110 protein-coding genes and 7 tRNA genes (2 of these 117 only partly in view) are annotated in these 112,875 nt (G+C 53.6%); 38 read left to right on the forward strand and 79 right to left on the reverse strand.

Translation table 11 applies throughout. From position 1 onward, the window contains the following. On the reverse strand, nt 1–1,290 hold the 5' portion of the coding sequence (locus ACH0VJ_RS14290) for an alanine racemase (protein ID WP_000132310.1). Its footprint begins 108 nt before the window's first position; only the first 1,290 of its 1,398 coding nucleotides appear in the window; its start codon is at nt 1,288–1,290; the stop codon falls past the left edge of the window. A gap of 210 nt (nt 1,291–1,500) precedes the next feature. Between ACH0VJ_RS14290 and ACH0VJ_RS14295 the strand changes: the two genes are divergently transcribed. Next, nucleotides 1,501–2,928 (forward strand): sigma-54-dependent Fis family transcriptional regulator, encoded by a 1,428-nt coding sequence (locus ACH0VJ_RS14295; protein WP_000168925.1) that lies wholly within the window; start codon nt 1,501–1,503, stop codon nt 2,926–2,928. 35 nt (nt 2,929–2,963) lie between these two features. Here the strand turns inward: ACH0VJ_RS14295 and purF are convergent, their stop codons facing one another. From purF to pdxB, 9 genes are all read right to left on the reverse strand, one after another. Further along, complete coding sequence (gene purF, locus ACH0VJ_RS14300; RefSeq protein ID WP_000334205.1) at nt 2,964–4,481, reverse strand: amidophosphoribosyltransferase; 1,518 nt, start codon at nt 4,479–4,481, stop codon at nt 2,964–2,966. Between the two features lie 37 nt (nt 4,482–4,518). Beyond that, nucleotides 4,519–5,007: a colicin V production protein gene (gene cvpA, locus ACH0VJ_RS14305; protein ID WP_000262102.1), complete on the reverse strand. Its 489-nt coding sequence runs from the start codon at nt 5,005–5,007 to the stop codon at nt 4,519–4,521. A 310-nt stretch (nt 5,008–5,317) separates the two neighbouring features. Then, nucleotides 5,318–5,992, reverse strand: coding sequence for a cell division protein DedD (dedD, locus tag ACH0VJ_RS14310; RefSeq protein WP_000157031.1), 675 nt, complete (start codon nt 5,990–5,992; stop codon nt 5,318–5,320). Next, nucleotides 5,982–7,250, reverse strand: coding sequence for a bifunctional tetrahydrofolate synthase/dihydrofolate synthase (gene folC, locus ACH0VJ_RS14315; RefSeq protein ID WP_000792288.1), 1,269 nt, complete (start codon nt 7,248–7,250; stop codon nt 5,982–5,984). Before folC ends, dedD begins: the two co-directional genes overlap by 11 nt. Before the next feature lie 67 nt (nt 7,251–7,317). Beyond that, on the reverse strand, nt 7,318–8,232 hold the full coding sequence (accD, locus tag ACH0VJ_RS14320; protein WP_000118383.1) for an acetyl-CoA carboxylase, carboxyltransferase subunit beta: 915 nt from the start codon (nt 8,230–8,232) through the stop codon (nt 7,318–7,320). A 149-nt stretch (nt 8,233–8,381) separates the two neighbouring features. After that, nucleotides 8,382–9,041: a DedA family protein gene (locus ACH0VJ_RS14325; protein ID WP_000364318.1), complete on the reverse strand. Its 660-nt coding sequence runs from the start codon at nt 9,039–9,041 to the stop codon at nt 8,382–8,384. A gap of 48 nt (nt 9,042–9,089) precedes the next feature. Next, a complete protein-coding gene (gene truA / locus ACH0VJ_RS14330; RefSeq protein WP_000016631.1) occupies nt 9,090–9,902 on the reverse strand; it encodes a tRNA pseudouridine(38-40) synthase TruA in 813 nt (270 codons plus the stop codon). Beyond that, complete coding sequence (locus ACH0VJ_RS14335) at nt 9,902–10,915, reverse strand: aspartate-semialdehyde dehydrogenase (protein WP_001289138.1); 1,014 nt, start codon at nt 10,913–10,915, stop codon at nt 9,902–9,904. Before ACH0VJ_RS14335 ends, truA begins: the two co-directional genes overlap by 1 nt. A 67-nt stretch (nt 10,916–10,982) precedes the next feature. Further along, the gene (gene pdxB / locus ACH0VJ_RS14340) at nt 10,983–12,119 is read right to left on the reverse strand and encodes a 4-phosphoerythronate dehydrogenase PdxB (protein WP_000699175.1); all 1,137 of its coding nucleotides are present in this window, start codon (nt 12,117–12,119) and stop codon (nt 10,983–10,985) included. Nucleotides 12,120–12,222: 103 nt separating this feature from the next. Between pdxB and flk the strand changes: the two genes are divergently transcribed. Next, entirely contained in the window at nt 12,223–13,224 is a 1,002-nt protein-coding gene (flk, locus tag ACH0VJ_RS14345; RefSeq protein WP_000553397.1) for a flagella biosynthesis regulator Flk, read from the forward strand. Here the strand turns inward: flk and ACH0VJ_RS14350 are convergent. After that, complete coding sequence (locus ACH0VJ_RS14350; RefSeq protein WP_000127734.1) at nt 13,221–14,399, reverse strand: MFS transporter; 1,179 nt, start codon at nt 14,397–14,399, stop codon at nt 13,221–13,223. The two genes, flk and ACH0VJ_RS14350, sit on opposite strands and share 4 nt — an antisense overlap. A 179-nt stretch (nt 14,400–14,578) precedes the next feature. Further along, complete coding sequence (locus ACH0VJ_RS14355; RefSeq protein ID WP_001051266.1) at nt 14,579–14,953, reverse strand: hypothetical protein; 375 nt, start codon at nt 14,951–14,953, stop codon at nt 14,579–14,581. A 172-nt stretch (nt 14,954–15,125) separates the two neighbouring features. Between ACH0VJ_RS14355 and ACH0VJ_RS14360 the strand changes: the two genes are divergently transcribed. The 3 genes from ACH0VJ_RS14360 to ACH0VJ_RS14370 all read left to right on the forward strand — a co-directional run bounded on the left by ACH0VJ_RS14360 (nt 15,126) and on the right by ACH0VJ_RS14370 (nt 16,429). Next, the gene (locus tag ACH0VJ_RS14360; protein WP_000433426.1) at nt 15,126–15,374 is read left to right on the forward strand and encodes a transcriptional regulator; all 249 of its coding nucleotides are present in this window, start codon (nt 15,126–15,128) and stop codon (nt 15,372–15,374) included. Nucleotides 15,375–15,542: 168 nt separating this feature from the next. Continuing rightward, complete coding sequence (locus ACH0VJ_RS14365; protein WP_000118258.1) at nt 15,543–15,911, forward strand: NlpC/P60 family protein; 369 nt, start codon at nt 15,543–15,545, stop codon at nt 15,909–15,911. Then, nucleotides 15,911–16,429 (forward strand): YbjP/YqhG family protein, encoded by a 519-nt coding sequence (locus ACH0VJ_RS14370; protein ID WP_000847541.1) that lies wholly within the window; start codon nt 15,911–15,913, stop codon nt 16,427–16,429. The genes ACH0VJ_RS14365 and ACH0VJ_RS14370 overlap by 1 nt, the downstream gene beginning before the upstream one ends. A 66-nt stretch (nt 16,430–16,495) precedes the next feature. On the opposite strand, the gene ACH0VJ_RS14375 is transcribed toward ACH0VJ_RS14370, so the two are convergent. Continuing rightward, nucleotides 16,496–17,152: a CPBP family intramembrane glutamic endopeptidase gene (locus tag ACH0VJ_RS14375; protein ID WP_001142910.1), complete on the reverse strand. Its 657-nt coding sequence runs from the start codon at nt 17,150–17,152 to the stop codon at nt 16,496–16,498. A gap of 97 nt (nt 17,153–17,249) precedes the next feature. Further along, nucleotides 17,250–18,464, reverse strand: a complete 1,215-nt coding sequence (gene fabB / locus ACH0VJ_RS14380; protein ID WP_000817161.1) for a beta-ketoacyl-ACP synthase I — start codon at nt 18,462–18,464, stop codon at nt 17,250–17,252. Between the two features lie 159 nt (nt 18,465–18,623). Between fabB and mnmC the strand changes: the two genes are divergently transcribed. Continuing rightward, a complete protein-coding gene (gene mnmC, locus ACH0VJ_RS14385) occupies nt 18,624–20,624 on the forward strand; it encodes a bifunctional tRNA (5-methylaminomethyl-2-thiouridine)(34)-methyltransferase MnmD/FAD-dependent 5-carboxymethylaminomethyl-2-thiouridine(34) oxidoreductase MnmC (protein ID WP_000816100.1) in 2,001 nt (666 codons plus the stop codon). 51 nt (nt 20,625–20,675) lie between these two features. Here mnmC and ACH0VJ_RS14390 read toward each other — a convergent pair whose 3' ends face one another. The 6 genes from ACH0VJ_RS14390 to prmB are packed head-to-tail and all read right to left on the reverse strand — an operon-like array spanning nt 20,676 to nt 25,222. After that, on the reverse strand, nt 20,676–20,951 hold the full coding sequence (locus ACH0VJ_RS14390) for a YfcL family protein (RefSeq protein WP_000559749.1): 276 nt from the start codon (nt 20,949–20,951) through the stop codon (nt 20,676–20,678). Between the two features lie 32 nt (nt 20,952–20,983). Next, nucleotides 20,984–21,532 (reverse strand): elongation factor P hydroxylase, encoded by a 549-nt coding sequence (locus ACH0VJ_RS14395; RefSeq protein ID WP_001066345.1) that lies wholly within the window; start codon nt 21,530–21,532, stop codon nt 20,984–20,986. After that, entirely contained in the window at nt 21,532–22,341 is an 810-nt protein-coding gene (locus ACH0VJ_RS14400; RefSeq protein ID WP_000368599.1) for a sulfite exporter TauE/SafE family protein, read from the reverse strand. The genes ACH0VJ_RS14395 and ACH0VJ_RS14400 overlap by 1 nt, the downstream gene beginning before the upstream one ends. Beyond that, entirely contained in the window at nt 22,341–23,165 is an 825-nt protein-coding gene (gene mepA, locus ACH0VJ_RS14405; protein WP_000750428.1) for a penicillin-insensitive murein endopeptidase, read from the reverse strand. The genes ACH0VJ_RS14400 and mepA overlap by 1 nt, the downstream gene beginning before the upstream one ends. Before the next feature lie 3 nt (nt 23,166–23,168). Next, nucleotides 23,169–24,254, reverse strand: a complete 1,086-nt coding sequence (gene aroC, locus ACH0VJ_RS14410) for a chorismate synthase (protein ID WP_000918457.1) — start codon at nt 24,252–24,254, stop codon at nt 23,169–23,171. Between the two features lie 35 nt (nt 24,255–24,289). After that, nucleotides 24,290–25,222, reverse strand: a complete 933-nt coding sequence (gene prmB, locus ACH0VJ_RS14415) for a 50S ribosomal protein L3 N(5)-glutamine methyltransferase (RefSeq protein ID WP_023196223.1) — start codon at nt 25,220–25,222, stop codon at nt 24,290–24,292. Between the two features lie 165 nt (nt 25,223–25,387). Here prmB and smrB point away from each other — a divergent pair, with 165 nt between their 5' ends. Further along, complete coding sequence (gene smrB, locus ACH0VJ_RS14420) at nt 25,388–25,939, forward strand: endonuclease SmrB (protein WP_000730794.1); 552 nt, start codon at nt 25,388–25,390, stop codon at nt 25,937–25,939. 99 nt (nt 25,940–26,038) lie between these two features. Here the strand turns inward: smrB and sixA are convergent, their stop codons facing one another. The 4 genes from sixA to ACH0VJ_RS14440 all read right to left on the reverse strand — a co-directional run bounded on the left by sixA (nt 26,039) and on the right by ACH0VJ_RS14440 (nt 30,652). Then, the gene (sixA, locus tag ACH0VJ_RS14425; RefSeq protein WP_001195800.1) at nt 26,039–26,524 is read right to left on the reverse strand and encodes a phosphohistidine phosphatase SixA; all 486 of its coding nucleotides are present in this window, start codon (nt 26,522–26,524) and stop codon (nt 26,039–26,041) included. Nucleotides 26,525–26,732: 208 nt separating this feature from the next. Next, nucleotides 26,733–28,880, reverse strand: a complete 2,148-nt coding sequence (fadJ, locus tag ACH0VJ_RS14430) for a fatty acid oxidation complex subunit alpha FadJ (protein ID WP_000214145.1) — start codon at nt 28,878–28,880, stop codon at nt 26,733–26,735. Further along, a complete protein-coding gene (gene fadI / locus ACH0VJ_RS14435; RefSeq protein WP_023196222.1) occupies nt 28,880–30,190 on the reverse strand; it encodes an acetyl-CoA C-acyltransferase FadI in 1,311 nt (436 codons plus the stop codon). Before fadI ends, fadJ begins: the two co-directional genes overlap by 1 nt. Nucleotides 30,191–30,367: 177 nt before the next feature. Continuing rightward, the gene (locus tag ACH0VJ_RS14440; RefSeq protein WP_000030904.1) at nt 30,368–30,652 is read right to left on the reverse strand and encodes a YfcZ/YiiS family protein; all 285 of its coding nucleotides are present in this window, start codon (nt 30,650–30,652) and stop codon (nt 30,368–30,370) included. 370 nt (nt 30,653–31,022) lie between these two features. On the opposite strand from ACH0VJ_RS14440, the gene fadL reads away from it, so the two are divergent. Further along, nucleotides 31,023–32,330 (forward strand): long-chain fatty acid transporter FadL, encoded by a 1,308-nt coding sequence (gene fadL / locus ACH0VJ_RS14445; protein ID WP_001518618.1) that lies wholly within the window; start codon nt 31,023–31,025, stop codon nt 32,328–32,330. Between the two features lie 60 nt (nt 32,331–32,390). Here fadL and mlaA read toward each other — a convergent pair whose 3' ends face one another. Continuing rightward, entirely contained in the window at nt 32,391–33,146 is a 756-nt protein-coding gene (gene mlaA, locus ACH0VJ_RS14450; RefSeq protein ID WP_000776787.1) for a phospholipid-binding lipoprotein MlaA, read from the reverse strand. 288 nt (nt 33,147–33,434) lie between these two features. Between mlaA and ACH0VJ_RS14455 the strand changes: the two genes are divergently transcribed. Then, nucleotides 33,435–34,376: a formate/nitrite transporter family protein gene (locus tag ACH0VJ_RS14455; protein ID WP_000377769.1), complete on the forward strand. Its 942-nt coding sequence runs from the start codon at nt 33,435–33,437 to the stop codon at nt 34,374–34,376. Nucleotides 34,377–34,451: 75 nt separating this feature from the next. Then, nucleotides 34,452–34,526 (forward strand) — tRNA-Arg (locus ACH0VJ_RS14460). A 156-nt stretch (nt 34,527–34,682) separates the two neighbouring features. Here ACH0VJ_RS14460 and pgtE read toward each other — a convergent pair. From pgtE to pgtC, 4 genes are all read right to left on the reverse strand, one after another. Next, complete coding sequence (gene pgtE / locus ACH0VJ_RS14465) at nt 34,683–35,621, reverse strand: omptin family outer membrane protease PgtE (RefSeq protein WP_000716011.1); 939 nt, start codon at nt 35,619–35,621, stop codon at nt 34,683–34,685. Between the two features lie 267 nt (nt 35,622–35,888). After that, a complete protein-coding gene (gene pgtA / locus ACH0VJ_RS14470) occupies nt 35,889–37,136 on the reverse strand; it encodes a two-component system response regulator PgtA (protein WP_000930847.1) in 1,248 nt (415 codons plus the stop codon). Then, complete coding sequence (gene pgtB / locus ACH0VJ_RS14475; RefSeq protein ID WP_000678482.1) at nt 37,126–39,132, reverse strand: two-component system sensor histidine kinase PgtB; 2,007 nt, start codon at nt 39,130–39,132, stop codon at nt 37,126–37,128. Before pgtB ends, pgtA begins: the two co-directional genes overlap by 11 nt. Continuing rightward, nucleotides 39,129–40,322 carry a phosphoglycerate transport regulator PgtC gene (pgtC, locus tag ACH0VJ_RS14480; RefSeq protein WP_000467983.1) on the reverse strand — a complete coding sequence of 398 codons (1,194 nt, stop codon included), beginning with the start codon at nt 40,320–40,322 and terminating at the stop codon, nt 39,129–39,131. The genes pgtB and pgtC overlap by 4 nt, the downstream gene beginning before the upstream one ends. Before the next feature lie 435 nt (nt 40,323–40,757). On the opposite strand from pgtC, the gene pgtP reads away from it, so the two are divergent. Then, nucleotides 40,758–42,149 carry a phosphoglycerate transporter PgtP gene (gene pgtP, locus ACH0VJ_RS14485; RefSeq protein ID WP_000955739.1) on the forward strand — a complete coding sequence of 464 codons (1,392 nt, stop codon included), beginning with the start codon at nt 40,758–40,760 and terminating at the stop codon, nt 42,147–42,149. A gap of 274 nt (nt 42,150–42,423) precedes the next feature. Here the strand turns inward: pgtP and ACH0VJ_RS14490 are convergent, their stop codons facing one another. Then, nucleotides 42,424–42,666 (reverse strand): YfdY family protein, encoded by a 243-nt coding sequence (locus ACH0VJ_RS14490; RefSeq protein WP_000639889.1) that lies wholly within the window; start codon nt 42,664–42,666, stop codon nt 42,424–42,426. A gap of 521 nt (nt 42,667–43,187) precedes the next feature. Here ACH0VJ_RS14490 and lpxP point away from each other — a divergent pair. Together lpxP and ypdK are read left to right on the forward strand one after the other, a co-directional pair. Further along, a complete protein-coding gene (lpxP, locus tag ACH0VJ_RS14495) occupies nt 43,188–44,108 on the forward strand; it encodes a kdo(2)-lipid IV(A) palmitoleoyltransferase (RefSeq protein WP_000484428.1) in 921 nt (306 codons plus the stop codon). Between the two features lie 402 nt (nt 44,109–44,510). Then, entirely contained in the window at nt 44,511–44,582 is a 72-nt protein-coding gene (gene ypdK / locus ACH0VJ_RS14500; protein ID WP_010723117.1) for a membrane protein YpdK, read from the forward strand. A gap of 49 nt (nt 44,583–44,631) precedes the next feature. Here the strand turns inward: ypdK and alaC are convergent, their stop codons facing one another. Together alaC and glk are read right to left on the reverse strand one after the other, a co-directional pair. Further along, nucleotides 44,632–45,870, reverse strand: coding sequence for an alanine transaminase (gene alaC, locus ACH0VJ_RS14505; protein WP_000763118.1), 1,239 nt, complete (start codon nt 45,868–45,870; stop codon nt 44,632–44,634). A gap of 720 nt (nt 45,871–46,590) precedes the next feature. Next, nucleotides 46,591–47,556, reverse strand: a complete 966-nt coding sequence (gene glk, locus ACH0VJ_RS14510) for a glucokinase (protein ID WP_000170380.1) — start codon at nt 47,554–47,556, stop codon at nt 46,591–46,593. A gap of 203 nt (nt 47,557–47,759) precedes the next feature. Between glk and ACH0VJ_RS14515 the strand changes: the two genes are divergently transcribed. Next, nucleotides 47,760–48,995 carry an ion channel protein gene (locus ACH0VJ_RS14515; RefSeq protein WP_000468920.1) on the forward strand — a complete coding sequence of 412 codons (1,236 nt, stop codon included), beginning with the start codon at nt 47,760–47,762 and terminating at the stop codon, nt 48,993–48,995. 19 nt (nt 48,996–49,014) lie between these two features. Here the strand turns inward: ACH0VJ_RS14515 and ACH0VJ_RS14520 are convergent, their stop codons facing one another. Beyond that, nucleotides 49,015–50,667 (reverse strand): alpha-keto acid decarboxylase family protein, encoded by a 1,653-nt coding sequence (locus tag ACH0VJ_RS14520; RefSeq protein ID WP_001180871.1) that lies wholly within the window; start codon nt 50,665–50,667, stop codon nt 49,015–49,017. A gap of 179 nt (nt 50,668–50,846) precedes the next feature. Here ACH0VJ_RS14520 and mgrA point away from each other — a divergent pair, with 179 nt between their 5' ends. Together mgrA and ypeC are read left to right on the forward strand one after the other, a co-directional pair. After that, the gene (gene mgrA / locus ACH0VJ_RS14525; protein WP_000640285.1) at nt 50,847–51,845 is read left to right on the forward strand and encodes an L-glyceraldehyde 3-phosphate reductase; all 999 of its coding nucleotides are present in this window, start codon (nt 50,847–50,849) and stop codon (nt 51,843–51,845) included. 113 nt (nt 51,846–51,958) lie between these two features. Continuing rightward, nucleotides 51,959–52,285 (forward strand): DUF2502 domain-containing protein YpeC, encoded by a 327-nt coding sequence (ypeC, locus tag ACH0VJ_RS14530; protein ID WP_000490091.1) that lies wholly within the window; start codon nt 51,959–51,961, stop codon nt 52,283–52,285. A 60-nt stretch (nt 52,286–52,345) separates the two neighbouring features. On the opposite strand, the gene ACH0VJ_RS14535 is transcribed toward ypeC, so the two are convergent. Beyond that, nucleotides 52,346–53,587 (reverse strand): Nramp family divalent metal transporter, encoded by a 1,242-nt coding sequence (locus tag ACH0VJ_RS14535; protein WP_000131734.1) that lies wholly within the window; start codon nt 53,585–53,587, stop codon nt 52,346–52,348. A 342-nt stretch (nt 53,588–53,929) separates the two neighbouring features. On the opposite strand from ACH0VJ_RS14535, the gene nupC reads away from it, so the two are divergent. Further along, complete coding sequence (gene nupC, locus ACH0VJ_RS14540; protein ID WP_000376347.1) at nt 53,930–55,132, forward strand: nucleoside permease NupC; 1,203 nt, start codon at nt 53,930–53,932, stop codon at nt 55,130–55,132. A gap of 52 nt (nt 55,133–55,184) precedes the next feature. Here the strand turns inward: nupC and ACH0VJ_RS14545 are convergent, their stop codons facing one another. The 3 genes from ACH0VJ_RS14545 to ACH0VJ_RS14555 all read right to left on the reverse strand — a co-directional run bounded on the left by ACH0VJ_RS14545 (nt 55,185) and on the right by ACH0VJ_RS14555 (nt 57,760). After that, nucleotides 55,185–57,374 (reverse strand): sensor domain-containing phosphodiesterase, encoded by a 2,190-nt coding sequence (locus ACH0VJ_RS14545; RefSeq protein WP_001112941.1) that lies wholly within the window; start codon nt 57,372–57,374, stop codon nt 55,185–55,187. A gap of 192 nt (nt 57,375–57,566) precedes the next feature. Further along, a tRNA-Ala gene (locus ACH0VJ_RS14550) sits at nt 57,567–57,642 on the reverse strand. A 42-nt stretch (nt 57,643–57,684) separates the two neighbouring features. Next, a tRNA-Ala gene (locus ACH0VJ_RS14555) sits at nt 57,685–57,760 on the reverse strand. A gap of 221 nt (nt 57,761–57,981) precedes the next feature. Between ACH0VJ_RS14555 and ACH0VJ_RS14560 the strand changes: the two genes are divergently transcribed. Both ACH0VJ_RS14560 and ACH0VJ_RS14565 read left to right on the forward strand, forming a co-directional pair. After that, entirely contained in the window at nt 57,982–58,344 is a 363-nt protein-coding gene (locus ACH0VJ_RS14560; protein WP_000472034.1) for a YfeC-like transcriptional regulator, read from the forward strand. Between the two features lies 1 nt (nt 58,345). Beyond that, nucleotides 58,346–58,738: a YfeC-like transcriptional regulator gene (locus tag ACH0VJ_RS14565; RefSeq protein ID WP_000826514.1), complete on the forward strand. Its 393-nt coding sequence runs from the start codon at nt 58,346–58,348 to the stop codon at nt 58,736–58,738. A 53-nt stretch (nt 58,739–58,791) separates the two neighbouring features. On the opposite strand, the gene gltX is transcribed toward ACH0VJ_RS14565, so the two are convergent. Continuing rightward, on the reverse strand, nt 58,792–60,207 hold the full coding sequence (gene gltX, locus ACH0VJ_RS14570) for a glutamate--tRNA ligase (protein WP_000695623.1): 1,416 nt from the start codon (nt 60,205–60,207) through the stop codon (nt 58,792–58,794). Between the two features lie 258 nt (nt 60,208–60,465). Between gltX and ACH0VJ_RS14575 the strand changes: the two genes are divergently transcribed. From ACH0VJ_RS14575 to ACH0VJ_RS14590, 4 genes are all read left to right on the forward strand, one after another. Further along, nucleotides 60,466–60,541 (forward strand) — tRNA-Val (locus tag ACH0VJ_RS14575). A 45-nt stretch (nt 60,542–60,586) separates the two neighbouring features. Then, nucleotides 60,587–60,662, forward strand: a tRNA-Val gene (locus tag ACH0VJ_RS14580). Between the two features lie 41 nt (nt 60,663–60,703). Then, a tRNA-Val gene (locus ACH0VJ_RS14585) sits at nt 60,704–60,779 on the forward strand. 4 nt (nt 60,780–60,783) lie between these two features. After that, a tRNA-Lys gene (locus tag ACH0VJ_RS14590) sits at nt 60,784–60,859 on the forward strand. A 141-nt stretch (nt 60,860–61,000) separates the two neighbouring features. Here ACH0VJ_RS14590 and ACH0VJ_RS14595 read toward each other — a convergent pair. From ACH0VJ_RS14595 to xapA, 4 genes are read right to left on the reverse strand one after another with little or no spacing between them, the layout of a single operon-like run. Continuing rightward, complete coding sequence (locus ACH0VJ_RS14595) at nt 61,001–61,885, reverse strand: LysR family transcriptional regulator (protein WP_000438884.1); 885 nt, start codon at nt 61,883–61,885, stop codon at nt 61,001–61,003. Between the two features lie 51 nt (nt 61,886–61,936). Then, complete coding sequence (locus ACH0VJ_RS14600) at nt 61,937–62,095, reverse strand: XapX domain-containing protein (protein WP_000658727.1); 159 nt, start codon at nt 62,093–62,095, stop codon at nt 61,937–61,939. A gap of 58 nt (nt 62,096–62,153) precedes the next feature. Then, nucleotides 62,154–63,410: a nucleoside permease gene (locus tag ACH0VJ_RS14605; RefSeq protein WP_000513241.1), complete on the reverse strand. Its 1,257-nt coding sequence runs from the start codon at nt 63,408–63,410 to the stop codon at nt 62,154–62,156. 54 nt (nt 63,411–63,464) lie between these two features. Then, entirely contained in the window at nt 63,465–64,298 is an 834-nt protein-coding gene (gene xapA / locus ACH0VJ_RS14610) for a xanthosine phosphorylase (RefSeq protein WP_001119746.1), read from the reverse strand. Nucleotides 64,299–64,553: 255 nt separating this feature from the next. Between xapA and ACH0VJ_RS14615 the strand changes: the two genes are divergently transcribed. Further along, a complete protein-coding gene (locus ACH0VJ_RS14615; protein ID WP_000722926.1) occupies nt 64,554–65,315 on the forward strand; it encodes an outer membrane protein in 762 nt (253 codons plus the stop codon). Nucleotides 65,316–65,376: 61 nt separating this feature from the next. On the opposite strand, the gene ACH0VJ_RS14620 is transcribed toward ACH0VJ_RS14615, so the two are convergent. After that, entirely contained in the window at nt 65,377–66,303 is a 927-nt protein-coding gene (locus ACH0VJ_RS14620; RefSeq protein ID WP_001109831.1) for a LysR family transcriptional regulator, read from the reverse strand. Between the two features lie 89 nt (nt 66,304–66,392). Between ACH0VJ_RS14620 and ACH0VJ_RS14625 the strand changes: the two genes are divergently transcribed. Continuing rightward, nucleotides 66,393–67,391 carry a bile acid:sodium symporter family protein gene (locus ACH0VJ_RS14625; RefSeq protein ID WP_000765569.1) on the forward strand — a complete coding sequence of 333 codons (999 nt, stop codon included), beginning with the start codon at nt 66,393–66,395 and terminating at the stop codon, nt 67,389–67,391. Here ACH0VJ_RS14625 and ACH0VJ_RS14630 read toward each other — a convergent pair. From ACH0VJ_RS14630 to zipA, 3 genes are all read right to left on the reverse strand, one after another. Next, entirely contained in the window at nt 67,388–67,606 is a 219-nt protein-coding gene (locus tag ACH0VJ_RS14630; RefSeq protein ID WP_001519708.1) for a DUF3820 family protein, read from the reverse strand. The genes ACH0VJ_RS14625 and ACH0VJ_RS14630 overlap by 4 nt on opposite strands. A 1-nt stretch (nt 67,607) precedes the next feature. Next, the gene (ligA, locus tag ACH0VJ_RS14635; RefSeq protein ID WP_000433287.1) at nt 67,608–69,623 is read right to left on the reverse strand and encodes an NAD-dependent DNA ligase LigA; all 2,016 of its coding nucleotides are present in this window, start codon (nt 69,621–69,623) and stop codon (nt 67,608–67,610) included. A gap of 71 nt (nt 69,624–69,694) precedes the next feature. Continuing rightward, complete coding sequence (gene zipA, locus ACH0VJ_RS14640; RefSeq protein ID WP_000983126.1) at nt 69,695–70,681, reverse strand: cell division protein ZipA; 987 nt, start codon at nt 70,679–70,681, stop codon at nt 69,695–69,697. Nucleotides 70,682–70,912: 231 nt separating this feature from the next. Between zipA and cysZ the strand changes: the two genes are divergently transcribed. The 5 genes from cysZ (at nt 70,913) to crr (ending at nt 75,776) form a co-directional block, all read left to right on the forward strand. Continuing rightward, nucleotides 70,913–71,674 (forward strand): sulfate transporter CysZ, encoded by a 762-nt coding sequence (gene cysZ, locus ACH0VJ_RS14645; RefSeq protein ID WP_000255008.1) that lies wholly within the window; start codon nt 70,913–70,915, stop codon nt 71,672–71,674. A gap of 163 nt (nt 71,675–71,837) precedes the next feature. After that, nucleotides 71,838–72,809: a cysteine synthase A gene (gene cysK, locus ACH0VJ_RS14650; protein ID WP_000036904.1), complete on the forward strand. Its 972-nt coding sequence runs from the start codon at nt 71,838–71,840 to the stop codon at nt 72,807–72,809. Between the two features lie 383 nt (nt 72,810–73,192). Further along, entirely contained in the window at nt 73,193–73,450 is a 258-nt protein-coding gene (ptsH, locus tag ACH0VJ_RS14655) for a phosphocarrier protein Hpr (RefSeq protein ID WP_000487600.1), read from the forward strand. Between the two features lie 48 nt (nt 73,451–73,498). Beyond that, on the forward strand, nt 73,499–75,226 hold the full coding sequence (gene ptsI / locus ACH0VJ_RS14660; protein ID WP_000623118.1) for a phosphoenolpyruvate-protein phosphotransferase PtsI: 1,728 nt from the start codon (nt 73,499–73,501) through the stop codon (nt 75,224–75,226). A gap of 40 nt (nt 75,227–75,266) precedes the next feature. Then, on the forward strand, nt 75,267–75,776 hold the full coding sequence (gene crr, locus ACH0VJ_RS14665; RefSeq protein ID WP_000522253.1) for a PTS glucose transporter subunit IIA: 510 nt from the start codon (nt 75,267–75,269) through the stop codon (nt 75,774–75,776). A 149-nt stretch (nt 75,777–75,925) separates the two neighbouring features. Here crr and ACH0VJ_RS14670 read toward each other — a convergent pair whose 3' ends face one another. Together ACH0VJ_RS14670 and pdxK are read right to left on the reverse strand one after the other, a co-directional pair. Further along, nucleotides 75,926–76,165: a hypothetical protein gene (locus ACH0VJ_RS14670; protein WP_000844541.1), complete on the reverse strand. Its 240-nt coding sequence runs from the start codon at nt 76,163–76,165 to the stop codon at nt 75,926–75,928. After that, nucleotides 76,162–77,028 (reverse strand): pyridoxine/pyridoxal/pyridoxamine kinase, encoded by an 867-nt coding sequence (pdxK, locus tag ACH0VJ_RS14675; protein WP_000529613.1) that lies wholly within the window; start codon nt 77,026–77,028, stop codon nt 76,162–76,164. Before pdxK ends, ACH0VJ_RS14670 begins: the two co-directional genes overlap by 4 nt. Nucleotides 77,029–77,110: 82 nt before the next feature. On the opposite strand from pdxK, the gene ptsJ reads away from it, so the two are divergent. Genes ptsJ through ACH0VJ_RS14695 form a run of 4 tightly spaced genes read left to right on the forward strand, consistent with a single transcriptional unit; the run spans nt 77,111 to nt 80,128 of the window. Beyond that, nucleotides 77,111–78,403: a transcriptional regulator PtsJ gene (gene ptsJ / locus ACH0VJ_RS14680; protein ID WP_000565115.1), complete on the forward strand. Its 1,293-nt coding sequence runs from the start codon at nt 77,111–77,113 to the stop codon at nt 78,401–78,403. Between the two features lie 14 nt (nt 78,404–78,417). Next, the gene (locus ACH0VJ_RS14685) at nt 78,418–79,137 is read left to right on the forward strand and encodes a type 1 glutamine amidotransferase (protein WP_001263764.1); all 720 of its coding nucleotides are present in this window, start codon (nt 78,418–78,420) and stop codon (nt 79,135–79,137) included. A gap of 58 nt (nt 79,138–79,195) precedes the next feature. Further along, complete coding sequence (locus ACH0VJ_RS14690; protein ID WP_000710730.1) at nt 79,196–79,576, forward strand: YfeK family protein; 381 nt, start codon at nt 79,196–79,198, stop codon at nt 79,574–79,576. A 12-nt stretch (nt 79,577–79,588) separates the two neighbouring features. Further along, nucleotides 79,589–80,128: a transglycosylase domain-containing protein gene (locus tag ACH0VJ_RS14695; RefSeq protein ID WP_001119684.1), complete on the forward strand. Its 540-nt coding sequence runs from the start codon at nt 79,589–79,591 to the stop codon at nt 80,126–80,128. 131 nt (nt 80,129–80,259) lie between these two features. Here the strand turns inward: ACH0VJ_RS14695 and cysM are convergent, their stop codons facing one another. From cysM to ACH0VJ_RS14745, 10 genes are all read right to left on the reverse strand, one after another. Beyond that, complete coding sequence (gene cysM, locus ACH0VJ_RS14700; RefSeq protein ID WP_001093875.1) at nt 80,260–81,171, reverse strand: cysteine synthase CysM; 912 nt, start codon at nt 81,169–81,171, stop codon at nt 80,260–80,262. Nucleotides 81,172–81,291: 120 nt separating this feature from the next. After that, entirely contained in the window at nt 81,292–82,389 is a 1,098-nt protein-coding gene (gene cysA / locus ACH0VJ_RS14705) for a sulfate/thiosulfate ABC transporter ATP-binding protein CysA (protein WP_000021076.1), read from the reverse strand. Then, complete coding sequence (gene cysW, locus ACH0VJ_RS14710) at nt 82,379–83,254, reverse strand: sulfate/thiosulfate ABC transporter permease CysW (protein WP_000852705.1); 876 nt, start codon at nt 83,252–83,254, stop codon at nt 82,379–82,381. Before cysW ends, cysA begins: the two co-directional genes overlap by 11 nt. After that, complete coding sequence (gene cysT / locus ACH0VJ_RS14715) at nt 83,254–84,087, reverse strand: sulfate/thiosulfate ABC transporter permease CysT (RefSeq protein WP_000881748.1); 834 nt, start codon at nt 84,085–84,087, stop codon at nt 83,254–83,256. Before cysT ends, cysW begins: the two co-directional genes overlap by 1 nt. Then, nucleotides 84,087–85,103 (reverse strand): thiosulfate/sulfate ABC transporter substrate-binding protein CysP, encoded by a 1,017-nt coding sequence (cysP, locus tag ACH0VJ_RS14720; RefSeq protein ID WP_000290265.1) that lies wholly within the window; start codon nt 85,101–85,103, stop codon nt 84,087–84,089. The genes cysT and cysP overlap by 1 nt, the downstream gene beginning before the upstream one ends. Before the next feature lie 157 nt (nt 85,104–85,260). Further along, entirely contained in the window at nt 85,261–86,052 is a 792-nt protein-coding gene (ucpA, locus tag ACH0VJ_RS14725; protein WP_000517460.1) for an SDR family oxidoreductase UcpA, read from the reverse strand. Between the two features lie 237 nt (nt 86,053–86,289). After that, nucleotides 86,290–87,189 (reverse strand): porphyrinogen peroxidase, encoded by a 900-nt coding sequence (gene yfeX / locus ACH0VJ_RS14730; RefSeq protein ID WP_000084583.1) that lies wholly within the window; start codon nt 87,187–87,189, stop codon nt 86,290–86,292. A 94-nt stretch (nt 87,190–87,283) separates the two neighbouring features. After that, nucleotides 87,284–87,859, reverse strand: a complete 576-nt coding sequence (locus tag ACH0VJ_RS14735; protein WP_000838968.1) for an RpoE-regulated lipoprotein — start codon at nt 87,857–87,859, stop codon at nt 87,284–87,286. Between the two features lie 61 nt (nt 87,860–87,920). After that, nucleotides 87,921–88,370, reverse strand: coding sequence for a DUF2919 domain-containing protein (locus tag ACH0VJ_RS14740; RefSeq protein WP_000842937.1), 450 nt, complete (start codon nt 88,368–88,370; stop codon nt 87,921–87,923). Beyond that, nucleotides 88,357–88,782 (reverse strand): GNAT family acetyltransferase, encoded by a 426-nt coding sequence (locus ACH0VJ_RS14745; RefSeq protein WP_000406008.1) that lies wholly within the window; start codon nt 88,780–88,782, stop codon nt 88,357–88,359. Before ACH0VJ_RS14745 ends, ACH0VJ_RS14740 begins: the two co-directional genes overlap by 14 nt. A gap of 212 nt (nt 88,783–88,994) precedes the next feature. Between ACH0VJ_RS14745 and amiA the strand changes: the two genes are divergently transcribed. Both amiA and hemF read left to right on the forward strand, forming a co-directional pair. Then, the gene (amiA, locus tag ACH0VJ_RS14750; RefSeq protein WP_000102880.1) at nt 88,995–89,864 is read left to right on the forward strand and encodes an N-acetylmuramoyl-L-alanine amidase AmiA; all 870 of its coding nucleotides are present in this window, start codon (nt 88,995–88,997) and stop codon (nt 89,862–89,864) included. Nucleotides 89,865–89,866: 2 nt separating this feature from the next. Then, nucleotides 89,867–90,766, forward strand: a complete 900-nt coding sequence (gene hemF, locus ACH0VJ_RS14755; RefSeq protein ID WP_000801331.1) for an oxygen-dependent coproporphyrinogen oxidase — start codon at nt 89,867–89,869, stop codon at nt 90,764–90,766. Between the two features lie 46 nt (nt 90,767–90,812). On the opposite strand, the gene ACH0VJ_RS14760 is transcribed toward hemF, so the two are convergent. From ACH0VJ_RS14760 to maeB, 19 genes are all read right to left on the reverse strand, one after another. Then, nucleotides 90,813–91,511 (reverse strand): hypothetical protein, encoded by a 699-nt coding sequence (locus ACH0VJ_RS14760; RefSeq protein WP_001172085.1) that lies wholly within the window; start codon nt 91,509–91,511, stop codon nt 90,813–90,815. A 178-nt stretch (nt 91,512–91,689) separates the two neighbouring features. Next, nucleotides 91,690–92,742, reverse strand: a complete 1,053-nt coding sequence (eutR, locus tag ACH0VJ_RS14765) for an HTH-type transcriptional regulator EutR (RefSeq protein WP_000753665.1) — start codon at nt 92,740–92,742, stop codon at nt 91,690–91,692. A 47-nt stretch (nt 92,743–92,789) separates the two neighbouring features. Continuing rightward, nucleotides 92,790–93,284: an ethanolamine utilization microcompartment protein EutK gene (eutK, locus tag ACH0VJ_RS14770; protein WP_000606266.1), complete on the reverse strand. Its 495-nt coding sequence runs from the start codon at nt 93,282–93,284 to the stop codon at nt 92,790–92,792. A gap of 12 nt (nt 93,285–93,296) precedes the next feature. Further along, the gene (gene eutL, locus ACH0VJ_RS14775) at nt 93,297–93,956 is read right to left on the reverse strand and encodes an ethanolamine utilization microcompartment protein EutL (RefSeq protein ID WP_001111056.1); all 660 of its coding nucleotides are present in this window, start codon (nt 93,954–93,956) and stop codon (nt 93,297–93,299) included. 9 nt (nt 93,957–93,965) lie between these two features. After that, nucleotides 93,966–94,862 (reverse strand): ethanolamine ammonia-lyase subunit EutC, encoded by an 897-nt coding sequence (eutC, locus tag ACH0VJ_RS14780; RefSeq protein ID WP_000372354.1) that lies wholly within the window; start codon nt 94,860–94,862, stop codon nt 93,966–93,968. Nucleotides 94,863–94,880: 18 nt separating this feature from the next. Then, on the reverse strand, nt 94,881–96,242 hold the full coding sequence (gene eutB / locus ACH0VJ_RS14785; protein ID WP_000769990.1) for an ethanolamine ammonia-lyase subunit alpha: 1,362 nt from the start codon (nt 96,240–96,242) through the stop codon (nt 94,881–94,883). Between the two features lie 11 nt (nt 96,243–96,253). Next, nucleotides 96,254–97,657 (reverse strand): ethanolamine ammonia-lyase reactivating factor EutA, encoded by a 1,404-nt coding sequence (gene eutA, locus ACH0VJ_RS14790; RefSeq protein ID WP_001097526.1) that lies wholly within the window; start codon nt 97,655–97,657, stop codon nt 96,254–96,256. Continuing rightward, nucleotides 97,654–98,880, reverse strand: coding sequence for an ethanolamine utilization protein EutH (gene eutH, locus ACH0VJ_RS14795; RefSeq protein WP_000512357.1), 1,227 nt, complete (start codon nt 98,878–98,880; stop codon nt 97,654–97,656). Before eutH ends, eutA begins: the two co-directional genes overlap by 4 nt. A gap of 119 nt (nt 98,881–98,999) precedes the next feature. Continuing rightward, entirely contained in the window at nt 99,000–100,187 is a 1,188-nt protein-coding gene (gene eutG / locus ACH0VJ_RS14800) for an ethanolamine utilization ethanol dehydrogenase EutG (RefSeq protein ID WP_001147513.1), read from the reverse strand. After that, entirely contained in the window at nt 100,177–101,016 is an 840-nt protein-coding gene (eutJ, locus tag ACH0VJ_RS14805; protein ID WP_000312756.1) for an ethanolamine utilization protein EutJ, read from the reverse strand. Before eutJ ends, eutG begins: the two co-directional genes overlap by 11 nt. Before the next feature lie 10 nt (nt 101,017–101,026). Continuing rightward, nucleotides 101,027–102,430, reverse strand: a complete 1,404-nt coding sequence (locus ACH0VJ_RS14810) for an aldehyde dehydrogenase family protein (RefSeq protein WP_001075640.1) — start codon at nt 102,428–102,430, stop codon at nt 101,027–101,029. An 11-nt stretch (nt 102,431–102,441) separates the two neighbouring features. Further along, nucleotides 102,442–102,729: an ethanolamine utilization microcompartment protein EutN gene (gene eutN / locus ACH0VJ_RS14815; RefSeq protein ID WP_001522340.1), complete on the reverse strand. Its 288-nt coding sequence runs from the start codon at nt 102,727–102,729 to the stop codon at nt 102,442–102,444. A gap of 112 nt (nt 102,730–102,841) precedes the next feature. Continuing rightward, nucleotides 102,842–103,132 (reverse strand): ethanolamine utilization microcompartment protein EutM, encoded by a 291-nt coding sequence (eutM, locus tag ACH0VJ_RS14820; protein WP_000387716.1) that lies wholly within the window; start codon nt 103,130–103,132, stop codon nt 102,842–102,844. Nucleotides 103,133–103,172: 40 nt separating this feature from the next. Beyond that, complete coding sequence (pta, locus tag ACH0VJ_RS14825; RefSeq protein WP_000582925.1) at nt 103,173–104,189, reverse strand: phosphate acetyltransferase; 1,017 nt, start codon at nt 104,187–104,189, stop codon at nt 103,173–103,175. Next, a complete protein-coding gene (gene eutT / locus ACH0VJ_RS14830; protein ID WP_000997657.1) occupies nt 104,186–104,989 on the reverse strand; it encodes an ethanolamine utilization cob(I)yrinic acid a,c-diamide adenosyltransferase EutT in 804 nt (267 codons plus the stop codon). Before eutT ends, pta begins: the two co-directional genes overlap by 4 nt. Next, nucleotides 104,986–105,675, reverse strand: a complete 690-nt coding sequence (gene eutQ, locus ACH0VJ_RS14835; RefSeq protein WP_000733867.1) for an ethanolamine utilization acetate kinase EutQ — start codon at nt 105,673–105,675, stop codon at nt 104,986–104,988. Before eutQ ends, eutT begins: the two co-directional genes overlap by 4 nt. Then, on the reverse strand, nt 105,653–106,132 hold the full coding sequence (gene eutP / locus ACH0VJ_RS14840; protein ID WP_000820751.1) for an ethanolamine utilization acetate kinase EutP: 480 nt from the start codon (nt 106,130–106,132) through the stop codon (nt 105,653–105,655). The genes eutQ and eutP overlap by 23 nt, the downstream gene beginning before the upstream one ends. 12 nt (nt 106,133–106,144) lie before the next feature. Further along, nucleotides 106,145–106,480 (reverse strand): ethanolamine utilization microcompartment protein EutS, encoded by a 336-nt coding sequence (gene eutS / locus ACH0VJ_RS14845; protein WP_001031445.1) that lies wholly within the window; start codon nt 106,478–106,480, stop codon nt 106,145–106,147. 416 nt (nt 106,481–106,896) lie between these two features. Next, complete coding sequence (gene maeB, locus ACH0VJ_RS14850; RefSeq protein WP_000344299.1) at nt 106,897–109,176, reverse strand: NADP-dependent oxaloacetate-decarboxylating malate dehydrogenase; 2,280 nt, start codon at nt 109,174–109,176, stop codon at nt 106,897–106,899. Between the two features lie 271 nt (nt 109,177–109,447). Between maeB and tal the strand changes: the two genes are divergently transcribed. Together tal and tkt are read left to right on the forward strand one after the other, a co-directional pair. Then, nucleotides 109,448–110,398 carry a transaldolase gene (gene tal / locus ACH0VJ_RS14855; protein WP_001072435.1) on the forward strand — a complete coding sequence of 317 codons (951 nt, stop codon included), beginning with the start codon at nt 109,448–109,450 and terminating at the stop codon, nt 110,396–110,398. 19 nt (nt 110,399–110,417) lie between these two features. Beyond that, entirely contained in the window at nt 110,418–112,418 is a 2,001-nt protein-coding gene (gene tkt / locus ACH0VJ_RS14860) for a transketolase (protein WP_000087331.1), read from the forward strand. Between the two features lie 62 nt (nt 112,419–112,480). Here the strand turns inward: tkt and ACH0VJ_RS14865 are convergent, their stop codons facing one another. Both ACH0VJ_RS14865 and ACH0VJ_RS14870 read right to left on the reverse strand, forming a co-directional pair. Continuing rightward, nucleotides 112,481–112,711, reverse strand: a complete 231-nt coding sequence (locus ACH0VJ_RS14865; RefSeq protein ID WP_000700635.1) for a hypothetical protein — start codon at nt 112,709–112,711, stop codon at nt 112,481–112,483. A gap of 127 nt (nt 112,712–112,838) precedes the next feature. Further along, nucleotides 112,839–112,875, reverse strand: the 3' end of a protein-coding gene (locus tag ACH0VJ_RS14870) for a DUF1176 domain-containing protein (protein ID WP_001270672.1). The gene runs 1,007 nt beyond the window's last position; the window shows 37 of its 1,044 coding nt (coding positions 1,008–1,044); the start codon falls outside the window, past its right edge; it ends in the stop codon at nt 112,839–112,841.

Here is a 112,875-nt window from a genome sequence, read left to right on the forward strand (position 1 = left end):
ATAAACGGTTTGACTTTCAATGGTGTATGCCCCGGCGTCAAGAAATGCGACAATATCGCCAACATGAGTCTCCCTCGGCAGTAAAAACTCTTCGCCTTTCACTCCCATGTGGAAATAATCTCCGCCATCACACAGCGGCCCGGCTAATTTTATCCAGGCGTCGTGCACTGCCGTCATGCGAGAGGCGTTATAGACATAAAAGAACCAGTCAAAATGCTGGCTGTCAGAAAGTACGCTGTAACCGGCGTCGACAAATTTCCATTCAACGTGGCATTCCACATTGCCGTTAAGATCGTAATTTGTTTTACGTTTTTCGCAGGAGACTTCCGTCAGTAACACCGCCGCCGACCCGGTCACTTTACGTCCCGGTTCAATACATATTTCCACATCGGTACGCCATTTATGTACTTCGCGAATGACCGCATCGGCAAAATCCTGGGCGGTAATACCGGCATACATATTATCTTTTAACGGGTCGCCATTCTCGTCGTCATATTTATAGGGAACCGGAATTCCGCCGCCCACGTTGATCAAATCAAATTTAATACCGAGCACCTCTTCCAGACGACGGGATTCATCCACCAGCACTTTAGTCGCTTTTGCGAAAGGCTCTGACTCCGGCACCTGATCGCCCACATGCATATGCAAGCCGCGCAAATGCACATAAGGCATCGCCAGAATGCGGCGGCAGGTTTCTTCCGCCTGTTCCAGGTCGAGACCCGACTTCGCATGGAAAGCGGTAACCAGTTCCGCATGCGTCGCCGAGGGAACATTCGGTTCTACGCGGACGCAAACATTGGCGACTTTCTTCAGCTTGCGAGAGATAGCATCAATATGTTCCAGCTCATACAGGCTATCAACATTAATAAGATACAGATCGTTGGCGATGGCATACTCCAGATCGGCAGGCTTTTTCACCACGCCGTTGAAGACGATCTGATCGCCGCGAAAGCCTATCTCCAGACACTTGCGAACCTCATATTGTGAGTTTGCCTCCGCGCAAATTCCGGCGTCACGAATGGCTTTCAACACCCCCATGACCGAGCAGGTTTTTGACGCAAAGAAGGTTTTGGTATTTTTATGCGCCGCAAATGCCTGCTGGATTTCATGAATGTTACGAATAATCTCCGGCTCAGAAAACACATAGAACGGCGTGGGGTACTGGCGCGCCAGTGCGTCCAGATCGACCCCTTCAAAACACAAATGACCGTCTTTGTGCTGGAAACGGCGATCGCCGTTGATTACCTGCTCACGTAGCTGGTTGTAATTCTGCATAATCGAGTCAGTCATAACGCCCTCTGCTTAATGTTTATGGTAAAAATCCGCATTCTTTACAGGGATAAAGCAAAAGGCATGCCACTATATTTTATAAAAATAATCAATTACTTATAAAAATAAGCTTTTTCTCATTTTCGTCATTGAGTTTGTTATTCATCACAACGACGAAAATTCGTCACTTTTATAATGACAACATGAATAATAGATATGAGGAATGCGTGTATGGCATCCACCAATCAGGAACTGGCCTCGGCGCTCAGGATGTTTTCCCGCTTTTTCGATTTGATTCATCAGCCGTTGGCCGTCATTAATGAGCGTGGTGAATACGTTTACTACAATCAGGAAAGCGCGGATCTGGACGGCTACAGTATTGAACGGGCAATGGGAAAACATATGCTGGATGTCTATCCGGGCATGAAAGAGACCCAAAGTACGATGCTTTCATCGTTAAAAAAAGGCGTGGAATACATTGGCCATTATCAAATTTATTACAATGCGCGAGGCCAGGCCGTTGACTATCAGCACACCACCGCGCCGCTCTATGCAAGCGATGGCGGCATGGTCGGCGTTATCGAAATCGGCAGGAATATGTCCGGCGTCAGGCGGCTCCAGGAGCAGGTGGTAGAACTGAACCAACTGCTGTATGCCGATCACCATGAGAAGCACCATGCCATTATTACCGAAAACCCGGAAATGCTCAGTAATATCGCCAAAGCCAAACGGCTGGCCGCCAGTAATATTCCGGTGACGATTGTCGGGGAGACGGGAACGGGTAAGGAGTTATTTTCCCGCCTGATACATCAATGCAGCAAGCGGGCGAATAAACCCTTCATCGCCCTGAACTGCGGCGCCCTACCGCCTACGCTTATCGAAAGTACGCTTTTCGGCACCGTGCGCGGCGCCTATACCGGCGCGGAAAATAGCCAGGGCTATCTGGAACTGGCAAACGGGGGAACGCTCTTTCTTGATGAGCTGAACGCCATGCCGATAGAGATGCAAAGTAAGCTGCTGCGATTCTTGCAGGATAAAACCTTCTGGCGGCTCGGCGGACAACAGCAACTCCACTCTGATGTCAGGATCGTTGCCGCCATGAACGAAGCGCCCGTCAAATTAATTCAACAAGAACGTCTGCGGGCAGATCTTTTTTATCGGTTGAGCGTCGGAATGTTGACGTTACCGCCGCTGCGCGCCCGCCCGGAAGATATTCCCTTACTGGCGAATTATTTTATTGATAAATACCGTAATGACGTGCCGCAGGACATTCACGGATTAAGCGAGACGGCGCGTGCTGATCTGCTCAATCACGCCTGGCCGGGTAATGTCAGGATGCTGGAAAACGCGATTGTACGCAGCATGATCATGCAGGAAAAAGACGGGCTGCTGAAACACATCATTTTTGAACAGGACGAGTTAAATTTAGGCGTACCGGAAACCGCGCCGGAAAATCCCCTTCCCTCGTCACCCGATCCACAGTATGAAGGGTCGCTGGAGGTACGGGTTGCCAACTACGAAAGGCATTTAATAGAAACCGCGCTGGATACGCATCAGGGGAACATTGCCGCCGCGGCCCGTAGCCTTAACGTATCCCGCACCACGTTACAGTACAAAGTACAAAAATACGCTATTCGCTTCGGCGTGGTGCGTAATTGACATCGGCCAGCGGCATCGCGCCGCTGGCAAAGCCATTAGCCTTCGTTATGCATTTCCAGGTTTTCCATTTCGTTCTGGAACAGCACCGCTTTGGCGTCGTCATTACGTAATGAATCCAGGAAGTCGAGGTATTGCTGGTCTACGTCTTTGGTGACATATACCCCGTTAAATACCGAACATTCAAACTGCTGGATATCCGGATTTTCCGCGCGTACGGCTTCGATCAGATCGTTCAGATCCTGGAAGATAAGCCCGTCTGCGCCGATAATCTGCCGAATCTCATCCACCTCGCGACCATGCGCGATCAGCTCATTGGCGGTCGGCATATCAATGCCATAGACGTTGGGGAAACGAATTTCCGGCGCGGCGGACGCCAGATAAACCTTCTTCGCGCCGGCTTCCCGGGCCATCTCGATGATCTGCTCTGATGTGGTGCCACGCACGATGGAATCATCCACCAGCAGGACGTTCTTATCGCGGAATTCCGCGCGATTAGCATTGAGCTTACGGCGCACGGATTTACGGCGTAGCTGTTGGCCCGGCATGATAAAGGTACGTCCCACGTAACGATTTTTGACAAATCCCTGGCGGTACGGCTTGCCGAGAATACGGGCAATTTCCAGTGCGATATCGCAGGAGGTTTCCGGGATAGGGATCACGACGTCGATGTCCAGATCTTCCCATTCACGAGCGATTTTTTCGCCAAGTTTGGTGCCCATATTCACACGAGCGCTGTAGACGGAGATCTTGTCGATAAAGGAGTCCGGGCGAGCAAAATAAACGTACTCGAACAGGCAGGGATTACTGACCGGGTTATCCGCGCACTGGCGCGTGAACAGTTGCCCCTTTTCGGTAATATAGATAGCTTCGCCCGGCGCAACATCGCGCAGGAATTCAAAGCCCAGCGTATCCAGCGCCACGCTTTCAGAAGCGACCATATACTCCGTACGACCATCGCCAACGTCACGCTTGCCCAGCACTAACGGGCGAATGCCGTGCGGATCGCGAAAAGCCACCATACCGTGACCGATAATCATCGCCACGCAGGCATAGGCGCCGCGGATTTGACGGTTAGTCGCGGCAATCGCGGCAAAAATATTGTCGGCTTCCAGCGGATAGTGACGGAAGTTGTCGAGCTCGCTGGCGAAAATATTGAGCAGGATTTCGGAATCGGAGGTGGTGTTGATATGACGGCGCTTTTCTTCAAACAGCTTTTTACGTAGCTCGTGCGCGTTAGTCAGGTTGCCATTATGGGCCAACGTGATGCCATACGGCGAGTTAACGTAAAAAGGTTGCGCTTCGGAAGCGCTGGAGCTGCCTGCGGTAGGGTAGCGCACATGGCCGATCCCCATGTTGCCCTGCAAACGCTGCATGTGGCGAGCTTCAAAAATATCGTTCACCAGCCCGTTTGCCTTACGCAAGCGGAAGCAGTTATTCGCATCAATGGTGATGATACCGGCAGCATCCTGACCACGATGCTGGAGCACTGTTAACGCGTCATAAATCGACTGGTTGACCGGCATAACACCGGCGATACCGACAATACCGCACATACGTCATTTTCCTCGTTAAGCCACATCTCAGAACCTGTTACGTCCTGGGCAAGAAACTCGACGAGCTTTGCAGATAGTCAAAGAACCATCTGATGATGAAGCTGAACTGCGGGATGAGCTGCGATTTGCTCCAGTCTTCGCTTTTCGACAAGCCGGTAAAGGTATCAAGGAAGAACAGAATGGCGGCGACAATCAGCGCGCCTCGCAGTGCGCCGAAACAGATCCCCAACACCCGGTCAGTTCCCGACAGGCCGGTCTTTTCTACTAGCTGACCTATCACAAAATTCACGATAGCGCCGACGATAAGCGTCGCGATAAACAGTACCGCGATAGCAATCCCATTACGAACCAGTTCGTCTTCAAAGCCCGTAAACCAGACAGACAGGTAAGTGTAGTAGTGACTGGCGACAAAGAAAGCACAGCCCCACGTCACCAGCGATAACGCTTCACGAACAAAGCCGCGGATCAGGCTAACCAGACAGGAAAAAGCAATCACCGCGATAATGGCGTAATCAATCCAGACCATAGATGTCCCACGATTTTACGCCCTGTCGTCCTGTTCGGGGCGCATTCTAACAGAAAAAGAAAACGTTTGCGTAGGGATTTCCTTCCCACGCGTAAATAAAAATGGCGCTGAAAAAATATTCAACGCCATCACACTTTTTATCTCTTCGGGCACGACCAGAAGAGCTGCCATCGGCCTGATAAGCGCAGGATACCAGGTTTATTCCTTCTGCCGGATGACGGCGTAAACGCCTTATCCAGCCTACAGAACTTCGGCTATTACCAGGTGAACACCGTAGGCCTTAACGCTGCGCGCTCAGGCAAAACGCGCCTTAGTTCGGGCTATATCCCATCACCACGCCGCTTAACCCGGAAATCTGCTTGAGCTCGCCAAGCGATCCTTTCATCTTATCTTTCGACGCATCCGGCCCGACGAGAATACGGGTTATTTTACCCTGTACCGGCGTTGAGGGGGAAGTATAAACCCGGAACCCGGCGGAACGAAGCTTGCCGACTATCTCGTTGACTTTATCCGCATTTTTCAGCGCGCCCAACTGTACGACATAGGCTTTGCCGGTCGGCGCAGGTTTATCGTCGGCGACTGGTTGCGGCGCGGGCGTCGGCGTGGAAGCGGCGACAACCGGCTGTTGCGGTTTAGGCTGCGGCTTCGGCTTTTCAACCGGCTTCGGTTTAGGCGTCTCCGCCGGTATCGGATCAAGCTCAACATTGTTAGACGCCATGCGCGACGGGTCCAGCGATGGCGCTGCCGCATCTCCCGCCCGCACCTCTTCAGCCGCCCCTTCCGGCGGCTGTGTCGGCAGCGCCTGCGTTGCGGCAGGCATCATATCCGGCTCATCACGGTCGCCAGGCTTCGGTACCAGTGGAATCGCAGCAAATTCATCCTGATAATGCTTTTTCTGTCCGTCCAGCAGACCGGGAAGCACAATAACCCCCAGCGCGACTAACACAATCGTGCCGACTAAACGATTCTGAAACTTACTCGCCACCGATTCTCCCCGCGTCTATCACTTCCATAACATGTGCGACGGTGTGGAACGATCCGCACACCAGCACGGTATCTTCTGGCTGCGCCGCGTCGATAGCGGCCTGCCATGCCTGCGCGACGCTATCATAGACATTCCCTTTCCCCAGATGTTCCAGAAGTTGTTCCGCCGTCGCGCCGCGCGGCCCCTCTAACGGAGCACAATACCAGTCGTCAACCACGCTTTTCAACCAGGCTAACGTGCCGGCGATATCTTTATCATGCAGCATACCAATCACCGCAAGCACGCGCCCGCGTTTCGGCAACATTTTCAGACGACCCGTCAGGTATTCCGCCGCGTGAGGATTATGGGCAACATCAAAGATAACGCGCGGCGACTCACTCACGATTTGAAAACGTCCCGGCAAGGTAGCCTGCGCAATACCGTCGCGAATCGCCTGCTCGTCAATATTCAACCTGCTGGCGCGCAGCGCGGCCAGAGCGGTGGCGGCATTCGGCTGAGGAACCTGCGGCAACGGCAGTCCGGCAAGCGTGCCGTCGCCATCGGTAAACGCCCACTGGGTCGCTGCCACCTCATAACGCCAGTCAACGCCGCGACGCCGCAACAGCGCGCCGGTCTCCTGCGCGACATCCGCGATGGTTGCCGGCATTTCCGGTTCGCCGACGATAGCGGGTTTTTCCGCACGAAAAATCCCGGCTTTCTCGCGGCCGATACTTTCGCGATCCGGCCCCAGCCAGTCAGTATGGTCAAGCGCGATGCTGGTAATTACTGCTACATCGGCATCCACAATGTTCGTGGCGTCCAGGCGCCCGCCCAACCCGACCTCCAGAATCACCACGTCAAGGTTAGCCTGTTTAAACAGCCACAATGCCGACAACGTACCATATTCAAAATAGGTCAATGAAATATCGCCGCGCGCCGTTTCTATTTCCGCAAAGGACGCGGTATGCGCGGATTCCGCTAATTCTTTCCCCTGCACGCGCACGCGCTCGGTGTAACGTACCAGATGAGGCGAACTATAGACGCCCACACGGTATCCCGCCGCGATTAACACCGACTCCAGCGTGCGACAGGTCGTACCTTTGCCGTTGGTTCCCGCAACGGTAAAAACGAACGGCGCAGGCTTGAGGATGTCCAGACGCGCTGCCACCTGGCTTACGCGCTCAAGGCCTAAATCGATACTCTTGCTGTGCAGGTTTTCCAGATAAGAAAGCCACGAGGCCAGGGGCGACGCAGCTTGAGGTATAGATTTGTTTTTCATTGTTTCCGCTGCTTCTTTACGGTGAAAAGCAAAAGGGCAGAGCCTGCGGCCCTGCCCTTTTCAGTTATCAGGCCTCAGACTCCTGATCCGGCGCCGGAGGCACCACCACGCCTTCACGCGGGGCGTCCGGGTTCGGCGCGGGCAGATTCATCAGCTTCGCCAGAATGCTCGCCAGCTTCAGGCGCATTTCCGGGCGGCGGACTATCATATCAATAGCGCCTTTTTCGATCAGGAACTCACTGCGCTGGAATCCCGGCGGCAGTTTTTCGCGAACGGTCTGTTCGATAACGCGCGGGCCGGCGAAGCCAATCAGAGCTTTTGGCTCGGCGATGTTGAGATCGCCCAGCATCGCAAAACTGGCGGAAACGCCGCCCATTGTCGGATCGGTCAATACCGAAATGTAGGGCAGACCACGTTCCTGCATTTTAGCCAGCGCCGCCGAGGTTTTCGCCATCTGCATCAGCGACATCAGCGCTTCTTGCATACGCGCGCCGCCGGAAGCAGAGAAACACACTAACGGACAGTTGTCTTCCAGCGCCTGTTCAACGGCACGAACGAAGCGTGCGCCAACGACAGACCCCATTGAGCCGCCCATGAACGCGAATTCAAACGCGGCGGCGACAACCGGCATACCGTGAAGCGTCCCTTTCATGACCACCAGCGCGTCTTTCTCGCCGGTTTCTTTCTGCGCGGACGCCAGTCTGTCTTTATATTTTTTGGAGTCGCGGAACTTGAGCACGTCTTTTGGCTCCAGCTCGCTACCCAACTCCACAAGGGAACCTTCATCTAACAGGCTATGCAGGCGATTGCGCGCCGACATGCGCATATGATGGTCACACTTAGGACAGACCTCAAGATTACGTTCCAGCTCAGCGCGGTATAAAACCTGACCGCAGCTATCACACTTGGTCCACACCCCTTCAGGAATGCTTGCCTTGCGGGTGGGAGTAATGTTGCTTTTAATTCGTTCAATCCAGCTCATTGGTGACCTTTCTGCCTGAACCTTAGTCAGCTTTATTATAAGGGGCGCATAATGCCATTTTTGCCCCCAACAGACCATGAATGTTGCACATTAAAACATAACAGCCCGAAACTTTGGATAAAAAAGTGGTCGAACCGCTGAGTTACTTTCTATTTTGCGGCACGCGACGCAGCGCGCTTATGCCGGACAATCTCAATGACGCCAGGTAATATCGAAACCACGATAATCCCCACAATCAGCAGTTTAAGGTTATCCTGAATCAACGGTATCGTACCGAAGAAATAACCGGCGTAGGTAAAGAGCAGTACCCACAGCAGCGCGCCGATGACGTTATAGGCGGCAAAATGCCGATAGGACATGTGCCCCATCCCTGCCACAAACGGCGCAAAGGTTCTGACGATCGGCACGAAGCGAGCGAGAATGATAGTTTTACCGCCGTGTTTTTCATAAAACTGGTGGGTTTTATCCAGATAACTGCGGCGGAAAATTTTCGAATTCGGATTACTGAACAGTTTTTCGCCGAACAGTCGACCAATCGTGTAATTTACCGCATCGCCGACAATTGCGGCGATCAGCATTAACGCCACCATGACATGCACATTGAGATCGTTGGTTTCCAGCGAAGCCAGCGCCCCGGCGACAAACAGCAGCGAGTCGCCCGGCAGGAACGGCGTGACGACCAGGCCGGTTTCACAAAACAGAATCAAAAACAAAATAGCGTACACCCAGACGCCGTACTCCGCGACCAGCTCCGCCAGATGCACATCGATGTGCAGAATAAAATCAATAATAAAGTAGATCAGGTCCATATTTGTCTTTGCCTTTCTACCCGACACGTTTCGGGTGTACGATTCGGATTAGTCCGCCAGAAATAGCGGGCCCATTGGCGGTTTTGGAAGGTCAAACCGGTCAGGGTAATCCACCGCAACCAAATATAGCCCTTCCGCCTTCGCCGTTGCCGCCGCCAGCGTTCTGTCCCTGGCCGCTAACAGCTCTGCGATCCAGCTCTCCGGCTGGTTGTGAGCGCCTACTTCCAGCAGGCTGCCGACAATATTCCTGACCATATGATGAACAAAGGCATTCGCTTTGATATCGACCACCACATAAGGGCCGTGGCGGGTAACGTTGATGTGCATCACATTACGCCACGGCGTGCGCGACTGGCACTGCACCGCGCGAAACGAGGTAAAATCATTTTCGCCAAGCAGACACTGCGCCGCGCGATGCATCCGCTCTGCATCCAGCGGCTCATAGTAATGCGTCACGCCTTTTGCTAACACCGCAGGACGCAGTCGATGATTGTAGATGATATAGCGATAACGGCGAGCCGTAGCGCTAAATCGCGCGTGAAAATCATCCGGTACAGTTTTCACCCAGCGCACGGCAATGTCACCAGGCAAATTCGCATTTACCCCCAGCGTCCATGCCGCATCTTTGCGCAATGCGGTCGTTTCGAAATGGACAACCTGCCCGGTGCCGTGAACGCCGGCATCGGTACGCCCGGCGCAGAACACGTTAATAGGTTCATTTGCCACCTGCGAGAGCGCTTTTTCCAGCTTTTCCTGCACGCTGCGCACTTCATTCTGACGCTGCCAGCCATAATACTTGCTGCCGTCGTACTCAATACCCAGCGCAATTTTATAGACCGGCGATGATTGCTGTCCGGACATCAGTACAGATACTCCTGCACCAGCTTCTCCGCAATTTTAACGGCCATCAGCGCGCCGCCGAAACGCACGTTGTCCGCCACTGACCAGAACTGAATTTGTTCCGGCATACCGTAATCATTATGCACACAGCCAATAGAAAGCTGTGGATTGCCGGAAGCGTCGCCCACCTGCGTCGGGTAATCCGTCTCTTCTGATAGTACGATATCTTCACCGCGGGAAAACGCCTCGCGCGCCTCTTCCGCCGCCAGCGGACGGAGCGCTTCAAAGCTCACCATCTGCGCATGGCCATAGAACACTGGCGACTGCACGACACTGGCGGAGATCATCACGCCATCGTCCTGCAAAATTTTACGCACTTCATCGACGATACGACGTTCCTGGCGCACGCTGCCTTCCCGATCCGGCAGCAGCGGCAGCATATTGAACGCCAACTGGCGGCCAAAGAAATCATCTTCATCAATCGGTATGCCGTTAAGCAACTTCGCACTCTGTCCGGCCAGCGCATCGACCGCTTTTTTCCCCTGTGCGGACGCTGATAACATACTGATGACGGCGATGCGCGACAGTCCCCCCTGATCGATTAACGGCTTGAGCGCCGCCAGCAGTTGACTGGTCAGACTATCGGCGACCGCAATCACGTTACGGTTACGGTAATCCGCCAGTACATACGGGTTAACTTCCGGCACGACCAGCGGCACATCAGGCTCCAGCGCGAACAGACCGCTGGAATCTATCACCAGGCAACCTGCATTGGTCGCGTCGTCTATCCAGGCAGCCGATGCCTCTGCGCCGGCAACGAAAAACGCCAACTGCGCCTGCGTCCAGTCAAAGTCCGCCGCATCCTGGACAATGACCGACTTGCCACCAAAACGGAGGTGCTCGCCCGCGCTTTCATGACGCGCCAACGCATAAATTTCACCGACCGGGAACTGGCGTTCAGCCAGTGTTTCAAGCAGGGCTTCGCCTACGGCGCCCGTTGCGCCCAGAATGGCAATGTTCCAGCCTTCAGACATGGTGATTTACTCCAGAAATACATAAGCGTCCCTGTCGCATTATTCGACAGGGAGCATTAAGAAGACATTAATGTGCCGGGTGATGAACAGCGTTAAAACCTAGCTTACACAGCAAGGCGGCTGCCGTTTCGTCGTCACACATCACGTATAAAGACGACCATTCACGGCGCTCAAGATAATTTTTACGCAATTTATCAAATTCACCCGGAATTCCAGCGACTTTACGCAGCGGCGCATCGTCGCGGCGCACATCATACACCAAATGCGCCAGTCTTTTCAGCGTCGGTTGATCCAGCGGGCCATGAAGCGTAATACGACCAAACTCAGGCGCAGGCAGTAATATCTCCAGCGCGACATGCTGCTCGCGACCGATAAACGCGCTATACGCCTCAAAGACCTGAGTGGTGCCGCGCGCTTTGCCTTCCAGCGTATAACCGGCAATATGCGACGTGCCGATATCCACGGCTTCCAGTAGCGCGACGTTAAGATCCGGTTCGCCCTCCCACACATCAAGCACCACGCTCAGCGGCTGCCCGGCATTAAGTCGCGCCAGCAACGCGGCGTTATCCACCACCGGACCGCGGCAGGCGTTAATGAGAATGGCGCCGGGTTTCAGTCGACGGATCAGCGTCTCATCGGCCAGATGCAGCGTTTTGTACGGTCCGTCTTTATAGAGCGGCGTATGGAAAGTCAGGACATCCGCTTCCTGCACCAGCTCATCCAGCGTACGAAAATCACCCTCGTCCCCGCGTGCGGCGCGTGGCGGATCGCACAGCAACGTGCGGATACCCAACGCTTCAAGCCTGGTCTGTAGCCGGCTTCCGACGTTACCCACGCCGACAATCCCTATAGTGCGATCGCGTAACGAAAAGCCGTCACGTTCGGCCAGCATCAACAGCGCGGAAAACACATACTCCACCACGGCGATAGCATTACAGCCGGGCGCGGCTGAAAAACCGATGCCCGCCTGCTTCAGCCATGCCTCATCCACATGATCGGTGCCTGCCGTAGCAGTACCAACGAAGTTAATCGGCGTGCCGCTCAGCAGCGATTCATTCACTTTCGTGACCGAACGCACCATTAACGCATCGGCATGGTTCAATTCTTCAACGGGGATCGGGCGACCCGGCACTGCCTTTACCTCACCCAGGCGGCTAAATAATTCGCGGGCGTAAGGCATATTTTCATCAACGAGAATTTTCACGACTGTCGTACCTGTTTGAGAACGAGAGTTAACCGGACAAGTGTGCCATAATCTGGCCGCCAGGCATATATTGCTCAGATTTATGGTTAAAGGATAATTAATTATGCATCCCATCTCCGGCGCCCCTGCACAGCCTCCAGGCGAAGGGCGTAATCCTCTTTCCGCTGCGAGCGAGCAGCCGCTTTCCATGCAACAGCGTACGGTACTGGAAAGGCTGATCACGCGCCTGATTTCACTGACCCAGCAGCAAAGCGCGGAAGTATGGGCCGGAATGAAACACGATCTGGGGATAAAAAATGACGCGCCGCTACTGTCGCGCCACTTCCCCGCCGCTGAACAGAATCTTACCCAGCGTCTGGGCGTAGCGCAGCAAAATCACGCCAATCGTCAGGTGCTTTCACAGCTAACAGAGCTGCTTGGCGTCGGAAATAATCGTCAGGCCGTCAGCGATTTTATCCGTCAGCAATACGGTCAAACCGCGCTTAGCCAGCTTACGCCCGATCAACTCAAAAATGTGCTGACGCTCCTGCAACAAGGGCAGCTTTCCATTCCGCAGCCGCAGCAACGTCCGGCAACGGATCGACCATTATTGCCTGCTGAACATAATACGTTGAATCAGTTGGTGACGAAGCTGGCAGCCGCGACCGGCGAGTCAAACAAACTTATCTGGCAATCAATGCTGGAACTCTCCGGCGTGAAAAGCGGCGAGCTCATTCCGGCAAAGCAGTTTACCCATCTGGCGACATGGCTACAGGCGCGGCAGACGCTGTCACTACAACACGCGCCTACGCTACATACGCTTCAGGCTGCGTTAAAACAACCGCTTGAGCCGGACGAACTCACAGCGATCAAAGAGTATGCCCAGCACACTTATCAAATTCAGCCGCAAACGGTGCTGACCACCGCCCAAGTGCAGGATTTACTTAACCATATTTTCCTGCGTCGCGTAGAGCGGGAGACTGATGAGCTCGAACCGCTCTCTATTCAACCCATCTACCGCCCGTTTGCGCCGATGATTGAAACCGTGAAAAATCTGTCTGCGCGACCAGGCCTGTTGTTTATCGCGCTAATAATTGTACTGGCGCTTTTCTGGCTGGTTTCTTAACCGCGCCGGAACGATAATATCGTCACCAGGATGCCAACCACCGCGGAGATCGCTCCCGCGAGGAATACGGAAGGATAGCCGTATGACGTGGCCAGCATGCCCGCCAGCGGGCCGGTAACGCCGTAGGAGATATCCTGAAACGCGGCGTAGCCGCCGAGCGCCGTACCGCGTACCTGTGCAGGTACGCGTTTCACAACCTCCACGCCCAGCGCCGGGAAAATCAGTGAACACCCTGCCCCGGTGAGCGCCGCGCCTACCAGCGCTATCCAGGCCGTCGGCGCCAGCCACAAGAGCAGCAACCCTGCCGTCTCAACCAGCAATGAGACAACGGCGACCTTCACGCCGCCAAAGCGGTCCGGCATCCAACCGAACAATATGCGCATCAGTACAAACGCACCGCCAAACGCGGTCAGGGTGAATCCCGCCATCGTCCAGCCATTGCTGACAAAATAAAGTGAAATAAACGTACCGATGACGGCAAAGCCCACGCCCTGCAATGCCAGGCCCAGGCCCGGTTTCCAGATAAGCCCGACCACGCTCCACAGTGAAGGTCGCTCCCCCGTATACGCAGGCACTTTACGCACGGTGCCGTTGAATGCCCAGGCCAGCAGCGGTAAAACCATCGTCGTCCCCGCCAGCGCCGCGAAGCCAAAGTGGCTATGGATCAGCAAGCCCAACGGCGCACCGGCCGCCAGCGCGCCGTAAATCGCCATCCCGTTCCACGACATCACCTTACCGGAACGCGTTGGGCCAACCAGCCCCAGTCCCCAGGTCAGGGTTCCGGTCAGCAGCTGGCTTTCGCCAAATCCGAGGATCAAACGCCCGACAATAAGCAGCGCGAATTTTACTGGCGCGGAAACCGGCAACAGCGCGGCCAGGAGCCAGGCGGCGCCCGCCAGCCCGCAGGCAAGCATCCCCTGTAACGCCGATCGTTTAGCGCCATATTGATCCGCCAGCCGTCCGGCATAGCCGCGCGTCAGTACCGTCGCAAAAAACTGAATGCCCACGGCGATCCCAACCATCGTATTGCTATAGCCCAGTTCGTGATGAACAAAAAGCGGGATGACGGGTAACGGCAGGCCGACCGTCATATAGGTCAGGAAAACCGCAAAGGCGATGCGGAACAGCGAAAAATTCGCAGACGGGGTCGTTGTTTTTTGGCTAACTGCTGTCATGCATTACTCCAGAATGCAGAGTAAGGCGGGGAAAGGCCACGCCCCCCTCTACCTGAACGTCAGGATTAAGGTGCGTTGGATAACGTTAAACGCTTACGCATTATCGGAAGGATAATGTAGAGAGTGAAGTCTGCCTGTGAGACGCGAAACTTGTCAACCTTGAAATTGCAGCCAGGGTATCAACGTGGCGGCGTGTCATCAAACAGAAAGGGAAAGACCGCTTTCATCCCTCTCACCTTAAACCGTCCGGTCACCTGCTTGCGCTGTTCTGGCGTCAGTAACCTGAACATCATCTCCCAGATATCTTCAGGCTCCGCTTCCTGTAAGGAAATGGGTTCCGGCGTCGGTTCCTCTCCGCTGTCGTCCAGATAACGATGAACATAAAGAGGGAAAACAGATATATGAAACTCCTCGGCCTTTGATTTAACACGCTTACGCCTGACACCCTCTTTCCCTTCGCTGTACTTATACAAACGTTCGCGAACCGCAGGCTCGCTTCCCGGAAACCCCGGTAAGCCAAGACATTCCTTAACCGTGAACCATTCCTTTGCCATCGGTTTCTTTCCTTTTCCCTGATGAAATAAAAATATTTCTTCTTTTTCGCGAAATTTCGCTTTCTTTCTGGCACTATTCTTAGCGTGAAAAAGAAAGTAACTTTCTTTTTCACGCGCTAATTTTTACCTTAAAAATATCGGTGCCGATAACACATCTTCTTAGGATTACAGAATGGAACCAAAAAGCCAAGACTGGCATCGTGCAGATATTAAAAGTGCACTTGAAAAAAGAGGTATTACGCTCAGAGATCTTTCTCGTCAGGCTGGTTTATCACCTGATTCACTGCGCAATGTCTTTACCCGTTCCTGGCCGAGAGCTGAACGGATTATTGCGGACGCGCTGGGCATCACGCCGCAAGAGATCTGGCCGTCGCGCTATGATGATATGCAAATAAAAAATGATGCCGATACCGCAGAATAATAGTTAATGTTGAATAAATTAGCCCTAACTTATCAATCTCAACAATTAATAAATATTTAAACTTATTATATTGAAAATAGTAATAGCACGATCTGTCATGCTTCCCGAATCAAATACTGTTAAAGCATTACGTCATTGCTATTACGTATTTTATTAACAGGAATCATTATGAGTTGGGATAAAAGAGTGGCGGTTAATTATGCCAAAACGCATGCAGGTTCTCATTCTCAAGGCCGGTGTGCGGAATTTACCCGAAAGGCAATTCAGGCGGGCGGTATCACGCTGGGGCATACATATCATGCGAAAGATTATGGCCCAATGTTAAGAAGCGCCGGATTCACCGCTATTGGTACCTATGAAATGCCGCGCGAGGGTGACGTCATCATTATTCAACCTTACGCTGGCGGAAACCCGAGCGGTCACATGGCGATATACGATGGCACAGAGTGGTATTCAGATTTTAAACAACGCGATATGTGGGCCGGCCCGGGCTACCGGGCAGCCAGGCCCTCATATACCATCTACAGGAAGAATTAATGAAAACGTTCTCCCTTGTCGCGCTTATCCTGTTGCTTTGTAGTTGCTCTGCGCCTCATCACGACAGTACGCAGGCCGTGAAGCAGTTCTATACCTCATGGATGACGACGTTCACGAACGATGTGAATACCCCTGACGACACCACCGCCTTAATGCAACGTTACGTTGCTAAAGAGGTTATTCATCGCCTGGCGCTAATACAGTCCCTTTATGAACAGGAGATTGTAGGGGCAGATTATTTTATGTATGCGCAGGACTATGCGCCAGAGTGGATTCCACAGTTACGGGTTGGGAAGGCACATCCTTTCCTCGGCGGAGAAAAAGTGGATGTTCTGTTGGGTACAGAGTCAACGCCCATCCACCTGGAAGTTTATACCCGTTGGGAAGAGGGACGCTGGAAAATTTACCGCGTTCGGGATGCTGATAAGGGTTATGAACAGCCGATTTATGACGCAGGCGCCATCACCCAGGCTGAGGCCTGGTCAGCAAAAGTCGCGCCGGAATATAAGAAGCATTAAAAAAGGGAATCGCCATCGGTCTCTTGTTCGCACCGGAGAGGTTAAAGCGCCTATTGCATCAGGCGCTTATTCCGTCGCTGAAAACAGTAAGCCGAAAATAACCCAGGCATTATTTAAAATATGAAGTATTATCGGTATCATTAGCCCACGGCTTCTCATTCGAACAACGCATAATATCGATGAAAAAACAAACAGATAAACAAAAGTCACCGCAAAGAGATATTGTGTATGCATAATTGCAAAAGCGAGTGAGGTAATAATAATACCGGAAACTCTTGAGTACCGACCCCAACCGATACTGCTGTTTAATAAAAACCCTCTGAATATAATTTCCTCCGCCACAGGAGCCAGAAAGCACATCGCCAGCGTGTTAAGAAATTTATGAAGAAAAAATTGCCTTGATAACTCGGCCATCCAGGGTTCCGGGCCACTAAAAGCATTGTAGAGAACGGTAAGGCACACCAGGGCCAGCGCCGGAAAAAAACATTCCACAAATGATAAGCGGCCCAATGATAAAAACGGATAATACTTTGAATAAATACTCCAGGCGGCAATCGCATAGACAAAAACAATACTATATATAAAAGGCGCAGCCAGACCTGCCAAATAAAGCCAGGCATAGGAAGGCGAAAATGAGGCAAAAACAAAAATGCCAAGCAAACCAAATAAAACAGCCACACAACTCAAACTATGCCTAATTTTATCTAATGTATTAGTTGGCATTTATATAATATCCATATAATTTGTTGTTCCCTGAATGAAAAAACAGGTCGCATTAGCGACCTGTTTCATTATTGATACTACAACGTAATAGTCAGGCTTACAACTTACGCATCACCAGCGTGGCGTTAGTGCCGCCAAAACCGAAGCTGTTAGACATTACGGTAGTCAGTTCACGCTCGGTCGTTTCGGTCACGATGTTCAGACCCGCAGCCTGCTCATCCAGCTCTTCGATGTTGATGCTCGGCGCGATAAAACCGTGCTCCAGCATCAGCAGAGAGTAGATGGCTTCCTGCACGCCAGCCGCACCCAGCGAGTGGCCGGTCATCGCTTTGGTCGCGGAGATAGCCGGGCTGTTATCGCCAAACACTTCACGGATTGCACCGAGTTCTTTCACGTCGCCTACCGGAGTAGAGGTACCGTGAGAGTTCAGGTAGTCGATCGGCGTGTCTACGCCGTGCATCGCCATCTGCATGCAACGTACTGCGCCTTCACCAGACGGAGCAACCATGTCTGCGCCATCGGATGTTGCGCCATAGCCGACGATTTCCGCATAGATATGCGCGCCGCGCGCCAGAGCGTGTTCCAGCTCTTCGACAACAACCATACCGCCACCGCCCGCGATGACAAACCCATCACGGTGCGCATCATAGGTACGGGACGCTTTTTCAGGCGTATCGTTATATTTGGTGGACAGTGCGCCCATCGCATCGAACTCACAGGCCATTTCCCAGCACAGCTCTTCGCCGCCGCCAGCAAAAACGATGTCCTGTTTGCCCAGTTGGATCTGTTCAACCGCATTGCCGATACAGTGTGCGGAGGTCGCGCAAGCGGAGCTAATGGAGTAGTTCACGCCATAAATTTTAAACGGCGTAGCGAGGCAGGCGGAAACGCCGGATGCCATTGCTTTCGTCACCACATACGGGCCCACGGCTTTCAGACCACGCGGACTACGCATGGCGTCTGCGCCAAAGACCTGGAATTTCGGGGAGCCGCCGCCGGAACCTGCAATCAGGCCGACACGCGGGTTATTCTGATAGACTTCCGGCGCCAGACCGGCGTCGGCCACTGCCTGCTCCATAGACAGATAAGCATAGATGGAGGCGTCGCTCATAAAGCGCACGACTTTGCGGTCAATGAGGCCAGTGGTATCCAGTTTTACGTTGCCCCATACCTGGCTACGCATGCCGGCGTCCTTCAGCTCCTGAGAGAAAGTGATCCCTGAACGTCCTTCACGCAGAGATGCCAGGACTTCCTGCTGGTTATTACCGATGCTGGAAACGATGCCCAGGCCAGTAATCACTGCACGTTTCATTCAATACCTCTGTAATTCGCACTATTTTTAAGTTTCGATTGGCACAATAGCGTACACTTGTACGCCGAACAAGTCCGATCAGCCATTTAGTACGGAAATTTGCGCCATCAGGCACACATCGTTAAGATCGCGATACCGCCCGTCAGACGAGTAACTTACGTGAAACAATACGCCATACAACCCGCCACACTCGAATTTAACGCTGAGGGTACACCTGTTTCCCGAGATTTTGATGATGTCTATTTTTCTAATGACAATGGACTCGAAGAGACACGCTACGTTTTTCTTGGCGGCAATCGTCTTGCGGAGCGATTTCCCGTACATTCACATCCATTATTTATAGTCGCGGAAAGCGGTTTTGGCACCGGACTCAACTTCCTGACGCTGTGGCAGGCGTTTGACAGCTTTCGTTCTGCGCACCCACAGGCGACGCTGCAAAGGTTACATTTCATCAGTTTTGAGAAATTCCCGTTAACGCGCGACGATCTGGCGCTGGCGCACCAACACTGGCCGGAGCTCGCGCCCTGGGCAGAGCAGCTGCAGGCGCAATGGCCGCTGCCGCTCCCGGGGTGCCACCGCCTATTGCTGGATCGGAGCCGGGTGACGCTGGATTTGTGGTTTGGCGATATTAATGAGCTGACCGACCAACTGGACGCCACGCTGAATCAAACAGTCGACGCCTGGTTCCTCGACGGTTTTGCCCCGGCTAAAAATCCGGATATGTGGACGCCAAACCTGTTTAACGCGATGGCGCGGCTGGCGCGGCCCGGCGCAACGCTGGCGACGTTTACCTCGGCGGGTTTCGTCCGTCGGGGATTACAGGAAGCCGGTTTTACCATGCAAAAACGCAAAGGCTTCGGACGTAAACGCGAGATGCTTTGTGGAGTGATGGAACAACACCTCATGCCGACCCTTTCCGCGCCCTGGTTTTACCGCAGCGGAAGCGAAAAACGTGAAACGGCGATCATTGGCGGCGGCATCGCCAGCGCGCTGTTATCACTGGCGTTACTGCGTCGCGGCTGGCAGGTGACCCTCTATTGCGCGGACGACCAGCCCGCCCAGGGCGCTTCCGGTAATCGACAGGGCGCGCTTTATCCGCTCCTTAGCAAACATGACGCCGCCATTAATCGCTTTTTCCCGACCGCATTCACCTTTGCCCGTCGCCTGTATGATGCCCTGCCCGTCTCTTTTGATCATGACTGGTGCGGCGTGACGCAGCTCGGATGGGATGAGAAAAGCCAGCAGAAAATTACCCAGATGCTGTCCCTGGCGCTGCCCGCCGGACTGGCCTCGGCGCTCAATGCCGAAGAGGCGGAACAGGCGGTTGGCGTGACGACACGCTGCGGAGGAATTACCTATCCGGCAGGCGGCTGGCTGTGCCCGGAACAATTAACTCGCGCAGTCATCGCACTGGCGACCGAACAGGGTTTACAAACGCGCTTTTGCCATACGCTCACGTCGCTCGTTGCGCAGGAGTCGCGCTGGCAACTGCGCTTTACGTCAGGTGAAACCGCCAGCCATGAGACCGTCGTTCTGGCGAACGGCCATCAGATTAACCGTTTTGATCAGACCCGGCCGCTACCGGTGTATGCCGTCGGGGGGCAGGTCAGTCATATTCCCACCACCCCCGCCCTCTCGGCGTTGCGTCAGGTGTTATGCTACGACGGCTATCTGACGCCGCAAAATCCGCATAATCAGCAGCACTGTATTGGCGCCAGCTATCACCGGGGTGACGAAAGCACCGTCTGGCGCGAAGAAGATCAGCGTCAGAACCGACAGCGTCTGCTTGACTGTTTTCCGGATGCGAACTGGGCCACAGAGGTTGACGTTAGCGGCAACAGCGCCCGTTGCGGCGTGCGTTGCGCAACCCGCGACCATCTGCCGATGGTGGGCAATGTCCCGGATTACCACGCCACGCTGACGCATTACGCCGATTTAGCCGATAACAAAACGTCGGCGGCGCCTGCGCCTGTGTATCCGGGTTTATTTGTGCTTGGCGCACTGGGATCGCGTGGTTTGTGCTCAGCGCCATTATGCGCAGAAATTCTGGCGGCGCAGATGAGTAACGAGCCGATTCCACTGGATGCCGGTACGCTGGCGGCGTTAAATCCAAATCGGTTATGGGTGAGAAAGTTATTGAAGGGAAAAGCGGTGAAGTAATGGGTCAGTCAATAGCGGAAGGCGGCAAGCGTCGCCTTCCGGCCCACGGCGTTATTGTTTTGCCTTGTCGAACAAATTGTCCCACATCGCTTTGACTAACGCCTGATCGCGCGGCGACAGTTCGCCGGCGCCGATCGCTTTTTCCAGACTTTGGCTAACGTTGGCATAGACCGCCTCAACGGAGTGGTCATCACCGCTCTCCAGCTCGGCAATGGCTAACGTCAGATGGCCACGCAGGTATCCACTGGCAAAAAGCTCATCGTCGCTGGCGTGCTCTACCATATCGTCAATTAATGCCAGAATGCGTGATTCAAACTCCGCGATCATCTTCTTTCCTCATTGTAAACGTGGCGCTGGCTTTAATTAAGCGCTTCCGGCCACGGGAACTGTTCCGCCTTAAGTTCGGGCGTGTGATAGTAATTCTGTAGCGCTTTGATGAAGCGGGCCGGACGTTCAGGAATGCCCTGCTCCAGATACGCCATTACCTGCGCATGAACCCGGCGCTGAAACGCCACGCGATCCGGCTCAATATCGCCTTCCAGATTGTCGCAACTGACGTTAAAGGGATACCCCGCCGCCACGCAAAACAACCAGTCGAAAGCCTGTGGCTTCACCTCAACGTCTTCGAATTGACTTTGGGTCTGCGCGTCGCGTCCGTCCGGGCAGTACCAGTAACCAAAGTCAACCAGTTCGCGGCGCGCCTTACCGGCGATACACCAGTGAGAAATCTCATGCAGCGCGCTGGCGTAAAACCCATGCGCAAAGACGATGCGGTGGTACGGTACCTGCGCGTCAGCAGGAAGATAGATCGGTTCGTCGTCGCCTTTAATCAGACGGGTATTAAATTCTTCGGCAAAGCAGCCGTTAAAAATCTCAATTAACTGTTCGTAATGGTGCGTATTGTTCATTAATTCATCCCCAACCAGTGGAGGATCTCCTGTCCGTGGCTATCATAAAGTAACCTGGCGCTCATTACCGCCGAGACAATAACGATCATCGGTCTGATAAGCTTTTGGCCTTTGCTCAACACCAGACGCGACCCCATTCGCGCCCCTAAAAACTGACCAACCAGCATCACGAAGCCCGTCGCCCAGATCACTTTGCCGCCGATGATAAATAACAGCAGGCCGCCAACGTTGGAAGTAGCGTTAAGCACTTTGGCATGTGCCGTGGATTTCGCCAGGTTATAGCCACATAAGGTGACAAACGCCAGAGCGTAAAACGACCCGGCGGCAGGCCCGAAAAAGCCGTCGTAAAACCCGACGCATCCCCCGGCTATCAGCGCGAACGGTAATCCATACAGGCGGCGCTGGCGATCTTCCTCGCCCAGCTTCGGCATCAATAAAAAATAGAGGCCGATGAAAATCACCAGGATAGGCAAGATCTGGCGCAAAATATCCGCCTGCACGTGCTGCACCAGCAGCGCGCCGCTCATCGAGCCAATGAACGTCATCAGAATATTGAGCTTTTGCTCGGCCAGGTTTACCACCTTACGGCGAATAAAATAGAGCGAAGACGAGAGGGAGCCGCCGCACGCCTGTAATTTATTGGTCGCCAGCGCGTTTGCCGGCGACATCCCGGCGGCCATCAGCGCAGGGATAGTGAGCAGCCCTCCGCCCCCGGCGATAGAATCGATAAATCCTGCCAGTACGGCGACAAAAAACAGCACTACCAGCAGTAGCGGGGAGACCATAAACAGATCATAAAAATTGTCCATCAGAGTACATGCTCATCCAGTAGCGCCTGGCAGGAAGGCGGCAGCGGCGGCGGTGTCTTCTTCTCAGGCTTTGTGGTGCCAGGTTTTGGCGGTTCGAACCAGCTTTGCAGTTCAGCGCCGCATCCATCGCCCGGCGGGGGTAAAGGTTGATCTTCGCACTCCAGGCTGTCGGCAGGGCAGCGTAAACGCACGTGCATATGCGCGCGATGCTGGAACCAGGGGCGTACTTTACGTAGCCAGTCACGATCGTTTCCGGCATCGAGGCAAAGCTGTTGTTTAATAGCCGGATTGACGAAAATACGGGTGACGTCATTGTCTTGTGCCGCCAGTTTGATCAGACTGGCGATATCCGACGACCAGCGCGACGGCACGACGTGTTTACCGTCGCGGGACACCAGATCTAACGCCTGCGGGCGCAATAGCTGCGCCTGGCTCCAGCGCGTTTTCGGCAACTGCAAGAAAATATCCACATCAAGCCCGGTCTGATGACTGGCGTGTCCGCCATTAAAGCGGCCTCCGGCAGGCATCCCCATGTCGCCTATCAGGACGGTTCCGAGCCCCCGTTGCTGCGCCTGATGACTCAACCGCTGGATAAACATGACCAAGTCCGGGTGGCCGAAATAACGGCGCTGATCGGTGCGCATCACCTGATAATTATCGGACTGTACCGGCAACGTGTCGGCGCCAATGATGCATCCGTTAGCAAAGCTACCAATAGACTGGGCGGCGCCGGGGACAGGATGAGTTATTTTCTGCCACGGCGTCGCCGCCAGGCTGGCGCTACTGACAAACCATGCCAGCAGCGCAATCGCGGTTTTTTTCATTTCTTACCAGCGTGGAATCTCTGTCTTTACATCCGCATTCTGTGCCCGATGGCGCAGCAGGTGATCCATCAGCACGATCGCCAGCATGGCTTCTGCGATCGGCACTGCGCGAATCCCCACACACGGATCGTGGCGCCCTTTGGTGATCATTTCGACTTCTTCACCCATTCGGTTGATCGTACGTCCCGGCACGGTAATGCTGGAGGTAGGTTTCAGCGCCATATGCGCCACAATGTGTTGCCCGCTACTGATGCCACCGAGGATGCCGCCAGCGTGGTTGCTCTGAAAACCCTGCGCCGTGATTTCATCGCGATTCTGGCTGCCACGCAGCGCCACCACGTTAAATCCTTCGCCGATCTCCACGCCTTTCACCGCATTAATGCTCATCAGCGCATGGGCGATGTCCGCATCCAGTCGGTCAAATACCGGTTCGCCAAGCCCTGCCGGCACGCCGCTCGCCATCACCGTCACTTTCGCGCCGATGGAGTCACCCTCTTTTTTCAGCGCGCGCATCAGTTCGTCCAGCGCGTCAAGTTTGTCTGCATCGGGGCAAAAGAACGGATTAAGCTCAACCTGACGCCAGTCTTTAATCTCCAGCGGAATGTCGCCCATCTGGGTCAGGCAGCCGCGGATTTCGATACCGAACTTTTCCGCCAGGTATTTCTTGGCGATCGCCCCTGCCGCTACGCGCATCGCGGTTTCACGCGCGGAAGAACGTCCACCGCCACGGTAATCGCGCAGGCCGTATTTCTGCTCATAGGTGTAATCCGCGTGTCCCGGACGAAAAACATCTTTAATCGCGCTGTAGTCCTGCGAGCGCTGATCGGTGTTTTCAATCAGCAGGCCAATGCTGGTGCCGGTCGTCACGCCATCAAACACGCCGGAGAGAATTTTTACCTGATCCGGTTCGCGGCGCTGGGTAGTATAGCGCGAGGTGCCGGGGCGGCGTCTGTCGAGATCGTGCTGCAGATCGGCCTCCGTTAACGGGATGCCGGGCGGCACGCCATCGACGATACACCCAAGCGCCAGCCCGTGTGATTCGCCGAAAGTGGTTACGCGAAAGAGTTGTCCAATTGTGTTTCCTGCCATCACGGCTCCGTTATCGTTGTTGTCGTTTGCGTGTTTTAATCTTTATAAATGTTGAAATGTTCACGGGCCGCGAGCAACTGCGCTTTGGTCAACATAAAAACGCCATCGCCGCCGTTGTCAAACTCCAGCCAGGTGAACGGCACATCCGGATACTGCTCCATCAGATGTACCATGCTGTTTCCGACTTCACAAATCAGAACGCCGTCATCGGACAGATAATCCGGCGCACTCCCCAGGATACGACGGGTCAATTTGAGGCCGTCAGTGCCGGACGCCAGCCCCAGCTCAGGTTCGTGGCGATATTCGTTCGGCAGATCGGACATATCCTCCGCATCGACATAAGGCGGGTTAGTGACAATCAGATCGTACTGAACTTTCGGCAGATCGCGGAACAGATCGGAACGGATTGGCGTCACGTGATGGATAAGACCGTGTTCTTCAATGTTATGCTCGGCGACAGCCAGCGCATCCGGCGAAATATCGACCGCATCAACCTCTGCGTCCGGGAAAGCATAAGCACAGGCGATGGCGATGCAGCCACTACCGGTACACATATCCAGAATATATTTCGGCTGTTGGCTAATAAGGCCGGCGAAGTGGTTATTAATCAGCTCGCCAATCGGCGAACGCGGCACCAGCACGCGCTCATCGACATAAAATTCGTGGCCGCAGAACCAGGCTTTATTGGTCAGGTAGGCGACCGGGATACGCTCGTTAATGCGACGAATCACTCGCTCGACAATGCGGTGTTTTTCGCTGGACGTCAGCCGCGCGGTCCGCATATCCTCCGGAATATCCAGCGGCAGATAAAGAGACGGCAACACCAGTTGTACCGCTTCATCCCACGGGTTATCGGTACCGTGTCCATACCAGATATTCGCCGCGCTAAAGCGGCTTACCGCCCAGCGCAACATGTCCTGAATGGTATGCAGTTCACTTACTGCTTCATCGACGAAAATTTTATCCACGTATTCCTCCAGGGCATGCTCGCATTAAATTCGGCGGCTAGTTTGCCACGAAGACAGGGATAAATCAGCATTGACGCGGCGGGAGAATACGAAAAATCCGTTTTGACCGTTCGGATATCCTCCGGGTCGGGTAAACTAAGGCAAAAGATCAGACGAGACCCACGAATGAAAAAGAAAACATCGCTCAGCGAGGAGGACCAGGCGCTGTTCCGTCAGCTGATGGTCGGCACCCGAAAGATTAAACAGGATACTATCGTCCATCGGCCGCTGCGCAAGAAAATCACGGAAGTCCCTACCCGAAGGTTAATTCAGGAACAGGCGGACGCCAGCCACTATTTTTCTGATGAGTTCCAGCCGCTGCTCAATACGGAAGGGCCGGTAAAGTATGTCCGTGAAGATGTCAGCCATTTCGAGCTAAAAAAAATGCGCCGCGGCGACTATTCGCCGGAACTGTTTCTGGATTTACACGGCTTAACGCAGCTTCAGGCCAAGCAGGAACTGGGAGCGCTGATTGCCGCCTGCCGTCGGGAACATATTTTTTGCGCCTGCGTCATGCATGGACACGGTAAACATATTCTGAAACAGCAAACGCCGTTATGGCTGGCGCAGCATCCGCATGTGATGGCCTTTCATCAGGCGCCGAAAGAGTACGGCGGCGACGCCGCGCTGCTGGTGTTGATTGAAGTGGAAGAGTGGCAACCGCCCGAATTACCCTGATGCAGAATTGCCGGATGGCGGCGCAAGCGCCTGATCCAGCCTACGAACAGCCAACGCTGTCGTAGGCCTGATAAGCGAAGCGCCATCAAGCAGCAAAGATTAAATCGCTTTCGCCATTTTCAGATTGCAGGGACTCATTTGCCAGTTGAATGTCCCCTTGCCGCTTTCATCAAGCGTAACGTTGGCAATTGCGGACGTCGTGAACATCGGCGGCGTTTCGCCCGGACAAAGCTCAGATACCAGGTATCCGACCAGAGGTAAGTGAGAAATCACCAGCACCGATCCGATCTCTTCATTAGCCAGCGCCTGGAGGTAGGCGCTGACCAGACCGACATCGCCACAGGGCGTTAGCTCCGGCAGGACATCCACCTGAGCCGGCAGATTCATACAATCGCCGACCACATCTAACGTCTGTTCGGCCCGAAGAAACGGACTCACCAGAACACGTTCGATATCCACTTTTTGACCTTTCAGCCAGTTCGCCATCAGGCGAGACTCGTCACACCCACAAGGGGTCAAGGGACGAACCGAATCACTGGCGGCATCGAGGGCTGCGTCGCCGTGACGCATGATAAAAACTTGCATATTGCACCGCTTTTGTTAACCAGTTTCACCAACACGCTTACCACATGCCCCTATTGGCTGCGGCAAAAATGCGGTGGCCGGCATTGTGCCTTATCCATTCACTGAATGAAACGCTGTTTTTTACCTCAATGGCGTAAGTATAGTCAATCCTTGATTATTATTTCGCCACTAAGGAGGCATTCAGTGCGGATTCATATTCTCTTTGACCTCAATTTCCCTGGTCAGTTTCCCCATTCGTCCAGAAATGCTCCCTGCGCTCCGCCATGCGCACTAATTGTTCACAAGGCGCGTAACGAGGACCGTAAAGTGCGGCCAGGCGCTGTAATGTCGCCACCATTTCACCCGGCCCAAGAGCATCCATATAGCGGAACGGGCCACCGAGAAACGGCGGAAAACCGATACCAAACACGGCGCCAATATCGCCATCGCGCGCGCTGCGAATCACTTTTTCGTCGAAACAGCGCGCCGCTTCGTTAAGCATTAACATGACACAGCGCTCTGCCACCTGCTGCGCAGATAGTCGACTCTGCCCTTGCACGCCAATAAGCTTATAAATAGCAGGGTCAACCTGTTTTTTGCTTTTACGCCCTTTTTCGCCATAAAGATAGAAACCGCGACCATTTTTTCTACCTTTGCGATCGTCATTCAAAATTGAAGCAACAACATTTGCAGGCGCGCTAAAACGTTCTCCATACGCCGCCTCAAGCACAGGAATAATTTTAGTGCCCGTATCGATTCCCACCTCATCCAAAAGTTGGATTGGTCCCACCGGAAAACCAAATTTTACCAGGGCGGCGTCAATATGTTCGACGCGTTCGCCTTCAGTCAGCATCCGAATCGCCTCATTGATATACGGCGCAAGAATTCGGTTAACATAAAACCCGGCTTTATCACTGACGACTATCGGGGTTTTACCCTGTTTTTTCGCCAGCTTAACGGTCGTGGCGATGGTCTGCGCGGAAGTAGACGCATGAGGAATAACCTCAACCAGTGGCATTTTTTCGACCGGGCTAAAAAAGTGCAATCCAATCACCTGTTCCGGTCTGGCCGCATTCGCCGCAATATCGCCAATCGGCAGGGAAGAAGTATTGGAGGCAAAAATGGTGTGAGCAGCGCAATTTTGTTCCACTTCCGCCACCATCTGTTGTTTTAACGGCAGATCTTCAAACACCGCTTCAATGACCAGATCACGATGACTGAAACCACGGTAATCGGTAGAACCTGATATCAACGCCAACTGTTTATCGCGTTCGCTGGCTTTGATATGGCGGCGGCGTACTTTTGTTTCAAGCAGATCCCAGCTGTATTTCAGAGCATGATTGATCCCCTGAGTATTTATATCCTTAATTCGTACTGGCAAGCCGCCTTTACAGGCCGTAACCCAGGCGATACCGCCGCCCATTAACCCGCCGCCTAAGATGCCCACGCTGTTCAGCGGGCCGGGCGGTGCATCGCTACCGGGATCTTTTTTCACCTCGGTACTGGCAAAAAAAACAGCGCGCAGCGCCTGCGATTGCGGCGTCATCGCCAGCTCGCCGAAAGCGCGCGCTTCCGCGTCATAGCCGCTACTGCTGCCCTGCGCCAGTCCGGTTTCAATCACATCAATGATCCGCTCCGTCGCCGGATAATTACCCTGCGTTTTTTGCGCTGTCTTTTTACGCACCAGGCGAAATAACAGCGCGCGCCCCAGCGGCCCAGCCAGGATACGTTCACGGACCGGTAATGTCCGCTGCGCCAGGCGTTCTTTTTTAGCCAGCTCGACAGCCGCTTCCAGTAAAATAGTTTGCGGCACCACATCATCAACCAGCCCGGCTTTAAGCGCCTGTCTGGCGCGAAGCTGTTTACCTGTCAGGATCATATCCAGCGCGGTACTGACCCCCACCAGCCGTGGAAGTCGCTGCGTTCCGCCCGATCCCGGTAAAAGCCCTAACTGTACCTCCGGCAGTCCAAGAACGGTTTTAACGTCATCGGTACAGATGCGCCGATGGCAGGCCAGCGCCATTTCAAGGCCGCCCCCCAGACAGGCGCCATGAATGGCGGCGATAACCGGAACAGGCAATGCCTGGATCTCCGCCATCAGTTGCTGTCCCTGACGCGCCAGCGTTTCCGCTTCCTGCGCGTTTTGGCAGTGACCTATCATGTTGATATCAGCGCCAGCAATAAAGTTATCTGCTTTGGCTGAGATAAAAACAACGCCCTGCAACGCTTTGTTTTCCCGGATTTGCTTCAGGATGGCGCGTACCTGCGCGGCAAACTCCGCTTTCAGGGTGTTCACCTTTTCTCCAGGGACATCAATAGCGACAACCGCGACATTATCCAGACGCACGTTAAGCATAAAAGCTGATGTGGTAGTCATTATTCCGCCTCCAGAACCATCGCCGCGCCAAGACCGCCAGCTGCGCAGGCCGTGACCAGGCCAAAACCTCCGCCCCGACGCCGTAATTCATGCAACGTTTGGGTTATCATCCGCGCGCCCGTTGCGGCAAAAGGATGCCCGTAGGCGATTGAGCCGCCGAGCACGTTGAATTTAGCGTCATCCACCTCCCCTGTCGCCTGCGCACGACCAAGCACCTCACGGGCAAATCGTTCGCTGCCCAGCAGTTGTAAGTTCGCCAGAGTCTGAGCGGCAAACGCTTCATGCATGTCAAAAAGCGTCAGATCGGCCATCGTCAACCCGGCCCGCTCCAGCGCCAGCGGCGTTGACCAGGCCGGCCCCAATAGCATGTCCTGCCAGACATCAATAGCGGTAAAGGCGTAGCTGCGCAGATAACCAAGCGGGCGCAGCCCCAGCTCTTTAGCGCGGGATTCGGTCATCATAATAACGGCGGCAGCGCCGTCGGTCAGCGGTGTACTATTGGCGGCGGTCACAGAGCCATGTTTTCGGTCAAAAGCGGGACGCAGTTTGGCGTAGTCCGCCAGCGTGGAGGTGCCGCGAATGTTGTTGTCTTCTGCAAAGGGGTTTTTATACGGCGGCACATAGGTCGTCATCACTTCTTCCGCCAGTTTGCCCTCCGCCCATGCCTGCGCGGCGCGCTGATGTGAACGATGCGCCAGCGCGTCCTGCTGTTCACGCGTAATACCATACGTTTTCGCCATCTGTTCGGCGGTATCGCCCATGCGCAGACCGGTGGAATACTCAGCAACGGCGGGAGGAACGGGCAGCAGGTCGCGTAAGCGCAGACGAGAAAAAAGCGTCAGCCGTTGGCGGGTCGTCCGGGCTTTATTGACATCAACCAGTACCCGCGCCAGGGCTTTACTCACGCCTATTGGCAGTACCGACGACGAATCTGCGCCGCCAGCGATACCCGCGCGTATCGTGCCGGCCATCAGGCTTTCCGCCACATTCGCTACCGCCTGAAAACTGGTGGCGCAGGCGCGGCTTACGCTATAGGCATCGGTATGAACATTCATCCCCGTACCCAGCACAATTTCGCGCGCAATATTGGGCGCTTCCGGCATTTGTACTACCTGACCAAAAACCAGTTGCTCAATGGCATCGGCTGGAATTTCACTGCGCGCCAGCAGCTCGCCTACCACCATCTTGCCGAGATCAACAGCGGGAATACCATGAAATGCAGTGGCCTGACGAGCAAAGGGGGTTCGTAACCCACTGACAATAGCAATGCGATCGCCCTGACGGGTGACCAATGGTAAAGCCTGACGCATAGTACTCCCCTGTAAAAAAATAAATTAGTGGTCTGACCTGATCACAGTCTTAACCAATTTTTTACATTTAGCCAAGCAGAGAGAAAAGAAAGTGGGAGCTAAGGCACAGTGAAGGGAAGCGACAAAAAAAGAAAACGCCTCCGCCAGATGATGACGGAGGCGTCGTGAATGAACGGATTAACGCAGGCCGAGCTGGAAGATCAGCGTTTCTGCTTCGCAGGCGAAAACAAAATCAATATCCAGACGAACGCCTTCGGATTCCTCGGTAAAGGTTGGCGTAATTTGGCAAGGTTCAGACTCCACGCTACGCGCTTTTTCGGTTAACGCCGCCAGCGTCTCTTCAGCCTCTGCGCGGGTAGCGAATACGCGGCTGTATGACGCGGTGCAATCGGAGTTGTCCATGATGGTTCCAACGTCCATACAGCAGCAAACCGGGGTTTCATCAGCACTGCATTTACTCATTGTAGATTTCCTCTGTATTTGCACCCAGGGTGCCAGATAAACGATGGGGATATTTTACGCTCCCGGCATTCGCCTCTCCAGTCGTTAATGGTGGGAAACGCGTTAAGTGACCGAAATCACACTTAAAAATGATCTAAAACAAAAATCGCGCGATCGGGTGACCGTTAAGCCCGCCGATTTTGCCAGCCAGATCTCGTTTCTAAGATCACAATTGAAAAAACTTATAAACATACTTGCAACATTCTAGCTGGTCAGACCTATACTCTCGCCACTGGTCTGATTTCTAAGTCGTACCGCAGACCCTACACTTCGCGCTCCTGTTACAGCATGTAACATAGTTTGTATAAAAATAATCAATGAGGTTATGGTCATGAGCCAGAAAACCCTGTTTACAAAGTCTGCTCTCGCAGTCGCAGTGGCAATCATCTCCACCCAGGCCTGGTCTGCAGGCTTTCAGTTAAACGAATTTTCTTCCTCTGGCCTTGGCCGGGCCTATTCGGGTGAAGGCGCAATCGCAGATGATGCGGGTAACGTTAGCCGCAACCCGGCGTTAATTACCATGTTTGACCGCCCGACGTTTTCAGCGGGCGCGGTTTATATTGATCCTGATGTTAATATTAGCGGGACATCGCCATCTCGTCGGACGTTAGATGCGGATAACATCGCGCCGACGGCCTGGGTGCCGAACGTCCATTTTGTCGCCCCGATTAACGATCAGTTTGGCTGGGGAGCTTCTATTACCTCTAACTATGGTCTGGCGACAGAGTTTAACGACACATACGCCGGCGGCTCGGTTGGCGGTACGACCGATCTTGAAACCATGAACCTGAATTTAAGCGGCGCTTATCGCTTAAATGAGGCCTGGAGCTTCGGCCTCGGCTTTGATGCGGTATACGCGCGTGCAAAAATCGAACGTTTTGCGGGCGATTTAGGCCAGTTGGTCGCGGCTCAGAATCCGGCGCTGGCGCCGGTTGCGGGTCAGATTCCCAGCGACACCAAGATTGCCCACCTGAACGGTAATCAGTGGGGCTTTGGCTGGAATGCCGGTATCCTTTATGAACTGGATAAAAATAACCGCTACGCGCTGACCTACCGCTCGGAAGTCAAAATTGACTTTAAAGGCAACTACAGTAGCGATCTTCCCATCGCTATAAACCGATTTAACCTGCCTATCCCAACGGCAACCGGCGGCGCGACGCAGTCAGGCTACCTGACGCTGAATCTGCCGGAAATGTGGGAAGTGTCCGGTTATAACCGTGTGGCGCCACAGTGGGCCATCCACTATAGCCTGGCCTATACCAGCTGGAGCCAGTTCCAGGAATTGAAGGCAAAATCGACCGCCGGCGATACGCTCTTTGAGAAGCATGAAGGCTTTAAAGACGCTTATCGCATTGCGTTGGGTACCACCTATTACTACGATGACAACTGGACGTTCCGTACCGGTATCGCCTTCGATGACAGCCCGGTACCAGCGCAAAACCGTTCTATCTCTATTCCGGATCAGGACCGTTTCTGGCTGAGCGCCGGTACGACTTACGCCTTTAATAAAGATGCGTCTGTCGACGTTGGCGTCTCTTATATGCATGGTCAGAGCGTGAAAATTAATGAAGGCCCTTATCAGTTTGAATCTGAAGGGAAAGCCTGGCTGTTCGGTACTAACTTTAACTACGCGTTCTAATCTCTTTCTGAAACGGATCAAAAAGGTGAGCATTGCGCTCACCTTTTTATTTACTGCCGTTTATTCCGAGTCGATCTCTTTGAGTTCGTCCTGAATCGCCTGCGCGTTCGGGTTTTCCTGCGGCTTGAGTTTTCCGCCATTGGCGATAAAGTCATGACGCTGGAAGTACGCCTCGCGCACCATAATATAAGGATCGGAAGACTGGCGCAGCAAACCATCGGAGTCCAGCAACTGCGCGCGGGTTTCTATCCCTTCGATAGTCCATTTTCCTATGGACATTGGCCAGGTCAACCACGAGAGCACCGGATACAAGGTATCCGCCATATCCCCGCCATCTTCACGCAGCGTGAAGCTGCCGTAGAACGGAAGTTGCATATAAGGCCCATACCCCACGCCATAATGGCCCAGCGTACTGCCAAAGCGATGCGGTTCAACGCGCTGCAGCTTAGGATTCGCCATTCCCGCGACGTCAATAAAGCCGCCCATCCCTAATAAGGTGTTCAGGAAGAAACGGGTGAAATGCACCATACCCTGATAAGGATCGCCCTGCAGGAAATAGTTCACCATGATCGCCGGTTCTTCGAGGTTGCCGGTGAAATTACTTAAACCGTTACGCGCAGGCTGTGGAACATAATCACGCCAGGCGACCGCGACCGGCCGAACAACATACGGGTCCAGCACATTAAAGTTGAAGTTGTACATGGTGCGGTTAAACCCTTCAAATGGGTCTGAACGCCCCTGCTGTTCTGTACCGGAACTCGCACACCCGACCAGCAGTGTGGTTCCCAGCGCCAGCGCCGACAGGCGAAGCTTCATAGATGTCTCCCTGTGAATTATGGCTATCGCTGATTGCCATCCATGACGGAACGCTACCGTATCCGCCTGTTTAGGTGTGAGCGATTTTAACAGCACGTCAAACGATGTCTATATGCGCGATCTCATTGCTCTGAGCATAGCCTGGTAACGCAACAACGTGACGGCCCTATTCTAACGAAACAGATAAAAACGAGCGTGATCATTTTTATTTTTTCGGAGAATGCCCCGGCCTGGGTAAATGAAAAACCGCTACGCTTTATTAATATGTATTAATCAGCAGAGATCATCATGGATAGCCTTAACGACGATAAAATTAACCGGCACAGCAGTGACCTGGAAGTTGAAAGCGAAGAAAAACAAAGCGGTAAAGAGATTGAAGTGGATGAAGATCGTCTTCCTTCCCGCGCCATGGCGATTCATGAACATATTCGCCAGGATGGTGAAAAAGAGATGGAACGCGATGCGATGGCTTTGCTCTGGTCAGCCATTGCCGCAGGACTTTCTATGGGGGCATCACTCCTGGCGAAAGGGATTTTCCACGTGCAGCTTGAAGGCGTTCCCGGCGGCTTTTTACTGGAAAATCTCGGCTATACCTTTGGTTTTATCATTGTCATCATGGCCCGCCAGCAATTATTTACTGAAAATACCGTTACCGCCGTGTTGCCGGTAATGCAAAATCCCACTCTGAGTAACGTTGGCCTGCTGATGCGCTTATGGGGCGTAGTCTTATTGGGCAACCTTATTGGCACCGGGGTTGCGGCGTGGGCATTTGAATATATGCCTATATTTGATGAAGAGACCCGCGACGCCTTTGTCAAAATTGGTATGGAGGTCATGAAAAATAGCCCAACGGAGATGTTTGCCAACGCGATTATCTCTGGCTGGATCATCGCCACAATGGTATGGATGTTTCCTGCTGCAGGCGGGGCAAAAATTGTGGTCATTATTTTGATGACCTGGCTTATCGCGCTGGGCGATACCACCCATATTGTCGTCGGTTCCGTTGAAATTTTGTATTTGGTTTTCAACGGCACGCTGCCCTGGAGCGACTTTTTCTGGCCCTTCGCCCTTCCCACACTTGCCGGAAATATCTGCGGCGGCACCTTTATTTTCGCATTAATGAGCCACGCGCAGATCCGCAACGATATGAGCAATAAACGTAAGGAAGAAGCGAGGCTACGCGGCGAGCGCCTGGAACGGGAGCGGAAAAAAGCGGAAAAACAGCGCTGAGTGGCGACGGTTTAACCAGTCAGGCGGCGCTACACTTACTCCGGCGAATAAAAAACGCTATACTGGCGCCGCGTTGTCCTCTTAGTTAAATGGATATAACGAGCCCCTCCTAAGGGCTAGTTGCAGGTTCGATTCCTGCAGGGGACACCATTGATACCCAGGACATTCTCTTCTTGCTGCATAACCTTTCGAGCGGTTCCCCTTTCATGTTGCTTTTATTGCCCCTATGCAATATCACCGGACATGCCATACGTTCAGCAAAAAGTCGTCATCGGCCGGTTATGACCGATGACATCCCGATGTGGTCTAGAAGCGGTACTGCAACCCCGCGGTAACCGTATAGTTATTATTAGCTATACCTGCGGCATCGCCACCAAAATACGCCGTATCACCGCTGGTTTTATCTATGATTTGCGTACCGCCCTTACCTTCTTCATATTTACTGTAAGCGAACTCAGCAAAGATTTTTGCATTACTGGTAATATAATATCCGGCGTCAATAGAAGCGCCATAATATCGCGAATTTTCCGTTTTTTCACGGAAGGTAAGCTTGCGCATGTAGTGTTCGTCATTATCATGCGCATTTACCCAGTCGCTGTATTTAAACAGTACATTACACTCAAAGTCATTAATACGATAATCACCCGCCAGCCCGATATAGGGCATTTCGAAACGCTGGCTATAACCTATGCCGCGCACGCCATGAGGAAAATTACCAATATATCGGCCATTATCATAAATATAAGACCCGCCTCTTGCCGTCCAGCTAAAACGGGTTTCCTGATAGCCCGCTGTTACGCCCGCCTTGTAGTTATCGCCCTGCAATAACCAACCTTTCACGTTCAAATCGTATTCATTAGCATAGTTGGCGCTGGTGTCCGGATGAATTGAACGATCGGTCCAGCCAGGCTGCTCACTGCTCATCCAGTCATGGTCAACCATATGACCCGATCCCGACGCCAAAGACGTCCAGCCGCGGGCGTCCAGCGTCATGAACGAATAGGGTTCCCATGATAAATCCCCCTGCAACGTGGCGACATTTTTTATTTTCCAGTCCAGTTGACTCAGCTTCCGCCCGGTGTCGGTATCATAAACCAGCTCCCTGGATTTACCATTTAACACACCCACGGAAAGGGATGTCGTGACGCTATCAGGAGAGACGTCCGGAATAAATAAGGTAGACTCCGCATAAACCGACTCAGAAAATACGGCGATCATCATTACTGCAATAGCATGTTTTTTCATTTCTCTTGTCCTCATATTCAGATGTAATCTGGAGAGGTGATGAAGTTTTCATCTTGTCAAATCGTCGGACAAGAGTACATTTATTACGCCAGAGAACTTGACGCATTTTTACCTTATATTGAAGTTAAGAAATAGAATTTGATGCTCAGGTGAATAATAAGCAATCTATAATCATGATGGAATGATTTACCATTACGGTGATGTGACGTTATCTGGCTAACGACATCGTTGCTGTTGTTGTCAGCCAGATTGAAAGTAACTGTAATATCAGAATTTATAATGCTCTTTACTTAGACCATATTTTTTCATGCGCAGATAAAGTTTTTTACGGGGAATTTGCAGGTACTCCGCCACTTCATTAATTCGTCCCTGATGAATGTTTAATGCTTCGGTAATAATTTGTCGCTCATACTCTTCAACGCGCCGGTCAAGCGGGGTCGGCTCCTGCAGAAGCAACTGCGGGTTGACCGTTTCCGCCAGCGGCAGCACGCCAACAGCGAAAAGCTCCGCCGCATTAGCCAGTTCGCGCACATTGCTTGGCCAGGCGCGTCGCATTATTCCTTTCAGTAATTCCCCCGCTATTTCCGGCACTGGATGATTGAGCCGCAGGCAGGCTTTTCGAAGATAATGGCGAAATAACGGCTCGATATCATCCGGTCGCTGAGAAAGAGACTGGCAGGCGATTTGGGTCATGGCGAAACAGTAGTAAAGCTCGGCCGCAATCTGGTTAGCTGCCGCCTGCTCCACCAGCGAAGCGCTACCAACGCCCACCAAACGAAAAGGCCGATGCTCCAGGCTTTGTAAACGCGCCAGATGGTGCTGCTGTTCGCGTGTCAGATATTCGGGATGGCTCAACACCAGCGTACCTCCTTGCGCCTGGTCGATGAATGTCTCCAACTGCCTGGCATTCTCCGGCGTGAGTTCATAGCGTACAAACGGCCCTTTCGCGTTACGCCCCAGTTGATGGAGATAACGGGCGCCAGTCATACGTCCAGTGCCATGCTCACCGTAAAACCATACGGCAATGTCCGTTTCCGCCAGTTGTTGTAACCGTTGTCGAAACTGATTCATCCACTCGCTGCGCCCAATCAGTTCAACCTGTAACGTCTGCTGGCAATATTGCCGCCGTGCAATGACCGACCGGCGCTGGCGTAGCGCGTCTTCAATTAATATCAACAGTTTGCCCGGATCGACGGGTTTTTGCAGAAAATCCCAGGCGCCCTTTTTCACCGCATCAACCGCCATCGGTACATCTCCATGTCCGGTAATCAATAAGATTGGCAGTTGATCGTCATCCTGATGAAACAGCGTCATAAGATCGATACCGGAACACCCCGGCATACACACATCGCTCAAAACGATCCCCTCCCAATCCGCTTTTACCCACTCTTTGGCCTCGAAAGGATGGGTAAAGCCACGCACGCGGTAGCCTGCCTGCTCAAGCATTTGGGTATAGGCGTCAAGTACATCAACGTCATCATCAATCAGCAAAATAGAACATTCATCATTCAACATCATCGACATCCGTTACCGAGAATTGCAGCACCACGCAAGCGTTACGCGTCAGCGTCGACGCCAGACGCAGGTCGCCCTTCATTTGTGCCATCAGCGACACGCTAATCGACAGCCCAATACCCAACCCGACAGCTTTACTGGTGGTAAACGGCTTGAGTAAAGAGGGCAACAGCGCCACAGGCCAGCCAGGGCCGTTATCTGCAATATAAACCTCCAGCACCTCTCCCTGCGTCTGCCACGTCACCGCGATCGCCGCATCATGTGAACAGGCGTCAAGCGCATTCGCCAGCACATTCACCAGAACCTGCTGAATACGCACTTCATCGCCGCTAACCCATACGGTGTCGGTTGGCAGTGAAAGCGCTCCCTGCCGGGATTGGTGGCGCATGGCTAATAACTCCCATGCCGCCACGAAGGTTTGGCGCAGATCAACGGGATACAATGGCGTTTCCAGCTCCGCCCGGCGGGTAAACTGCCGCAGCGAACGGATAATGGCGTCAATCCGGTTAATGAGCCCTTCCGCTTTGGTGAGCGTATTTCTCGCCTGTCCGCTCTGACCTTGTTCAATCGCGCGTCCCGCCGTAAATAAATACATTGAAAGCGCATTCAGCGGCTGGTTAATTTCATGCGCCAGCGTGGTCATGGTCTGGCCGACTACCGCCAGTTTCGCCGTCTGAATCAACTCATCCTGCATGGCGCGCAGGTCGGCTTCTATCTCTTTGCGCTCGGCGACCTCTTGTTCAAGCTGCCTGCGTTGCATATTGAGCTGGCCCAGCGTATGACGTAGCAAACGGGCTATCCGTCCTAGCTCATCGCGCCCGTAAACCGGGATAGTCGAGTCGGTTCTCCCCAGCCCTATCTGTACCACAGCCTGATTAAGCGCGGTAAAACGCTTTACCAGCCGGGAACGGATAAAATAGTGGTTGAGTCCCCAGGCCAGCAGCAACGCCAGGAGCGTCGCCACTAAAATAAGCCCGCCGCTAACGCGAACAATCTGTTCCAGGCGTTGATTGAACGTCTGCATTTGCTGGTGACTACTACCTAACTGCGCCTCAAGCAGCGTGCGAAAGCGCCCTAGCGTAGCCTCTCTGGCGCGGCTGGCGTCCAGTAAGGCTTTTTGCGCCGCAACATAATCGCGCATGGTATCGGGCATCTTATTTTTTACCATCCCGATTTCCAATAGTTCGTCGATGGTTTGCCGCAGCGTGATCGTACTGGGCCAGTCATCCAGCGCACGAATATTCTCATCCGCCGTTTTTTTTAGGTTTTCCAGATAGCGAATATGGGTCTCTACCAGCATCCCGTCATTATTGCCGGACTTGAGCTCATTCAATCTGTCGCGCAGGTCATCAACAATCTGATTTTCAATTCGCGCCAGGGTATATACCTGTTGCTGTTCGTTCTGCACCTCGCGCGAACGTTGCAAGTACTGCGCCGCGTCGCCCTGATTCGCCTCAATTTGATCGAGCAGCGTCCCTTGCTGCCAGGTAAAATCCTGTACCAGCGAATTTAGCTCCGTGGTGAAATCATCATGGAGCCAGTCGATGCGAGCGGAAAGCTCACTGACTTTCTCCCGCACCAAAAACATGTTGTAGAGGGCGTTGTCCAGCTCCGCCAGCAAGGTCCGGCTATCCTGTAAAATGACGGCCAGTTGCCGGCGCTCAGCAAGCTGAAGCCCCTGACTGAGACGCTCAATCTTATCCAGATGCTGAATAATCTGCGTACGTAACTGCAAACGTACCGTCGTGTTCGGCGCCAGCAAAAATTCATTGAGTTGATCCACGGCCAGATTCAGGTTCCCCTCAATTAAAAAAGCGGAGTGGATGCGAGGAAAATATTCATCAAGCGAATAGCGAACCTGCGAACTTTGCTCATGCCAGGAATAAAGGCTGACCATACTGACAATCAGCGTCAGTAATGCGCCCATTAAAAATGCACCCCGTAAACTGTTGCTGATACTGAGCTGACGAAGCCGTTGCAATAATCTCCCCTTCATTTCAGCTCTTCCAGTTTGTGAATCGCCAGCCGCTGATTGTTCAGAAACCAGATCTGCCACTCCATCATTTTTTGTTCGGCAAAGCTTTTATTATCAAACTGCGCCAGCCAGGTTTCATCCTCGCTGCTTGCCGCATCCACCGGGACGCTGGTCAATAAAGCTCTGATTTCAGGTAAGGGGCGTTTAAGCCGCGTTTCTGCGCTGTGCAACGCTCGCCATGCATCTTTAAGCTGCGCAAGTCGAAAACTGATCGCGGTATCAAACATGCGCTGTACCAGTTGCTGGCGCTTCAGGATCAGGCGATAGTTCAACGGCGGCTGGGCCATCAAACGCTGTTGTTGCGCGGCGCGAGGATTATCGGCGCTAAGCGGTGCGACGGGATACTTACCGGTATTCGCGTCAGCCAGTATCCTTTGCCCTTTCGGACTTAATAAGTAATGAATAAAAGCACGCGCTTCGTCTGCATGACGGCTGTTTTTCAACACCGCGACGTAAGTGGGCGACACCGCAGAATATGGGAAATAGGTAAAAGCAAGATTAGGATCGTTAAGTAGCAAATTAGCATAGTTATCAATGACCGGCCCGGCAACGCCAAGCCCGCTTTTAATTTTATCCGCTACGCCGAAACTGCGAGAGGAAATCGTGACCAGATTACCCGAGATTGCCAGCAGCGTCGCCCACCCTGCCGTCCAGCCTTTTTGCTGCAACAGCGACTCCACCATCAAATGATTGGTGTCTGAGCGTGACGGACTGCTCATTAATAGAGCGCCCTGGTAACTGGGCAGGCCCATATCCTGCCAGTCGGCAGGCGGCGGAAGATGGCGCGCAGCGAGCGCTGAACGATTGATCAATAGCCCAAATCCGGATACCGCTACCGCCACTGAAGTTGAGCGGATAGAACGCGGCACCAGCTTCTGGCTGGCGGCAGGCGCGCTATCCAATAGCGCCAGCTTTTGGTGTTCCTGAAGGTGTTGCAACAGCATGGGGGATGACGTCAGGATCAGATCGACATTTTCCGCATTCGCCGTATCAAGTAATTGCTCTAAAGAACCGCTGGTACGGTTGAGCGTACGAATCATGACGGAACCCGGCTCCGTCTGCCAGCGCTGGATAATCCAGGCGGTCGCGCTGGGTGAAAAGGTCGTTGCCATCACCAGCTCGCGGCTGTACGCCTGGCAAGAACCGAACATTGCCGCCAGCCATAGCGTAAAAGCGCCCACTCTGGCGAAACGACTACAGCATGAGAAAAGTCGATTTGTGATCCCGTTCATAAATATCGATATCACATAAAGAAAATATTGAGACAAAACTTACCCTTTTATTTCTGTTGGCATCCAGAACAACGTTATTTGAATAATAACGGGTCCGTCGCCCGAAAACATCAATAAAGCGTATCAGATCACTGGCAGCAAATTTGTTAATATCCGCACATGCTAACGATAAAACGGCCATGGCAATAATTAAAGTTTCACCACACCCTTCAGGATGGGTCAAAAATAACCTTTAAATTCACCCAATTGAGTCAATTTTGACACATTTCTTCGACTTGAATTTTATTGTCACTCCTTTCACTCTACCGACAAAACCTCCTGATGTTCATCTCACTATAAAATACAGGTGACTCCATGTTAACAATATTAAAAACAGGGCAATCGGCGCATAAAGTCCCACCGGAAAAAGTCCAGGCTACGTATGGTCGATATCGTATACAGGCATTGTTAAGCGTATTTCTGGGATATCTCGCTTACTATATAGTCAGAAACAATTTCACATTATCGACGCCTTATTTAAAAGAGCAATTGGATCTCAGCGCTACGCAAATCGGCCTGCTGAGTAGCTGTATGCTTATTGCTTACGGAATCAGTAAAGGCGTAATGAGCAGTCTGGCGGATAAAGCCAGCCCAAAAGTCTTCATGGCGTGCGGTCTGGTACTCTGCGCGATTGTTAACGTTGGGCTGGGATTCAGTAGCGCATTCTGGATATTTGCCGCTCTGGTGGTCTTCAATGGCCTTTTTCAGGGCATGGGCGTCGGCCCCTCGTTTATTACTATTGCAAACTGGTTCCCTCGTCGGGAGCGCGGACGCGTAGGCGCCTTCTGGAATATCTCGCATAACGTTGGCGGCGGGATCGTCGCGCCTATCGTCGGTGCGGCTTTTGCGATATTGGGCAACGAACACTGGCAAAGCGCCAGTTATATCGTTCCGGCCTGCGTCGCCGTCATTTTTGCCTTAATTGTTCTGGTCTTGGGAAAAGGTTCGCCACGCGAAGAAGGTCTTCCCTCACTGGAACAGATGATGCCGGAAGAAAAAGTCGTACTGAAAACGAAGAATACGGCAAAAGCGCCGGAAAATATGAGCGCATGGCAAATCTTCTGTACTTATGTGCTGCGCAATAAAAATGCCTGGTATATTTCGCTGGTCGATGTCTTCGTCTATATGGTGCGGTTTGGCATGATTAGCTGGTTGCCTATCTATCTGTTGACAGTAAAACACTTTTCAAAAGAACAGATGAGCGTCGCGTTTCTCTTTTTCGAGTGGGCGGCGATTCCCTCCACGCTACTGGCAGGCTGGCTGTCAGATAAACTGTTTAAGGGCCGCAGAATGCCGTTAGCCATGATTTGCATGGCGCTGATTTTTGTCTGTCTGATCGGATACTGGAAAAGTGAATCTTTGCTGATGGTAACGATTTTCGCCGCCATTGTAGGTTGTCTGATTTACGTCCCACAGTTCCTCGCGTCCGTACAGACAATGGAGATAGTCCCCAGCTTTGCCGTAGGTTCCGCCGTCGGATTACGTGGGTTCATGAGCTATATTTTCGGCGCCTCGTTGGGCACCAGCCTGTTTGGCGTCATGGTGGATAAACTGGGCTGGTACGGCGGATTTTATCTTCTGATGGGCGGCATCGTGTGCTGCATTCTATTCTGTTACCTCTCCCATCGCGGCGCGCTGGAACTGGAACGCCAGCGCCAGAATGCGTTACATAATCAGGACTCACTGCAGCTTGCGGACGCGCAATAAACGATTAGCCTTCCCGGGGAACAGAAGCGCCGACATTGTCGGCGCTATCTATTCGCTGACATCGTGTATACCCCAAATAATTCGAGTTGCTTAAAAGCGGCAAGGGAGTGAGTCCCCAGGAGCATAGATAACGATGTGACTGGGGTGAACGACAAATCTGCCGGGAACAGATTTGAACGTCGCGTGCGACGGCCGTCAGGGCGAGGCCCATCGATGGGCCGAGTAATCCGTAGCCAACACATCAGCAACTTGAAGTATGAAGGGTATGTACTGACTAACGCTTACCGTATCCCACCATAAAGCGAATAATTAACCCACATGCCGGTGCGAGAAAAAGCAATAATCCGCTAACGATGTCATCGCCATCCTGCAACCATACATTGAGTAAATAAATCAGCGCGGCAAGGATAACCATTCCCGTAAAAGAAGAAACCGCAGAAAAAGCCCCCATCACCTGACCGATATAGCCACTCACGGCAAGTATACTTATTGCAAGAAATGTCCATAAATAGATCATCTATAATACCTCCTGTCTATGGCAAGGCTTCCATATAGCCTTACGGTCCCTCTCACTTCTCCTTTAAGATAAACCTTATCAGCCCGTCATTTCCATAACATTTATCTCACATTTTATTTTTTTAATCATTTTTCAATGACCTTCGTCTGAAATAAAATTATCACTGTAAAAACAATGCATTAAAAATAATGATTAGCTTATTTTTGCTACGGGAGAAATATTTACGCTTCTTGATAAAGAATTTCTGGGCGCGAGTAAATAACTGGTGGTACATTAGCCTGCCTGGCGTTCATGCCCTCGTGGTTTAGTACTGACTTAGTTTTACACTCCTTACGGGAACCATTGTCGTACATGATGGCCTAACTATACGTAAATCATTCAAGTTACCCTGATGAGCTTACTCAAGTAAGTGCTTCGGATAAGCGAACGCAACTTGAAGGATGATGCGTATTTCAGAGTGTACCGCTGCGGATAATGACTCTTCTGCGATACATTATTTTCGTATCTACAGAAGGTATTTTATGTTTCCTCAAAGCAAATTTTCACGCGCGTTTTTGCACCCGCGCTACTGGCTGACGTGGTTTGGCGTTGGCGTCCTCTGGTTACTGGTGCAGCTTCCCTACCCGGTTTTGCGTTTTCTGGGCACCCGCACCGGTAAGCTGGCGCGCCCCTTCCTGAAGCGACGTGAGTCGATCGCCCAGAAAAATATTGAACTCTGTTTTCCGACCCTCTCCCGGGAAGAAAGGGAAAAACTGATCGCCGAGAATTTCCACTCTCTTGGCATGGCGCTGCTTGAAACGGGCATGGCCTGGTTCTGGCCTGATAACCGGGTTCGCAAATGGTTTGATGTGGACGGGCTGGACAACCTTACCCGTGCGCAGGCGCAAAATCGCGGCGTAATGGTCGTTGGCGTGCATTTTATGTCGCTGGAATTGGGAGGCCGGGTAATGGGTCTCTGCCAGCCGATGATGGCGACCTATCGTCCGCATAACAATCCGCTCATGGAGTGGGTGCAGACGCGCGGTCGTATGCGCTCAAATAAAGCGATGATCGGCAGAAACAATCTGCGCGGCATTGTGGGCGCGCTAAAAAAAGGGGAAGCCGTTTGGTTTGCTCCCGACCAGGACTACGGTCCTAAAGGCAGCTCCTTTGCGCCATTTTTCGCGGTTGAAAACGTCGCCACCACCAACGGCACCTATGTACTGTCCAGGCTGTCTGGCGCCGCCATGTTGACCGTTACAATGGTAAGGAAATCCGATAACTCGGGTTATCGTCTGTATATTACCCCTGAAATGGAAGGTTACCCGGCAGATGAAAATCAAGCCGCTGCCTATATGAATAAAATTATTGAGAAAGAGATCATGCGCGCCCCGGAGCAATATCTCTGGATCCATCGCCGTTTCAAAACTCGCCCGTTGGGGGAAGCGTCACTCTACATCTGAAAAAGGCCGCAAGGCCTTTTATTTTGGCATTTCGCATTGTCATAATATTCATATCGTAAATTACTCATTCCTGCTTTTAGCGATAAGTCTCCTGTTTACAGGCGATTTTTTACTGTGTCGGCGGCGTCGCTCAATAGCGATTCATCACTGTCAGAAATTAAACTGTCGCCGATTCCCGACACTTGTAAGTTACTAAAAGTAAATAAGAAAATGCCTCTTGTTTCACCTCATTTTTAGGCGTACATTAGCGCCGTCTGGAGCGATGACGCGCAGAATTCTGAGGTGATGCAGGCGGTCAAAACACGAATAATTCTCAATTTCGTATTGTCCGGCATCAACTCTCTATAATCAGGTAAGTGTAAGTTCATTTAGGCGTACGACAGGTACGCGGAGAGATGAAACGTGAAATATTTCTTTATGGGCATTTCATTTATGGTCATCGTTTGGGCCGGTACTTTCGCCCTGATGATTTAAAAGTACAATGCAAAGAAAAACAGGAGCCATGGGGCTCCTGTTTGCTTTTCTACTCCGTGCTCGCCTCAACGGGTTTTGGATGTGACGGCAGCACGCCATCGGCGCGGAACATCGCTTTAATCCCTCTGACGGCCTGGCGAATGCGGTCGCGATTCTCTATTAATGCAAAGCGTACATGGGTGTCGCCATAATCACCAAAGCCTATCCCTGGAGAAACACAAACCTTCGCCTCATTCAGCAGCTTCTTGGCAAACTCAAGCGACCCCATCGCCGCATATTGCTCCGGGATTTTCGCCCAGACGTACATTGAGGCTTTCGGCATTTCAACCATCCAGCCCGCCTCATGCAGCCCCTTCACCAGCACATCGCGACGACGTTTATACTGCTCGGCGATATCGCGCACGCACTGCTGATCGCCTTCCAGAGCGGCGATAGCCGCCACCTGAAGCGGGGTAAAGGTGCCATAATCGTGATAACTTTTAATGCGCGCCAGCGCGCTGACCAGGGTTTTATTACCCACCATAAACCCAATACGCCAGCCCGCCATATTATAGCTTTTCGACAGCGTGAAAAATTCGACCGCCACGTCGCGTGCGCCAGGCACCTGCATAATGGATGGCGCTTTCCAGCCGTCGTACACGATATCGGCATACGCCAGATCGTGCACCACCAGCACATCATAACGTTTAGCCAGAGCGACCACTTTTTCAAAAAATTCCAGTTCGACGCACTGGGCCGTAGGGTTAGATGGAAAACCCAAAATCATCATTTTCGGTTTCGGATAACTTTCGCGAATAGCGCGCTCCAGCTCGTTGAAGAAATCCACCCCCTCTACCAATGGAACCGAACGCACCTGCGCCCCGGCGATAACGGCGCCATAGATATGAATCGGGTAACTGGGGTTCGGCACCAGAACCGTATCGCCATGATCCAGCGTCGCCAGCATTAAATGCGCCAGTCCCTCTTTGGAACCGATGGTCACAATCGCTTCGGTTTCCGGATCGATATCGACATCATAACGTTCCTGATACCAGTGAGAAATCGCGCGGCGTAAACGCGGTATGCCGCGGGACGTGGAATAACCGTGCGTATCCGGACGCTGCGCGACGGTGCAAAGTTTTTCGACAATGTGGGGAGGGGTTGCGCCATCAGGATTACCCATACTGAAATCAATAATATCTTCACCGCGCCGACGCGCAGCCATTTTGAGTTCAGCGGTGATGTTAAAAACATAGGGCGGAAGGCGATCGATACGCGTAAAGCGACGTTCAGGGCGGAAGTCAGCCATAATATCCTCAGATTAACGTTAGCGCCCGGACCGTCCGAGCGACGCTGCCACGATGGTGGCTCCTTTAGAAAATAGCCTGAAAATTTTCTTCCTGTCGAGAGGCTAATGAAAATATTTTTAGCGACAAAAAAGAGGAACAAGCGTAAAAACTTACTTTTTAAACGTGTCAGTTATAGCATCAAACAAATCATATTATTAACAAATTGATATCATTGAATTTACGTAACGTAGCGCAGCCGACGATAATTTCCTGTCAATAAACCTTATCTCAAATAATCCCCTTTTGATTTTGTGGTTTTTCCTCTTTAATCAAAACCCTTACTAACGCTAATAGTATTCGATCATGTCATATTACGGTGTTTTTCAGGGACATTTCCCCGAAAATGAGGATCCTTTCCAGCAAGATGCCGCGATGAAACCGTAAATAAGGCAGCGAACCGGATACGTATAGTAAAATAAATCCCTGTTTTCGCCTGACTAACCGCCATGACGTGATGACTCAACGCGCTGGTGTTTGACCTTTCGCTCAGCAAGAGTAAAGTGAAATAATTCAGACAGTTGAAGCATTCATGCACAGGAAAGGCAATGAAAAAAACCGCGTGAGGCACGCGGTTTGAGACTGACAAGAGAATGATTAATTGCCTGATGACGCTGCGCTTATCAGGCCTACAGATGACACACTTTTGTAGGCCGGATAAGGCGTTTATGCCACCATCTGACTTATAGAATATGGCCTAATGTCTGGCGCAGATGCGCGCCGGAGCCTAACAAGCCAGGGTTATCATGGACAATCAGATAGACCGGAATACCGTGTACATAATCTTTAAAGCGGCCTTTATCTTCAAAGCCACCACGGAAGCCGGACGCTTTAAAAAATTCCAGGAAGCGCGGGACAATACCGCCAGCGATATAAACGCCGCCAAATGTCCCCATGGTTAACGCCAGATCGCCGCCAAATCGCCCCATGATGACGCAAAAGAGCGACAACGCGCGGCGACAATCGATACAGCTATCCGCCAGGGCGCGTTCGGTAATATCTTTCGGGCGCAGATTTTCCGGCAGACGGTTGTCGGACTTAACAATCGCCCGGTAAAGATTCACCAGCCCCGGGCCAGACAGCACGCGCTCGGCGGAAACGTGGCCAATTTCGGCGCGCAATATTTCCAGAATCATAGCTTCTTCTTCGCTATTAGGCGCAAAATCGACATGCCCGCCTTCGCCCGGAAGGCTAATCCAACGCTTATCCACATGCACCAGATGCGCCACGCCCAAGCCGGTTCCCGCGCCATACACCGCAATAGGTTTGCCGTCTACCGGTTCGCCGCCGCCGAACTGAATTAAATGCTCTTTTTTCAGCATCGGGATCGCCATCGACACGGCGGTGAAATCGTTGATGATTTCCAGATGGCTAAAGCCGAGATTTTTTTTCATTTCCGCAATAGAAAAAGCCCAGGTATGGTTAGTCATCGCTACCCAGTCACCGGTAATCGGGCAGGCTATGGCGATACAACCATCTTCCACGCTGACGCTATGCTCATCGAGATAAACGCGCACCACGGCCTCAAGACTGGGATAATCCAGGCCGGAATACGTTTTGGCCTGCGAGATTTCTCCACTGGCGATATCACACAGGGCAAGACGCGCATTCGTGCCGCCTACATCTCCTACTAAAGCATACTTTGTCATTCTTCTACTGCTCCGCTAAAGTCAAAATAAGTCTTTGTCACACTGTAAATTCATGGGGGCATAACAACAACGGCCATCAGGCTGACTGCCTATAAATATAGATCTTCATCACAGAATTACTTTCTTGTTTCAGCACCAATTGCAGCAATGCCGTCGGGCAGGCTGTGCAAAATAGGTATACGACCCCGTGTAAGGAAGAGATTATGTTCCACCCGCGTGCCCGAACGATGCTGCTGCTGTCGCTCCCCGCGCTGATTATTGGCGTAGCGTCAAGCCTGGTTTTAATCGCTGCGATGAAAGTCGCGTCGGTTTTTCAGCAATTTCTTTGGCAACGACTGCCCACCAGCATCGGCATCGCTTATGATTCGCCGTTCTGGATAGTGGGTATGCTCACGCTAACCGGGATCGTGGTGGGTTTGATTATCCGTTACAGTCCCGGACACGCTGGCCCCGATCCGGCCATCGAACCGTTAATCAGTATGCCGGTCTCGCCATCTGCGCTACCCGGGCTGCTTCTCGCCTTAATCATCGGCCTTGCTGGTGGGGTAAGTTTGGGGCCAGAGCATCCGATAATGACAATAAATATCGCGCTGGCGGCGGCTTTCGGCTCCCGCCTGTTTCCGCGTATCACGGCGTTAGACTGGACGATTCTGGCCTCAGCGGGCACCATCGGCGCGCTGTTCGGCACGCCCGTCGCCGCAGCGCTGATTTTTTCGCAAACACTTAGCGGCTCTAACGATATTCCCATGTGGGATCGCCTGTTTGCGCCGTTAATGGCGGCAGCGGCGGGGTCACTCACCACCAGTCTGTTCTTTCATCCGCATTTTTCGTTACCCATCGCCCATTACACGCAGATGCGGCTGGTGGACATTGCCAGCGGAGCGATCGTCGCGGCGATCGCCATTGCCGCCGGGATGGTCGCCGTCTGGTGCCTTCCGCGTCTGCATGAGTTGCTGCACCGCCTGAAAAATCCGGTCCTGATTCTCGGCATTGGCGGTTTTATACTGGGTATTCTGGGCGTCATTGGCGGGCCGCTTACCCTGTTTAAAGGCCTGGACGAAATGCAACAAATGGCGTTTAGCCAGACGTTGGGCGCGGGAGATTATTTTACCTTAGCCGTCGTCAAACTCGCCGCGCTGGTCATCGCGGCGGCGAGCGGCTTTCGCGGCGGGCGCATTTTTCCGGCTGTGTTTATTGGCGCGGCGCTGGGGCTCATGCTCCATGCCCATGTTGAGGCCGTACCCGCGGCGATTACCGTCTCCTGCGCGATTCTTGGCTTAGTGCTGGTAGTGACGCGCGACGGCTGGCTCAGTCTGTTTATGGCGGCAGTCGTCGTACCGGATACCAATCTGCTGCCGCTGCTCTGCATTGTGATGCTCCCCGCCTGGCTATTGCTGGCGGGAAAACCGTTGCTGGCCGCCAACCGTCACGAACCCTAATCCGGCGCAGCGGGGGCCATTATCCCCCGTTGCGGGCTTCCAGCGCCCGGGTCACGGTACGCAGTAATTCCGGCAGATCGGCTTTTGGCAACATCACTTCAATAAATGACAGACGTTGTGGGCGCGCCAGACGTTCGAGGACCTCTGCCAGTTGGATAGCCTGCGTCACCCGCCAGCACTCCGCCTGTTGCGCCGCGTTTAGCGCCGGTGGTATCTGCGTCCAGTTCCAGCTCGCGATGTCGTTATACCGCTGGGCCGCGCCGTGAATGGCGCGCTCTACGGTATAACCGTCATTGTTGAGCAGCAGGATAACCGGCGCCTGCCCGTCGCGTAACATCGAGCCCATCTCCTGAATCGTGAGCTGCGCCGCGCCATCGCCGATAATCAGAATCACCCGCCGATCGGGGCAGGCAGTTTGCGCGCCAAACGCGGCGGGCAAGGAATAGCCGATAGACCCCCACAGCGGCTGAACCACAACTTTCGCGCCGTCAGGAAGCGACAGCGCGGCAGCGCCAAAGGCGGCGGTCCCCTGGTCGACAAGGATAATATCTCCGGGTTTGAGATACTGCTGTAAGGTTTGCCAGAAGCTTTCCTGGGTCAGTTCTCCCTTATCAATCCGCACTGGCTGTCCGGCGGAACGCGTCGGCGGCGGCGCAAAAGCGCATTCCAGGCACAGTTCGCGCAGCGTAGACACCGCCTGCGCCATCGGGAGGTTGAACCAGGTTTCGCCGATGCGCGACGCGTAAGGCTGAATCTCCAGCGTGCGTTCCGTCGGTAATTGTTGGGTAAATCCGACCGTAAGGGTATCGACAAAACGGGTGCCGACGCAGATAACCCTATCGGCGTCCTCTATGGCCTGACGCACTTCTTTGCTGCTGGCGCCAGCGCTATAGGTGCCAACGAAGTTCGGGTGCTGTTCATCAAAAAGCCCCTTCCCCATCAGTAGTGTGGCATGAGCGATGGGCGTTTCCGCCATCCAGCGCTGCAACAGTGGTCGTAAACCAAAACGCCCGGCAAGAAAGTCGGCCAATAGCGCAATGCGCCGACTGTTCATCAGGCACTGACGGGCGTGGTAACGAAAAGCCGTCTCCACGCCGCTTTGCGCTTCATGCACGGGCAACGCCAGCGCCTGCGTAGGCGGGATGGCCGTTTTTTTCGCCACGTCGGCGGGCAGCATGATGTATCCTGGCCTGCGTGCGACAAGCATTTCACCCAATACGCGGTCAATCTCGAAACAGGCGTTCTGTTCATCCAATATTGCGCTGGCAACAGATATCGCCTGACTCATGCGATAAAAATGACGAAAATCGCCGTCGCCGAGGGTATGGTGCATCAATTCGCCACGCTGCTGCGCAGCGCTACAGGGCGCGCCGACGATATGCAAGACCGGGACATATTCCGCGTAACTGCCCGCGATACCGTTAATAGCGCTAAGTTCTCCCACGCCAAAGGTGGTGAGTAGCGCTCCAGCGCCCGACATGCGCGCATAACCGTCCGCGGCATAAGCGGCGTTCAGCTCATTGGCGCATCCCACCCAACGTAGGGTCGGGTGGTCAATCACATGGTCAAGAAACTGCAAGTTATAATCGCCCGGTACGCCAAAAAGATGGCCAATGCCGCATCCTGCCAGTCTGTCCAGCAAATAGTCGGCCACGGTATAGGGGTTTTGCATGACAGCTTTCCTTCTGACGTTGACATTATGTTGAGTATTAAGGAATGGCGATGGCTGTCCAGCACGACGGGGATGAAAGCCTGGAAAACAATGTTTACAGCGGCGAACAGTAAAATCCGGATACCGCCTGGCGAGTGTAACCGTATACACTATTTATTCACGCCACAGGGGGAAAGGTCATGATTTATCAGCCCGATGAAAATCGTTATCACACAATGGAGTATCGTCGCTGCGGACGCAGCGGCGTCAAACTTCCCGCTATTTCGCTGGGGTTATGGCACAACTTCGGCGATGCGACACGGGTAGAAAATAGCCGGGCGCTGCTGCAACGCGCGTTCGATCTGGGCATTACCCACTTTGATCTCGCCAATAATTATGGGCCGCCGCCGGGCTCCGCAGAATGCAATTTTGGCCGCATTCTGCAGGAAGATTTTTTACCGTGGCGTGATGAATTGATCATCTCCACCAAAGCGGGCTACACCATGTGGGATGGCCCTTATGGCGACTGGGGTTCACGGAAATACCTTATCGCCAGCCTCGATCAAAGCCTGAAACGTATGGGGCTGGAGTATGTCGATATCTTTTATCACCATCGTCCCGATCCCGAAACGCCGCTTAAAGAGACGATGAAAGCGTTAGATCACCTTGTGCGCCAGGGCAAAGCGTTGTACGTGGGAATCTCTAACTATCCTGCCGATCTGGCCAGACAAGCTATCGATATTCTGGAGGATCTCGGCACGCCTTGCCTGATTCATCAGCCTAAATATTCGCTTTTTGAGCGTTGGGTAGAGGACGGGCTGCTGGCGCTATTGCAGGAAAAAGGCGTCGGCAGTATTGCCTTCTCGCCGCTGGCGGGCGGGCAGCTCACTGACCGTTATCTGAATGGCATTCCGGAAGATTCCCGCGCGGCAAGCGGAAGCCGTTTCCTTAAACCAGAACAGATTACCGCCGACAAACTGGAAAAAGTTCGCCGGTTGAATGAACTGGCTGCACGACGGGGCCAAAAATTGTCTCAGATGGCGCTCGCCTGGGTGCTGCGTAACGATAACGTTACCTCGGTACTGATTGGCGCCAGCAAACCGTCGCAAATCGAAGACGCCGTAGGAATGCTGGCCAATCGCCGTTTTTCGGCGGCGGAATGTGCAGAAATTGACGCTATTCTGGAGGGCCGGTTTTAGCAAAAAATGCTCTCCTTCATGATTTAAGAGTTAAGGCGATGAAACAAATCTTTACTGCTTTGTAATATTGCATTAACAGGCCGGCGACGGCTCGATCGTGAAGGAGAGAAAGTATGTTCAGGTCACTGATTCTGGCGGCAGCCTTGCTGGCTTTTACACCGCTTGCCGCGAATGCGGGCGAAATCACCCTGTTGCCCTCAATAAAATTACAGATTGGCGATCGCGATGATTACGGTAACTACTGGGACGGTGGTCGCTGGCGCGACCGGGATTACTGGCACAACCATTATGAATGGCGTAAAAATCGCTGGTGGCGCCATGACAACGGCTATCATCGCGGCTGGGATAAGCGTAAAGCGTATGAACGCGGTTATCGGGAAGGCTGGCGCGATCGCGACGATCATCGCGGGCGAGGCCGGGGTCACAAACATCATCACTAAGCCTCCTGCTGAATAACAGCCCGATGACGCCCACGCATCGGGCCTGCTATCTTTCTGTCTTTATGACAATCCCATCACCGTTCCAACCAGCAACCAGATATTCAGGGCGACGACCAGCACGACAATTATCCAGCCAATCTGTTTTACTCGCCGCGTGTTCACCAGCTCGCCCATTAGCGTAGCGTTACTGGTGAAAATCAGGAGCGGCACCAGCGCCAGCGCAATACCAAAACTCAGCAGCACCTGGCTCATCACCAGAATTCGGGTAGGGTCCAGCCCCATCAAAATCACAATAAATGAGGGCAGCATGGTAATGGTGCGCCGTACCCACAGCGGAATGTGAAAACGGACAAACCCTTGCATCACCACCTGCCCCGCCAGAGTCCCTACCACGGTGGAGGAAAGCCCTGCCGCTACCAGACTAAGACCAAACACCGTTGCCGCCGCATGGCTTAGTAACGGTTCCAGCGTCAGGTATGCCTGATCGAGGTCGGCGATGCCAGTGTGGCCGCTAAAATGAAACGCCGCCGCGGCGGTCGCCATCATTGCCAGATTGACAAAACCGGCAATCGTCATGGCAATAGCGACATCCCATTTCGTTGCTGAGTACCGTTGTTGCCGCGTTCCGCCGTGCAGATGCTGTGTTAATGACGAGTGCAGATAAATCACGTGCGGCATAATCGTCGCGCCAAGCACGCCGGCGGCTAAGAATACGGCTTCCGGGTTCGGTAGCGCCGGGATAACCATTCCTTTGCCGAGCTGCGCCATATCAGGCTGAGAGAAAAACAGTTCCACAATGTAAGCGGCGGCGACAAAAAGCAGTAAACCGCCGATGACTTTTTCAAGCGGTTTTTGACCGCGGCGTTGTAACATTAAAATCAGAAACGTCGCGATACCGGTCAATACCGCGCCCTGTAATAAAGAGACGCCCAGGATCAGCTTAAAACCTATTGCTGCGCCGATAAATTCAGCTAAATCGGTGGCCATCGCGATGATTTCCGCCTGTACCCAGTAAAACCAGACTACCGGGCGCGGATAATGGTCGCGAATTTGCTCCGCCAGGTTCTTGCCCGTGGCGATTCCGAGTTTTGCCGAGAGGATTTGAATCAGCATCGCCATCAGGTTCGCCCAGACCACCACCCAGAGTAGCTGGTAGCCAAAGCTGGCGCCGGCCTGAATATTGGTCGCGAAGTTACCGGGATCGATATAACCAATCGCGGCAATGAACGCAGGTCCCATTAATGCGAGCCTTAGCTTGCGCGCCGCCCGTCCGCTGCTATTCTCTACGCGATTGTCAGTCATCTTTTGCCTCAAAAACATAGCCTTTGCTATGTTTCATGCTATGTTTATTGATAATGATTATCAAGTGCATTTCAATGGGTACGGGTGATTACTTTGATAGTGTGAAACGATAGACCGATACGATGACGACCTGTATCAGAACAGTTTGGCTTAACATTACAAGATTAGCACACTGATATAACTTTTCATTTTCATATTCAGTACAGTAAAAGTGTATTACAGATCACTAATTTTGAATCTCGTCACAGGTCCTTATTATAGTGTGTGTTGGATCTCGTTTTCTTTACGGCTGTTGCATAGAATGTGCACGAAAATTAAACCTGCCTCATATTTGGAGCAAATATGGACCGCGTCCTTCATTTTGTCCTGGCGCTTGCCGTTGTTGCGGTACTCGCACTGCTGGTTAGCAGCGACCGTAAAAAAATTCGCATTCGTTACGTCATTCAGTTACTTGTTATCGAAGTATTACTGGCCTGGTTCTTCCTGAACTCGGATGTTGGCCTTGGCTTCGTAAAAGGTTTCTCCGAGATGTTTGAAAAACTGCTCGGATTTGCCAACGAAGGGACAAACTTCGTCTTTGGCAGTATGAACGATCAAGGTTTGGCGTTCTTCTTCCTGAAAGTATTGTGCCCGATCGTCTTTATTTCCGCGTTGATCGGTATTCTTCAGCATATCCGCGTTCTGCCAGTGGTCATCCGCGCTATTGGTTTCCTGTTGTCCAAAGTAAACGGTATGGGCAAACTGGAGTCTTTTAACGCCGTCAGCTCGCTGATCCTCGGCCAGTCTGAGAACTTTATCGCTTATAAAGATATCCTCGGCAAAATGTCCCGTAACCGCATGTACACCATGGCGGCGACCGCAATGTCGACCGTTTCCATGTCTATCGTGGGCGCGTATATGACCATGCTGGACCCTAAATATGTGGTCGCAGCGCTGGTTCTGAACATGTTCAGCACCTTTATCGTTCTGTCGCTGATCAACCCCTATGTCGTTGATGCCAGCGAAGAAAATATTCAGATGTCGAACCTGCATGAAGGCCAAAGTTTCTTCGAAATGCTGGGCGAGTACATTCTGGCAGGTTTTAAAGTGGCGATTATCGTCGCGGCGATGCTGATCGGTTTCATCGCGCTGATCGCGGCGCTGAACGCGCTGTTCGCAACGGTTACCGGTTGGTTCGGCTACAGCATCTCCTTCCAGGGCATTCTGGGTTACATCTTCTACCCGGTCGCATGGGTAATGGGCGTACCGTCCAGTGAAGCGCTGCAGGTAGGAAGTATCATGGCGACCAAACTGGTTTCCAACGAATTCGTGGCGATGATGGATCTGCAGAAAATCGCCTCTACCCTCTCTCCACGCGCTGAAGGCATTATCTCCGTCTTCCTGGTGTCCTTCGCGAACTTCTCTTCCATCGGTATTATTGCGGGCGCGATTAAAGGCCTGAACGAAGAGCAAGGCAACGTGGTTTCCCGTTTTGGTCTGAAACTGGTTTACGGTTCTACGCTGGTGAGCGTACTGTCCGCCTCTATCGCGGCGCTGGTACTGTAAGTCTGGGTTTAATGCAGAAACCGGGGAGCTATCCCCGGTTTTTTTATGCCGCTTATTTGCCTAACGGGCGCGGGCGGCCAATCAGATATCCCTGCAAACTGTGTACGCCAAGCTGCAATAGCAGATCGCGCTGCGCAGGCGTTTCAACAAACTCAGCCACGACGCTCAACGATTTCGCTTTCGCTAAATCAGTGATGGATTTCACGATCATCGCATCCAGGGAGTCCGTCAGAATATCTTTTACGAAACAACCGTCGATTTTAATGATGTCCGCCTTGAGGCGTTTTAGCCGTTCATAGTTTGCATAGCCGGTGCCGAAATCATCAATTGCGATTTTTAGGCCAAACTTACGCAACTGGTTGATATTGTGCATACTGATTTCGGAATGAGAGAAGGCCTGTTCTTCAGTAATTTCGATGATGACCGAAGCTGGCGGGACGCCATAGCGTTTAAAAAGCTGCATAATGCGCGACGCAGTCTCTTTTTGCAGCAGCGTCAGCGGCATCAAATTAACCGAGAAACGCGCCCCCTGCTCCGCTGAAGGATGCGCGGACAGCCATTGCAGGAGCGCTTCCATCACCTGCATATCAAACCGTACGCTCAGGTTAAACTGGGCGATAAGCGGAATGAACTGATTCGGCATCATGATACCGTCGTCGCACCGAAGCCGCGTCAGAATCTCGTCATACCCTTTTCCCTGCGCGTCGCGAATGGGTTGCGCATACAAAACCAGCGCGCCACGCTCCAGCGCCTGACGGATTTTCTGCAACCGTAGCACCCGTTCCGTCGTCTGCCCGGAAGCGGCTTCAATACTCTGGGTCAGTGCAAGCACCCGACGATGCGAACAGGATTGCTCCGCCAGCCAGCTTAACTGCCCCAACAGCGGTTGCAAGGTTTCCTGGCGACCATCGAATGTTCCCCACGATGCGCCGTATTCCATGTCCAGACCGGTATTGTTCCAGTAAATTTTGCGGTTATTAAGCACATTAAGCATATATTGCAGGCGGGCTTCCGTCTCCGGTCCCGTCAATACCAGCAATAATTCACTGCCCGGCAGATGGAAAATTTTCTCCTTTTCCAGCAGCAGCGGCTGCAATACGCGAAACACCTCGCGTTCGCAATGCACGCGCATCTGCATACCGTAATGACGGCTCAGAAATTCCAGGTTTTCCATGCGTAGATAACACACGCTTTGCCCGGCATCCTGTAAAAGAAACTGCTCCAGCGCGCGCAGGTTAGGCAGTTGCGTCAACGGATCGGTCAATGCCTGCGAGTGCCATTGTCGATTCAACCATTCGCTGCGTTGATTAATCCGCGCCATGTACAACAAACAAATACTAAAAGAAATGAGAACTGAAAGGATAAATGCCAGCGAATATTCTGAGCCCACGCCCTGCAGAAAATTGCGGTTATAGCTAAGCAGGAATAGCGCAGTGAGAGCCCAACTAAAATTCAACAGCGGATAGCTGATTTTCCCCACGCCGATGGTAAATCCAATGAACAGGACTGGCACCAGATAGCCAGCAATATACTTTGTCTCGAAAGGCGTACACAGCACCGCTAATAGCGTCGCCAGAGTGGCAAACCAGAGAAGCGTAAACAGGCGTTTTTCTTTGGCGAGATAAGGAGCGACATCCCTCCGCCAGAAAATACGAATATAGTGCGGGCTGACTATCATCCGCAGCGGATAATAGAAAAAGAGGGTAAAAATAAGCGCGGCAGAAATCAGACTCAATAAATCAACAATCGAGAAAATAGCGGTGCCGGTGCCAAAGAAGGTAGAGATTGTCACCGGGAAAGCCAGGTAGTGCCCCGCCAGATGCATACTGATTTTTATGCCAAACGGCGTCATTAACCCTAACCAGAAAACGCGTAGCCAGATGCCTTGGTTGGGTATTCCGTAGCGCCAGCGCGCGCCCAGCTGCCAGCGTACGATAGCGCAAACCAGCAACACGGGAAACGTCTGGCAAAATAGCAGCACCATCGCCTGTGGCAGAGGTAAATGAAAATTCCATTCATTAGTCAACATCATTCCGCCTACCATCGGCGCGACGCCACGGCGGCCAAATAAAAACAGCACGGAAAACATGACGCAGAGCGGTAGCCAGGCCAGAAAGATGTAGCTGGAATCAATTGTGGCGCGGGGAGAAATGAGACGAGATAGCAGAATAGCCGGAACGGTCAGGCAGAAGGCCAGTAAGAATATTTTTATATTTTTTAATACGTTACACTTATCCGGCATTGCTTTAATGCTCACATCATTATATAAGGCGCATGAATAATAAGTATATTCGCATTATGAAGCAATCTAACAAAAGCTCATATTGACCGCAAAAGCAGCGGCAAACAAACGCACCTGAAGAGCAGATATCAGAGGCCATAAATTTTGTGACAAAAAGCAAAAACCCCCGCTTTTCAGCGAGGGTTCGAATATTGGTGGAGCTAAGCGGGATCGAACCGCTGACCTCTTGCATGCCATGCAAGCGCTCTCCCAGCTGAGCTATAGCCCCATAGTGCTTTTACGTATACGCCAAATTTATCGGGAGTAAATTTGGTGGAGCTAAGCGGGATCGAACCGCTGACCTCTTGCATGCCATGCAAGCGCTCTCCCAGCTGAGCTATAGCCCCACTACGTAAAGCTTGTCGAGTTGACGGGCGGCATCATATGAATTCCCTCGGCATGTGTCAACGGCAAAATGAACTTGCCGAATTCAATCGCTGAAAAAGCATTCAAATAAAGGACATTGCGGCACAACTCGCATTCAGTAGTTAAACACGTCACGGTTTCGACTAAAATGGTGCTATAAAATGAACCACTAATTAACCCCACGACTATTCAGGGAATCGTTATGTTCAAGGAACGGATGACGCCAGAAGAACTCGCTAATCTCACCGGTTACAGCCGACAAACCATCAATAAATGGGTACGGAAAGAAGGCTGGGCAACATCGCCCAAACCTGGCGTCCAGGGCGGTAAAGCCCGTCTGGTTCATGTAAACGAACAGGTTCGTGAATATATCCGCAGCGCTGAACGTTCAGTTGACCATCACGCAGACACATTCACGCCTGCCAGCAACGCATCGCTTGAAGCGCTGCTCATGACGCTCGCCAAAGAGATGACCTCATCCGAGCAGAAACAGTTTACCTCTCTCCTCGTGCGTGAAGGGATTACCGGTTTGTTACAACGCTTAGGGATACGCGATAGCAAATAATATGAAAAGATTACGCAGTAAAATGACCACTGAAGAGCTGGCTGAATGCCTCGGCGTGGCCAGACAAACCGTCAATCGCTGGATCAGAGAACAACACTGGAAAACCGAAAAATTTCCCGGCGTCAAAGGCGGACGCGCAAGACTCATCCATATTGATGCCAGCGTGCGGGAGTTTATTCTCAATATTCCGGCTTTTCGCAAACTGCCTGCGTTTTATCAGGCGGAAGAGGCTTTCGCAGAATATGCGAACGCGGCGCACAGTCACGCTTATCGACAAATTATTGATGCCGTTGAAAATATGTCTGCTCAGGAACAGGAAAAACTGGCGCTGTTTTTATCGCGGGAAGGTATTCGCGGATTTCTGACGCGTTTAGGTATCAATGAGGCGGACTAACAAAGAATAAACGGCAGGCGTCTGCCCTGCCGTTTATTCTGTTTCAGCGGGCGTTACTGCTGGCTTTCACGCTCGGCGATAAAGCCCAGCGCTTTGTTGATGCGCTCAATGCTGCGGGTTTTACCAATCGCATGTACGGTGACATCCAGCGCAGGCGACTGCCCGGCACCGGTCACAGCCACACGCAGCGGCATCCCCACTTTACCCATCCCCACTTCCAGCTCATCCGCCGTGGCCTGAATCGCGTGGTGGACGTTTTCTGCTGACCAGTCCGTAATCGCCGACAGCTTGTCGCGCACCACTTCCAGCGGCTGACGCGCCACCGGGCGGAGGTGTTTTTTCGCCGCATCGGCGTCAAACTCGCTGAAGTCTTCATAGAAGTAGCGGCAGCTCTGCGCCATCTCTTTCAGAGTTTTGCAGCGCTCGCCCAGCAACTTCACCAGTTCAGCAAGCTGCGGGCCGTTACGGGTGTCGATATTTTCCTGCTCGATATGCCACTGCAAATGCGTCGCCACATATTCCGGCGCCAGCGTATTGATATAGTGGTGGTTCAGCCACAGCAGTTTATCGGTGTTGAACGCGCTCGCAGACTTGCTCACCGCACCGAGGGAGAACAGTTTAATCATCTCTTCGCGGGTGAAGATCTCCTGATCGCCGCTGGACCAGCCCAGACGCACCAGATAGTTCAGCAACGCTTCCGGCAGATAACCGTCATCGCGATACTGCATCACGCTCACCGCACCGTGACGTTTAGACAGTTTTTTACCGTCGTCGCCGTTAATCATCGACACATGCGCGTACATCGGCACCGGCGCGTTTAACGCTTTCAGAATGTTAATCTGGCGCGGAGTATTGTTGATATGGTCTTCGCCACGGATCACATGGGTAATTTCCATATCCCAGTCGTCAACCACCACACAGAAGTTGTAGGTCGGCGAACCGTCGGTACGACGAATGATCAGATCGTCCAGCTCCTGATTGCTGAATTCGATCGGGCCACGGATCTGATCATCAAAAATAACGGAACCGTCCTGCGGGTTGGCAAAGCGAACCACGCATGGTTCATCGTCGGCATGATGTTCGTGACTGTGACGGCAACGCCCGTCATAACGCGGCTTCTCGCCTTTCGCCATCTGATCTTCACGCAGTTGCTCCAGACGCTCTTTAGAGCAGTAGCATTTATAGGCCGTTCCCGCCTCCAGCATCTCGTCAATCACCGCGTTATAGCGATCAAAACGTTTGGTCTGGAAATATGGGCCTTCGTCCCATTCCAGGTTCAGCCAGTTCATACCATCCATGATGGCTTCAATGGCTTCCGGCGTGGAACGCTCAAGATCGGTGTCTTCAATACGCAGCACGAATTCACCGCCGTGGTGACGTGCGAAAAGCCAGGAATAAAGAGCAGTACGCGCGCCGCCGACGTGCAGATAACCTGTCGGGCTAGGCGCGAAGCGAGTTTTAATTTTCATGAAATGGCCTTACGTTTATAAAGATGCCGACAACCGGCAAATCCTGGAAAGATGAATAGCCTTGTATTCTATCACTGTGGCTTGATTCCTCAATGTTGATCCGGTCAGAACGCTGCGCTTTGCTATTTCCGTATAGAAATCATGCAGTGCGGGGTAATTCACGATCGTTTTGTTTAATTTTACGACGAACAAACAAAAACTTTAGAAAATGCGTTGACTCATTTTCAACTCTCCCTATAATGCGACTCCACACAGCGGGGGTGATTAGCTCAGCTGGGAGAGCACCTCCCTTACAAGGAGGGGGTCGGCGGTTCGATCCCGTCATCACCCACCAACTACTTTATGTAGTCTCCGCCGTGTAGATAAGAAATTGAGAAGTGGGTGATTAGCTCAGCTGGGAGAGCACCTCCCTTACAAGGAGGGGGTCGGCGGTTCGATCCCGTCATCACCCACCACTTTCTCGCCAGCTAAATTTCTTATTGTGAAGTACCGAAGTGGGTGATTAGCTCAGCTGGGAGAGCACCTCCCTTACAAGGAGGGGGTCGGCGGTTCGATCCCGTCATCACCCACCACTTCGGGTCGTTAGCTCAGTTGGTAGAGCAGTTGACTTTTAATCAATTGGTCGCAGGTTCGAATCCTGCACGACCCACCAATGTAAAAAAGCGCCCTAAAGGCGCTTTTTTGCTATCTGCAATATGTTCGGGTCTTGCCTGATGCGCTGCGCTTATCAGGCCTACAGACGACACCGCACACGTAGGCCGGATAAGACGTTAGTCGCCATCCGGCACAGACATCATACCGTCAACGCCGCCACCAGTTTCTCCAGTGCTGGCGTTGCCTGCTGCTGGTCATACACAATATACAAATCCGCCGGAATACGTTCCTCTAACGGACGGAACACCACACCCGGCCAGCTCATTTGCGCATAGCCATCAGCCATCAACGTAATCCCGATCCCCATACTGATCATCGCCAACACCGTTTGCGGCTCAACCACTTCCCGAATAATCATTGGCGAGAAACCCGCCTGTTGGCATACACGTTGTAAAAATCCCCAATCAGAATGTACGGAAGGCAACGTAACAAAATATTCATTGCGCAACGCCGCCAACGGCACAGAATCTCTGGATGCCAGATCGTGATCTTCCGGAACTGCAACCATGAATGCAGATTCATGCAAACGTATGCTGGTAAAACCGACTGCTGGTTCGATAGCCATACGCCAGATCCCTGCATCAAGTTCCCGACGCTCTAACAACGCCATTTGCATACCTGGAGACTTTTCGCGAAAAAGTACTTCAACATTGGGATTCGCTTTCAAAAAGTGACGCATCGCAGGACGCATTCTTCCCCACAGCGCCGTACCAACCACACCCAGTTCAATGCGCCCCGCTTCACCGCGACCAATCTGCTCCACTCGCGCCAGAGCCTGATTTGCATTGGCTAACAAGCGACGTGACTCTTCCATCAAAACTTTCCCGGCATGGGTTAATGCAACGCTGCGGGAATGACGAATAAACAGCAATGTACCCAGTTGCTGTTCAAGTTCTTTGATATGGATACTCAAGGGAGGTTGTGACATATTTAACCGGGCAGCAGCCCGGCCAAAATGCAATTCTTCTGCAACAGCGAGGAAATAACGTAATAGCTTTAGATCAATACGATGGGCTCGTTCCATCACTATCGCACTCCAGGAATAAGGGATAACGTCTGGAATTTACCATATTACCTAGTAAAAAATAGATTTAACGACAAGATACCCAATATACATAAATACAATAGATAAAACCCCGGGTAAAACATTTGGTGCAGGAATAGGTATACGGCATAAAGTAAAAAATGCGCCAATACCAAATCCAATACCGGAGGAGAGAATAATTTCTTTCATACTGTGTCCTTGTTCATAAAAATGGACTGGCGAACATCCTCTCGCCAGTCAAATAAAATTAATGTGCTAATGATTTGGTCGACAGTTTTTCTGGATGGTGCTGATATTTAAAGAACAATGCAAAAATAACGGCCAATGCCAGAGCGTAGGCGGCAAAGACCAGCCAGATAGTTTGCCAATCTTTTACGCCATCAATAGAAAAATAATCCACGGCCATACCGCTTAAAAGAGACCCAATCCACGCCCCCACGCCGTTAACCATGGTCATAAATAGCCCCTGCGCGCTGGCGCGAATACTTGAGTCCACCTCCTGCTCTACAAATACTGACCCTGAGATGTTGAAGAAATCAAATGCGCAGCCATAAACAATCATCGACAGCAGCAGTAGCACAAAGCCAAACGGGGATGGATCGCCAAAGGCAAAGAAGCCGAAACGCAGCGTCCACGCCAGCATACTCATCAGCATTACCGTTTTAATACCAAAGCGTTTAAGGAAGAACGGAATGGTGAGGATAAAGCCCACTTCCGCCATCTGCGAAACTGAAAGCAAGATAGAGGGATACTTCACCACAAAGCTGTCGGCAAACTCAGGATTACGGGCAAAATCATGCAGGAACGGATTACCGAAGACATTGGTAATTTGCAGCACCGCCCCCAACATCATCGCAAACAAAAAGAAGATTGCCATGCGTGGATTTTTAAACAGAACAAAAGCATCCAGTCCGAGCTTACTGGCAAGCGTGGTGTTCGCCTTCTTCTCGGCTACCGGAATTTTCGGTAACGTCAGCGCATACAGGGCCAGCAATAACGATGCGCCAGAAGCGATGTATAATTGCGCACTGCTCAGTTCCAGCCCCATCAGGCTCACCGTCCACATCGCAACAATAAAACCTATTGTGCCGAAAACGCGCACAGGCGGAAATGACGTTACCGGATCCTGACCTGCTTTCGCCAGACAGGAGTACGAAACGCTATTGGATAATGCAATTGTTGGCATATACGCCATCGCATTCACCAACATCACCCAGAACATCGTCTGGGGATCGGTAACGGTGGTGGCGTACAATAACGCCCCCGCGCAAACCAGATGGCAAAGCATGTAGGCTCGCTCAGCGCGCAGCCATTTATCAGCAATGATCCCCATAATGCCCGGCATGATAATCGCTGCCAGTCCTTTTGAGCTGTAGACCATACCGACATTCGCGCCGGTAAAATCCAGAGTGTTGATCATGTAAGAGCCCAGGGTAACCAGCCAGCTCCCCCAGATAAAATATTGCAAGAACGACATGACTTTTAAGCGGGACGTAATACCCATTTTTTATTCCTTGCCGTGAGATAAAGCCCCAATACGGGGCCGTAGTCATTGTGTTTAGGCCAGCTTACGTAAAAAGCCGCAAATCAGATTTATAAAGTTCTGCCGGGAAAGTTCAGCCGCCGCCAGCGTTTGCGCATGGGAGAGTTTTACATCGCCCAGCCCTTCCGCCAGATTGGTGATCGCTGAGACGGCAACAACTTTGAGGCCACAATGACGTGCGCTAATCACCTCAGGGACAACGGACATTCCGACCACATCGCCGCCAATAATCTGCATCATGCGGATTTCTGCCGCCGTTTCGAAGTTCGGACCCGGATAAGAAACAAATACGCCTTCAGTGAGGGTGAATCCCTCCTCTGCCGCAACGGACTGAAGCATGGCGCGATAATCTGCGTCATAAGCATTAGCCAGCGAGAAGAAGCGATCGCCATAACGATCATCGTTTGGCCCCACCATCGGCGTACCGGGCATCGTATTAATGTGATCGCTAAGCGCAACCAGGCTACCCGGCCCCACTTCCGGACGCAGAGATCCTGCCGCATTGGTGCAGAACAACACTTCACAGCCCAGTAATTTCAACGTGCGAATGGCATCGGTCATCACCGCCATTCCACACCCTTCATAAAAATGTCCGCGGCCTTTCATACAGGCCACCGGAACACCCGCCAGATGGCCGAGCACCAGTTCACCAGCATGGCCGTGTACGGTGCTGACGGGAAATCCCGGCAATTTCTCGTAAGAAATGGCTACCGCATCTTCGATTTGATCCGCCAGAGCACCCAACCCGGAGCCTAAAATAAACGCGACTCGCGGGGTAAATGCCGGTTTATGTGCATGAATAATATCAATACAATACTCAGGATTATGAGAAAAAAGAGCGTGAGGCATAAGTTTCCTTGTTCTATCGGATTTAATTTGACTCCTTTTTATAACGACCATCGCCCCTTGCTGACCAATACACTTTTCACGTGTCATCAATAGCCATTTAATATCGATAGATTTAGATCGCTTCTGTATTAATACAGAGGGAAAACAGTATTGGTTTTTGCTTGCACTTCATATTAACAATATGCCGCTTTCATATTTATAAATTGCCTCTTTTTAATTAACCCATTAATAATTATCGGCATAGGGAAATATGCTATGAAAAAAATTCTTACTCTGACGCTTTCTTCTTTACTCATTATTCCCGCACTCACCCATGCGGAATTTAAAGGCGGGTTCGCCGATATCGGCCTCCATTACCTCGACTGGACATCAGACACCACGGAAAAAACCAGTAAAAAATCCCATAAAGATGATTTTGGGTACCTGGAACTGGAAGGCGGAGCGAATTTTAGCTGGGGAGAAATGTACGGGTTCTTCGACTGGGAAAATTTTTACAATGGCCGCCACGCTAAACCAGGCAGCGAACAGCGTTACACCTTTAAAAATACCAACCGTATTTATCTGGGCGATACAGGATTAAACCTCTATCTCCATGCCTACGGGACGTACGGTTCACCTCATCGCGCTAATTTCCATGATGACATGTTTCTCTATGGTTTAGGCTATAACTTCACAGGTAACGGTTACTGGTTTAAACCCTTCTTTGCCAAACGTTATACCGATCAGACCTACTACACAGGCGATAATGGTTATGTATTAGGTTGGGTGGCCGGCTATAGCTTCTCGTTGGGTAGTGAGAAATTCAGCGTAACGAACTGGAATGAGTATGAGTTTGACCGCGATGCGTCCTACGCTGCGGGCAATGGCGGGAAAGATGGCATTAATGGCGCAGTAGCGCTGTGGTGGAATGCGACTCCTCACCTGACCGCAGGAGTACAATATCGTTACGCTGATAATAAGTTAGGAGAATCCTTCCTGCAGGATGGCATTATTTATTCCATCAAATACCTGTTTTAACACACTGCCCTGTCAAAAATGGCAGGGCAAGACCGCACCTCACACACGGACAGATAGATATTTATAGCTGATACAGCGGATCTTTCGCCCTCGCGGCGGTTAATTCGCTGGCCTGAGTACGCACCACGTCCCACAACGCCTGCGCCGCCGTGGAGAGCGATCGGTTTTTTCGCCGCGCCAGCATGAGCTGCCTTTCAACTACGGGCGTCAGCCGTTTAACCTGTAAGTGGCTGCCCTGCGGGAGCGGTAACGCCAGCGCGGGCAGCACGCTGATGCCGATTCCCGCTTCCACCATTGGAAACAGCGTGGCCGGGTGACCAATCTCCTGCACGATATCCGCCTCAATAGCAAAATGGGCCAGCGCCGCATCAATCAGCGGTCGACTGCCGGAAGCATAATCCTGTAAGACCAGCGAGGCCTGTTTAAGATCCTGCCAGCTTACCCATTCCTGATGCGCCAGCGGATGATCCTGGCGACACAACAGTAAAAAAGGCTCTGATAAGATGGCTTCACACTGTAAATCCACCGCTGCGCCGGGATCGATAACGATGCCAAAATCCACTTCACCCTGGCGGATGCTCTCCAGCACCCACTGCTGCGGACGATCGTGCAATACAAAATCAATAGCGGGATAAAGTGAATTACTTTGGGCAATGCATTGCGGAATAAGATGCGCAGAAATGGTTTGGCTCGCGGCAACGCGCACGGTGCCGGTTAATTGTGTCCCTACTCTGCCTGCATCGCGCAGTATGCTGTTCAGTTCATCAAGCACCCGCTCCAGACGCGTCGCCAGTTGTTGCCCCGCCTCGGTCAGCACCACCTCACGCGTAGTGCGATCCAGCAGTCTGACGCCGGTTTGCCGCTCCAGCTCTTTTACGCTATGACTGACCGCAGACTGGCTCAGTCCAATCCTGTCCCCTGCCCGACTGAAACTTTTGGCCTGGGCGACGGTAATAAAAATACGCAGTTGACGCAGTGAATAGTTCATCGACTAGATTCATATATAGATGCAATAAATCAATTTTATTTCTCAAAGCGAAAAACGCAAAATAGCTGCACCGACTTTCAGGAGTTTTTATGAAACTTTTTCGTATCCTTGACCCTTTCACGCTGACACTTATCACCGTGGTACTACTGGCCTCTTTTTTCCCGGCGGAAGGTGGCTTTGTGCCTGTCGTTGAAGGCATTACGACAGCGGCTATCGCTCTGCTGTTTTTTATGCATGGCGCGAAGCTTTCGCGTGAAGCGATCATCGCTGGCGGCAGCCACTGGCGGTTGCATCTGTGGGTCATGTGCAGCACTTTTGTGCTCTTTCCTGTCCTCGGCGTACTGTTTGCCTGGTGGGCGCCTGTCAATGTCGACCCTATGCTCTACAGCGGCTTTCTGTATCTGTGCATTTTGCCCGCCACCGTGCAGTCTGCGATTGCGTTTACTTCACTCGCGGGCGGTAACGTCGCGGCCGCGGTGTGCTCAGCGTCTGCGTCCAGTCTGCTGGGCATTTTCCTGTCGCCGCTGCTGGTCGGTCTGGTAATGAATATTCATGGCGCGCAGGGCAGTCTGGAAGAGGTGGGCAAAATTATGCTGCAACTGCTGCTGCCTTTTGTGCTGGGACACCTGTCTCGCCCGTGGATCGGCAACTGGGTCGCGCGCAACAAAAAGTGGATCGCGAAAACGGATCAGACCTCTATTCTGTTGGTGGTCTACTCGGCGTTCAGCGAAGCGGTGGTCAACGGCATCTGGCACAAAGTCGGCTGGGGATCGCTGCTGTTTATCGTCGTGGTCAGCCTCATACTGCTGGCGATCGTCATCGCCATTAACGTCTTTGTCGCCCGTAAATGCGGCTTCAATAAAGCCGACGAAATCACTATTGTTTTCTGCGGTTCGAAAAAAAGCCTGGCCAACGGGATCCCGATGGCCAATATTCTGTTTCCAACGTCAGTGCTGGGTATGATGGTATTACCGCTGATGATCTTCCACCAGATCCAACTGATGGTCTGCGCAGGGCTGGCACGGCGCTACAAACGCCAGACCGAGAAGTTACAGGCGCAGCAGGAAAGCCGCGCCGCGAAAGCTTAAAGCGGGCGTTTAAGGGGCTGCACCAGTTGCGTCAGCCCCTCGGTTTTAATCAGCAGCGTGATTTGCATCAACTCCCCCAGTTTACCCGCCGGAAACTGATCTTTACGGGCAAACCACAGCAAATACTCTTCCGGAAGGTCGATCAATCGACGTCCCTGATATTTGCCGAACGGCATCACGGTGTTGGCGATTTCAACCAGCTGCTCTTTCTCCATCTCAGGCATCCAGTAAGCGGATCATTTCCGCTTCATCAATCACGGTAATACCCAGTTCCTGCGCTTTGGCCAGTTTCGAACCCGCCGCTTCACCGGCAATCACCAGATCGGTTTTCTTCGATACGCTGCCTGCCACTTTCGCGCCCAGCGCCACTAAACGCGCTTTAGCGTCATCGCGGGACATCTGGCTCAGGCTACCGGTTAGTACCACGGTTTTACCGGCAAACGGGCTATCGATCTCTTGCACATTAATGACTACCGGCGCGGGCCAGTGAACCCCTTCCGCCAGTAGCTGCCCAATCACATCACGATTACTCTCTTCGGCAAAAAAGTTAAAGACGTGCGTAGCGACCACAATCCCCACGTCAGGTACTTTCTGCAACTCGTCAATGGTGGCGGCCTGCAGCGCCTCCAGCGTACCGAAATAAGCCGCCAGCCCCGCCGCCGTCGCTTCACCCACTTCACGGATGCCCAGCGCATAGAGAAAACGCGCAAAGGTCGTCGCTTTGGCTTTTTCCAGCGCGTTAACAACATTTTGCGCGGACTTTGGCCCCATTCGGTCCAGGCCGGTCAGTTTAACCGCCGTCAGACGGAACAGATCCGCTGGCGTATGGACATACTCCCTTTCCACCAGTTGGTCGATGATCTTATCGCCCATCCCGTCTACATCCATTGCCCGGCGCGACACAAAATGTTTCAGCGACTCTTTACGCTGCGCGCCGCAAATCAGCCCTCCGGTACAACGGGTAACGGCTTCGCCTTCGACGCGCTCTACGTCCGATCCGCACACCGGACAGTGCGTTGGAAACACAATCGGACGTGTCTCTTCAGGGCGTTCGGACAGAACCACGTTGACCACCTGAGGGATCACATCGCCTGCCCGACGGATAACCACCTTATCGCCAATGCGCAAGCCAAGTCGCTCAATTTCATCGGCATTATGCAACGTGGCATTGCTGACCAGCACACCAGCCACCTGAACCGGTTCCAGACGCGCCACCGGCGTAATCGCCCCGGTGCGCCCGACCTGAAACTCAACGTCGCGCACAAAAGTCATCTGCTCCTGAGCAGGAAATTTAAACGCCACCGCCCAGCGCGGCGCGCGGGCCACAAAGCCCAGCTGTTCCTGCAAAGCCAGCGAATTGACCTTAATCACCACGCCGTCGATATCAAAACCGAGCGTGGGGCGATCTTTTTCGACGTTGCGATAAAAATCCAGTACCGCCTGGGGAGAATCGCACAGCGTCACGCGATCGCTGACCGGTAACCCCCACGCTTTAAATTGCAGCAAACGTCCCAGATGCGTATCCGGCAACTCGCCGCCTTCCAGAATACCGACGCCGTAGCAGAAAAATGTTAGCGGTCGCTTCGCCGTAATACGCGGATCGAGCTGACGCAGCGAGCCCGCCGCCGCGTTACGCGGGTTAGCAAACACTTTGCCGCCAGTGCGGCGCGCGTCTTCATTGATCTTTTCAAACCCGGCCTGCGGTAAAAATACCTCTCCGCGAACTTCAAGACGCGCCGGAATGTTATCGCCGTGCAGCTTTAACGGAATGGCGCGAATCGTGCGCACGTTTGAAGTGATATCTTCACCGGTGGTGCCGTCGCCACGCGTCGCTGCGCTCACCAGCACGCCGTTTTCATACAGAATGCTGACCGCCAGGCCATCCAGCTTTAGCTCGCAGCACCAGATGACATTTTCCGTGCTTTTTAGACGATCCTGCACTCGCTTGTTAAACGCCAGGAAGCTTTCTTCATCAAATACGTTATCGAGCGACAGCATCGGTACTTCATGGCGAATCTGGTTGAATGCCGTCAGCGGCGCCGCGCCAACGCGCTGCGTGGGCGAATCCGGCGTGATAAGGTCCGGACGTTGCGCCTCCAGCTCTCGCAGTTCCCGCATCAGGCGGTCATATTCGGCATCGGGAATCTCTGGCGCATCCATCACATGATACAGATATTCATGATGGCGAAGCGTGGTTCGCAGTTCTGTCAGTTGTTGTTCGATTGGTTCCATATCACACCATCAATGATAAAAAACCCCCGACAGGCGGGGGTTACGTTAAAAATGTCACACCTGCGTTAACCTCAGGCGTTAGCGTCCATCACCTCGCGGATGCGGTCCTGATATTCGCGCAGTTTCTGCGGTGTCATCATCCGACGCTGGTCATCCAGCACGACGCCACCGACCTCATCAGCGATATGCTGCGCGGATTGCAGCATCAGCTTGAAATTCTGCAGCGCATCGCCGTAAGACGGTACCTGCATAAAGATAGTGACGCCAGGCGTAGTGAAGTCCGTCATTTCAGGATCGAACGTTCCCGGATTGACCATATTCGCGAGACTGAACAAGGCCGGGCCGCTGCCGTCCGGGCTCAAATGACGATGGAAAATATTCATATCGCCAAATTTAAAGCCTGACTGCTGAATACTGTTCAGTAACACTTCACCATTAAGCTCGCTGCCATGATGGGCCGCGACGTTCATAATTATGACCGCCTCTTTACGCTGCGGTTTTTCTACAACCGGCGCTTCTTCCACTACCGGTTCCGCCTCAACCACAGGTTCCGCAGGCTGGAAGGTTTGCGCTGATGGCGGCGGCGCGGGCTGCGCAACAGGCTGCGGCGCTTGCGACGGCGGTGCTGGCTGCTGTTGCGGCGGCTGTACCGGCGGCGCAGATGGCTGAACCTGCTGAGGCTGCGGCGCAGGTTGGACCGGTTGCTGAACCGGCTGTTGCATCGGCGCTTGCGGCTGCGGCGGCGCCGCTGGACGCGGTTGCGCAGACGCATAAGGCGGCTGGTACTGGTGTTGCGGCGACTGACGAGGGGCATCATGCTCCTGCGACTGGCCGGGGGCATGATTTACGCGGTGAACACGAACTTCACCCACGCCTTCGTCTTCTTCGACATCGTCGTCATACGAGTCGTCGTCGCGTTTCGATTTCATGCGTTTTAGTGGACGATCGCGGAACATAGAAGATCGTTCTTTACGGCTGGTCCAGAAACCATGTACCAGTAAAGCGATTATGGCGATCGCGCCAACAATGATTAATATCAGACGCAAATCCTGCATCATTATATTCTCTGTTGTTCTAACACCTTGCCACCACGGCAAACATTTACTCACTAAGAGTATTTGCCGATTACGTCAAGTGCAAGTGTACTGTTGGCTTTCGCAGCATAAAGATGAAGGAAAATGTGCTTTTTGCTGTTTTTTCGAACATTTCCGAACTATCCACCGTCTGATAACCGGGTAAGATATCCCACGTTTACCCAGGGCTTTAAGAAAAAGGAGTATGTCCTGAATATGGTTTCATCATCCACAACCGTACCACGTAGCGGCGTCTATTATTTCTCGCAAGGATGGAAGTTAGTCACCCTACCGGGAATCCGCCGCTTTGTTATTTTACCTTTGCTGGTCAACATTGTGCTGATGGGCGGCGCATTTTGGTGGCTGTTTACCCAGCTTGACGCCTGGATACCTTCGTTGATGAGTCATGTGCCGGACTGGCTGCAATGGCTGAGCTATCTGCTGTGGCCGATTGCGGTTATCTCTGTTCTGCTGGTCTTTGGCTATTTTTTCTCTACCCTCGCCAACTGGATCGCCGCGCCGTTTAACGGCCTTTTAGCCGAACAGCTTGAGGCGCGGTTAACCGGCGCCACGCCGCCAGATACCGGCATACTCGGCATCATGAAAGATGTACCGCGCATTATGAAACGTGAATGGCAAAAGCTGGCGTGGTATCTGCCGCGCGCTATTGTGCTGCTGGTTCTCTATTTTATTCCTGGCATTGGCCAAACCATCGCGCCGGTGCTGTGGTTTTTGTTCAGCGCCTGGATGCTGGCGATCCAGTATTGCGACTACCCGTTTGATAACCACAAAGTGCCGTTTAAAACGATGCGCGCCGCGTTGCGCACGCAGAAGGTGGCGAATATGCAATTTGGCGCGCTCACCAGCCTCTTTACGATGATTCCGGTGCTTAACCTGTTCATTATGCCTGTCGCCGTCTGTGGCGCGACGGCAATGTGGGTTGATTGCTGGCGTGCTAAGCACGCGTTATGGAAATAACGTAAAAATGTATAAATAAGAGATGGCTTATGCTGTCTCTTATTCCATACTGATAACCATTATTTCCCATCAGCATATAGATATGCGAAATCCTTACTTCCCCATATCTGGCTGGAAGGTATGCTGGGAAGGTATCCCAATTTCATACAGTTAAGGACAGGCCATGAGTAAGATTTATGAAGATAACTCGCTGACTATCGGTCATACGCCGCTGGTTCGACTGAACCGTATCGGTAATGGACGCATTCTGGCGAAGGTGGAGTCGCGCAACCCGAGCTTCAGCGTCAAGTGCCGTATCGGCGCCAATATGATTTGGGATGCCGAAAAGCGTGGCGTACTGAAACCTGGCGTGGAACTGGTGGAGCCGACCAGCGGCAACACCGGTATTGCGCTGGCGTATGTCGCCGCCGCGCGCGGTTACAAACTCACCCTGACCATGCCGGAAACCATGAGCATTGAACGCCGCAAGCTACTCAAAGCATTAGGCGCGAATCTGGTGCTGACCGAAGGGGCGAAAGGGATGAAAGGCGCTATTCAGAAAGCCGAAGAAATTGTCGCCAGCGATCCGCAAAAATATCTCCTGCTCCAGCAGTTCAGCAACCCTGCCAACCCGGAAATCCATGAAAAAACCACCGGCCCGGAAATCTGGGAAGACACCGATGGTCAGGTGGATGTGTTTATCTCCGGCGTCGGCACTGGCGGTACGTTAACCGGCGTCACGCGTTATATCAAAGGGACGAAGGGTAAAACCGATCTTATCACCGTTGCGGTAGAACCCACTGACTCCCCGGTTATTGCCCAGGCGCTGGCTGGTGAAGAGATCAAACCAGGCCCGCATAAAATTCAGGGCATCGGCGCAGGCTTCATCCCGGGCAACCTGGATCTGAAACTGATTGATAAAGTGGTTGGCATCACCAATGAAGAAGCCATTTCTACCGCGCGCCGTCTGATGGAAGAGGAAGGTATTCTGGCAGGAATTTCTTCCGGTGCCGCGGTTGCTGCAGCGCTTAAGCTGCAGGAAGATGAAAGCTTTACCAATAAGAATATTGTGGTTATCCTACCTTCATCAGGTGAGCGTTATCTGAGCACCGCGTTGTTCGCCGATCTCTTTACTGAGAAAGAACTGCAACAGTGATGCCAGCATGTTAAAAACGCGTAAAAAAGCACCTTTTTGGGTGCTTTTTTGTGGCCTGCTTCAAACTTTCACCTCACCTGGCATTGATTCACCCTGCCGGAACTGGTATTTAACCAGACTAATTATTTTGATGCGCGAAATTAATCGTTACAGGAAAAGCGTTAGCTGAATCGATTTTATGATTTGGTTCAAATCTTCCTTTCGCGGCATAATGTTTAATGACGAGCGAAACGTCAGCGGCCATAAGTTGCCAGCAACGGATTGCGTAGAACACCTTTTGTGTCGCGTCCCGTTTACGCCGGCGCTAACAATACAGGCTAAAGTTGAGCCGCCAGGCTAGACTTTAGTTCCACAACACTAAACCTATAAGTTGGGGAAATACAATGTTCCAGCAAGAAGTTACCATTACCGCTCCGAACGGTCTGCACACCCGCCCTGCTGCTCAGTTTGTTAAAGAAGCAAAAGGCTTCACTTCTGAGATTACTGTGACTTCCAACGGCAAAAGCGCCAGCGCGAAAAGCCTGTTTAAACTGCAGACTCTGGGCCTGACTCAAGGCACCGTCGTCACCATCTCCGCAGAAGGTGAAGATGAGCAGAAAGCGGTTGAACATCTGGTCAAACTGATGGCGGAACTCGAGTAAGTTTTTTTCCGGGTTCTTTTAAAAATCAGTCACAAGTAAGGTAGGGTTATGATTTCAGGCATTTTAGCATCCCCGGGTATCGCTTTCGGCAAAGCACTGCTGCTGAAAGAAGACGAAATCGTCATTGACCGGAAAAAAATTTCTGCCGACAAGGTTGATCAGGAAGTTGAACGTTTTCTGAGCGGTCGTGCCAAGGCATCTGCGCAACTGGAAGCGATCAAGACAAAAGCTGGTGAAACGTTCGGTGAAGAAAAAGAAGCCATCTTTGAAGGGCATATTATGCTGCTCGAAGATGAGGAGCTGGAGCAGGAAATCATAGCCCTGATTAAAGATAAGCACATGACGGCTGACGCAGCCGCACATGAAGTTATCGAAGGTCAGGCCACTGCCCTGGAAGAACTGGATGACGAATACCTGAAAGAGCGTGCGGCTGACGTACGTGATATTGGTAAGCGCCTGCTGCGCAACATCCTGGGTCTGGCCATTATCGATCTGAGCGCGATTCAGGAAGAAGTTATCCTGGTTGCCGCTGACCTGACGCCGTCAGAAACTGCACAGCTGAACCTGCAGAAAGTGCTGGGCTTCATCACCGACGCGGGCGGACGCACGTCTCATACCTCCATCATGGCGCGTTCTCTGGAACTGCCAGCGATCGTAGGTACCGGTAGCGTCACCTCTCAGGTGAAAAACGGCGACTATCTGATTCTGGATGCCGTAAACAACCAGGTTTACGTCAACCCGACCAACGATGTTATTGAGCAACTGCGCGCCGTCCAGGAGCAGGTTGCGACCGAGAAAGCGGAACTTGCAAAACTGAAAGATCTGCCGGCAATCACGCTGGATGGACATCAGGTTGAAGTTTGCGCCAACATCGGTACCGTTCGCGACGTTGAAGGCGCTGAGCGTAACGGCGCGGAAGGCGTTGGTCTGTATCGTACTGAATTCCTGTTCATGGATCGCGACGCGCTGCCGACGGAAGAAGAGCAGTTTGCCGCCTATAAAGCGGTCGCTGAAGCGTGCGGCTCGCAGGCGGTTATCGTCCGTACCATGGACATTGGCGGCGACAAAGAGCTGCCGTACATGAACTTCCCGAAAGAAGAGAACCCGTTCCTGGGCTGGCGCGCCGTGCGTATCGCCATGGATCGCAAAGAGATCCTGCGTGACCAGGTTCGCGCGATTCTGCGTGCCTCCGCTTTCGGTAAATTGCGCATTATGTTCCCGATGATCATCTCTGTTGAAGAAGTTCGCGCGCTGCGCAAAGAGATTGAAATCTACAAACAGGAACTGCGTGACGAAGGTAAAGCATTTGACGAAAGCATTGAGATTGGCGTGATGGTGGAAACACCGGCTGCGGCGACAATTGCGCGTCATTTAGCCAAAGAAGTTGATTTCTTTAGTATCGGCACCAATGATTTAACGCAGTACACCCTGGCAGTTGACCGTGGTAATGATATGATTTCACACCTTTACCAGCCAATGTCACCGTCCGTACTGAACTTGATCAAGCAAGTTATTGATGCTTCTCATGCAGAAGGTAAATGGACTGGCATGTGTGGTGAGCTTGCAGGCGACGAACGTGCTACACTTCTGTTGCTGGGGATGGGTCTGGACGAATTCTCTATGAGCGCCATTTCTATCCCGCGCATTAAGAAGATTATCCGTAACACGAACTTCGAAGATGCGAAGGTGTTAGCAGAGCAGGCTCTTGCTCAACCGACAACGGACGAGTTAATGACGCTGGTTAACAAGTTCATTGAAGAAAAAACAATCTGCTAATCCACGAGATGCGGCCCAATTTACTGCTTAGGAGAAGATCATGGGTTTGTTCGATAAACTAAAATCTCTGGTTTCTGATGATAAGAAAGACACCGGAACTATTGAGATTGTTGCCCCGCTCTCTGGCGAGATCGTCAACATCGAAGACGTGCCGGATGTAGTTTTTGCTGAAAAAATCGTTGGTGATGGCATTGCTATCAAACCAACCGGTAACAAAATGGTCGCCCCTGTTGACGGTACCATCGGCAAAATCTTTGAAACCAACCATGCGTTCTCTATCGAATCCGATAGCGGCATTGAGCTGTTCGTTCACTTCGGTATCGACACCGTTGAGCTGAAAGGCGAAGGCTTCAAGCGTATTGCTGAAGAAGGTCAGCGCGTGAAAGTTGGCGATCCGGTCATCGAGTTCGATCTGCCGTTGCTGGAAGAAAAAGCCAAGTCTACCCTGACTCCGGTTGTTATCTCCAACATGGATGAAATCAAAGAACTGATCAAACTGTCCGGTAGCGTGACCGTGGGTGAAACTCCGGTTATCCGCATTAAGAAGTAATTCTTGCCGCAGTGAAGAATGGCGCCTTTGGGCGCCATTTTTTTTGCCTGTACTTGCGCCGCCATCCGGCGATGGTGCAGTGCACTGCCTGATGGCGCTACGCTTATCAGGCCTACAAGGTTGCGAACATTTCAGCGCCAATCCACGGGTTACAACTGCGAGGTCACCGGGCGAAAGCACTTCTCGCGCATCAGGATCTTCATCCCATCCGGGCCACTCTCCAGCATCCTGCGTTCGGAATCGGACACTTGCAGCTCGCACTGATAGCCGCCAGTGATGCCAAACATCGCCCGCGCTACGCAAATATCTTCCAGCGCGTCCAGCCCGCTCGTTTCAAAATGCCCCACGATACGTCCCTGCTGGCGAACGACCAGCCGATAACTCTTCATCGCGCCTCCCCTGCCGGCGGCAGAATTAACTCATCACAGCCACACTGCTGTGTCCAGGTCATCACCTCCAGCACGCGCTGCGCCGCATCTTTTGCCGCGGTCGTCAGTTTTTTTCCCTGCACAATACCGCTGACCAGCTCGGCGCAGAAGAGATCTCCCGTCCCTTTTAACTCCGTCGCCACCCGCGGATGGGCAAAGACTTCCACGACCTGCGCGGTAACGACGGCAACCGTTATGGTCTCCAGAGATTCGCCCGGCGCGCTGGTGATAACCACCCATTTCAGCGTATCGGAAAGCAGAGATTGCGCCGCCGCCACCGCCTCTTCCAGCGTGCGACACGGTTTACCACTCAGCATCTCCAGCTCAAATACGTTCGGCGTTAGCCCCTGCGCCTGCGGCAACAAATGTGTGCGATAAGCCTGCGGAATTTCCGCCTGCACATACATTCCACTGTCGGTATCGCCAATGACCGGATCAACAAGAATACACACCTCCGGATGCGAAGCCCGGATCGCCATTAGCCACTTCGAAAGCAAGACAATTTGGTCTGCGCTGCCCATGTAACCGGTGGTAATCGCTTTTAATTCACGTAGCGCATCGCGCTCATTCAACGCCGTAAGGTAGCCTGCAAACCACTCGGCGGGAATAATGCCGCCATAAAACGTTTTATAGTGCGGCGTATTGCTGAACAGCACCGTCGGGACCGCCGTCACGCGTAATCCCTGCGCTTTAATGGCCGGAACAGCGATACTGTTGCCTACGCTGCCGTACACGACCTGTGACTGGACGGCGACGATATCGGTCTGTAATGCCCGATGGTTGTCGTCGAAGAGCACTGACTGAATATCACTCTCTTGTCCCATAAAATTTTCCTCTCGCTGGACAGCAGGCTACCGCCTCATTATCATTGTCATATGCTAAAATTCATTTTGTCATAGGTCAATAATGATCGACGGAAAAACCGCTAACGAAATTTTTGACAGTATCCGTCAACACATTATCGCCGGCACGTTACGGGCGGAGGATTCGCTCCCGCCGGTACGGGAGCTGGCAAGCGAATTAAAGGTGAACCGCAATACCGTCGCAGCGGCGTATAAACGGCTGATAACGGCGGGACTGGCGCAAAGTTTAGGCCGCAATGGGACGGTGATTAAAGGCAGTCCGTCTCCCGTAGCGCTGGAAGGCGGCGATCCGCATACGCCTCTGCACGACCTTTCCGGCGGCAATCCCGATCCGCAGCGTCTGCCTGACCTTAGCCGTTATTTTGCCCGTCTCAGCCGCACGCCGCATCTCTACGGCGATGCGCCCGTTTCCCCTGAACTACACGCCTGGGCGGCGCGCTGGCTACGGGATGCCACACCCGTCGCAGGCGAAATTGATATCACCAGCGGAGCTATCGACGCCATTGAAAGACTGCTTTGCGCGCATCTGCTGCCGGGCGACAGCGTCGCGGTGGAAGATCCCTGTTTTTTAAGCAGTATCAATATGCTGCGCTATGCCGGTTTTAGCGCCAGCCCGGTCAGTGTGGATAGCGAAGGAATGCAGCCTGAAAAGCTGGAACAGGCGCTAAACCAGGGCGCGCGGGCTGTGATCTTAACGCCGCGCGCACACAACCCTACCGGCTGTAGCCTGAGCGCTCGCCGTGCCGCTGCGCTGCAAAATATACTGGCGCGTTACCCTCAGGTAGTGGTCATTATCGACGATCACTTCGCCCTGCTTTCTTCGTCGCCCTGGCAGCCGGTTATTGCGCAGACAACGCAACACTGGGCGGTGATACGCTCCGTTTCCAAAACCCTCGGCCCTGATTTACGTCTTGCTGTTGTCGCCAGCGACAGCGCGACCTCGGCAAAACTTCGGCTGCGGCTAAATGCCGGTAGTCAGTGGGTCAGCCATCTGTTACAGGATCTGGTCTACGCCTGCCTGACCGACCCTGAGTATCAGCACAGGCTGGCGCAAACGCGGCTGTTTTGCGCCACCCGGCAACAAAAACTGGCCTGCGCCCTACAGCAATATGGCATCGCCATTTCTCCCGGCGACGGCGTGAATGCCTGGCTCCCGCTGGACACCCATAGCCAGGCTACCGCGTTTACGCTGGCAAAATCCGGCTGGCTGGTACGTGAGGGAGAAGCCTTTGGCGTAAGCGCGCCGTCTCACGGTCTACGTATCACGCTGTCGACATTAAATGACAGCGAGATCAACACGCTGGCGGCTGATGTCCATCAGGCGCTAAATCGCTAACAGGAGAAAATAACGTGCGAGTTCATTTTGTTGTCCATGAGTCGTTTGAATCCGCTGGCGCTTATCTGAAATGGGCTGAAGATCGCGGTTATACCATTTCATGGTCGCGCGTCTATGCCGGAGAAGCGCTACCGCCCAATGCCGATGAGTTCGATATGCTCGTGGTATTTGGCGGTCCGCAGTCGCCGCGCACCACCCGCGAAGAGAGCCCGTACTTTGACTCTCGCGCCGAACAGCACTTAATTAATCAGGCGATTACGGCCCGGCGAATGGTTATCGGCATTTGTCTTGGTTCGCAGCTCATTGGCGAGGCGCTGGGCGCCGCGGTGTGCCAAAGTCCGGAAAAAGAGATTGGTCACTACCCTATTACGCTCACTGAAGCCGGTCTGCGGCATCCGCTTATCGCCCACTTTGGCTCCCCGTTAACCGTCGGCCACTGGCACAACGATATGCCAGGACTCACCGATCAGGCGACCGTGCTGGCCGAAAGCGAAGGCTGTCCACGTCAGATAGTGCAGTACGGCAATTTTGTCTACGGCTTCCAGTGTCATATGGAATTTACCGTCGAGGCGGTTGAAGGATTAATCCAACATTCGCAGCAGGAGCTGGCCGACGCGCAAGGGAAGCGTTTTATCCGCTCGGTTGCCGAAATGCGCGCATGGAATTACCAGCAAATGAATGAAAAGCTGTGGCGTTTTCTGGATGAACTCACGCTGGCGCAATCACAGAAATAACCACACCAGGAGTGCAACTTATTACCCGGCTAACGGTCTGAGGTGCAGTGATTATTGCATGAAAAAGGATTTTACCATGAAGAAAATTGTCTGCGCCGTCGTTGCGCTCCTGCTGACCCTACCCGCCTGGGCGAAGCTGAACGCCCATGAAGAAGCGCGCATTAACGCCATGCTTAATGCGCTGGCGCAGAAAAAGGATCTGACATTCGTTCGTAACGGTGATGCGCATAACTGCGAGGAAGCCGTATCGCACCTGCGCTTAAAACTGGGTAACACACGCAATCGTATCGACACCGCCGAACAGTTTATCGATAAAGTCGCGTCGTCGTCGTCCATCACCGGAAAGCCCTATATCGTTAAAATTCCCGGTAAAAGCGATGAAAACGCGCAGCCTTATTTACATGCGCTTATTGCGGAAACGGATAAGAATGTTGAGTAAGAAAAAATCATAATGCCAGGCGTGTTACTGTGGTTTTTTAAAGGCGTTATCGCGCTTCTGTTAGCGTTTGCTGTAGGGTTAATCGTTTACTATTATCTGGAAATTCGTCCCATAGCCCAGACCGCATTACAGAGCGCCTCTTTCTGGTTGTCCGAATCGCCGCAGACGCGTTTTTTGCGCCGCGCTGCGGCCAAAATACATCCCAAATCTTATACTGCCAGATTGCTCTATACCCAAGCTGGCGTGGATGGGCATTTCAGGACCGCGATCTGGGTGTTCTGGTTGGACAGCCTGTACCGCGACGACGAGCTGTATGCCATGATGCTGGCGCAAGCGTATTATGGCCGGGATTCGCAGGGTAACGCGGTTTACGGTACGAAAAATGCGGCGTTAACGTTATTTCACGTACCAGTGACAGAGATGGCCTGCCAGCAACAAGTACAACTGATTTATATGTTTAAAGCGCCGTCACTTTACCGGCCTGGTTCAGCCAGGCTGGTAGAAAGCAGCAAGCATTACATGACGCTTTGCCAGGAACAAATACAACAATAAAAACAACAGACGAGCTTTTATTATAAAAGACGGCGGTGATGCGCTGGCGCACATAGAAAATCGGCAGGATATTCCCGCTTGTCAAAGGCGGCCGTTGCCTGTGCATATCCCAACCAGCTAAACCTGTTAGCTTAAATCCCTGCCCCCTGGCTGAAATGCTCTTCACCAAACACGCCGGTAGACAAGTAACGGTCGCCGCGATCGCAGATGATCGCCACCACTACCGCGCCGGGCGTGGCACGTGCAACGCGTAACGCACCCGCTACCGCGCCGCCAGAGCTGACGCCGCAGAAAATGCCTTCACGAACGGCCAGTTCACGCATGGTGTTTTCGGCATCATTCTGGTGAATATCCAGCACCTCATCTACCAGCGAGGCGTTAAAAATGCCCGGCATATATTCCGCTGGCCAGCGGCGAATGCCCGGAATACTGCTGCCCTCTTCCGGCTGTAGGCCAACGATAGTGACCGGTTTTTCCTGCTCGCGCAGAAAACGCGACACGCCGGTAATGGTGCCGGTCGTGCCCATGCTGGAGACAAAATGGGTGATGCGACCTGACGTTTGCCGCCAGATTTCCGGGCCGGTGGTCGTGTAGTGCGCATACGGGTTATCGGGATTATTAAACTGATCGAGCAGTTTGCCCTCGCCTCGTTCAGACATAGCGAGCGCTAAATCGCGCGCCCCTTCCATTCCCTGCTCTTTAGTGACCAGAATCAGTTCCGCGCCATAGGCCCGCATTGCCGCCCGACGCTCCTGGCTCATGTTGTCCGGCATCAACAGCTTCATGCGATAACCTTTCAGCGCGGCGATCATCGCCAGCGCAATGCCAGTGTTGCCGCTGGTCGCTTCAATCAGGACATCGCCCGGTTTAATTTCCCCGCGCTTTTCCGCTTCGACAATCATCGATAGCGCCGCGCGATCTTTCACCGATCCTGCCGGATTATTGCCTTCCAGCTTAACCCAGATTTCACTGCCGTTATCCGGCGCCAGACGTTGTAATTTGACCAGCGGCGTATTGCCGATGGTTTGTTCTAATGTATTCACGTTTTCAGCTCAATAAAAATGCCGGGTGGCGCTGTGCTTACCCGGCCTACAAAATCACGATATACGCTGTAGGCCCGGTATGCGTAGCGCCACCGGGCGATAACTATACAAATTAACCTATCAGGCCGATTGCGCCAGAGCAAGTTCCTCTTCACGCGTTTCAATACGCTGGTCGCCGTTATACAGACGCGCTTTTTGCAGTCCAACAAACAAACGCTCGCCGCGAACCGGAACATCCTCACCCGCCATCACCACCGTCAGCGGATCGTGATACCACCCCAGCGGCTGTACCACTAACTGTGTATAGTGACCTTTCGGGCTGGCCTCAATGACCTGTACTGGTAGCGGAGAATCCAGGCTGGTGCGGCGGCTAATATCCACCTCCCACGGACGCAGGAACAGATCGACCGGCCCCTGGTACGCGGGCGTATAACCCAGCGGCCAGCGATGCGCGCCAACGTGAAACTGCCCGCCGCGGACGGTGCCTGTCAGGCGGTTCACCTCGCCCATAAACTCCAGTACGAAGCGGGTTGCCGGTTCACGCCACACTCGATCCGGCGCATCAGCCTGTTCGATATTGCCCTGACTCATCACCACCACCCGATCCGCCACTTCCGTCGCTTCTTCCTGATCGTGGGTGACAAAGACGCTGGTGAATTTCAGTTCTTCATGTAGCTGGCGCAACCAGCGACGTAACTCTTTACGTACCTGGGCATCCAGCGCGCCAAAGGGTTCATCCAGCAGTAGAATTTGCGGTTCTACGGCAAGCGCGCGCGCCAGCGCCACGCGCTGTTTTTGTCCGCCGGAAAGCTGGGCGGGGAAGCGATCCGCGAGGTGCGCCAGTTGCACCATCTCCAGCAATTGCGTCACTTTCGTTTTAATCGCCGCCGCAGTTGGGCGGTCGCGTCGCGGCAGCACCGTCAGACCAAAAGCAATGTTGTCAAACACCGTCATATGGCGAAACAGCGCATAGTGCTGAAACACAAAACCGACTTTACGCTCACGCGCGTGCAGGCGGCTAACGTCCGTACCGTGGAAACGAATATGGCCGCTGGACTGATGTTCCAGCCCGGCAATAATGCGCAGCAGCGTCGTTTTGCCGGAACCAGACGGCCCCAACAAGGCAACCATCTGGCCGGAAGGAATATCCAGCGAGATATCATTCAGTACCTGAGTGCGACCAAACGATTTCTTAATTCTGGCGATCTCAATGCTCATGATTTTCCTCCTGTTGCGCGCGTTTTTCCTGATTCTCCAGACGCCATTGCAACATGCTCTTCAAAAACAGGGTAATAATCGCCATTAGCGTCAACAATGCGGCGGCGGTAAAGGAGCCGACGGTGTTGTAGTCCTGCTCCAGTAATTCAATCTGTAACGGTAGCGATAACGTTTCGCCGCGAATCGAGCCGGACACCACCGACACCGCGCCAAACTCGCCAATCGCGCGGGCGTTGGTTAACACCACGCCGTAGAGTAGCGCCCAGCGAATATTCGGCAATGTCACGCGGCGAAACATTTGCCAGCCGGATGCGCCCAGTAAAATCGCCGCCTCATCTTCCTGACTGCCCTGGCTGAGCATCACTGGCACCAGTTCGCGCACCACAAACGGACAGGTGACAAAAATAGTGACCAGTACCATCCCCGGCCAGGAGAACATCATTTGCAAATTATGCTCATCCAGCCAGCCGCCCAACGGGCCGTTGGAGCCATAAAACAACAGATAGACCAGACCGGCCACCACCGGCGAGACGGCAAAGGGAATATCCAGCAGGGTCAGCAGTAGCTGACGTCCGGGAAAGTTAAAGCGCGTCACCAGCCACGCCAGCAGAATGCCGAACACCAGATTCACCGGCACTGCGATCAAGGCAATCAACACCGTCAGCCAGATGGCGTGCAGCATGTCCGGATCGGCCAGATTTTGCAGTACCGGCATTAACCCTTTGCTGAACGCCTGCACGAAGATGTAAATCATCGGCACCAGCAGGATAAACGCCGAAACCAGCATCCCGACGCCAATCAAAAACCATTTTCCCCAGTTAATGCGGGGGACGTCGTATCGCTTCAATTGAGTCACTTCCGCCATTAATGACCTACCACACGTCGACCAAAGCGACTTTGCAAGGTATTGATAGAGAACAGCAGCAGCAAGGATGCCGCAAGGATCACCGAGGCAATGGCGCTGGCGGCCGGGTAATCAAACTCCTGCAAGCGCACAAAAATCATCAGCGAGGTCACTTCTGTTTTCCAGGCGATATTTCCGGCGATAAAAATCACCGCGCCAAACTCGCCCAGACTACGGGTAAAAGAGAGCGCCACGCCGGCAATCAGCGCAGGCGACAGCTCAGGCAGCACGACTTTGCGAAAACTTTGCAGGCGGGTGGCCCCCAGCGTTTGTGCCGCTTCTTCATATTCCGGCCCCAGCTCTTCCAGTACCGGCTGGACGGTGCGCACCACAAATGGAATACTGGTAAAGGCCATCGCCACCGCAATACCGAGCCAGGTATAGGTCACTTTGATATCAAACTGCGCGAGAAACTGACCGTAGAAACCGTTCACTGAGAACAGCGAGGCCAGCGTTAACCCCGCTACCGCTGTCGGCAGCGCAAACGGCAGATCCATCAGCGCATCCAGCAACGTGCGCCCCGGAAAACGGTAGCGGGTTAAAATCCACGCCATCAGCAGACCAAACACGCCATTAAAAATCGACGCCACAAATGCCGCCAGCAGCGTCACTTTATAGGCAGCCACCACCTGTGGGTTGGTCACAACATCCCAGTATTGCGCCCAGCTCATCTGTGAGAGCTGCATCACCAGCGCGCTCAACGGCAACAGCAGGGTCAGGCAGACAAACAGCAAACTGGTGCCGAGGCTTAACGTAAAGCCGGGCAGCACGCGTCGGGAAGAAACGGCAAGCATTACTTACGCCCCGCCGCCAACAGTTTGTCCAGCTCGCCGCCGCTGGCAAAGTGCGTTTTCATCACTTCCGGCCACGTGCCAAACTTTTCTTCCACGCGGAACAGTTCGGTCTGCGGGAATTTATCTGCTTGCTTGCCCATGATTTCCGGGTTATTCACGCGGTAGTAGTAATGGGTGATGATGGTCTGCGCCTGCGGGCTATACAGCCAGTTCAGGTAAGCTTTGGCGGCTTTTTCTGTGCCGTTGGCCTGCACGTTTTTATCTACCCAGGCAACCGGGAATTCAGCAAGAATGTTCGTTTTCGGGATCACCACTTCAAATCCCTGGGCTTCATATTGTTTGCGGATGTTGTTCACTTCCGATTCAAAACTAATCAGCACATCGCCCAGACCACGCTCGGCAAAGGTAGTCGTAGCACCGCGACCGCCGGTATCAAACACTTCGACGTTTTTCAGGAACTGGGTCATAAACTGTTCGGTTTTGGCTTTATCGCCGCCGTCCGCGTTATCCGCCGCGCCCCATGCCGCCAGATACGTGTAACGGGCGTTGCCGGAGGTTTTCGGGTTAGGGAAAATCAGCTTCACGTCGGAACGTACAAGATCGCTCCAGTCGTGAATATTTTTCGGGTTCCCCTTGCGCACCAGGAAGCCCATCGTGGAATAGAATGGCGAACTGTTGTTCGGCAGACGGCTTTGCCAGTCGGCAGGGATCAGTTTGCCTTTATCATGGAGAATCTGTACGTCGGTCACCTGATTGTAGGTGACGACGTCTGCCTTCAGTCCCTGCAAAATCGCCAGCGCCTGTTTTGATGACCCGGCATGAGACTGCTTAATCGTCAGCTTATCGCCGCCGTTATCCTTCGCCCATTGTTGCTCAAACGGCGGGTTAAGGGCGGCAAACAGCTCGCGGGAGACATCGTATGAGCTGTTCAGCAGCTCCGTTGCCTGCGCCTGCCCTGCCAGTAACAGCATTGCTGCCAGCGTCAGGAGTCTCTTTTTCAGTAAGTTAACGGCCATTGCGCACCCTTATAAATTTAATGACTTTCTTATGGTCATCATATTTATAACCAGCGCTAAAGGAGTAACGGTTTTATATACCGTTTGATGATTTGAAAGTTGAAAAGGGAATAAGAGAATCCCTCCCCACGCGGCGCGGGGAGGAGACCGGCATCAATCAGACGCCTACGCTTACGCTTTCAGGCAGGGTACTGCCGCCATCAATGACGTTTTGCGTTCCGGTAAGATAGCTGGACTCATCGGAAGCCAGAAATGCCGCCAGTTCCCCTACTTCCAGCGGATCGGCAAGACGGCGTAGCGGAATAGCTTTTGCCATTTCCGTTAATACCGACTCCGGATCGTCAGGATTAGACTGACGGGCAATGCTTTCCGCCATCGGCGTTCTTACATAACCGGGGCAAATGGCATTCACACGAATACCGGACTGCGCATACTCTACCGCCAGCGATTTGGTTAAACCGACAATGGCGGCTTTTGACAGCGCATAGGCCGTTTCACCCGGGTCCGCCACCATATCTCCCGTGACGGAAGACATCATCACAATGCGGCCATCTTTACGTTTAATCATCTCCGGCAGGACGGCTTTGGTGACGTTCCAGACACCTTTAATATTAATATCAATGTGGAAATCGCGATCTTCTTCACTCATATCGAGGAAGTTGCCCAGACGGCACACGCCAGCGTTATTCACCAAAATATCAATTCTACCTTCAGTCTCTTTGGCGCGCGCAACCGCCGCCTGCACCGAAGCAAAATCTCTGACGTCAGCCTTAACGGCAGTACAGCGATGTCCGCGCCCGCCCAGCTCATCCGCCAGCTTTTCAATCTCATCGGAGATATCCAGCAAGATTAAGTTCGCGCCGTGGCGTGCGAATACGCGAGCGATCCCTTCGCCAATGCCCTGCGATGCGCCCGTAATCAATGCTGTCTTGCCCGTGAGTTTACCCATTTTCAATGTCTCCTTTTGAATATGGAGTCTTACACTCCATTAACACTGAAAATACAGTAATAACAAATAAGTGCTGAGGAATAGCTCACTAATTCAGGTAAATATTAGGTAAAAAAATCCCCGCGGAGGCGGGGATGGGCATTTTTATGCTGTTCTGCCTGATGACGCTGCGCTTATCAGGCCTACCAATCGTAGGTCGAATAAAGCGTTTGCGCTGCCATCCGACAGGGTTTTACCTTATAGCGCTAACAGGCGATCCAGCGACGGCGCAAAATAGTAGCCGCCAGTCACCGGTTTGGTGAAGCGCAGCATTGCGTCGCGTTTACCGTCGGTATCGCCGAACATACTCAGAAGCTGCTGTTCGATATTGTGCAGACGTGCGCAGTAAGCGCAGAAATAGAGACCATGAGTACCGCTGGCGGTGCCGTATGGCAGGCTCTGGCGCACAATCTTCAGCCCTTTGCCATCTTCTTTGAGATCGACGCGGCTCAGGTGAGATGTTGCCGGACGCGCATCGCCGTCAATCTCTTCATTGGCTTCTTTGGTACGCCCGATCATCATCTCCTGATCGTGAATACTCATCCGGTTAAGTTGCTTGAGATTGTGTTCCCAACGCTGCACGAACACATAACTGCCGCCGGCATCCACGCCATCTTTGATCACCGCCACTTCACGACGCGTCTCTTCGCCCGCCGGGTTCTCTGTCCCGTCGACAAAGCCGCTCAGATCGCGTTCTTCCACCCAACGGAAGCCGTGAACTTCTTCTTTCACGTCGATACAGTCGCCGAAGGCTTCCATCGCCGCCTGAGCAACAGAAAAATTCACATCGTGGCGCAGGGAAAGGATATGGATCAGCACGTCATACTGCGTGGCCGGCGCCAGCCCTTTACCATAAGGAATAAAATCTTTCAGTTCTTCCGCCCCGACGCCGCCGCTCAGGGCGCGCCAGGTGTTGTTGCCAAACGCCACAACGGCCCCAAGATGGGCGTCCGGAAATTTGACTTCGAAGGTCGCCAGTTTATCGGCAAATGTTCTGCTGGCCGCGCGCAGGGCGTCCAGGTCGCCTTTCACATTGGCTTCAATCCAAATTGCCGCACGGCAATGTTCCGGCAAAATGCCACTTTGAACCTGAGACATAATTCCTCCTGAAAATGAGAATGCCACGCAGTCGTGGCATTAATGGAGGCTATTTTACCTTGTTTTTAAGCGAAGCGGTTTGTTCAGGCGCAAATTAACGACGCCAGATAATTTTGCGCACGTCCCAGTTTTTTAAGACGTCATCAGGAGGCATTAAGCCTTCCGGTCCGCTCCACTCGCCGGAGAAAACATAGCTAATATGCTGACTTCCCTCGGCTTTACACTCGACGCTGGTATGGCTATCGCTGGAAACCGGCTCGCAGTGACCAAAAGCTTTGCTGTAAAGGTCGCTAAACGGCGTACCGATTTTGCCCCCCGCGGCGGTTGGGATATCGCTGTCCAGCACATCAATACGGCTCACGGTTCCCTGCTCGCCGTTGATCACCATCGCGACATTGTCGCCCTTCATCGCTTCGAAAAAGCGCACCACGTTGCCGTTATCGGTTTTCATACCGCTACGCAGGCGATAATCGCCATCTAATGCCTCTGCAATAGCCGGCTCTTCCAGCGGCGTGGCGGCGGTCAGCGCTCCCACGCCTTGCTCAGTGACTTCTGTCGAGGAACCAAACCAGTTCCATGGATTTGCGGCAGACCAGTTGACCGAGGAGAGCGTCGAGCAGCCGGTCAGCGCCAGCGGCAGTGCGAGTAAAGTCAAACGCAGCGATTTCATCTCACTTCCTTTCTTTTATTAATTAACGTTGGTTGGAGTGCGGGTTCGCCAAAAAGTGCCGTTATTCTTTCTCAAAGGAAAAACAGGCACGCAAACGTTGATTGGTTAACAGCCAGATCAGCGCGACGATGTCCGCCAGCAGCAGCGCCAGCCCGACGCCGTTGACCGGGTCGCCACCCAGCCACATCACCGGCAGCCAGCACAACGACACCAGTTGAGCAAGAATCAGGAGTCCGCGCAGCCAGCGCCACACACCAGGAAACGCTTCACGCCGCCCGCTGAGCAAAAACGCCACTACCGCCGGAACGCCGGGCAACAGCCCCAGCCAAAAATTGTCATGGTCGGGATAAAAAAAGTTTAACAAAGTATTACCCTGTCCACGGGATGAACCGGCAATGACAAAGAGTACCCAGGCGCGCGCCTGAAGTAGCAGTACGCACCAGAACAGAAACGGCAGGCGTAAACGTCCGTGTACATCATAATCGGCTGGATGAAACTCAGTACTCTTCATCTTCAATCAGGCGTTTACCCAAACTTAGGGCGTCAGAATGCTCATACCCCAGACGTTCATACATGCCCAGCACAACGTCGTTATCATCGCGCACCATAATTTGGATTTTCGGACACCCGCGAGCGATGAGTTTTTTTTCCAGCCGGTTAAGCAACGCATTCGCAATGCCGCGCCCGCGGAACTCCGGGTGAACGCCCAGGTAATACGCCGAGCCGCGATGCCCGTCATAACCGCCCATTACCGTACCGACGACTTCGCCGCTAACTTCCGCAACGAGGAACAAGCTGACATCGTGATTCACCTTGCGTTCAATATCCATTTCAGGATCGTTCCATGGACGCAGCAGGTCGCAACGCTCCCAGAGGGTAATCACCTCTTCGAAATCTTCCTGGCGAAAAACGCGTATTTCCATGGTATTCGTTGCCTTTTCGGGTGGAAAAACCAAGATTATGGCGCAAACATCTGATTCAGCCAATATCTGACGCGATGTAGCGGAAAAAATGGCATAATGGCGATGTGTCACGTATTGAAATGAAAAGTAAAACAATTCTCATCACCAACCGTCGTAACGGATTACGCGATACGATATAACATCTTGAACTTAATTTTCACAACTCAGGCCGTATGAGCACTTTTAAACTCCTAAAAACTCTCACATCGCGCCGCCAGGTACTCAAAACAGGTCTGGCGGCCCTGACGCTGTCAGGTATGTCGCACGCAATAGCCAAAGAAGAAACGCTAAAAACCAGTAATGGTCACAGCAAACCCAAAACCAAAAAAACCGGCAGTAAACGGCTGGTGATGCTCGACCCCGGACACGGCGGCATCGATACCGGCGCGATTGGCCGCAACGGTTCTCAGGAAAAACACGTCGTGCTGGCAATTGCCAAAAACGTACGCGCTATTTTGCGAAATCACGGAATCGATGCGCGTTTAACCCGGACAGGGGATACCTTTATTCCGCTGTACGATCGGGTGGAAATCGCCCATAAGCACGGCGCGGATCTGTTTATGTCTATTCATGCCGATGGTTTTACCAACCCGAAAGCGGCAGGCGCTTCCGTTTTTGCGCTTTCCAACCGCGGGGCCAGTAGCGCCATGGCGAAGTATCTCTCCGAGCGTGAAAACCGCGCGGACGAAGTGGCGGGTAAAAAAGCCACTGACCGGGATCATCTATTACAACAAGTTTTGTTTGATCTGGTGCAAACCGATACGATTAAAAACAGTCTGACGCTGGGTTCGCATATTCTCAAGAAAATCAAACCTATACATAAATTACACAGCCGCACTACCGAACAAGCGGCTTTCGTGGTGCTAAAATCACCGTCAATTCCGTCGGTATTGGTCGAAACCTCGTTTATTACCAATCCGGAAGAAGAACGCCTGCTGGGCACGACGGCGTTTCGCCAGAAAATCGCTACGGCGATCGCCAACGGCATCATCAGTTATTTTCACTGGTTTGATAATCAGAAAGCACACACGAAGAAACGGTAATCATGAAACCCGATGCACATCACGTAAAACAGTTTCTGCTACGCCTGCAGGATGATATTTGCCAAAAGTTATCCGCTGTGGATGGCGCAAACTTTGTCGAAGATAGCTGGCGACGCGAAGCGGGCGGCGGCGGACGCAGCCGGGTATTACGCAACGGCGGGATTTTCGAACAGGCGGGCGTTAATTTCTCTCACGTTCACGGCGATGCAATGCCCGCGTCCGCCACCGCGCATCGGCCAGAACTCGCCGGGCGTAGCTTTGAAGCGATGGGCGTATCGCTGGTGGTGCATCCGCACAATCCGTATATTCCCACCAGCCATGCTAACGTGCGCTTTTTTATTGCCGAAAAACCGGGCGCCGATCCGGTGTGGTGGTTTGGCGGCGGGTTCGATTTAACGCCCTACTACGGCTTTGAAGAGGATGCCGTTCACTGGCACCGCACCGCCCGCGACCTGTGTCAGCCGTTTGGCGACGATGTGTATCCGCGCTATAAAAAGTGGTGCGACGACTACTTTTTCCTCAAGCATCGTAACGAGCAGCGCGGTATCGGCGGCCTGTTTTTTGACGATTTGAATACGCCGGATTTCGACTACTGCTTCGCCTTTATGCAGGCGGTCGGCAACGGCTACACCGAGGCGTATTTACCGATTGTCGAACGACGCAAAGCGATGGTCTGGGGAGAGCGGGAGCGTAATTTTCAACTTTATCGCCGCGGGCGCTACGTGGAGTTCAATCTGGTGTGGGACAGAGGCACCCTGTTTGGTCTGCAAACCGGCGGGCGCACTGAATCTATCCTGATGTCGATGCCGCCGCTGGTGCGCTGGGAGTACGACTGGCAGCCAGAAGCGGGTAGCCCGGAAGCGGCGCTGAGCGAGTTTATTCAGGTACGCGACTGGGTGTAATTGCCTTATAGCGCCACGCTTATCAGGCCTACAAAACAGCATGGCATCAATAACCAATATCAATCTCTTCCGGGATAAGATACTTATTAGTTTTTGAGTCAAACGGCACCGACCACTGCTTATCGATTTTCTCGCCCTCTAATACTCCGGTGGCATGTAAAAGCATATTCGGATAGGTGCCAGTATATTTCTGTGCAAATGCCACCTGAGTATCCAGCTTATCTATCGAATAACCTTCCTTTTCGGCACCGAAATCTTCACTACTGGAATAAGTTGGCAGACTGGCAATCAGTTGAATATTCTTCCCTTGCGCAACATAAAACTGCTGAAAGGTTTGTTCAAAGCCCTGCATCATATAACTGGACTTCAGCACCACGCCCCACCTGTCGCCAATTTTTACCGCTTTCGCACCACCAGATGTTCCCATACGACCATAACCTTCCGTCGTTATACGTGCGGTTATGGCGTCCCCGTTCAGATACCAGATATCAAATGGGGCGGTATCAGGCTCCGATGCTCCGGTAAGATAACCACACATCACAACAATCCGCTGCTCAGTTGATACCTGTTTATCCAGACAAGCAGAGTATTGCAGATCGGGTTGATCTTTTCTCAACCATATACGGCTTTGCAATTCATCCAAAGAAGGTTGGTAATATGACGTTAAAGCGGTTGGAATTTCGTCTTGTGCCAAAACGGGCAGGTTGACCAAGAGAAGGCCGAGAAATAGCAGTCGTTTTTGCATACTTAAATGTCCATATTAAAAAAGAAGATCTTATCAACTGGACACAACACAGAGTAACGTCGCATGAAAAATCAGAAAAAAGCCTGATAGCGCTACGCTTATCAGGCCTACAACCACAACGGCACCGCCCCGTAGGCCGGATAAGACGCAAAGCGTCGCATCCGGCACAAGAATGCCATCAAGCCCATTGCCGCATCCGTTGATGCAGCGTCAACGACGGTTTTTCGGCAAATAATTGCTGATAATCGGTGGCAAATTGCCCCAGATGCCAGAATCCCCACTGCATCGCGGCATCTTTGACCGTGGCGCTCTGCGACCACGGGCTAATCAGTTCCCGGCGTACTGCGTTTAAGCGAATACGTTTCAGCCACGCATTGGGGCCAATGCCCAAAATGGCGTGAAACGCATTTTGCAGCGTGCGACGGCTTACGTGTAGCTGGTTACATAAGTCGAGCACCGTCAGCGGCTCCGACATATTTTCCAGCACATATTCCCGCGCCCGCGACAGTAGCCTACGATATCCCTGATGGCTGATGCTCTCGGCGCTATGAATCGGCTTCGCCTCTTCCAGCATCGTGCCCATCGCCAGCAATAAATTATCACTCAAGACCTTACGCACCGCAGGTTGATGCAGAGTTTCAGGACTCTCGCTAAAGGTGGCCAGCGCCTGCTGCACAAAGCCCCACAGCGCCGCTTTATGCTGCTCTTTTACCTCCAGCGCTAACTGGTTACGTAGCATATGCAGCACCCTTTCCGGGTTATGCAAAAACGTGGCCTGACGGGAAATAACATCTTCCGAGATAACGACGCCCAGAATGGTGTAATCATCCGGCGTGCTCAGTTCAAACTCGGTGCCTCCCGGTCGGGTGGCAATCTCGGCGCTGCCGAGCCCCTGCGCGCCGATAAATCCCTGTTCGCCGCGCGTCGCCGGAATACCAAACCAGAAAGAGTTTGGCCAAACCAGACACGACTGACGCAGCGCCAGGCCGGTGTATTCACGGAACACCTGAATCTCATCAAGCAGGATTTCCGTGAACTCGCCATGAAATTTACCCGGGTGTAACTGATCGTAGATCTGCTGCCAGGCGGTGATAGTCAGAGCATGTTCATAGACATCCGTCGTCCGTCGCTGATGAACATTGTCCACCTCGACTCTGGGCGTAAGTTTAACGTCTTCGGGTAACGCTTCATGATAAAGATGGTGCAAATTCGCTGTACGGGTCTTTTTCATGATCTTCTATGCCGGACGCCCGCCAGGACGCCCGGCCCTCCGACAGATTAATTTTTGATGCGATAGCGACTACTGCGTTTACGCAACGCTCCGTCAGAAAAGAGTTGTTCCAGCACGTTTCTGGCCTGCTCCAGCGGCCAGCCAAAATGCGCGGCAACCTCTCCCGCCGTCATTCCCTGGCGTACTGATGCCAGCAGCGCCAGTAACGCTTCAGCGAACTCAGGCGTTGCGGGTACCTGGGGCGCTTTCTCAGTCGGCGTTGTCGCACGCGCAAACCCGCCAATCAGCCACTGGGTGTCCTCTTCCGGGCGACCAATTTCTTTGCGGCTAATCACACGGCCTGTGCGCTGCGCGGCGGCGCTTCCGGCATCCAGCGCCGCACGACACGCCGCCAGATCGCCCTCCACCACCAGCGTTAGCCTGCCAGGGTCGAGCACTTGATGACTGAGCAAACGCACGTTGGCCGCTTTCAGCATGGCATCCGCCGCATCGACGGCGGCGACCATTCCGTCCACTTCCAGTAATCCCAGGGCATTGATCATTGGCAGCCTCCGTTACGCACGCTGGACAGGGTTACGGGCGATATCCAGCACGGCGTCGGTAAAGGCGTTGCAGGCGGCTTTACACGCGGCCTGGCTTCCCGTTAAGAACGCGGCCGAATAGTTGGTTTCCGACGGCGGCGGCACGTAAGTCACCAGCTGAACGTCAGCGGATTTCATCGCCGCGTCAATGCCGAATGTCGCTTCCAGCGGCGGCGCCACCAGGTAGGCCATTGGATCGCCCAGCGCAATACCTGCGGTAGACGAGAGGTACGAGCCGGTACGCGAAACCACATGCGCCAGGAATGCGGTATTTTCCGCATCGTTCGCCCACTGGAACGCCGCGCCGTTTTCAATACTGGCGACCATCGCATCCAGACCGGCGCGCACTTCCGCCGGGTTCGGGCCGCCCAGCATAATCAACACCTCACCGGCGGTAGGCGATGGCCCGTGAGCCGCCCCGGCATAGAGGGAGCGGCCATAGACCACTTCCACCATCGCCTGTTTTGTCGCTTCATCAGCGGCAATATAGGTCACATCATCAGAATCTGCCGTGATGAGTCCGAGGCTACGTATATGTGGCGGTAATTTAAGTTCCCGCGCAAAGCCGTCATTCACGGAGGCAATCACGCGCATGGCAGTCACTGAAGGTCGAATCAAATCTAATGCAGGCATGATGTCTCCTTAACGGGTCATGTTGATGCCGGACGCTTTCTGCTCCAGCATCCGTTTGGCCAAATCCACAATCACGGCGGCAGCTTCTACTGGCGGCGTCCCCCCCTGATGAATGTTTGAAATACAGGTTCTGTCGGCCTCGACGGTGGTCGCCACGCGCGGGGAATAGACCGCGTAGCAGGAGAGGCTTTCCGACTGCCCCAGCCCCGGACGTTCGCCCACCAGCAGGATGACGACCTTCGCGCCGAGAATTTCGCCAATCTGATCTTCAATCTTCACGCGGCCATAGCGCACAAAGAACGGCGTGCCGACGTTCAGCCCGGCCTGCTTCAGACCGGCAAGCAGCGGCGGCAGAATCTCTTCATAGTTGGCGGTGATCGCATCCGTAGAGAGGCCATCGGAGACCACTACCTGCACATCCGGGTTCATCACGCACTGCGACTTCAGCGCGTCAATGGCTTCCGGGCTCAGGCGACGCCCCATATCCGGGCGCGTCAGGTACAGGTTTTTGTCGCTGATCTCCGAACGTACTTCCAGCAGCCCTTGCGCTTTGACCCACTCTTCCGGCACTTCTTTGAGCACGGTGTCTTTCGAACGGGAGTGATCCGCCAGGAAGCGCAACAGCGCCTGGGTACGTGGACGCGGCCCGGCACGCCCTGTACAGACGCGTGCCGCAGTACTGCGACGCAGTTCGGTCAACACGTCCGCACGATGTGGGTTCTCGACGCCAATCCAGGCTTTTGCCTCTGCGGAACCTAAATCCAGCGCGCAGCTTTCGGTCACCGTCGGCGCGGCGCACTGCGGCTTTGCGCCTTCCTGCGTTGACGGCGCGACGGGCTGCGGTACGTCCTGTCCCATTGACGCCATCACGCTACGTACAATTTCTTCAATCTGTTTTTGATCCATGGTGTTATCCCCGCGTCATCAGAAGAACAGTGACGGATCGCCCGCCCGTTTGGTCAGACGACCATTTGCCATAATGCCCATCGTTTCCAGCCAGCGTTCAAACTCCGGCGACGGTCGTAAATTCAGCAACTGACGGACGGTGGCGGTATCGTGGAAAGCGGTGGTCTGGTAGTTGAGCATGATGTCGTCGCCGAGCGGCATCCCCATGATGTAGTTACAACCGGCAGTGGCGAGCAGAATCATCAGGTTTTCGTTAAGGTTCTGGTCGGCGTCGGCATGGTTGGTATAGCAGCAGTCGCAGCCCATCGAGATGCCGCTCAGCTTGCCCATAAAGTGATCTTCGAGACCCGCGCGGATAATCTGCCTGTCGTTGTAGAGATACTCCGGCCCGATAAAGCCCACCACGGTGTTTACCAGGAACGGATCGTAGTGGCGAGCCAGCCCGTAGTTACGCGCTTCCATCGTCACCTGGTCGGCACCAAAGTTCGCGCCAGCCGACAGCGCCGAGCCCTGTCCTGTTTCAAAGTACAGGCAGTTTTCCCCGGCGATGCGGTTGAACTCCGCCCCCACAGCCCGCGCTTCGTCGAGCATCGCCAGTTCCACGCCGAACTCTTTTAAGCCCTTCTCGCTGCCGCAAATGCTCTGGAAAATCAGTCCGCCCGGCGCGCCGCGACGAATCGCTTCAATCTGGGTGGTGACGTGCGCCAGCACGCAGCCCTGGGTCGGAATATTGAATTTATCGATAACGCCGTAAACGGTGTCGAGCACGCGGGTCAAGTTCTCCACGTCATCGGTCACCGGGTTAACGCCGATCACCGCATCGCCTGCGCCGAAAGAAAGCCCTTCGTAGATTTGCGCGGCGATACTCTGCACATCGTCACGGGTATCGTTCGGCTGCAAACGGCAGCTAAAGGTGCCCGGAATACCGATGGTGGTATTGGCTTTTTTGATCACCGGCATTTTCTTGCCGCCGTAGATCAGGTCAGCGTTGGAGCAGATTTTCGCTACTGCCGCCACCACTTCGGAGGTCAGCCCTTTGCGGGTAAACGCGATGTCGTCCACGGAGGTTTCATCGCTCAGCACGTATTCGCGCAGTTCGCTGATGCTCCAGTTTTTAATCCGGTTATAGGCCGTTTCGTTGACGTCGTCCTGAATCAGGCGCGTCACGCAGTCCTCTTCATAGGCAATCACCGGATTGTTGCGGATATCCGCCACCGTCATTTCCGACAGTACCTGTTTTGCCGCTACGCGCTCCTGCGAACTTGCCGCGGCAACCCCGGCCAGCACATCCCCCGAACGCAGTTCGTTGGCTTTGGCCAGTACCTCTTTTACATCCTTAAACTGATAAACATTGCCGAACAATGTGGTCTTTAGTTTCATAAGTCGTTCCCTCAGGAAGGAAATGCGAGTGATTTCACCGTCACCGGCACAACCGATCCGCCAAAAAGAGGCGTACCAATGTCGATATAGTCTCCCGCCCGCACGACCACCTCATCGATGACCGCCAGCGGAAGTTGCGGTAACTGTGGGCGCAATAACATGCCCAGCGCTTTACCAAAATCCTGCTCGGCCACCACCAGCAGGGGATGTGGATTGGGATAACGCGCGACAAAAGCCGTCAGCGCGTTGATGACCGTGAGTAATGCGGCGTAACGCACCGGAAGCGTGGCGGGAAGCGCCAGCACGTAAGCGTCGGTTTGCGGGTCGAGATCAAGCTGGAGAAGCGCCTGCCGCCAGGCGTTCACCAGATCGGCGTCATCCTGCGGGATCGCCACCGGCAGGTTGCGCAGCGGCAGTTGGACGTCTTCCAGCCAGATAGTACTGCCGGAAAGCGACAGCGTATGGGCCCCAGCGCCAATCACCGTGGCGCGCACGGTTTGCGCCGGAAACTGCACGTTCATCTCGCGCAGACGCGGGTGCTCATGCAGCGCGGTCGCCAGCAGCGGCCCGATATCAGAAAAGCAGAACGGATCGGCAGGTTGGTTGCGGTAGCATTCACCTACCCCACCGGAAAGGGTGATCACCTCCGGCGTAATATCGGCGGGCAGTAGCCCGGTTTGCATCAGCGATTGCGCCAGCGGCGAGAGCGCGCCGGTGATAACCTCGACGATGAGATCCGCCATCCGCCGCGCCACCTGCCCCAACTGTGCGGCAGCTAAGGCGCGAGCATCAGTACCCGAACCGAATACCTCATCGATAATCATCTGCCCCGGCTGATGGGCATAAACCACGCGCCCCTGAGCGTCGGTTTCCAGCAGGCGACCACCGACGTTAAGGCAGGCGGTGCCGCTGACTTTTCCCGCGTCAAACAGCGCGTAGTTAGACGTGCCGCCGCCGATATCAATATTCAGCACCCGACACATCCGCTGCTCAGACAAGCTTTGCGCTCCGGCGCCGTGACCGGCAATGACTGATTCCAGATGCGGCCCGGCGCTGGCGACCACAAAGTCGCCCAGCGACTGCGAGAGCGTCATGACCGCCGGACGGGCGTTGCGGGTTTTGGCGCTTTCGCCGGTGATAATGATAGCCCCTGAGTCCACCGATTCAGGCGCGATGCCTGCGGCCTGATACTGGGCCAGAATCAGCGCTTTAAGTTCGGCCTCTTTCAGACCGCCCTGCTTATCCACGGGCGTAAAGAAGACCGGGCTTTGCCAGCTAATGTCGCGTTTGATGAATTCGTAGCGCGGCACCTGCGACACCGCCGCACGGTTAACCAACTCCAGGCGCGAGAAGATCACCTGCGTGGTGGTGGTGCCGATATCGATACCGACGCTCAGTAGCTGGCGAGTGTTCACGATTGCGCCTCCGCTTCGGTTTTCACCTGGGCGGCGTCATCTTTCGGCACCAGCATCATCGCCACGCCAATCGCCGTCACGCCGCCGATCAGCTTGCCGACAATCATCGGGAAGATCATGGCGTTCATGTTGGCGGCGGCGAAGCCTAAATGGTCGCCCAGCGCGAACGCCGCAGAGACGGCAAATGCGCAGTTAATCACTTTGCCGCGGGTATCCATCTGCTTCATCATGCCGAACATCGGGATATTGTTCGCCAGGGTCGCTACCATGCCTGCCGCCGCAATATTATTGACGTTCAGCAGCTTACCGACATTCATCAACGGTTTTTCAAACCAGCGGGTCAGTAACAGCACCATCGGATACGCGCCGAGCAGCACGCAGGAGATAGAGCCGATCACTTCAATGGCGCGCATCACTTCGCCGGGTTTGTCGCCTGGCGCCATAAAGATCGGGTCGAGCCCCGGAATCAACTCCCAGCCCAACAGGAATTTAATCACCGCAGCCGCCAGACCGATGGTGATCAGCGCCACCAGAAATTTGGCGAAAATCTGGAAACCGTTGATCATTTTTTCCGGGATGAACTTCAACCCCAGCGCTACCAGCACCGCGACAATCAATACCGGGATCATGTTCATCAGGATCAGCGCGAAGGTAAACTCCACTGGCTGACCATTGATCTGCACGCCTGAGTACATGGCGATCAATCCCCCCGCAATGCAGCCAATGGGAATGGTGACGATACCCGCGAGTACGCCAAGCGCCAGGTAGCGGCGGTCAGACGGTTCGATAATGCCGAGCGCCACCGGAATGGAGAACACAATGGTCGGCCCCATCATCGACCCAAGTATTAACCCTGAGTATAGCCACGCCGCGACATCACCGCCGGCCAGCTCTTTGGCGAGGAAGAATCCGCCCATATCACAGGCCAGCAACGTACCCGCGAACATGGATGGGTTCGCGCCCAGCATTTCGTATACCGGGATAATAACCGGCCCCAGTACATGCGCCAGCACCGGCGCCAGCGCGGTCATACCGACCATCGCCAGCCCCAGCGCGCCCATCGCCATAAAGCCCTCTTCAAACTGGCCGCCAGACCCCTCGATACTCTTGCCGAATTTACCGAGGAAGCGCGCCGACCCGCCGAACTGCGACAGGATCCTGTCCACGGCGGCAATCAGCATAAAGAACATCATGATGTACATGATGATTTCGTTAATTCCCATAGCCCCTACTCCCTGTCATTTTTGATTTGTAAGCCGGATAAGACGTTTACGTCACCTCCGGCATTAACGCCGTGTTATTGCCGGATGGCGGTGCGAGCACCTTATCCGGCCTACAGGCATTACCCGGCAGCCGCATACAGGTCGATAATCTGTGCCTGTGTGGCGGTGCGTGGGTTACTGCGCAGACAAATATCCTCCAGCGCGGCTTGCGCCCATGCGCTGTAGTGTTCGGGTTTGGCGCCAGCGTCAGCCAGCCGTTTGCTCTGCCCTACTTCGGCAATCAGTTCGCTCACCGCCGCAATTGCATCGCGATCGTCCGATTTCTTATTGGTTAACGCCCGACCGATTTGACTGAAGCGCTCGCGGCAAACCATCCGGTTAAAGCCCATGACTGTTGGCAGCAGCATGGCGTTGGCCTGGCCGTGCGGAATATGCAGCGCCGCCCCAGGCTGGTGCGCCATCGCATGACACAGCCCCAAACCGGCGCTGGAAAAGGCCATTCCCGCCATACAGGAGGCCAGCAACATATTTTCACGCGCCGCCAGATCGTGGCCGTAACCCACGGCTTTCGGCAGCGATTTGCCAATCATCGCTATCGCGCCAATCGCCAGGCTGTCGGTAAACGGCGTGGCGTTGAGCGCGCTGTAGGCCTCAATCGCATGCGTCAACGCATCGATACCGGTCATCGCCGTCACGTTTGGCGGAACGCCTTCGGTCACGGCAGCATCAAGAATCGCCACGTCCGGCATTAGTGACGCGTGCGCCAGCACCTGCTTGCGCCCGCTGACCGCGTCGATAATCACCGTCACGTTGGTGGTTTCAGAACCGGTTCCGGCGGTGGTCGGCACCGCAATCAGCGGCAGACGCGGGCGTAATGTACTGCGCTCGGTCATGGCGCTCAGCGTCTGGTCAGGGTTAGTCACCAGCAGGGCGACCGCTTTCGCCGCGTCCAGCACCGAACCGCCGCCAAAGGCCACTACGCCGTCGCACACCGCCTCACGCAGTTGCGCCACCGCCGCGCAAACATCGGTGATGCACGGCTCGCCTGGCGGACACGGCCAGACCGTCATCGCCACGCCTTTCATCGCCAGGCTGCGTGCCAGCGGCGCGGTCATTCCCGCCTGATGCAGGAAGCTGTCGACCATCACAAACAGATGGCTTACGCCTCGCGCTTGCGCTTCCTGGCCGCAGGCGCCGAGCGCCCCAAGTCCGCACAGCGTGACCGGCGGTACGCTGAACGTTTTCACCCGTTGCAGATTCAGGGTGTCGAATGCCTGAAATAGCGCCGTCTGTAGTTCAGCTTGCATAGAGTCCCTCCGCTTTCGCTCTCCCGCTGTTGGCTATCGCCAGCGGGGTCATAAACAGGCTGTGCTGCGGCAAATGCACCTGTAACTCTGGGAAACGCTGGCGAAATAACGCCTCCACGCCCGGCTGCATACAGGAACCGCCCGCCAGCCATAAATCAGCAATTCCTTGCCCTTCAATGTGGCGAGCAACGATCTCCGCCATCTTTTCGTACACCGGCTTCACTACTGGCCAAATCTCCTGCGCATTGCTGCGCTTGTACTGTTCCGCCTCTTCCAGGGGAATACGGCGGTTGCCCGCCAGCGTCAGGGAGATATGGTGCCCGCCAGTGGCTTCATCGGCGGAGTAAGTCACCTTGCCCTGTTTGACGATGGCAATGCCGGTAGTGCCGCCGCCAATATCCACCACGCCTGCATTATCAAGCGCCAGCAGATCCGCCACCGCCGTCGGCTCATCCAGTACGTGGCTGACTTCTAACCCGGCAGACTCCAGCACGTTGATCGAAATACGCGGGTCGGTGCCTGGCGGGAACGAGGTCGCCGCGTGGGTAAAGCGGCAGCCGAGCTGCTGTTCAAGGGTGTCGAGATGACGGCGCACGAGGGTGACGGCGCCGAAGAAATCCCAGACGATGCCGTCACGCACAACGTCGGCCCAGTCAAGGCACACCGCCACCGGCTGGGCGTTGCCGTCGACCACCATCGACACCACGTCGCAGGTGCCCAAATCGACGCCCAGCCACAGCGGCGCGTCGCTGGCGGCGGGCGTCTGGTTACACAGGGCCGCCGCTTTTTGCAGTCTTGGGGTGAGCCAGAGTTGTTCGTCGTACGCCATGAGTCATCCCTTATACAATGCGAAACGCATCCACCAGCACGCATCGACGCAGCCGCACAAAGGTACGCGCGCTGGTCACGCCTTCGCCGGTTGGCGTGGTGATGGTCATGGTGGTCCAGCCTTCTCCGCCCAATCCAAGCCCGGCAATGCACGGCCCGTTTTTGACGAAAATGCTGGTGTCGATGGCGTTCGCCATCTGGTTCATGTTGTCGATATTGCGCGAGTGCATCGCCGCCGTATGGTGGCAACCGCCTTCAAGTTGTACCGCCAGGGCGATGGCTTCTTCGACGTTGGCGACCCGCACCACCGGCAGTACCGGCATCATCATTTCAGTGACGGCAAACGGATGGTTGGCGGGCGTTTCCACAAACAGCAGGCGCGTTTGATCCGGGACGTTCAGGCCGATGGCTGCGGCAATCTTGCCCGCGTCACGGCCGACCCAGTCACGGCTGACGGTGCCTTTACCGCGTTCATCGATATTCTTCAGCAGCACCGGCTGGAGCTGTTCGGCCTGAGCGGCGGTCAGTTTCACCGCGTGCTGACCTTCCATCAGACGCATCAGCTCGTCGGCGACGCTATCCACCACAATCAGCACTTTTTCGTCGGCGCAGATGATGTTGTTATCAAACGACGCGCCTTTGACGATGGATTGTGCAGCGCGCGGCAGGTCGGCGGTCTCATCCACCACCACCGGGGGATTACCGGCACCGGCGGCAATCAGGCGTTTATTAGTATGTTTGCGCGCCGCGTCCACCACCGCTTCGCCGCCGGTCACCACCAGCAGGCCAATACCGGGGTACTTGAACAGCCGCTGGGCGGTTTCGATATCCGGGTTCGCCACGGTGACCAGCAAATTTTCCGGGCCACCGGCGGCGACTACCGCCTGATTGAGGAGGGTGATTGCCCGCTGAGAGACCTTTTTCGCCGCCGGATGCGGGGCAAACACGACGCTGTTGCCTGCGGCAATCAGGCTGATGGCGTTATTAATCACCGTCGCCGCCGGATTGGTGGACGGCGTGACCGAGGCCACCACGCCCCACGGCGCATTTTCAATCAGCGTCAGGCCGTTATCGCCGGTCAGCACCTGCGGAGATAAACACTCGACGCCCGGCGTGCCGCGCGCCTGCGCCACGTTTTTGGCAAATTTATCGTCAACGCGTCCCATGCCGGTTTCGCTGACGGCAAGTTCCGCTAATTCTCGAGCGTGTTTTTCGCCCGCCTCGCGAATGGCATGAATGGCAAGCTGGCGCATCGCCACGCTCTTCAGCCCCTGCTGAGCCCGTTTTGCTGCCGCCACTGCGTCATCCAGGGAGGCAAAAACGCCCATCTCATGAACAGTGCTGGCCGGCTGGCTGCTGTCTTTCATTTTCAGCAGTACCGCTTTCACCACCTGTTCAATATCCTGTTGATTCATGATGTTCAGTCCTATTTATGGAAAACCACTTTTCCGCCAGCCACCACTTCATCGACGATGCCAATGACGCACAGATCGACCGGTGATAATTCGCTGCGATGCGCCTGGCGTGCAGAACTGCCGCTGACCAGCAGTACCCACTCTCCGGTTCCCGCCCCGATACTGTCGATAGCGACGGCACACTGCCCGTCGGGGTTGCCCTGGGCATCGATCATTTCCACCATCAGCAATTTGTCATGCGCCAGTCCCTGATGGCGGACGGTACATACGATTTGTCCTGTGACGACTGCCAGTTTCATATCCGCCTCCATGGATTGCCCGTTGGGTCGTAGGCCTTGAATCTGCGCACCATCAGGCAATGGCGCGCATTCATGCCGGATGGCGACGCTGCGCGTCTTATCCGGCCTACCATCAAATGTTGCTGTCGCCTTTGAAGCTGATCGGGAACACTTCTTCCAGATCGCCGTGCGGGCGTGGAATCACGTGTACAGAGACCAGCTCGCCAATGCGCTGCGCCGCAGCGGCGCCAGCATCGGTTGCGGCTTTGCACGCCGCCACGTCGCCACGCACCATAGCCGTACACAGGCCACCGCCAATCTGCTTCACGCCGACCAGCTTCACGCGTGCGGCTTTTACCATCGCATCTGAGGCCTCAATCAGCGCAACCAGGCCCCGGGTTTCAATCATTCCTAATGCTTCCATCGTGTTTTCCTCTCATTAAAGGGGTCCAGAACGGGACCGTTCATTCAACCAGTGTGTGTAAGCTGCGTTCGCGGCTCACGTCAGCCTGGCGCGGCACGGCTGCCACCAACGCCAGTTCGATAATTTCCTGCACGCTACAGCCTCGGGAGAGGTCGTGAAGCGGCGCGGCAAGCCCCTGAATTAGCGGCCCAACAGCGCGATAGCCTCCCAGACGCTGAGCGATTTTGTAGCCAATATTGCCCGCCTCCAGCGACGGGAAAATCATCACGTTGGCGCGGCCTTGCAGCGGGCTGTCAGGCGCTTTTTGCGCGGCGACCTCCGGTACGAAAGCGGCGTCAAACTGCAATTCACCGTCCACAAGCAGTTGCGGCGCACGTTCGCGAACGAACTCTGTCGCCTGCTGCACGTTGGCAACATTGGGGTGACGGGCGCTGCCGTTGCTTGAAAATGACAGCATCGCCACGCGCGGCTCTTCGCCGGTAATGGCCCGCCAGGTGTCGGCGCTGGCGATAGCGATATCTGCCAGCTGCGCCGCCGTCGGCTGCGGCACTACGCTGCAATCGGCGAACCCTAATGCCGGGCCGGCATACTGCGGCAGCATCAGGAAAATAGACGACAATGTTTTGCACCCGGGTTGCAGGCCAATCACCCGCAGCCCTGCGCGCAGCACGTTCGCCGTTGACGACAGGTTGCCTGCGATACACACATCAGCCTCACCGGCGCTCACCATGGCGGCAGCGAACATTAGCGGGTCGCTAAGCTTTTCCACTGCGTCCGGCGGCGTTTTTTCTCCGGCACGGGCGAGCCAGCGTTGCGCAAAACGCTGGCGCATACTCAGGTTGCTGTGTGGGTCGATGACCTGAATGCCATCCATCGCCATACGATGACTCAGGGCAAACTGACGCAGCGCAAACGGACTGGCGACCAGAACGGGGCGAGCCAGACCGTACTGTTGCAGGTAATGCGCCGCTTTCAGCACGCGTTCGTCCAGCGCATCAGGAAAGACGACTCTGGCGGGGGCGCGTACCGCCAGTTCGCGGGCGCGTTCAATGATCATGGCTTCTCTCCCAACCGTTGTTGAATTTGGGCGACCGTCAGCGGATGTTTCGCCACGCTCAAAATCATCATCACGTAAACCGTGCTGGAGAGACGGTTCAGCGCCTGTAAAATGTCCGGGCGCAAGACCTCAAAACTACGGGTAATAAACACTTGTGCGGCGAGGGTTTCCGTTTCGCGGACTTTGGTTCGCAGCAGATTAAGCAGCGCCGCATCGCGACCGTGACTGGCCTCCGGCACCAGGTGATCGTGGTCGAGATAGCGCAGCGGCTGGTGGGAAAGCCGATGCAGCTCATCCTCGCTGAGCCCGACGATAGACTGCGCCGCCAGCGGTTCATCTATAGCGTCGGCGCGCATAATGTTGCCCAGCCGCGAGCGGATATCGAAAAGCCACGGCTGCCAGGGTTCCGCCAGTTCGATTTGTAGCCACACGGTCAGCGCGATGGCGCTGTCGAGCGCGGCGCGAAAGCCGAGGCGCGGGTCGCTTTTGGCGACCATTTTGTCCGCCGTCAGATGGGTCAGCGTATCGGGCTTTTTCACCACCGGCTGGCGGCACAGTTCACAGCAGGCCTGTGGGTGCGTATCGCTACTGGTTAAGCCATGTACCGGCTGCGGCTGCTGTTCGTCATCATCGACAAACAGCCTGCCTTGCGGATCCAGAAACTTAATGCGCAGGCGGCGACTTTCCAGCAGTTCCCGGGCCGAGGGCGTCAGTCGTGCATCAGCGGGCAGATGGATCTCCGATCCTTCGCTGAGCGTATGATTCGCTCTGAGCCACGTTTCGGTGATGAAATCGTTCATACGGATTGCCAGTTTGCAGGCCAGGCGACGTACAGAAAGCGCACGGACGTTGGCGTGCCAAATTCAATGCTGGAGCCTTTAGGGATGAACATCACATCTCCGGCTTTGGCAATCATGGTTTCGCCTTCATGGCGTACGTGCAGTTCGCCTTCCAGCACCATGTCGATTTCGTCGTAGTTCAGCGTCCACGGGAAAAAGGCGTTGTCCCACTGCATAAACCCGGCGGCCATGCTGCTGCCATCCTGCTCTGTAACCAGATCGGTTAAGCCGACGCAGTGCGGTTCGGCGCCGTCGAAGCGGCCAAATTTCACGCTGCTGCCGTCAATGACTTTCACGCCGCCTTTACCCGTGACGGAGGTAAAGCTCGGCTGCATCGTCCCCAGTTCCAGCGATTGCTTTTCCTTGAGCACTTTTTCCATCAACTGCGCCACCAGGCTTTCAGTAAACTGCCCTTCCGGGAGCTGCGCGATGATGGCTTCCCGAATGCGCTGGCTTTCGCTTTTACACGCCTGCGCTGATGTGGATGCCGGGACGGACTCGTCGCATTCGGTAATCGTGAAGCCCAGTAGTTCCGCCACTTCGCGAGCCTCCGGGGTAATAATGCTGGCGCGCAGCACTACCGACATCGCCTGTTCGCCGCGGGCGTGGGCCGCACGAATATCGTTAGCTGTGATAAGTTTTTTCACCTGCCTCTTCCTCCTGTTCACTGAGAGCCGCCAGATAATCCACCAACTGCCGCACGCTTTGCGGGTCGTGGCCGTTGAGCTCGAAAATCGGCTCCCGGAACCCAATCTCGCAAAGCAACTGCCGCGTAGCGGCGACGTCGGCATCCGGCATGTCCGTTTTGCTGATAACGGCGATATGTCGTTTACGGGTTCCAACATCCAATAACCCGGCAGGTAAGCGACTTTCTTTATCGTTTGCCGCGTGGACATAAATCAGCGTGTCCACATCCTGCAACGTGGTAATTAAGGCGTGATACCAACGGGGATGGCTAAAATATTCACCCGGCGTATCGATATCGCCATGATCATTAAATTCCACGGCCTGCGTTTTTCTGGCGAGGGAATAATTTCCCCGTAACGCGTTAAAAAGCGTTGTCTTTCCGGCACCGACCGCGCCGACAAAAGCAATACGTTTCATTACCGCCACCAATTAACTTTTTGTTAACTCACACAGGGTAAAGTTTAATAATCGCCCCAGCCCGCTGACCGTCTGTAATAGCGCTTCTTCCACTGCGCCGACGGTGCCATAAATCACCAGCGCGCCGCTAAATCTGTCGAGAAAACCGATGTGTACATCCGCAGCCTTCATCGCTAAATCGCCAGCGATCATGGCCGTTTCCCCCGGCGTTAAGGTCATAATGCCAATCGCGCCAGCATCGGGAACGCCGATCTTTTTCGCCAGTTCTTCACCAGGGTGCGCAATGAGATGCGCCAGCGTGACCTGTTTGCCCGGCACAAATTCCTGAATAATGCGTTCTTTATTCATTGCTCACCGCCTCCACTGAAACTGCCGTCATCGTGGCAATTTTTTGTCGGAGTAAATAACAAAATTCGGCAAGGTGATGTAAAAGGTGAGGTAGATCACTAAGAGGAAGAAAATAAAAGGGACTTCTGTCGAGGGTGTTAACGATAAATATCGTGGTGCATCACATTTTCAGGCGTCATTCTGAATTTAAGCCTGTTCCGAAATAAATACCCACCGGCTATTCTTTGTATTACTACTATTGATAAAAATAATGCGTATCACTCGATTTGTGCATAGTACAGATTCAGTGAAATAAGTAGGGGTAACGCAATAGGTTCCAGAGTATCCCCACCTGAGCCTTTCATGTCATGGCGAAGCCCAGCGGCGCATAAAAAAAGCGCAGGAGAACCTGCGCCAGAAGAGAGAGTAATGCGTTATTAAAGCGGCGTGGTTTGCGCTTCAACTACCGCTAACGCCACCATATTCACGATACGGCGTACAGAGGCGATCGGCGTTAATACATGTACCGGTTTAGACACGCCCATCAGGACCGGGCCGACCGTGACGCCTTCGGAACTGGAGACGCGGAGTAAGTTGTAACTAATGCGGGCGGCTTCCATATTCGGCATCACCAGAATATTGGCGGCTCCCTTCAGCGGGCTATCCGGCATCCGGTCATTACGAATACTTTCCACCAACGCCGCATCACCGTGCATCTCACCGTCAATCATCAGATCGGGCGCTCGTTCGCGTACCCGCTCAAGGGTTTCGCGCATTTTGCTGGCGGACAGCGAATTTGAGGAACCAAAGTTAGAGTGCGACAACAGCGCGACTTTCGGCTCAATACCAAAGCGGCGAACGGTTTCCGCCGCCATTACGGCGATCTCCGCCAACTGTTCCGGCGTGGGATCTTCGTTAACATAAGTATCGGCGATAAAAGTGTTGCCGCTTGGCAGCAGTAAGGCGTTCATCGCCCCTGCCGTATGCACGCCGTCACGGTAGCCAAAGACGGCTTTCACGACGCTGAAATGCTCATGGTAGTCGCCAATGGTGCCGCAGATCATCGCATCCGCTTCCCCACGCTGCACCATGATCGCGCCAATGGCCGTATGGTTGCCGATCATCGCACGCTGCGCCTGTTCCTGAGTTACCCCGCGACGCTTCATGATCTGGTAATACTCGCTCCAGTACTCTTTGAAGCGCGGATCGGATTCATTATTCACGATCTCGAAATCAACGCCCGCTTTGATCTGTAGCCCCAGTTTCTGGATACGCATTTCGATCACGCTCGGACGTCCGATCAGGATGGGTTTCGCCAGCCCCAGGGTGATCAACTCCTGGGTTGCGTGCAGCACGCGCGCCTCTTCCCCTTCCGGCAGCACTACGCGCTTCGGATCTTTGCGTGCCTGCGAGAAGATCGGCTTCATGAACAGGTTGGTTTTGTAGACAAACTCGGTCAGTTTATCGATATAGGCATCAAAGTCAGCAATCGGGCGCGTCGCCACGCCGGAATCCATTGCCGCTTTCGCGACCGCCGGAGCGATTTTGACAATCAGACGCGGGTCAAACGGTTTCGGAATAATGTATTCCGGCCCAAAGCTCAGGTCCTGATCGCCATAGGCCGAGGCCACCACTTCGCTCTGTTCGGCGTGCGCCAGCTCGGCAATCGCACGGACCGCCGCCAGTTTCATCTCTTCGTTGATCGCCGTCGCGCCGACGTCCAGTGCGCCGCGGAAGATAAACGGGAAGCACAATACGTTGTTCACCTGGTTCGGATAGTCGGAACGACCGGTACAGATAATGGCGTCCGGGCGCACTTCTTTCGCCAGCGGCGGCAGAATTTCCGGTTCCGGGTTAGCCAGCGCCAGAATCATTGGCGCGCGGGCCATTTTCTTCACCATCTCCTGAGTCAGCACTTTCGGGCCTGAACAGCCGAGGAAAATATCCGCGCCGTCAATGACTTCATCCAGCGTGCGCTTGCCGCTGTCGTCTACCGCATAGGCCGCTTTGGTCTCCGCCATATTCGGCTCACGGCCTTTGTAAATAACGCCCTTAGAGTCGCACACCACGATGTTGTGCTTTTGCATCCCCAACGCGACCAGCAGGTTCATACAAGCGATTGCCGCCGCCCCTGCGCCGGAGACGACCATCCGCACGTCGGAAATATTTTTCTCTACGACTCGCAGGCCATTAAGAATGGCGGCAGTACTAATGATCGCCGTTCCGTGCTGATCGTCATGGAAAACCGGGATGTTCATGCGCTCGCGCAGTTTCTGCTCAATATAGAAACATTCTGGCGCTTTAATGTCTTCGAGGTTAATGCCGCCAAAGGTCGGCTCCAGCGCTGCGACCACATTGATAAATTTGTCCGGATCAAGCTCATCGACTTCAATGTCAAACACATCGATGCCGGCGAATTTTTTAAACAGAACGCCTTTGCCTTCCATGACCGGCTTGCCGGCCAGCGCGCCAATGTTGCCTAACCCCAGCACCGCTGTACCGTTGGAAATGACCGCGACAAGGTTGCCACGCGCGGTGTATTTGTAGGCTGCCAGCGGATCTTTTTCGATTTCCAGGCAGGGCGCCGCCACGCCTGGCGAGTAAGCCAACGCCAGATCGCGTTGGGTGGCAAGGGGCTTAGTCGGAGAAACCTGAATTTTACCGGGTACCGGAAATTCGTGGAAATCAAGGGCGCTTTGTTTTAACTGCTCATCCATCTTGTTGTTCCTTTCACGTATCGTTCAAAAAGTGACGCGGCCTGGTGCGCCGCACATTATCACCGTACTGCGCAACACAAACTTTGAAGGTCTGCAAACTATCACGACACGGCGCAAGAGTTTGTTATCAACTTATAACGGCCATGTTACCTGCTTATACCAGCAATACCATGCCTGTCTGCTATGCTTTTTGGTTATGTAGTGTATCAATCTTTCAGAAGTGTGAATCAACACACTCATCTAACACTTTACTTTTCAAGGAGTATTTCCTATGAACCAGCTAGACGGCATCAAACAATTCACTACCGTCGTCGCCGACAGCGGCGACATTGAGTCCATCCGCCACTACCAGCCGCAGGATGCCACGACAAATCCCTCTTTACTGTTAAAAGCCGCCGGGCTTGAGCAGTATGGTCATTTGATTGAGGATGCGATTGCCTGGGGGAAAAAACACGGCGGTACGCAGGAACAGCAGGTTGCGGCAGCCAGCGATAAACTGGCGGTTAATTTTGGCGCGGAAATACTGAAAAGTATTCCCGGTCGCGTCTCCACTGAAGTCGACGCGCGGTTATCGTTCGATAAAGAAAAAAGTATCGAGAAAGCACGCCATCTGGTGGATCTCTACCAGCAGCAGGATGTTGATAAATCACGCATTCTGATCAAGCTCGCCGCGACCTGGGAAGGTATTCGCGCCGCCGAACAGCTCGAAAAAGAAGGCATTAATTGCAACCTGACGTTGTTGTTCTCTTTTGCCCAGGCGCGCGCCTGCGCCGAAGCGGGCGTCTATTTAATCTCTCCGTTCGTGGGCCGAATTTACGACTGGTATCAGGCGCGTAGTCCACTGGAGCCGTATGTCGTGGAGGAAGATCCCGGCGTGAAATCGGTACGCAATATCTACGATTACTTTAAACAACATCGCTATGAAACCATCGTGATGGGTGCAAGTTTCCGCCGTACTGAGCAAATCCTCGCGCTAACCGGCTGCGATCGACTGACTATCTCCCCTAACCTGCTTAAAGAGCTGAAAGAAAAAGAAGAACCGGTAATCCGTAAACTGGTGCCTTCCTCGCAGATGTTCCACCGTCCTACGCCAATGACGGAAGCGGAGTTCCGCTGGGAACATAATCAGGACGCGATGGCCGTAGAGAAGCTGTCGGAAGGTATCCGTCTTTTTGCCATTGACCAGCGCAAACTGGAAGACCTGCTTGCCGCCAAACTATAAACCTTGCATGGAGTGATTTATGTCCCGTAAAGACCTTGCCAATGCGATTCGTGCGCTGAGCATGGATGCCGTTCAAAAAGCCAATTCCGGGCACCCCGGCGCGCCGATGGGGATGGCGGATATCGCTGAAGTGCTATGGAACGATTTTCTTAAACATAACCCCACCGATCCAACCTGGTATGACCGTGACCGTTTTATCCTTTCCAACGGTCACGCCTCCATGCTGCTCTATAGTCTGCTGCATTTAACCGGTTATGACCTGCCGCTGGAGGAGTTAAAAAACTTCCGTCAACTGCACTCTAAAACGCCAGGTCACCCGGAGATTGGCTATACGCCCGGCGTTGAAACCACCACCGGACCGCTGGGCCAGGGGCTGGCGAATGCCGTCGGGCTGGCGATTGCCGAGCGTACGTTAGGCGCACAGTTCAACCGGCCGGACCATGAGATTGTCGACCACTACACCTATGTCTTTATGGGCGACGGCTGTCTGATGGAGGGGATCTCGCATGAGGTGTGTTCGCTGGCTGGTACGCTGGGACTGGGCAAACTGATCGGCTTTTACGATCACAACGGCATCTCCATTGATGGCGAAACCGAAGGCTGGTTTACCGACGATACCGCCAAACGTTTTGAAGCCTACCACTGGCATGTCGTACATGACATTGACGGGCACGATCCGGAGGCGGTGAAAAAAGCCATTCTCGAAGCCCAGAGCGTAAAAGATAAACCTTCGCTAATTATCTGTCGGACGGTGATAGGTTTTGGCTCGCCGAATAAAGCCGGGAAGGAGGAGTCGCACGGCGCGGCGCTGGGCGAAGAAGAGGTGGCGCTGACCCGCCAGAAGCTGGGATGGCATCATCCGGCGTTTGAGATCCCAAAAGAGATTTACCGCGCGTGGGATGGCCGTGAAAAAGGCGAGAAAGCGCAGCAGCAGTGGCAGGAAAAGTTTGCTGCTTATGAGAAGGCTTATCCTGAGCTGGCCGCGGAGTTTACCCGCCGGATGAGCGGCGGACTGCCGGAGACATGGGAGTCCGCCACGCAAAAATTTATTAACGACTTGCAGGCTAATCCGGCCAAAATCGCCACCCGTAAAGCATCGCAAAATACGCTCAATGCCTACGGTCCCCTGTTGCCGGAACTGTTGGGCGGATCGGCGGATCTGGCGCCGAGCAACCTGACTATCTGGAAAGGTTCGACCTCGTTGAAAGAGGATCCGGCAGGTAATTACATCCACTATGGCGTGCGCGAATTCGGCATGACCGCCATTGCCAACGGCATCGCCCACCACGGCGGCTTTGTACCGTATACCGCCACGTTTCTGATGTTTGTCGAATATGCGCGTAACGCGGCACGTATGGCGGCCTTAATGAAAGCCCGGCAGATTATGGTCTATACCCACGACTCCATCGGTTTGGGCGAAGATGGCCCGACGCACCAGGCCGTGGAACAACTGGCGAGCCTGCGCTTAACGCCAAACTTCAGCACCTGGCGTCCCTGCGATCAGGTTGAGGCGGCGGTCGGCTGGAAGCTGGCCATCGAACGTCAGCACGGGCCGACGGCGCTGATTCTCTCGCGACAGAATCTGGCGCAGGTGGAACGCACGCCGGAACAGGTGAAAGCGATTGCCCGCGGCGGTTATATTCTGAAAGATAGCGGCGGCAAGCCGGATATCATTCTGATCGCTACCGGATCGGAAATGGAAATTACCCTCCAGGCGGCGGAAAAATTGACTGGCGAGGGGCATAACGTTCGCGTGGTGTCGTTGCCTTCAACGGATATTTTCGATGCGCAGGACGAGGCATATCGCGAATCTGTGCTACCGGCGCACGTGACCGCCCGCGTCGCGGTGGAAGCCGGTATAGCCGACTACTGGTATAAATATGTTGGCCTAAAAGGCGCAATTATCGGCATGACGGGATACGGTGAATCCGCCCCGGCTGACAAACTGTTCCCGTATTTTGGCTTTACCGTGGAAAATATTGTAGAAAAAGCCCGCCGGGTGCTGAACATCAAAGGCTAAGGCGAGCGTTAGCAACACAGACTTTGCGCAGTCTGCAGACCTGTTCTGTAGGCTGTGCAAAATTACTTCGTAGACTCAGGCGCATCTGACTGCCCGATGACGACCTCATCAATGGATTTATGGCACATCAGGCAAAAGGCCTTTTTTTTATGCGCCTGCAATGTTGAATCCCACGCCGCTGATCCGCCTTCTTTATTCACTTTTTCTCTTATCGCCGCCAGCCGATCTATTTCATAATAAGCGCTCAGGCAGCCACAATGGGGGCATAATACGGGGCCATTATTTATTTTCATACTATTTCCTGCTGTGGTGAGGCTCTCGGGTAAAGTAACAATCCTACCGTAACGTAGCAATCTCTATACCATAAATGAAACCTCAATAGGTGTATCCCTATTCTGAAAAGGGGATAACAACCAGGATTCAACGCGTGATCCACAGCGTAGGCCAGGCATCCGGC

The organism is Salmonella sp. 2020_1459, from assembly GCF_043847915.1.
Lineage (GTDB): Bacteria > Pseudomonadota > Gammaproteobacteria > Enterobacterales > Enterobacteriaceae > Salmonella > Salmonella enterica.

What these genes read in the sequence shown, in the direction of transcription:
- ypeC (WP_000490091.1), top strand. Translation starts at nt 51,959, where the DNA reads ATGTTCAGGTCACTGATTCTGGCGGCAGCCTTGCTGGCTTTTACACCG.
- pdxK (WP_000529613.1), bottom strand. Translation starts at nt 77,028, where the DNA reads ATGGGACAAGAGAGTGATATTCAGTCAGTGCTCTTCGACGACAACCAT.
- truA (WP_000016631.1), bottom strand. Translation starts at nt 9,902, where the DNA reads ATGTCCGGACAGCAATCATCGCCGGTCTATAAAATTGCGCTGGGTATT.
- crr (WP_000522253.1), top strand. Translation starts at nt 75,267, where the DNA reads ATGGGTTTGTTCGATAAACTAAAATCTCTGGTTTCTGATGATAAGAAA.
- ACH0VJ_RS14760 (WP_001172085.1), bottom strand. Translation starts at nt 91,511, where the DNA reads ATGCAAAAACGACTGCTATTTCTCGGCCTTCTCTTGGTCAACCTGCCC.
- ACH0VJ_RS14600 (WP_000658727.1), bottom strand. Translation starts at nt 62,095, where the DNA reads ATGAAAGAAATTATTCTCTCCTCCGGTATTGGATTTGGTATTGGCGCA.
- cysK (WP_000036904.1), top strand. Translation starts at nt 71,838, where the DNA reads ATGAGTAAGATTTATGAAGATAACTCGCTGACTATCGGTCATACGCCG.
- fadL (WP_001518618.1), top strand. Translation starts at nt 31,023, where the DNA reads ATGAGCCAGAAAACCCTGTTTACAAAGTCTGCTCTCGCAGTCGCAGTG.
- ACH0VJ_RS14690 (WP_000710730.1), top strand. Translation starts at nt 79,196, where the DNA reads ATGAAAAAGGATTTTACCATGAAGAAAATTGTCTGCGCCGTCGTTGCG.
- eutR (WP_000753665.1), bottom strand. Translation starts at nt 92,742, where the DNA reads ATGAAAAAGACCCGTACAGCGAATTTGCACCATCTTTATCATGAAGCG.
- ligA (WP_000433287.1), bottom strand. Translation starts at nt 69,623, where the DNA reads ATGGAACCAATCGAACAACAACTGACAGAACTGCGAACCACGCTTCGC.
- fabB (WP_000817161.1), bottom strand. Translation starts at nt 18,464, where the DNA reads ATGAAACGTGCAGTGATTACTGGCCTGGGCATCGTTTCCAGCATCGGT.
- purF (WP_000334205.1), bottom strand. Translation starts at nt 4,481, where the DNA reads ATGTGCGGTATTGTCGGTATCGCCGGTGTTATGCCGGTCAACCAGTCG.
- eutJ (WP_000312756.1), bottom strand. Translation starts at nt 101,016, where the DNA reads ATGGCGTACGACGAACAACTCTGGCTCACCCCAAGACTGCAAAAAGCG.
- fadJ (WP_000214145.1), bottom strand. Translation starts at nt 28,880, where the DNA reads ATGACTACCACATCAGCTTTTATGCTTAACGTGCGTCTGGATAATGTC.
- pgtP (WP_000955739.1), top strand. Translation starts at nt 40,758, where the DNA reads ATGTTAACAATATTAAAAACAGGGCAATCGGCGCATAAAGTCCCACCG.
- ACH0VJ_RS14335 (WP_001289138.1), bottom strand. Translation starts at nt 10,915, where the DNA reads ATGTCTGAAGGCTGGAACATTGCCATTCTGGGCGCAACGGGCGCCGTA.
- glk (WP_000170380.1), bottom strand. Translation starts at nt 47,556, where the DNA reads ATGACAAAGTATGCTTTAGTAGGAGATGTAGGCGGCACGAATGCGCGT.
- ACH0VJ_RS14395 (WP_001066345.1), bottom strand. Translation starts at nt 21,532, where the DNA reads ATGAACAATACGCACCATTACGAACAGTTAATTGAGATTTTTAACGGC.
- eutS (WP_001031445.1), bottom strand. Translation starts at nt 106,480, where the DNA reads ATGAATAAAGAACGCATTATTCAGGAATTTGTGCCGGGCAAACAGGTC.
- ACH0VJ_RS14325 (WP_000364318.1), bottom strand. Translation starts at nt 9,041, where the DNA reads ATGGACCTGATCTACTTTATTATTGATTTTATTCTGCACATCGATGTG.
- cysZ (WP_000255008.1), top strand. Translation starts at nt 70,913, where the DNA reads ATGGTTTCATCATCCACAACCGTACCACGTAGCGGCGTCTATTATTTC.
- ACH0VJ_RS14545 (WP_001112941.1), bottom strand. Translation starts at nt 57,374, where the DNA reads ATGCCGGATAAGTGTAACGTATTAAAAAATATAAAAATATTCTTACTG.
- ACH0VJ_RS14515 (WP_000468920.1), top strand. Translation starts at nt 47,760, where the DNA reads ATGTTCCACCCGCGTGCCCGAACGATGCTGCTGCTGTCGCTCCCCGCG.
- ptsJ (WP_000565115.1), top strand. Translation starts at nt 77,111, where the DNA reads ATGATCGACGGAAAAACCGCTAACGAAATTTTTGACAGTATCCGTCAA.
- eutL (WP_001111056.1), bottom strand. Translation starts at nt 93,956, where the DNA reads ATGCCTGCATTAGATTTGATTCGACCTTCAGTGACTGCCATGCGCGTG.
- cysT (WP_000881748.1), bottom strand. Translation starts at nt 84,087, where the DNA reads ATGCTTGCCGTTTCTTCCCGACGCGTGCTGCCCGGCTTTACGTTAAGC.
- eutG (WP_001147513.1), bottom strand. Translation starts at nt 100,187, where the DNA reads ATGCAAGCTGAACTACAGACGGCGCTATTTCAGGCATTCGACACCCTG.
- ACH0VJ_RS14360 (WP_000433426.1), top strand. Translation starts at nt 15,126, where the DNA reads ATGGAACCAAAAAGCCAAGACTGGCATCGTGCAGATATTAAAAGTGCA.
- ACH0VJ_RS14745 (WP_000406008.1), bottom strand. Translation starts at nt 88,782, where the DNA reads ATGGAAATACGCGTTTTTCGCCAGGAAGATTTCGAAGAGGTGATTACC.
- ACH0VJ_RS14735 (WP_000838968.1), bottom strand. Translation starts at nt 87,859, where the DNA reads ATGAAATCGCTGCGTTTGACTTTACTCGCACTGCCGCTGGCGCTGACC.
- alaC (WP_000763118.1), bottom strand. Translation starts at nt 45,870, where the DNA reads ATGGCTGACTTCCGCCCTGAACGTCGCTTTACGCGTATCGATCGCCTT.
- tal (WP_001072435.1), top strand. Translation starts at nt 109,448, where the DNA reads ATGAACCAGCTAGACGGCATCAAACAATTCACTACCGTCGTCGCCGAC.
- ACH0VJ_RS14365 (WP_000118258.1), top strand. Translation starts at nt 15,543, where the DNA reads ATGAGTTGGGATAAAAGAGTGGCGGTTAATTATGCCAAAACGCATGCA.
- mgrA (WP_000640285.1), top strand. Translation starts at nt 50,847, where the DNA reads ATGATTTATCAGCCCGATGAAAATCGTTATCACACAATGGAGTATCGT.
- ACH0VJ_RS14400 (WP_000368599.1), bottom strand. Translation starts at nt 22,341, where the DNA reads ATGGACAATTTTTATGATCTGTTTATGGTCTCCCCGCTACTGCTGGTA.
- ACH0VJ_RS14535 (WP_000131734.1), bottom strand. Translation starts at nt 53,587, where the DNA reads ATGACTGACAATCGCGTAGAGAATAGCAGCGGACGGGCGGCGCGCAAG.
- smrB (WP_000730794.1), top strand. Translation starts at nt 25,388, where the DNA reads ATGAAAAAGAAAACATCGCTCAGCGAGGAGGACCAGGCGCTGTTCCGT.
- ACH0VJ_RS14440 (WP_000030904.1), bottom strand. Translation starts at nt 30,652, where the DNA reads ATGAGTAAATGCAGTGCTGATGAAACCCCGGTTTGCTGCTGTATGGAC.
- ACH0VJ_RS14695 (WP_001119684.1), top strand. Translation starts at nt 79,589, where the DNA reads ATGCCAGGCGTGTTACTGTGGTTTTTTAAAGGCGTTATCGCGCTTCTG.
- ACH0VJ_RS14605 (WP_000513241.1), bottom strand. Translation starts at nt 63,410, where the DNA reads ATGGGTATTACGTCCCGCTTAAAAGTCATGTCGTTCTTGCAATATTTT.
- folC (WP_000792288.1), bottom strand. Translation starts at nt 7,250, where the DNA reads ATGAAAAACAAATCTATACCTCAAGCTGCGTCGCCCCTGGCCTCGTGG.
- zipA (WP_000983126.1), bottom strand. Translation starts at nt 70,681, where the DNA reads ATGATGCAGGATTTGCGTCTGATATTAATCATTGTTGGCGCGATCGCC.
- mepA (WP_000750428.1), bottom strand. Translation starts at nt 23,165, where the DNA reads ATGAAAAAAACCGCGATTGCGCTGCTGGCATGGTTTGTCAGTAGCGCC.
- ACH0VJ_RS14620 (WP_001109831.1), bottom strand. Translation starts at nt 66,303, where the DNA reads ATGAACTATTCACTGCGTCAACTGCGTATTTTTATTACCGTCGCCCAG.
- ACH0VJ_RS14370 (WP_000847541.1), top strand. Translation starts at nt 15,911, where the DNA reads ATGAAAACGTTCTCCCTTGTCGCGCTTATCCTGTTGCTTTGTAGTTGC.
- ACH0VJ_RS14625 (WP_000765569.1), top strand. Translation starts at nt 66,393, where the DNA reads ATGAAACTTTTTCGTATCCTTGACCCTTTCACGCTGACACTTATCACC.
- flk (WP_000553397.1), top strand. Translation starts at nt 12,223, where the DNA reads ATGCATCCCATCTCCGGCGCCCCTGCACAGCCTCCAGGCGAAGGGCGT.
- eutT (WP_000997657.1), bottom strand. Translation starts at nt 104,989, where the DNA reads ATGAACGATTTCATCACCGAAACGTGGCTCAGAGCGAATCATACGCTC.
- mlaA (WP_000776787.1), bottom strand. Translation starts at nt 33,146, where the DNA reads ATGAAGCTTCGCCTGTCGGCGCTGGCGCTGGGAACCACACTGCTGGTC.
- eutM (WP_000387716.1), bottom strand. Translation starts at nt 103,132, where the DNA reads ATGGAAGCATTAGGAATGATTGAAACCCGGGGCCTGGTTGCGCTGATT.
- ACH0VJ_RS14670 (WP_000844541.1), bottom strand. Translation starts at nt 76,165, where the DNA reads ATGAAGAGTTATCGGCTGGTCGTTCGCCAGCAGGGACGTATCGTGGGG.
- eutP (WP_000820751.1), bottom strand. Translation starts at nt 106,132, where the DNA reads ATGAAACGTATTGCTTTTGTCGGCGCGGTCGGTGCCGGAAAGACAACG.
- ACH0VJ_RS14810 (WP_001075640.1), bottom strand. Translation starts at nt 102,430, where the DNA reads ATGAATCAACAGGATATTGAACAGGTGGTGAAAGCGGTACTGCTGAAA.
- nupC (WP_000376347.1), top strand. Translation starts at nt 53,930, where the DNA reads ATGGACCGCGTCCTTCATTTTGTCCTGGCGCTTGCCGTTGTTGCGGTA.
- maeB (WP_000344299.1), bottom strand. Translation starts at nt 109,176, where the DNA reads ATGGATGAGCAGTTAAAACAAAGCGCCCTTGATTTCCACGAATTTCCG.
- tkt (WP_000087331.1), top strand. Translation starts at nt 110,418, where the DNA reads ATGTCCCGTAAAGACCTTGCCAATGCGATTCGTGCGCTGAGCATGGAT.
- xapA (WP_001119746.1), bottom strand. Translation starts at nt 64,298, where the DNA reads ATGCCTCACGCTCTTTTTTCTCATAATCCTGAGTATTGTATTGATATT.
- eutB (WP_000769990.1), bottom strand. Translation starts at nt 96,242, where the DNA reads ATGAAACTAAAGACCACATTGTTCGGCAATGTTTATCAGTTTAAGGAT.
- cysA (WP_000021076.1), bottom strand. Translation starts at nt 82,389, where the DNA reads ATGAGCATTGAGATCGCCAGAATTAAGAAATCGTTTGGTCGCACTCAG.
- ACH0VJ_RS14390 (WP_000559749.1), bottom strand. Translation starts at nt 20,951, where the DNA reads ATGATCGCGGAGTTTGAATCACGCATTCTGGCATTAATTGACGATATG.
- aroC (WP_000918457.1), bottom strand. Translation starts at nt 24,254, where the DNA reads ATGGCAGGAAACACAATTGGACAACTCTTTCGCGTAACCACTTTCGGC.
- ACH0VJ_RS14295 (WP_000168925.1), top strand. Translation starts at nt 1,501, where the DNA reads ATGGCATCCACCAATCAGGAACTGGCCTCGGCGCTCAGGATGTTTTCC.
- cvpA (WP_000262102.1), bottom strand. Translation starts at nt 5,007, where the DNA reads ATGGTCTGGATTGATTACGCCATTATCGCGGTGATTGCTTTTTCCTGT.
- ACH0VJ_RS14595 (WP_000438884.1), bottom strand. Translation starts at nt 61,885, where the DNA reads ATGGAACGAGCCCATCGTATTGATCTAAAGCTATTACGTTATTTCCTC.
- ACH0VJ_RS14490 (WP_000639889.1), bottom strand. Translation starts at nt 42,666, where the DNA reads ATGATCTATTTATGGACATTTCTTGCAATAAGTATACTTGCCGTGAGT.
- eutC (WP_000372354.1), bottom strand. Translation starts at nt 94,862, where the DNA reads ATGGATCAAAAACAGATTGAAGAAATTGTACGTAGCGTGATGGCGTCA.
- ucpA (WP_000517460.1), bottom strand. Translation starts at nt 86,052, where the DNA reads ATGGGTAAACTCACGGGCAAGACAGCATTGATTACGGGCGCATCGCAG.
- pgtC (WP_000467983.1), bottom strand. Translation starts at nt 40,322, where the DNA reads ATGTTCGGTTCTTGCCAGGCGTACAGCCGCGAGCTGGTGATGGCAACG.
- yfeX (WP_000084583.1), bottom strand. Translation starts at nt 87,189, where the DNA reads ATGTCTCAGGTTCAAAGTGGCATTTTGCCGGAACATTGCCGTGCGGCA.
- cysP (WP_000290265.1), bottom strand. Translation starts at nt 85,103, where the DNA reads ATGGCCGTTAACTTACTGAAAAAGAGACTCCTGACGCTGGCAGCAATG.
- amiA (WP_000102880.1), top strand. Translation starts at nt 88,995, where the DNA reads ATGAGCACTTTTAAACTCCTAAAAACTCTCACATCGCGCCGCCAGGTA.
- hemF (WP_000801331.1), top strand. Translation starts at nt 89,867, where the DNA reads ATGAAACCCGATGCACATCACGTAAAACAGTTTCTGCTACGCCTGCAG.
- ACH0VJ_RS14615 (WP_000722926.1), top strand. Translation starts at nt 64,554, where the DNA reads ATGAAAAAAATTCTTACTCTGACGCTTTCTTCTTTACTCATTATTCCC.
- lpxP (WP_000484428.1), top strand. Translation starts at nt 43,188, where the DNA reads ATGTTTCCTCAAAGCAAATTTTCACGCGCGTTTTTGCACCCGCGCTAC.
- gltX (WP_000695623.1), bottom strand. Translation starts at nt 60,207, where the DNA reads ATGAAAATTAAAACTCGCTTCGCGCCTAGCCCGACAGGTTATCTGCAC.
- ACH0VJ_RS14355 (WP_001051266.1), bottom strand. Translation starts at nt 14,953, where the DNA reads ATGGCAAAGGAATGGTTCACGGTTAAGGAATGTCTTGGCTTACCGGGG.
- ACH0VJ_RS14455 (WP_000377769.1), top strand. Translation starts at nt 33,435, where the DNA reads ATGGATAGCCTTAACGACGATAAAATTAACCGGCACAGCAGTGACCTG.
- ACH0VJ_RS14740 (WP_000842937.1), bottom strand. Translation starts at nt 88,370, where the DNA reads ATGAAGAGTACTGAGTTTCATCCAGCCGATTATGATGTACACGGACGT.
- ACH0VJ_RS14520 (WP_001180871.1), bottom strand. Translation starts at nt 50,667, where the DNA reads ATGCAAAACCCCTATACCGTGGCCGACTATTTGCTGGACAGACTGGCA.
- ACH0VJ_RS14565 (WP_000826514.1), top strand. Translation starts at nt 58,346, where the DNA reads ATGAAAAGATTACGCAGTAAAATGACCACTGAAGAGCTGGCTGAATGC.
- ACH0VJ_RS14865 (WP_000700635.1), bottom strand. Translation starts at nt 112,711, where the DNA reads ATGAAAATAAATAATGGCCCCGTATTATGCCCCCATTGTGGCTGCCTG.
- eutK (WP_000606266.1), bottom strand. Translation starts at nt 93,284, where the DNA reads ATGATCAATGCCCTGGGATTACTGGAAGTGGACGGAATGGTCGCCGCC.
- pgtA (WP_000930847.1), bottom strand. Translation starts at nt 37,136, where the DNA reads ATGTTGAATGATGAATGTTCTATTTTGCTGATTGATGATGACGTTGAT.
- pgtE (WP_000716011.1), bottom strand. Translation starts at nt 35,621, where the DNA reads ATGAAAAAACATGCTATTGCAGTAATGATGATCGCCGTATTTTCTGAG.
- eutH (WP_000512357.1), bottom strand. Translation starts at nt 98,880, where the DNA reads ATGGGAATTAACGAAATCATCATGTACATCATGATGTTCTTTATGCTG.
- ACH0VJ_RS14630 (WP_001519708.1), bottom strand. Translation starts at nt 67,606, where the DNA reads ATGGAGAAAGAGCAGCTGGTTGAAATCGCCAACACCGTGATGCCGTTC.
- accD (WP_000118383.1), bottom strand. Translation starts at nt 8,232, where the DNA reads ATGAGCTGGATTGAACGAATTAAAAGCAACATTACTCCCACCCGCAAG.
- fadI (WP_023196222.1), bottom strand. Translation starts at nt 30,190, where the DNA reads ATGCGTCAGGCTTTACCATTGGTCACCCGTCAGGGCGATCGCATTGCT.
- ptsI (WP_000623118.1), top strand. Translation starts at nt 73,499, where the DNA reads ATGATTTCAGGCATTTTAGCATCCCCGGGTATCGCTTTCGGCAAAGCA.
- ptsH (WP_000487600.1), top strand. Translation starts at nt 73,193, where the DNA reads ATGTTCCAGCAAGAAGTTACCATTACCGCTCCGAACGGTCTGCACACC.
- eutN (WP_001522340.1), bottom strand. Translation starts at nt 102,729, where the DNA reads ATGAAACTGGCAGTCGTCACAGGACAAATCGTATGTACCGTCCGCCAT.
- pgtB (WP_000678482.1), bottom strand. Translation starts at nt 39,132, where the DNA reads ATGAAGGGGAGATTATTGCAACGGCTTCGTCAGCTCAGTATCAGCAAC.
- sixA (WP_001195800.1), bottom strand. Translation starts at nt 26,524, where the DNA reads ATGCAAGTTTTTATCATGCGTCACGGCGACGCAGCCCTCGATGCCGCC.
- pta (WP_000582925.1), bottom strand. Translation starts at nt 104,189, where the DNA reads ATGATCATTGAACGCGCCCGCGAACTGGCGGTACGCGCCCCCGCCAGA.
- ACH0VJ_RS14560 (WP_000472034.1), top strand. Translation starts at nt 57,982, where the DNA reads ATGTTCAAGGAACGGATGACGCCAGAAGAACTCGCTAATCTCACCGGT.
- ACH0VJ_RS14375 (WP_001142910.1), bottom strand. Translation starts at nt 17,152, where the DNA reads ATGCCAACTAATACATTAGATAAAATTAGGCATAGTTTGAGTTGTGTG.
- cysW (WP_000852705.1), bottom strand. Translation starts at nt 83,254, where the DNA reads ATGGCGGAAGTGACTCAATTGAAGCGATACGACGTCCCCCGCATTAAC.
- ACH0VJ_RS14350 (WP_000127734.1), bottom strand. Translation starts at nt 14,399, where the DNA reads ATGACAGCAGTTAGCCAAAAAACAACGACCCCGTCTGCGAATTTTTCG.